This window comes from Streptosporangium sp. NPDC006930 (assembly GCF_040635605.1).
Taxonomy (GTDB): domain Bacteria; phylum Actinomycetota; class Actinomycetes; order Streptosporangiales; family Streptosporangiaceae; genus Streptosporangium.
This window is the reverse complement of the sequence record NZ_JBEYID010000024.1, coordinates 1-115,007: the sequence shown is the minus strand read 5'-3', so window position 1 is coordinate 115,007 and position 115,007 is coordinate 1. Positions and strand designations below refer to the sequence as shown.

The following is a 115,007-nucleotide window of genomic DNA, read 5'->3' as shown; positions in this document are numbered from 1 at the left end:
GGGAATCGCCTTTGTCAGAGGTCGTGCCAGCGTACGACCAAAGTCGTAGCCGAATGGCCGTTTTAAAGGGATTTGGGCGATACGGATTGACCGGCCGGCGAGAGGTTGCCGCCACGCAGCCAGCTCTCGATCACCCGGGCGATCCGGGGACCGGCCTTACCGTCCCAGAGCGGAGGCAGCTCGCCCGACGGCGTTCCCGAGCCCTCGGCCAGCGCCAGGTCGGCGGCGGCGGGCAACTGCGCGGGGGTGACGAGCCGGTTGGTGCCGTGCGTGATGGTGATCGGCCGCTCGGTGTTGGGCCGCACCGTGAGGCAGGGCACACCCAGCATGGTCGTCTCCTCCTGCACGCCGCCGGAGTCGGTGACGACCAGCGTCGCGCCCCGCACCAGTGACAGGAAGTCCACGTAGCCCAGCGGGTCGACGATGAGGAGGTTCTCCCCGTTCACCAGTCCGGCCTCCGCCAGACGGGTCCGGCCGCGCGGGTGCAGCGGCACCACGACCGGCAGGCGCTCGCTCACCGAGAGTACGGCGTCGACGAGATCCTTGGCCGAGGCCGGGTCGTCGACGTTGCCGGGACGGTGCAGGGTGGCGACCGCGTACCGCTCGGGAAGGCCGAGCCGGGAGCGGACCGGGGCGGGGTCGAGGTGGTCCAGCGCGGAGAACAGGCTGTCGATCATCGGGTTGCCGACGAGGTGCACCCTGGCCGGATCGACGCCCTCGGCGGCGAGGTGGGAGAGCGCGTCCGGCGAGGTGGCGAAGAGGATGTCGGACAGGCCGTCGGTGACGACCCGGTTCACCTCCTCGGGCATCTCCCGGTCGAAGGAACGCAGGCCCGCCTCCACGTGCGCGGTCGGCACGTGGAGCTTGGCGCAGACGAGGATCGCGGCGAGCGTCGAGTTCACGTCGCCGTAGACGACGACCAGGGTGGGACGGTGTTCGAGCACCACGTCCTCCAGGCCGACGAGCAGGGCCGCCGTCTGCCGGGCGTGCGAGCCGGAACCGACGCCGAGGTTGGCGATCGGCTCGGGAAGACCGAGGTCGGCGAAGAAGACGTCCGACATGAGCGCGTCGTAGTGCTGACCGGTGTGAACGATGCCCTGTCGCACCCCGAGCTCGGTGAGGGCGCGCACCACGGGAGCGGCCTTCACGAAGTTCGGGCGCGCGCCGAGCACGTGCAGGACGAGGGGATTATCGGGGCTCTGAGCAGCGCCCGGACGGGCAAAGTCCCTCATTGACCTCGCCTTTCATGCGGCAGTGGGGCAAACGTTGCCTATGGTACGGTCACGGCGTGGTATCCGATGCCAACAGGCCAGACTCCCCCTCGGTTCCAGCGAAGGTTTCGGCGAAGGATCCGGTGAAGTCCCCGGATCCGGTGACGCCCTCGGTTCCGGCGACACCCTCTCCCTCGGAGACGCTCCCGGCCGTTGAGACCCCCGCAGTGGACACGCCCACGGAGCCGCCGCCCCCGCCGAGCGCGGAGACGCCCTCGCCCGTGGACGCGGCCCCGCTCTCCGACGTGGACACGACGCGGAAACCCGACGCGAACACGACGCGCGAACCCGACGCGGACGGCACCACGGAACCGGACACGAAGCCGGCGGAGACACCGGAGACACCCACCCTCCCGGACACGCCCTCCGCCCCGGACACCCTCCCCGTCTCCGACATGCCCACCGTCACGGCGAGGCCCTCGGACGAGGACGAGGAGAAGGTCCCCGCGTCGCTCCCGGCCTCCCCGGACTCCCAGACGCCCCCTGGCTCCCCTGCCTCCCCGAACTCCCCCGTCTCCCCGGTCTCGGCGAAGTCGGCCAGGGCCGGGCTGCGCGGCCTCATCAAGGGCTTCGTCCAGCACCCGGTGATCGTTTCCCGGGTCGTGGCGACCAAGGTGAAGTCCGACCCGGTACGCGTGGCGCAGGCGGCGGCCGAGACGCTCCCGCCGAGCGTCCGTCCCGTGGTCGGCCGGTTCGCCTGGCCCGTCGCGCGCCGCGCCAAGATCGTCGTACGCAAGCTCGGCATGCGCCTGGTGAAGGGCCCGTGGAGCGAGGCGAAGGAGCACTTCGACTCCGGCCGGATGAGCGAGGCCGCCGCGGTGCTGCAGGGTCACACGCGCTACCCCTTCATCAAGCGCCGGCACGCCTACTACGCGGGAGAGCTGGCCGCGATCCAGCCGAACCCGATCCCGCCCAAGGCGAAGGTGATCGTGGGCGAGCGGTTCCCCGGCAGGGTGCTGCACTGCGTGACGAACGCGCTGCCGTACACGCAGGCCGGATACACCGTCCGCACGCACCGCATCGTCACCTCGCAGAAGGCCGCGGGGCTCGACCCGCACGTCGTGACCAGCTGGGGCTGGCCGATGATGCAGGGGCACGCCGACGCGACGCCGTACGAGGAGATCGACGGCATCCCCTACCACCGGCTGATCCCGAGCGGCGAGGTGCCGTTCGAGAGCCAGGGGCGGATGATCCGCGGCGCCGGAGAGGTGACCGAGCTGGTCAGGACCCTGCGACCGCAGGTGCTGCACGCCGCGACCGACCATCGCAACGGGTCGGTGGCGCTCGCGGTGCGCGAGCGTACCGGCACGCCGATGGTCTACGAGGTGCGGGGCTTCCTCGAGGAGACCTGGGCCTCCCGCGACCCCAAGCGCATCGGCAGCCAGCGGCACGTGCTGCAGCGCGACCGTGAGGCGTTCATCATGCGTTCCGCCGACGCCGTGGTCACCCTCGCGGAGACCATGGCAGACGAGATCGTCGAACGCGGGGTGCCGAGGGAGAGGATCTATCTCGCGCCGAACGCGGTGGACGACTCGCTGCTCAGTGCCGAGTACGACGGTGCGGCGTTCCGTGCCGCGTACGGCATCGAGCCCGGCGAGATCGTGATGGGCTCGGTGTCGAGCATCGTGGCCTACGAGGGTTTCGCCACCATGATCAACGCGGCTGCGCTCCTGCGGGACGAGGGCGCGCCGGTGAAGGTGCTTCTCGTCGGCGACGGCGTGGAGCGGGCGGCGCTGCTCGAACAGGTCGAGGAGCTGGGACTGGGCGACATCGCGATCCTGCCGGGACGTGTCGGTCCCGACGAGGCCCTGCAGGCGCAGGCGGCGATCGACATCTTCGTCTGCCCCCGCGAGGACCTGCGCGTCTGCCGGCTCGTCACGCCGTTGAAGCCCGTCGAGGCGATGGCTCTCGGCAAGCCGGTCGTGCTGAGCGACCTGCCGGCGCTCTCCGAGCTCGTGGGTTCGGAGGGGGCGGGGCTTCTGGTGCCCCCGGGAGACCCCGAGGCGCTGGCCAAGGCGATCGCCGGACTGCGCGACGATCCTGAGCGAAGGGCCGGGATGGGTGAGGCGGGACGGGCCGAGGTGGCGGCGAAGCGTACGTGGAGCCGCATCGCGGAGACTTACCGTGATATTTACCGATCGATTGCTGGATGATGGTCTCGTGTTGGTAACAGGGAGACCAGCCGTTTGCGATGCGTTCAATCGCATTAGGCGTAGCTCGTTCGGACTTGAGATAGCCTTTGCGACCATGAAGTGTTGTTTCCGGCGTTCCAAGGTCATCCAGTGACTGCCTACGACCTGGCCATCATCGGCCTGGGCTACGTCGGCATGCCCCTGGCCAAGGAGGCCACCGCGGCCGGTCTGCGGGTCGTCGGCTTCGAGGTCGACGCCGCGAAGGTCGAGGCCCTCAACGCGGGCACGTCGTACATCGACGACCTGACCGACGCAGACCTTGAGCACATGCTGGCGGGAGGCTTCACCGCCACGCTGGACGAATCCGTACTGGCCGACAGCCGGACCGTCGTCATCTGCGTGCCGACCCCGCTGGACGAGGACCACCGCCCCGACCTGTCGTCGGTCGAGGGCGCCACCGCCACCGTCGCACGCAACCTGCGCGCCGGCGCGCTGGTGGTCCTGGAGTCCACCACCTGGCCCGGCACCACCGACGAGGTCGCCCGCCCCATCCTGGAAAAGGGTTCGGGTCTCGTCGCGGGCACCGACTTCCACCTCGCCTTCTCGCCCGAGCGCATCGACCCGGGCAACCCCAAATACGGTCTGCGCAACACCCCGAAGGTCGTCGGCGGTTACACCCCGGCCTGCAAGGACCGCGCGGTCGGGTTCTACGCCCAGTTCATCGAGCAGGTCGTGCCGGTGAGCGGCACCCGCGAGGCCGAGATGGCCAAGCTCCTGGAGAACACCTACCGCCACGTCAACATCGCCCTCGTCAACGAGATGGCGATCTTCTGCGACGAGCTCGGTGTCGACCTGTGGGAGTCGATCGAGGCCGCGGCGACCAAGCCGTTCGGGTTCCAGAAGTTCCTCCCCGGACCCGGCGTCGGCGGGCACTGCATCCCCGTCGACCCTTCCTACCTCTCCTACACGGTGCGCAAGCTGGGCTACCCGTTCCGCTTCGTCGAGCTGGCACAGGAGATCAACGAGCGGATGCCGTCCTACGTGGTGGCCCGCGTGCAGCGACTGCTCAACCGGCAGCGAAAGCCCGTCAACGGCTCCAGGGTGCTGCTGCTCGGTGTCACGTACAAGCCCGACATCGCCGACGAGCGTGAGACCCCGGCCCTGCCGGTCGCGCGGGCGCTGCTCGAGCTGGGGGCGGAGCTCGTCTTCGCCGATCCGTACGTCAAGGAGTGGCGGGTCGACGACGTCGACGTGCCACGTGAGGAAGACCTCGCCAAGGCGGTGGCCGAAGCCGACGTGACGCTGTTGCTCCAGCAGCACGCCGCCTTCGACCTGTCGACGGTCGAGGACCATGGCAAGCTCGTGCTCGACACCCGAGGCGTGCTCGCCGAGGGTGAACGCGTCGAGCGGCTCTAGCGACGGAGGGCTGCGCGAAGTGCACGTGCTCGTCATGACGGTGGTGCATCACCCCGAGGACGCCCGGATCCTGCACCGGCAGATCCGCGCGCTCGTGGACGCCGGTCATGAGGTCACGTACGCGGCCCCGTACACGGCGCGGGGCGTGATGGCCCGCTCCTGGGTGAACGGCGTCGACCTCCCCCGCGCCGCCGAGCGCAAGCGGTTCGCCGCCGTGCGCGCCGCGCGCAAGGTGTTCAAGCGTATGCGCGGCGAGGTCGACCTCGTGGTCATCCACGACCCCGAGCTGCTGCTCGCGGTGGTGGGGGTGCGCAAGCGGCCCCCGGTGGTCTGGGACGTCCACGAGGACACCCCGGCGACGCTGTCGCTGAAGCCCTGGCTGCCCGCGTTCCTGCGTCCGCCGGTGCGGTTCCTGGCCCGCCTGCTCGAAGGCACGGCCGAGCGGCACCTGCACCTGCTGCTGGCCGAGACCGCGTACGCGGGAAGGTTCCGCCAGGCGCACCTGGTGGTGCCCAACGAGACCTGGGTGCCCGACGAGGTGACGCCGCCGGGCGACGACCGCGTCGTCTACCTCGGCTGGCTGTCGGGCGCGCGCGGGGTACGCGAGGCGATCGAGGTGGCCCGGCTGCTGCAGCCGTACCGGGTGGCGGTCGAGCTGATCGGCTACGCCGACCCGCAGTCGCGGCCGACGCTGAACGAGGCGGTGGCGGAGGGCGTGCTGGAGTGGCGTGACTTCATGCCGAACGACGAGGCGCTCAAGCGGCTCGACGGCGCGCTCGCCGGGCTCTCCCTGCTGCACGACGAGCCCAACTACCGGCACTCCATGCCCACGAAGATCGTGGAGTACATGGCGCACGGCATCCCGGTGATCACCACTCCCTCGCCCCGCGCGGTGGAGCTGGTCGAGCGCTACGACAGCGGCATGGTCGTGCCCTGGCAGGATCCCAAGGCCGTGGCCCAGGCCGTGCTCTTCCTGCGAGACGACGTCAGGGAGCGGTATGCCAGGGGCGCCCGAGGGTATGCGGCGGCTCGTGCGAACCACCACTGGCCCAACTCGGCCCGCCGTTTCGTCGCTCAGCTGGAGGCGTGGGCGGGCGTCAAGAGCTGATTGTCGATACGGCGAGGCCCGCGGTGTCCGTCCGGCTCCTTATGTCTGCCTGATCACAAGAACGGTAGTGTCCTGAACGTGCGCTGGCTCATCGCTTTCCTGGGCGTGGCGATCCTCGCGGGTGTGGCGGCGTTCGTGGTGACCACGCCCACCGGGAACGGCTCCCCGACGGCGGGAGGCTCGTCGCTCACGGCCTCGCCCTCACCCTCCACCTCCGCCACCCCCTCGGTGCCGGTGCCGGAGGTGACCGAGTTCACCGACCCGTGTGGGACGTTCGACACGACGATGCGCTGGCCGTACGCGGTCACCGGCTACTGGCTGGTCCCGACCACCGACCACTGCACCTGGCGCCGGCAGTTCGGCGCCATCCACGAGGTGGGCGGCGACACGGTGATCCGGATCGGCTGGGGCCTGCAGGCGCGCCGCCTCGACAACGACGGCCGGATCCTCGACGGCCAGGGGGACGTCGACGCCCGCTACGAGCCGTGCGAGGAGAACGGGGTCCCGTGCGCGCTGGCGGCGGAGAACGACCTCAAGGCCGCCAACCCCGGCAACCGGGTGAGCTGGACGTTCGTCTACCGCACCGACGAGGCGTTCGGCCCGGACCTGTTCCGCTGCCCCGAGTTCGAGCGGAAGATCGTCACCGACAAGACCGTCTTCTACCGGATCGTCGCCCCCGACGACGGCACCGACGACCCGAGCTGCGAGAACATCCGTTCCAAGGGACGCGGCTATCACGTGATCCTGGTCGCGGCCGCGCACGAGGACAGCCTCGCCGAGCTGCTCGACCTCGGTGACCGGTTCGGCGTGAAGGTCTACCCGGCGCTGCCGCTCGCCCCCCGCGACCCGGCGCAGAAGACCCAGGCCGCCAAGCAGGGCACGGACACGCTCACCACCCTCACCCGGCGGATCATGCAGGACTACGGGGCGCGCTTCCAGGACCGGACCTCGCTGGGCGGTTTCTACCAGCCGTTCGAGCTGCAGATGCGCGAGATGAAGTACGTCGGCGACTCCGACTCCGACCACCCGACGCTCAGGGTCTACGCCTCGCAGCACGAGATCGTCGAGCAGGAGATGCCCGGCAGGCCCGTGCTCGTCAGCCCCTACCTCGACGCCCGCAAGGAACGGCCGTTCAGCGCCACTCCCAAGCAGGTCGCCAAGGGCTTCGAGGCCCTCGTCAGGACCGGTGTCGGGATCATCGCCCCGCAGGACAGCCGGGGTACGGGCAAGGTCGGATTGTTCTGGGCCGACCAGCGCGAGGAGAAGATCGACGAGCGGCTGAGCCCGGTCGTCAAGAAGAAGACCAACGGCGAGGCGTACCACGGCTCGACCCGCGACTACTACCGCGAGATGTCCCTCGCCAGGACCAGGATGATCGAGCAGGGCTTCAACGTGCAGCTCTGGGCCAACGTCGAGGCCTTCGAGCCGTCGGGCGAGGAGCCGTGCGCCGCGGGGTCCGACCGAGGGCGCACCGACAAGGAGCGGCTCGACACGGCCGTGGCACAGGTCGGACGCTACGTCTCCAAGGTCGTCTCCTACATGTGGAGCGACTTCTACACCTGCGGCTCCCCGTCCCTCGCCGAGGAGATCGCCCGCGACTACAACCGGCCCATCGCCGCCGACGCGATCCGCATGCAGCGCGACATCCAGGACGGCATGGAGATCCGCGGCTACAACATCCCCATGGGCTCCAAGGTGACGATCACCTGGGAGGGCCAGGAGGAGCCCCGCGTCGTCGACGTGGCCGGGGTGAACCTGACCGAGCCGCCGCCGGACCTGCCGGTACGGATGGAAACGGCGTGGATCCCGTTCGACTGGACCCAGGTGCCCGAGGACACCTGGGTCAGGGTCTCGGTCGCGGCGGCCGACGGACGCGCCGCCACCGAGACGTTGCACGTCCGCGTACGGGTCTGACCGGTGTAACGTGCCTGCCATGGTGCCGCGCATTCCCGTCAGCGTGGACCTTGTCGTCCTCACGGTGCGCCGCCAGGTGCTGAGCGCGCTCGTCTGGCGGCGCGACAAGCCGCCGTACGAGGGACGCTGGGCCCTGTCAGGCGGTTTCATCCAGCTCGACGAGGACCTGCCCGCGGCCGCCGCCCGCGTCCTCGCGGAACGGGCGGGCCTGCCGGGCGCCCCCGTGCACCTGGAGCAGCTGCAGACCTACGGCTATCCCGACCGCGACCCGCGCCAGCGCGTGCTGAGCGTGGCCTACCTCGGCCTCGCCCCGCACCTGCCGACCTCCACCGAGGCGCACATGAGCTGGCAGCCGGTCTCCTCGCTGCTGCGCGAGATGGCCTTCGACCACCGGCGCATCATGATCGACGGGATCGAGCGGGCCCGCGCCAAGCTTGAATACACCCCGCTGGGCGCGGCCTTCTGCCCGCCGGAGTTCACCGTCGCCGAGCTGCGCCGGGTCTACGAGATCGTCTGGGGCCGAACCCTCGACCCGCGCAACTTCCACCGCAAGGTCACCAAGGCCGAGGGCTTCCTGGTGCCCACCGGCGGCACCACCACCCGCGACGGCGGACGCCCCGCCAAGCTGTATCGCCGCGGCCCCGCCGTGGCGCTGCATCCCCCGATGCTCCGCTCTCTCAAGGAGTGACCGGAGCGAGCCCCGTCGTGGTGAGCCGTGGAGCCCTGCCGACGATCAGAGGCCGTCGATCTCCGTCAGGTCGACGTCGACGTCGAACGGGACGCTGACCTTCAGCCGGTCGTGGTGGATCCCCATGAGCGCGTAGGCCTTGGTGGCCGGGTCCAGCTCGTAGACGTAGACGACCGGGCGGCCGTCCTTCTCCTCGACCCGCCAGAAGTGGTCGATGCCCGCCTGGGCGTACAGGACCGGCTTGCGCTCCCGGTCGCGGATCTCCGACTCGGCGGAGACGACTTCGACGGCGAGGACGACGTCGGCCGGCTGGTAGGTGGTCTGCTTCAGATCCAGGTCGCCATCGACTCGGGTCACCACGAGATCGGGCTCGGGGCGTTGGCGCTTGCCGAGTGTCACCGTCATCTCCCTGCGAACACGCAGTCCGGACGGAACCGCTTGACGCAGCGTGTAAATCAGGAGATCCACGATGAGTGAGTGGAAACGGGTCTGGGGGCTCACGAAGACGAGAGTGCCATCGATGAGTTCCGTGTGGGGAGGGATCCCTCGAAGCCGGTCGAGGTCCTCGGCCGAGAAGCCCTCTTTGGGAGGGAACACCCAACGGGGCAGCGGCTCCAGCTCGGGCGACCCCGTCTCGTCCGCCTCGGCGCTCGGCCTGTCGGCCAGCGATGCGATGCTCATGTCGTCCTCCCGGTCGGGCACGCCTCTCACCTCCAGTGTTACAGGATGCCCCATCCGCCCGCTGCTCATAAGGTAAGGCCATGCCTCGTTTCCGCGCGATCCTGGACACGATGCCCGCCTACCGGGCGGGCAAGGCCGTGGTGTCCGCCGACGGCCGGTCCTACAAGCTCTCCTCGAACGAATCCCCCTACGAGCCGCTGCCCTCGGTCGTGGAGGCGGTCGCCAGGGCGGCGACCCAGATGCACCGCTATCCCGATCCGGCGGCCACCGAGCTGACCGCGGCGATCGCCGAGAAGTACGGCGTCCCGGCCGAGCACATCGCGCTCGGCGCCGGCTCGGTGACGGTTGCCCAGCAGCTCTTCGAGACGGTGAGCGAGCCGGGCGCCGAAGTGATCTACGCGTGGCGGTCCTTCGAGGCGTACCCGCTGCTGGCCGACCTGGCGGGGGCGACCTCGGTGCGGGTCCCGCTGCTGGGCGAGACGCACCATCTGGAGGCGATGGCCGACGCGATCACCCCGCACACCCGCATGATCTTCGTCTGCAACCCGAACAACCCCACGGGCACGGTCGTCCACGCGGCGGAGCTTGAGGCCTTCCTCGACCGGGTGCCGGAGAACGTGCTCGTCGTGCTCGACGAGGCCTACCGCGAGTACGTCAGGGACACCGGGGTCACCGACGGGCTCACCGTCTACGGCGACCGGCCGAACGTCGCCGTCCTGCGCACCTTCTCCAAGGCGTACGGCCTGGCCGGGCTCCGGGTGGGCTACCTGATCGCGAACGAGCCGGTGGCGTCCACCGTCCGCAAGACGATCGTGCCGTTCGCGGTGAACCACCTCGCCCAGGCGGCCGCGATCGCCTCGCTCGCCGCCGAGGACGAGTTGATGGAGCGTGTCGACGTCGTGGTCAAGGAGCGCGACCGGGTCCGCGAGGCGCTGATCGGCCAGGGCTGGGAGGTGCCGGTGAGCGAGGCCAACTTCGTCTGGCTGCGGCTGGGGGAGCGCACGCTCGAATTCGCCGGGGTGTGCGCGACCGAGGGTGTCGCGGTACGGCCCTTCGCCGGGGAGGGCGCCCGCGTCTCCATCGGCGACCCCGAGGCCAACGACACCTTCCTCGCCGCCGCGGCGGCCTTCAAAGGCGCCTGACCCGCCGGACCCGCGCCGGGCGCCCGCGGCCTACACGGCCGCGGGCTCCGGCTCCGCGGGCTCCGGCTTCGGCTCCGGCTCCGCGGGCTCCGGCTTTCCCCGCCGCCGCTCCGTGGAGACCACCAGGGCCACGCCGACGACGATCACCACGCCGGCCGCGATCATCGAGCCGGTAACCGGTTCGCTCAGCACGAGGGCGCCCAGTGCGACGGCCACGACCGGGTTGACGTAGGCGTAGGTGGAGACCAGCGAGATCGGGGCGTTGCCCAGCAGCCACACGTACGCCGTGAAGCCGACCAGCGACCCGACCATGATCAGATAGATCAGCGCGGTCCACGACCGTGCGGAGACGACGGAGACGTCGAGATGCTCGCCCATCGCGGCGGCGGTGAGGGCGAGCCCGACACTGCCCGCCGCCATCTCGACGACGCTCGCGGCGAAGGGGTTCGCGGGCATGGGGATGCGGGAGGCGAGGAACGAGCCGACCGCCCACGACAGCGAGGCCAGCAGGATGATCACGACTCCGACGCCGTCGGCCACGTTGCTCCCGCCGCTCAGCGACAGCACCGCCACGCCGCCGAACCCGATGAGCACCCCCACGAGCGTCAGCACCCGCGGCCGGTCCCTGAACATGATCCTGAAGATGACGAGCCAGAGCGGGGTCGAGGCCACCAGCAGCGCGGCCAGGCCGCTGGAGATGTGCTGCTCGGCCACGGCGACCATGCCGTTGCCTCCGTTCAGCAGCAGCAGGCCGACCAGCGTCGCCCCGCCCGCCTCCCTCCAGGTCATCCGGAAGGCATCGCGTCCCTTCACCAGGAGCACCACGAGGCCCAGTACGAGCGCGGCCGTGATGAACCGGGCGGCTCCGCTGAGCAGCGGCGGGATCGTCTCGATCGTGATCATGATCGCCAGGTACGTGGAACCCCACACCACGTACACGATCGCCAGCGCTCCCCAGACGAGAAGCGTCTTACGGCTGTAAGCACCGTCTTTGCTCATAGCTCATGACAATAGTGGCTGACACCGACAATCCGCTCGCGAGTTTCGGACCTTGAGACGCGCTTCCGCGGGGCGTGACCCGAGTGGTTTTCCTTGACGCCGCGCCGGCGGATCCGCGCCGAGGGGGATCGCGGCATCGGGGTCCCTGCCGCGTCCTCACCGTGCCGGGGTGGACCGTAATCACTGGGCCGTAATGAACGCCGTAATGAACAGGATGCTGTGAACAGGCAAAAACAAACAGGCCGGAATGAACAAGCCGCAGTGAACACGTCCCGGTGAACGAGCCACGGTGAACAAGGTTTCGTGAACACGCGGCGACGAATCGACAACGCTACGTCACGCCGCGCCACGTCGAACGGTCCGGGCCCGGCAGGTCACGCCACGCCGGGGTCGGCGTGCCGTGACCCGGGAGGTCCCGCCGCCCGGGTGCGGCGGAAACCCTCCGTGCCGATGGAGGCGTAGGGCTCAGCGGGCGCCGAGCTTCTCCACGATCAGCCGGTACAGCTGACGAGGACGCCCCGGCTGGGGTGTCCGGTTCGGCGGAAGCGGCCACGCGAGTCCCTCGTCTACCAGCGTGCGCAACAACCGCCGTGCCGTACGCGGGGTGACGCCGAGCATCTTGCCGGCGCCCTCCGCGTCCACCACCGTGTCCCCACCCTCCAGTTTGGCCGCGAGCCGGGCCAGGACCTCCACGCCCTTCGGCTTCAGCGCTCCAGCGCCCTGAGGGGGCATCCTGGGGGCCGGGATGAGCGCCCTGCCCTCACGGTCCACCGCGAAGCCCTGGGCCTGCTTGCCCGCCTGTGTGCGCGCGAGCGCGGCCCTGGCGTGCGACTCGGCGTCGTGGGTGGTGCGGCCCATGCCTACGCCCACCTCGACCGCGAGGCCCAGCTCGTCGCGGACCCGCGCGGCGAACGGCAGCACCCGGAAGCCCTCGGTGGCCGCGGCCACCGAACCGCGGGTCGCGGTGACCATGTAGCTGTGGTCGTCGACCGCGGTGACCGACGCGTTGATCCGGTTGGCCTCCTGCACCAGCAACCGGTGCAGGGACAGCCGGAGCTCGTCGCGCCAGTAGCGTGGCGCGGCACGGCGAACCGGCTCGCGCAGCGTGGGCACCTCCACCAGGACCACGGTGAGCTGCGACTCCTCCAGCCTGTGGTGCGCGCCCAGCAGGGCCGCCGTGTGCAGCGCCGTGCGCACCGCGGCGGAGGTGGGGCGGATCCTGACCACGGGCACCCCGGCCGTCTGAAGGCGGTCGGCTACCGCGGGCAGGCATGTGAGCGCCCCGCTCGTGCTGCCCTGGCGGGCGAGGCGTTCATGGAAGGCCGCGATCGTACCGGTGGCGCCCGGTTCGTCGCGGCTGTGCACATCCCCTGCGGGAAGGCTCAAATCGTGGTACGCCTCCTCGACCTCCGCCCTGCTCAGCACGTCGACGCTGACCCTGCGCGGGTCTATCCGCTCGTCCAGCGCGGCCCTCGCCAGCGCGGCGATCAGCGCGGCGCCTCCGAGCTGGACATACGTCGCGGGCATCGTCAGCACCCCCGATCGCCGTGCCAGATCGTAGGGGACCGGGCTGGCGAACAGGCACGCGTCCACCCCTGCTCCCAGGCGGGTGACCTTGTCGGCGGCCTCCTGCTCGTCGCGGTATGCCGCCGCCACCAGGCGGCAGGGTAACGGGGCGGCCGCATGCCCCATCAACATCACCCGTTCAACGAGGTCATGGGGGCCCACCACACCGATAGTGAGGTCCGGTGTCATGGCACCCGGGCGTGACACTCGTGGCGCTTCTTCGGCCCGCTCGACCAATGTTCGTCCCATCATGCCGTCCGTTTGTTTTCGGCTCTCTTTTGGAACGATCGCTTGCGAGGGCCGTAATGTCACGCCCGATTTGCGGCCAATTCCGGAAGCCACTTCCGGGTTAAAGCCATGACTGGCATCGTTTACACAGGTCAGAGCGGTTTTTGAGCGTCTCAAACCCGCTCATTATGAAGCTGAAATCTCTTGCCGCACGTCGGCCCCCAGGGACTGCATGCGCTCGGCCAGATAAGAGTGCCCGCGGTCGATGAGATATCCCGATCCGATGACGGTCTCCCCCTCGGCGGCGAGGCCCGCGAGCACGAGCGCGATTCCCGAACGCAGATCGTGAGCGGTCACCTCTGTTCCGGTGAGTGGAGTGGCGCCGCGAACGACAGCACTGTTCTCTTTCACTTCAATGTCGGCGCCCATCTTGTTCAGTTCTGAGGCGAGAGCGAAACGCCCATCGAAGATGCGTTCATGAATGTAACTCGCGCCGTCGGCGAGGCACGCGACCGTCATGATCGGCGACTGCAGGTCCGTGGCGAAGCCGGGATAGGTGTCGGTGATCACGTTGATCGGGCGCAGCGGGCGGTCCCTGCGCACGTGGAGCACCGCGCCGTGGTCGGCGAACTCCACCCCCATCTGCTCCAGCTTGTAGCGGACCACGCCGAGGTGGTCGAGGTTGGCGCCGACCAGGTTGACCTCTCCGCCGGTGACGGCGGCGGCCATGGCGAACACGCCCGCGTCGAGGCGGTCCGGCATCACGGTGTGCTCGACGGCCTGGAGCTCCTCCACGCCCTCCACGGTGATGAACCCCGTGCCACCGCCGCTGATCTTCGCGCCCATCCGGGTGAGCATCTCGATCACGTCGAGGACCTCGGGCTCCAGCGCCGCGTTCTCGATCACGGTGGTGCCGCGCCCGAGGGCGGCGGCCATGATCAGGTTCTCGGTGCCGGTGTGCGAGGGGGTGTCCAGGTACAGGGTGGCGCCGGTGAGCCCCGACGACTTGACGTGGATGACCGAGTCACCCTCGTCCACGATCGCGCCCAGGCGCTTGTAGCCCAGGTAGTGGAAGTCGAGGTTGCGGCTGCCCAGGTTGCAGCCCCCCACGCCCTCGATCACCGCCTCACCGAGCCGGTGCAGCAGTGCGGGCACGAACAGCACGGAACCGCGGAAGCGGCGGGCGATCTCGGCGGGCAGGACCGGGCTGCTGAGCGTCGAGGCGTCGATCACCAGTGTGCGCTCCGCCTCGTGGAGCTCGACCGTGGCGCCGACCCTCTCCGCCAGCTCGACCGCGCGGCGGACGTCCTCGATGATGGGCACGTTGCGCAGGACCGTCCGGCCTCGGGACGCCAGCAGCGCGGCACCGATCATGGGCAGCACGGCGTTCTTGGCACCCTGGATGAAGGCGGTTCCACGAAGTGGGTTGCCACCGCGCACGCGGTAACGGACCATGCGTCATGCTCCTTGAAGTGATGTGGGTGATTCGTGTGGCGCGGGGCGGCAGCCGAGGTTTATCCGGTCAACAGTAGTCGTTGGATGCCCCTGAACCGGCCACTTCGAGGGGGAACTACCCCTCGAACGGCCGACAATCCTTGGCCTCCCGTCGTCCCCGGGCCGTTACCTGCCTTTCGCGCCGCCCGCGGTGGTGAGGGGGGAGGCGGCCGAGAGGAGGTTGTCGGCCCGCTGGTCGACGAAGCGGGTGACGACCTGCTGGCCGTACCCGAACGCCATCGCCCAGACCAGGATCGCGGGCTGCGAGCCGAGTCCGGCGAAACCCGGCACGAAGCCCGAGTTCAGGATCAGCAGACCGAGCACCGCGGTGGCCACCCCCGCCGGCGCCTTGAGAAGGTTCTGCACGACCGCGAGCGAGTATCGGGTGGACAGCTCCGAGCGGGTCGAGAGTGAGGCCGCGGTGGCCAGCGCCGCGCCCAGCATGCCGATCAGGGCCACGAGAGGGACGTCGCCGTGCCCCGGCCGCAGACCGCCCGTCGGGCAGATCTGGGCGGGCATCAGCCCCTGGGTGCGGATCACCGACTGGTCGCCGCACATCGGGATGACGTTCGGCCAGATCGCGCCGATGACCACCACGCTCAGCACGATCAGGGACAGCATGACCACCCCGCCGAGCAGCAGGTTGCGGAAGCTGCGCACCCGCCCGGTCTCCATCGCCTGCGCCGTGTACGCGGCCCGCAGCACCGACTGCATCAGCGGCCTGTCGTTCTCCGACAGGTCCCCCGCCGCGAGCCTGGCCTGGAGGTGGACGAGCCGGGGGTCGTCGCCGGGCAGATAGGCCCGGCCGATCGCCACCACCTCGGGGGCCCGCCCGCACAGCTCCGCCGTCGGCAGCACGCCGTACAGCATCACGGTCGCGCTGTTCACGTTGGACCAGGCGCCCTCGATGGCCTGGCCGGTCAGCCAGCGCCGTACGCCGTGCGTGCTGCGCGCGTACGTCTCCGCCCGCGCCAGGTGCGTGCCGATGCCCTCGCCCACCGAGGCGAGCTGCCCCGCCTCGTCGCGCAGCGTCAGGGCCCGCTCGGTGTCGGCCCTGATCTCCTCGCTCCGGGTGGCGACGTACACCCGCCAGGTGCCGGGCCAGCGCAACACGCCGGTGTCGCCGATCCGCTCGGGGGGCAGCGCGGGATCGAGCGACATCGTTCCTCCGGGGGGGAGCGGCCTGGGACGGGCACTGACTGCCCCAGGCTTACCGCGACATGCCGATCAGGCGCTACGCATCCCGGAAAACCGGGGCTCGGGCATGCCGATCAGCGCGCTGTTCGCCTTTGGCAAAACCCGGACCCGGACGTGCCGACCGGGTCTCGCGGCCCCCCGGGAAACCGGAGGCTCAGACGCCGCGGCCCGCGATGTCGGTGCGGTGGTGCGAGCCGCGCATCCGGATGCGCTCCACGGCCTCGTAGGCCGCCGCCCGCGCCGCGGGGACGTCGGGCCCCGTGCCGACCACGCTGAGCACCCGGCCTCCGTTGGAGACGATCCGGTCGCCGTCGAGGGCGGTGCCGGAATGCAGCACGTAGGCGTCCTCGACCGGGTCGGACAGCCCTTCGATCACGTCGCCCTTCACCGGCTCCGCGGGGTAGTTCTCCGCGGCGATCACCACGGTCACCGCGGCGCCTTCGCGGTAGGAGAGCGGCCCGAACCGGTCGAGCGTCCCGGTCGCGCAGGCGAGCAGCAGGCCCGCGAGGGGCGTCTCCAGCCGGTCCAGCACGACCTGGGTCTCCGGGTCGCCGAACCTCGCGTTGAACTCGATCACCTTCGGACCCTTGGACGTGAGGGCGAGCCCCACGTACAGCACCCCCGTGTACGGCGTGCCGCGTTTGGCCAGCTCGGTCACGGTCGGCATGACGGTCTCGGCCATCACCTGCTCGGAGAGGTCGTCGGGCGCCCACGGCAGCGGCGTGTAGGCGCCCATCCCGCCGGTGTTGGGACCCTGGTCGCCGTCGTAGGCGCGCTTGTGGTCCTGGGCGGGCTGGAGCGGCACGGCGGTGGAGCCGTCGCAGAGCGCGAACAGCGACACCTCGGGGCCGTCGAGGAACTCCTCGATCACGACCCGCCCGCAGGCGGCGGCGTGCCGGAGCGCCTCGTCGCGGTCGTCGGTGACCACCACGCCCTTGCCCGCGGCCAGGCCGTCGTCCTTGACCACGTACGGCGTGCCGAACTCGTCGAGCGCGGCGGCGACCTCCTCGGGCGTGACGCAGGTGTGCGACCGGCCGGTGGGAACGCCCGCCGCGACCATGACGTCCTTGGCGAAGGCCTTGGAACCCTCGATCAGCGCCGCCTGCCGCGAGGGCCCGAAGCAGGGGATCCCCGCCTGCCTGACGGCGTCGGCGACCCCGGCGACCAGGGGTGCCTCGGGGCCGATCACGACCAGGTCGGCTTCGAGACTCCCGGCCAGCTCGGTGACCGAGGCCGGGTCGGTCGGCGTCACCGGGTGCAGGGTCGCGACCTGCGCGATACCCGCGTTTCCGGGAGCACAGTGAACCTCGGTGACCTGGGGGTCGGCCGCCAGCGACCGGCACAGGGCATGCTCACGCCCGCCGGATCCAATCACAAGAACGCGCACTCGTCAGAGCCTATCGTCCTTGCGGCGTCGCCCTCGGGCCCGTGCCCCACCAGGGCCGCACTCCCGGCGGTCTCGTGTGCCGGGAGCCTCGCGTTCCGGGCGGTTCACGCTTCGGGAGGCCCTCGCTCCGGGCGGTTTACGCTCTGGAAGGCCACTCTCCGGGACGCCGGCGCTTCCGGTAGACCCGTGCCCGTGGCGGATTCGAGAACTTTTCCACAGGCTGTGGACAAGTCGGAGCACTCCCGGCTGGGGAAGGTGCCGTAAAGGGCGTGTGAATTTTGTCTGGTTACGCATGATCGACTGTTGAACCTGGGAGTAAGCTGAGAGTCATCCCCTCAATCGTGTTAGTTTTGGGTGGCTTTGCGTGTCTATTGCTGATTGGAGGTGGTTCGGGATGTCCTCTGGCGATCCCAGCAGTACGTGCTCGCGCACGCCTGCTGTGCGCACCCTCGACCACCCCATCTCGGTGCCCGACCGGCGCCACACGCATCACCCTCCTCACCGGGGGTGACATCGCATCGCGTGTGGATCCCGCCAGGTTGGGCGGGAAAGGCTCGCCATGCGCTCCTCGCTTCTTTTTCCTCGCATCAAGCACACCCGTACGATCCGTGCCGCGCACACGCCCGCCGTCTCGATCCGTGAGCGGATGACCGGCGTCTGCGTCCCGCCGAGCGACTCGCTCGTCGAGTACGCCGCGTACATCGGCGGCAAGAAGATCGACGCCCTGGGCATCCCCGACGCCCTGGAGCTCGTCCGTGCCCACAACGCGGCTCACCACCAGGGCTCCGACGCGGTCTCCGACGGGGGCTCCGGCGGAGGTTCCAGCAAGGGGAACGCCTTCGTCTGGGTCGGCCTGCACGAGCCCGACGCCCCCGAGGTCGAGTGGCTCGCGGAGGTCTTCGCCCTGCACCCGCTCGCCGTCGAGGACGCCGTCAAGGCTCACCAGCGGCCCAAGGTCGAACGCTACGGCGACTCGGTGTTCGTGGTCCTGAAGACCGTCGCCTACATCGACCACGAGGTGCTCACCGCCACCAGCGAGATCATCGGCACCGGCGAGCTCATGGTGTTCGTCGGCCCCGACTTCGTGGTGACCGTGCGCCACGGCAGCCACTGCCCCCTCTCGGAGGTGCGCGCGCGCCTTGAGGACAAGCCCAAGCTCCTCAACCGCGGACCCACCGGCGTGCTGCACGCGATCGCCGACCACGTGGTCGACAAGTACCTCAGCGTGGCCGACCGCATGCAGGCCGAGCTGGAGGACGTCGAGGCCATGGTCTTCGCCGACGTCAGCGCCCGCGACATCGGCCGGATCTACAACCTCAAGCGCGAGATGATCGAGATGAAGCGGTCCGTCATGCCGCTCCAGTCGCCGATGTCCACGCTGGCCCAGCGACGGATGATCCCCGCGGAGATGCGCGAGTATTTCCGCGACGTCGTCGACCACCTGGCCCGCGTCTGCGAGCAGGTCGAGTCGTCCAACGAACTCTGCAACTCCATACTGCAGGCGGCGCTCGCCCGCTCCAACGCGCTCGCCAACGAGGACATGCGGAAGATCTCCTCGTGGGTCGCGATCATGGCCGTCCCCACGATGATCGCCGGCATCTACGGCATGAACTTCGAGCACATGCCGGAGCTCGACTCCGTCTTCGGCTACCCGGTGGTGATCGGCGTGATGGTCATCGCCTGCACGCTGCTCTACCGGGGCTTCCGCCGCAACGGCTGGATGTGACCGGGGCGCTCCAGTCGGCCCCGCTCCACCATGGTTTCCGGCGCGACGCCCGGATATGACCCGATCTCTCCCACCGGCTCTCAGGCGCTCAGAGGGCGCGCGGGGGTGATCGGCCGGGGAACGGGCATGCCCCGCTCGGTCCACAGGGCGATCATCCGGTCGGGATAGTCGGTGACGATCGCGGCCACCCCGAGGTCGAGCAGCTCCCCGGCCCGTCCGGGCTCGTTCACGGTCCACACGGCCATCGGCAGGTCGGCCTTCTCGGCGCGCCGGGCGAACTCCTGGTCGACCATCACGTGCTCGGGGGAGAGCGTGGTGCCCCCCGCCTCGACGGCGGCGGCGGGGACGTCGCCGCCGAAGTCCTCCAGATGGAGGCCGTCGAGCCACACGCTGTCCATGGTGGCGCGCTCGATCAGGGCGTACCTCGGGGTCGCGGGGGTGAGCGATCGGGCGATCCGCAGGACGCGCCAGTCGAAACCGAGGATCGCCGCCCTGTCCAGCCTGCGGTGCCGGTCGAGCTCGGCGACGACCATTTCGGTGAACTCGGCGGGGTCGGCGCTCAGCTCCGGCCTGGTCGGGTCGGACTTCAGCTCCACGTGCACCCGCACCCCGTCGGCGCCGTACGCGTCCATCAGGCCCAGCACCGAACCCAGGGTCGGCATCCGGGTGTTCGGCACCGGCACCTGCGTCGCGGCGAAACGGTCCTCGGGGTGGCGCGGCACCCGTATCCCGCACTCCAGCGTGCGCAGCTGCGCCAGCGTGAGCGCTCCGATGGACCGGCCCACGTACGGGAAGGCGGGGTCGTCGCGGAAGGCGGGACGGACGTCGGCGCTGGTCACCGGGGAGACGGTGAGATCGTGCGTGAGCACCAGCCGCCGGTCGGCCGTGAGCGCGACGTCGAGCTCAAGCGCGTCGACACCCAGTTCGAGGGCGTGGGCGAAACCGGGCAGGGTGTTCTCTGGACGGAGCCCGCGGGCGCCGCGGTGACCGTGAATCTCGGCATGCACACAGGGACCTTATCCACCTCGCGCGCCGATCGTCCGGTACGGCTCGCGTCTCGGCGACGCCGTTCGCGAGCCGTACCGGTCCGAACTAGATCATCGAGTGGATCTGGAGCGTTTCCGTACGGCCGGGGCCGACCCCGACGGCCGAGATCCTGGAGCCGCTCATCTCCTCAAGGGCCTTCACGTACGCCCGCGCGTTGGGGGGCAGATCCTCGAAGCTCCTCGCACCGGTGATGTCCTCCTTCCAGCCGGGGAACTCCTCGTACACCGGCTTGGCGTGGTGGAAGTCGGTCTGGGTCATCGGGATCTCGTCGTGGCGGACGCCGTCGATCTCGTAGGCGACGCAGACGGGGATCGTGTCCAGGCCGGAGAGCACGTCCAGCTTGGTGAGGAAGTAGTCGGTGACGCCGTTGATCCGGGTCGAGTAGCGGGCGATGACGGCGTCGAACCAGCCGCAGCGGCGGTTGCGGCCGGTGGTCACCCCGTACTCGCCGCCGGTGGTGCGCAGCCACTCGCCCATCTCGTTGTCGAGCTCGGTCGGGAACGGGCCGGCGCCGACGCGGGTGGTGTACGCCTTCAGGATGCCGATCACGCCGGTGAGCCGGGTCGGCGGGATGCCGGAACCCGAGCAGGCGCCGCCGCTCGTCGGGGAGGAGGAGGTGACGAAGGGGTAGGTGCCGTGGTCGATGTCGAGCAGGTTGCCCTGCCCGCCCTCGAGCAGCACGACCTTGTTCTCGTCCAGCGCCCTGTTGAGGATGAGCGAGGTGTCGGCGATGTGCGGTGTGAGGCGCTCGGCGTAGCCGAGATACTCATCCAGGACCTTGCCCGCGTCGATCGCCCGGCGGTTGTAGATCTTGGTGAGGATCTGGTTCTTCTCGCCCAGCGCGACCTCGATCTTCTTCTGCAGGATGCCCGGGTCCAGCAGGTCCTGGACCCGCACGCCCATCCGGTAGATCTTGTCGCCGTACGCGGGGCCGATGCCCCGCCCGGTCGTGCCGATCTTGGCCTTGCCGAGGTAGCGTTCGGTGACCTTGTCCAGGGCCTTGTGGTGGGGCATGATCAGGTGCGCGTTCGCGGAGATCAGCAGCCGCTCCGCGGAGACCCCCCGGGCCTGGAGCCCGTCGATCTCGCTCAGCAGCACCCCCGGGTCGATGACGACGCCGTTGCCGATCACGGGGACGACGTTCGGGGAGAGCACTCCCGTGGGAAGCAGGTGCAGCGCGTACTTCTGGTCGCCGATGACGACCGTGTGGCCCGCGTTGTTGCCTCCCTGGTATCTGACGACGTAGTCGACCTGGTCTCCAAGCAGGTCGGTCGCCTTACCCTTGCCCTCATCGCCCCACTGGGCACCAACGAGAACGACAGCCGGCATCGTGAGTCTCCCACCACAAAAACGAAAACCCCTGACGCAATCGCGACAGGGGCTCTTGCGTGGAGAGAATACCCGACCGCGCCCGAAATGGGGATCTCCCACCTTGGGAAAGAGGGTTCGGCGGGAGATCCCAGGGACGAATCGGAAGCTGACCCGCGGCTCAGCGGGACAGATCAGGGGCGGAACCGGCGGCTGAATACCCGCAGATCAGCGGCTGGTCAGCTCCTCGGACGCCTCGGCGCTCGAATCCTTCAGGAACTGGAAGCACCGCTCGGCCTCCTCCTTCTCCCCGATGCTCTGGGCGGCGCGGGCGAGCGCGTGCAGGCAACGCAGGAACCCCTGGTTGGGAAGGTGCCCCCACGGGATCGGGCCGTGCCCCTTCCAGCCCGCCCTGCGGAGCTGGTCCAGGCCGCGGTGGTAACCGGTGCGGGCGAAGGCGTACGACGTCACGGCGTGCCCCGCCGCGAAGGACTCGTCCGCGAGCACGGCCCAGACGGCCGGGTACGCGGGGAAACGCGCGGCGACATCGGATGCTTGGGCGCTGGTCTCCAGTGCTTCCCTGGCCTCCGTCAGGTCCGGTAGCAGGGTGGGCGGCGGGCCGGCGAGGAGGTTCTCGTGCGATTCCATGACGACAGTCCTACCCGGTGGACCCACCTCAGGCCAAGATCGGCCCCCGGAGTCTTTCCGGAAGCCGACCTCGTTGTCTCTGCTGTGACCCTTTTCTGGGCTTAGGAGAGCTTGGTACCCGCGGACTTCAGGTGCTGGGCGGCCTCGACGATGCGCGCCGCCATCGAGGCCTCGGCGGCCTTGCCGTACGAGCGGGGGTCGTACGCCTTCTTGTTGCCGACGTCGCCGTCGACCTTGAGAACGCCGTCGTAGTTCTTGAACATGTGGTCGACGATCGGACGCGTGAAGGCGTACTGCGTGTCGGTGTCGATGTTCATCTTCACCACGCCGTAGGAGATGGCCTCGTGGATCTCCTCGAGCAGCGAGCCGGAGCCACCGTGGAAGACCAGGTCGAACGGCTTCTCCGCGCCGTACTTGGCGCCGACCGCGTCCTGGATCTCCTTGAGCACGCTCGGGCGGAGCTTGACGTGGCCCGGCTTGTAGACCCCGTGCACGTTGCCGAAGGTCGCGGCGAGCATGTAGCGGCCACGGTCGCCCAGGCCCAGGGCCTCGGCGGTCGCGAGGGCGTCCTCGGTGGTGGTGTAGAGCTTCTCGTTCATCTCGCCGACGACGCCGTCCTCCTCGCCGCCGACGACACCGATCTCCACCTCAAGGACGATCTTCGCGCGGGCCGTCTTCTCGATGAGCTCCCGCGCGATGTCCAGGTTCTCCTCCAGCGGCACGGCGGAGCCGTCCCACATGTGCGACTGGAAGAGGGGGTCCTCGCCTCTCGCCACCCGCTCAAGGGAGATGTCGAGCAGCGGGCGCACGAAACCGTCCAGCTTGTCCTTGGGGCAGTGGTCGGTGTGCAGGGCGATCGTGACGGGGTAGTTGGCCGCGACGACGCGGGCGTACTCCGCCAGCGCCACCGAGCCGGTCACCATGTTCTTGACCGTGGTGCCGGAGAGGAAGTCGGCGCCGCCGGTCGACACCTGGATGATGCCGTCGCTCTCCGCCTCGGCGAACCCCCTGAGCGCCGCGTTGAGGGTCTGTGATGAGGTCACGTTGATGGCCGGGTAGGCGAAACCGCCTGCTTTAGCCCGGTCGAGCATCTCGGCGTAGACCTCTGGAGTAGCGATAGGCATCGTGTCATCTCCCTGGAGACGGCTATGAACAGCTGGCGCGGCTATGAAGACATAGCCCGCAGGCCAGTATTCCGGAGTTTCTTCCCGGTCGGATAGCTCGGGTACCACTTCGGTGCGTACCGAGGTGTCTCCGACCGTCTCCCCAACGGTATCCCCGGCCCCCTTCCTGCCGGAGGACCGGGACCCGCGGCACCCCTCGCCCCCTCCCCACCAGGCAATCCCCGGCGCGGCGCTTCTCGGCCCCTTTCCCCGCGGGGACTCAGCGGCCGTGGCACGACCCGGACGAGGTGCGGAAATACGCCCTCTCTGACGGATCCGACCAGGTGGTTCGTGAAATATCCTCACGAACCGCTAACCTCCACAGTGTGGGACGCCACAGGTCTGACCCCATGGGCATCGCGCGCCTGGTCCTCGTCGGACTCGCGGTGCTGGCGGTCGTCGCCCTGATCGTGCTGGGAGTCCTCTCGCTGGCCGGAAGCCTGGGCTCCGGCGCGCCGACGGCGTCGCCCGCCCCCTCGGACGCCGTCTCGTCCGCCGTCGCCTCCCCACCCCCATCCGCCACCCCCGAGCGCGTCCCGACGGTCCTCGTCGAGTGCCTGCGGGAGCGGTGCCCCACGGTCTTCGTGAAGATCAGCGGAGGTGACGTGCTCCTCGACAGGGAGATGGCCCTCGGGGAGCAGTTCCGGTCCTTCGACCCCAAGGTCGATGTCGTCCTCGCCGACTCCGCCGCCGTCCGCGTCCAGGTGAACGGTGCCGTCCGCTCCCCGGGGAAGGCGGGGGAGCGCCAGGAGTTCACGGTCTCCCGCTAGCCCCGCCTCCCGCATCGTCACAGGCGGCGAGTCGTACCCGACCCGGCGCCCCGGATCGATCGCGAGGGCGCGCGGACCGGAGGGCTACCCCCCGCGCCGCTTGACCGCGACGCGACGGGAGAATCCCCGGCCCTTCAGGCCGGGGAGGAGGTCAACCCGTTTCCCGCTAAGCCAGGCCGAGGTCGGCCAGGGTGTAGGCGGTCAGGTACGGCAGTCCGGCCTCGGCGATCGCCGAGGAGGCTCCCCGGTCCACGATCGTGGCGACCGCCACGACTTCGGCGCCCGCCTCGCGCAACGCCTCCACCGCCGTCAGCGGGGATCCACCGGTGGTGGAGGTGTCCTCCACCACCAGCACCCGACGCCCCGACACATCCGGCCCCTCGACCCTGCGCTGCATGCCGTGGGTCTTCTGCGCCTTGCGGACCACGAACGTGTCGAGCCTTCCGCCTCGCGCGGCCGCCGCGTGCATCATGGCGGCCGCCACCGGATCGGCGCCCAGCGTGAGACCGCCTACCGCCTCGTAGTCCAGATCCTTGGTGATGTCCAGCATGACCCGCCCCACCAGCGGCGCCGCCTGCCCGTCGAGAGTCACCCTGCGCATGTCCACGTAGAAGTCGGCCTCCATGCCCGAGGACAGCACGACCTTGCCGTGCACCACGGCCTTGCCCTTGATCTCCGCCAGCAGACTCTCGCGATCGCTCATGGCACAAGGTTAGGGCGACCGGGGAGCCCGCCCGATCGGGGCCCCGCCTACGAGCAGGCCGGCCGTAACGTCGATTTCGGCCCGTGATGGCAAAAGTGCGATCCGGGTTTACTCGCGGCGCGGACTGCGGGATTATCCGGCAGGCAACTCCGGGTAATGGTGAGGTCACAATGGGTGCGGAAACATCTCAAGGCGACGCCGAGCTGCTGGCTGCCACCAGGAACGGCGACGTGGCCGCCTACCGGCTGCTCCATCGGCGACACGCCCCCGCGACGCGTGCCCTCGCCCGCCTGCTCCTGCCGGGTGAGAGCGAGGCCGAGGACCTCGTAGGGAAGGCGTTCGCCGAGGTCCACCACGTGATCGCCCAGGGACACGGCCCGGAACAGGCGTTTCGCGTCCATCTGTTCACCGTCCTCCGCCGTACCGCCGACGACCGCTCCGGTACGGACGGAGGCACACCGGCCGTACCGGAACGGCCGTCACGGGAAGTCCTCAAGCGGGCCGACGGCGAGGACGGGGCCGACGAGGGGGCCGTAGAGCGGGCGACCGGTGAGGTCGCGGATGAGTCCGATGAGGAAGCTGTCGAGCGGGCGACCGGTGAGATCGAGGGCGGGGCGGAAGAGGAGACCGTCGAGCGGACACTCCCCGCAACCGGGGAAGAAGCGAACGGAGAGACCGCTGAGCGGCCCACCGACGAGCCGGGCGGGGAGACCGGTGAGCGGCCCACCGGTGAGATTGGCGGCGAGGCGGACGGGGAGACCGACGAGCGGGCGGACGGCGAGGCAGGACCCTTCGATCCGCGCGCGTTTCTCGTCGACCCGTCACTGCGGGGCCTGGAACGCTCGCCGGTGGCGAGGGCGTTCCTCTCCCTGCCCGAGCGGTGGCAGTTCGTCCTGTGGCACGCCGAGGTCGAGAGGCTCAGGGTCGAGGACGTCGGGCTTTTGCTGGGTCTGACCGTGAACGGCGCGGCCGCGCTCGCCCACCGGGCGAGGGAGGGGATGCGCCAGGCGTGCCTGCGCATCCACCTGGCCGAGACGTCCGCCCCCGAGTGCCGGCCCGTGCTGACCAGGCTGGGCCCCCACACGCGTGGCGGCCTGGACAGGGAACAGAGCAGGGTCGTCGAAAGGCACCTGGAGGGCTGCTCCGGCTGCCGCGCGGTGCTCACGGAACTGACCGGCATCGGCCACGGCGTCCGCTCCGTCATCGGCCCGCTCGTCGCCGGTCCCGCGTTCCCCGCCTACCTGACGGCGCTCGCCAGGATGGGCGCCACGGCGGGGGGCGGCGGGCTGTCCGGCCGCTGGCGGAGGGCTCCCCGATCCGTACGGCGCGCCGTCGCGGCCGGTGCGATGGCCACCTCGGTCATGGTGGCCGCGGCCCTCGTGCTGGTGTCGACGGAGGAGCCCGTCCGATGGCCGAGCACGGCCTCCGAGCCGATCGTCGTGGCCCCGGTGCCCGACTCCCCGGACCCGGAGGTGCCGGAGACCTCCGAAGGCCCCGTACCGTCTCCGTCGGGACGGTCGGCGAAATCCGGCCGCGGCTCCGAGGAGACCGGAGCGGCGCCCGGATCCGTTGCCGGCGCGCCCCCCGACGGCGAGTCCGGTGAGACGGGCCCCGGGGACAGGGCCGGTGAGTCCGAGGGGGGCGCGCCGGCCGGAGCGGGGCCGGGCGGTCAGACGGGTGCCTGGCTCGCTCCCCGCCTGGTGGCCAGGATCGACGCGCTCGGCGCCCTCGTCAGGTCCGAGGCCGGAATCGTCGTGGTGCGGCTGCGTAACGCCGGCCGGGGGCAGAGCGAGGAGGTCGTCGCCGACGTCGGGCTGCCGCGAGGTGTGACGCTGCCGTCCGGGTCCCGCCGAGGGAACGCCGTCGGCGGCGTCACACCGGTGGGTACGGTCGACGGCTGGTCCTGCCGGGCACGAAACCGGGGCGCCCGGTGCGTCCGCGGCCCACTTCCCGCGGGCCGGGCCACAGCGGTCTTCCTCAGGGTTCTGGTGTCGGATGAGGCGGCCTACGGGACGTCGCCCTCGGTCACGGTCACCACCGCGGGGACGCGGGTGGAGGCGAGGTCACGCAGCAGGGTACGGGCGACGGGGGCCCCGGCCAGGTTCGCCACCGACGGCCGGGTCGCCGTCTCCGCGATCGGCAACACCCTGGTGGGCTGCGCGCCCTCGGAGCCCGCGTGCGAGGCCGCCCGCTCCCGGCGGGGCGGCAGACGCGACAACAACAACTGGGAGATGCGTCTCATCGATCATGACGAGGATCCGTCGACGAGCAGTTCGAGCGCCGCCCGGCTCGCCCTGCCGGCGGCGAGCAAGGTGGTGTGGGCGGGACTCTACTGGTCGGCGAGTGCGCCACCAGGTGGGCAGATCAAGCTCAAGGTGCCGGGTGAGGGCCGGTACCGGCAGGTCAGGGCCACGCAGGTGGTCGAGAGGGAGCTGCCCGCGGGGCGCGGTTACCAGGCGTTCGCCGAGGTGACGCGTTTGCTGGGCAGGGTTCGCGGGACGTACTGGGTGGCCGACGCCTCGGTGCGGTCAGGTGTGGCGCGTCACGCCGGGTGGAGCCTGGTGGTCATCGTCGCCGACCCGCGCCGGCCGTACAGTCAGGCCGTCGTCGTCGACACCACCGAGGTGCTGGACGGGGAGAATCGCTCGGCGCGGATACCGCTCGAAGGGCTGACGCCCTCCGGCGTGCCCGCGAGGATGTCCCTGGTGACCTGGGAGGGTGACGCGGGCGTCGCGGGCGATCGGGTGAGGCTCGGCGGCCGGACCCTGCGGCCCGCGGGTGGGGAGCGGGACCCGCGCAATCCCTTCGACGGGTCCGCCGTCGGGGCGCGGGGCACCGGCACGACCTTCGGCACGGACGTGGACCGCTTCCGGGCGCCCCTCGGCCGTGACCCGGTACTGGAGATCAGTACGCGCGAGGACGTTCTGCTGTTCGGCGTGGCGGCGGTGAGCGTGCGGACCGCCCCGTGACGGCCCTCGGTGGTCGGCGACGCGGTGGAAGGTGAGTCGTCGGCGGTGCGGTGAAAGGAGGGGCCGGTCGTATCCCTGACGAGGTGCATCGCTGACGGAAGGAGAGTCGTATCCCTGACAAAAGGGGCACGCCGCGCCTGTGGGTTCGTTGTGCGGTGAGGGGCTGGTGTGGAGGGCGGGGAGGCCGGGGCGCAATGGGGGAGAACCGGAAGTGATAGCACCTCGCCGAGCGGGTTCACGAACGGGACAAACTGGTACGGTCTGCGTGAACGATCCAGCGTATGGTCGAGCGCGGGTGGAATCGTCGGGATTCACCCTCGGATGGTCAGCTGCTTGATTACCCTGAGGAAGGGCCGTCTGTCCGGTCTCTGAGGGGTTCTTTCAGGCTTGTCTGAACCGAAGGATCGGGCTACGTAGGAAGGGCGGTGTCGTGTGGATCGTTGCGCGCTGTTCGTGGACGCCGGCTACCTGCTGGCCGACGGCGCGATGGCGGCGCACGGTACCCGCCACCGCGAGTCCGTCTCCTGGGACTACCCGGGGCTGCTCCAGCTGCTCAACAAGTTGTCGAGAGAGCGCACCGGGCTGCCGTTGTTGCGCTGCTACTGGTACGAGGCGACCGTGGAGGGCCGCCGCACCCCGGAGCACGACACGCTGGCCGAGATCCCCGGCCTCAAGCTTCGCCTGTCGCGCATCCGCCCCGGTCGTCGCGAGGGTGTCGACGCCCAGGTCCACCGCGACCTGATGACGTTGGCCCGCAACGGCGCGGTCTGCGACGCGGTCGTGGTCAGCGGTGACGAGGACCTGGCGCAGGTCATCTGCGACGCCCAGGACCTCGGTATCCGGGTCACCGTGGTGCACATCAGCGCCGACGGCAACTGGGCCGTCTCCCGTACGCTGCGTCAGGAGTGCGACGACCTGATCGAGATCGGCGCCGGTCAGCTGCGCCCCCACGTCAGCCTGCTGAGCGGCGACACACCCGCCCTGGTGGCCAACGGCCACCAGCGCGCCGCCAACGGCCAGTCCGTCTCCTCGCGCGGCACCGGGGGCGCCGGCGGAAACACCGGGGGCATCGGCGCGAACACCACCGCCCCGGCCACCAGTCCCATCCCCGCGGTCCAGCCGTCCCGCGCGGCTCACGCCCAGCCCGCGCTGCCCTCCGCCTATCAGAGCTACACCCAGGAGTCACCGGTCGTCCCGGCCGCTCCCGCCACACCGCCGCCACCGCCACCCCCGCCCGCCTCCCCGCCCTCGCACGCGGCCGTCAGCACCCAGACCGGTCCGCTGCCCGTCGCGCCGCAGTACTCGCTGGGCAACACCGGCGGCATGCCGAGCTATCAGTCCCCGCCGCAGCAGATGGGCACCTACAGCGGCCCCCAACCGGCTCCGGTGCCGACGCAGAGCACGGGAACCGGTGCCGCGACGACCCTCTCCGACGCGGTGCAGGCCGCACACAAGGAAGGCCACGACTTCGGCGAGTCCGTGGCCAAGGACGCGCCCGCCCTGTGGCTGGAGGCGGTCCTCGCCCGCAAGCCCCGGATGCCCTCTGACCTGGAGGCACGCCTGCTCCAGGGCTCCTCACTGCCGATCGACTTCCTCCTGCACGACGAGGTCCGCCACGCCCTGCGCCGCGGCTTCTGGGACGCCCTGGAGCGCGCCCGCCGCTGAGAGGCGCACGAGAGGCGCACGGTCGGCTCGGAAGGAACCGCGGCGCGAAGGGATCGCGCCGCGGAGATCCCCCAAGTGACGCGGAGATCCCTCAGGGAGGCGCGGAGACGTCCCTCGGGTGAGCGACGGAGAGGCCCGCCGGGTGACTGCGGGGCACCCGTCAGGTGACCGTGAAGACGCCCGTCTGACTGCGGGGCACCCGGAGTGACCTGCGAAGGCGCCCGTCAGGTAAGGGCGTCGAAGCCCGCGCGCAGGTGGTCGAGACGGTTGGACAGGTCGGTCAACGGCCCCGCGAGACCGGGGTCGCCGCTTTTACGGGTCAGCTCCACGACCCGGCCGAGCTCCTCCTCGACGGCGGCCAGGCGCCTGGACAGCTCGGGCAGCACGGCCGCCTGGTCGGACGCCTCACCGGGCGGCAACTCCGTGGCGAGGCGTTCGCGGAGCATGGTGGCCTGCTCGGCGAGCCTGCGGTTCATGTTGTAGAGCTCCACGAACACCGCGACCTTGGCCCGGAGCACCCAGGGGTCGAAGGGCTTGGTGAGGTAGTCGACGGCGCCCGCCGCGTAACTGCGGAAGGCGTAGTCGGGCGCGCTGTCGACCACGGTCAGGAAGATGATCGGGATGTTGCGGGTTCGTTCGCGGCGTTTGATGTGGGCCGCCGTCTCGAATCCGTCCATGCCCGGCATACGGACGTCGAGCAGGATCAGGGCGAACTCCGTGCCGAGCAGCGCCTTCAGCGCCTCCTCCCCGGACTTCGCCCGGACAGGGATCAGATCGAGCGAGCTGAGAATGGCCTCAAGCGCGATGAGGTTCTCCTCCCGGTCGTCCACCAGGAGGATCTTGGCTTTGTCCGGCATCGATCACACGCCTTCGTCGGAGTCGGCGGCCGGCTTGCCCCGGGTGAGCCAGCCGCGCAGCCTTTCCAGCAGGCGGTCGACGTCCACGGGCTTGGGCACATAGTCGGAGGCGCCGGAGGCGATGCTTTTCTCCCGGTCGCCTCGCATGACCTTAGCGGTCAGCGCGATGATCGGCAGATCCGCGAACTGGGGCATCCGGCGGATCGCGGAGGTGGTGGCCCAGCCGTCCATCTCCGGCATCATGATGTCCATCAGGACGAGGGCGACGTCCTCGTTGCGTTCGAGCTGCTCGATGCCCTCGCGACCGTTCTCCGCGTAGATCACCGTGGAGCCGTAGCGTTCGAGCACGCTGGTCAGCGCGAACACGTTGCGGATGTCGTCGTCCACGATCAGGATCTTCGCCCCGGTGAGCGGATCGTCGCCCTTCCACGGCTTGCCCTCGCCCTGCGGGAACTGCGGCAGGGGCATGTCGTCGTTGAGCGTCAGCTCCGGCAGGTCGCCGGGCTCTTCGAGCACGCCGATGAGCGTGGGGTTGCGGGGGGAGGAGGGAGTGCTCGCCCCGCCGTCGCGCGCGGACAGCGGGCCGCCGTACGACGGGGGCAGGTAGAGGGTGAAGGTGCTGCCCTCGCCGACCTCGCTGACCACGTGGATCTCGCCGCCGAGCAGGCGGGCGATCTCGCGGCAGATGGACAGGCCAAGGCCCGTCCCCCCGTACTTGCGGCTGGTGGTCCCGTCGGCCTGGCGGAACGCCTCGAAGATGACCTCCAGCTTGTCGGAGGCGATCCCGATGCCGGTGTCGACCACCTCGAAGGCGAGGATGCCGTCGGCGCCGCGCAGGGTGTCGTCCACGAAGGCGACGGCGCGCCTGGCGTGGATCACGCGCAGCCGCACCTCTCCCTTGGGGGTGAACTTGATCGCGTTGGAGAGCAGGTTGCGCAGCACCTGCTGGAGACGCTGCTCGTCGGTGCGGAGCTCCTGCGGGATCGACGGGTCGATCTCGACGTTGAACGACAGACCCTTGTCCTGGGCGAGCGGTGCGAAGGTGGCCTCGAAGTAGTCGACGAGCTTGGGCAGGGAGATCTGCTGGGGGTGGATGTCCATCCGGCCGGCCTCGACCTTCGACAGGTCGAGAATGTCGTTGATCAGCTGCAGCAGGGCGGAACCGGCGCCGTGGATGGTCCTGGCGAACTCCACCTGCTGGGCGGTGAGGTTGCCGTCGGCGTTCTCGGTGAGCAACTTGGCGAGCACGAGCAGGCTGTTCAGCGGGGTGCGCAGCTCGTGGGACATGTTGGCGAGGAACTCCGACTTGTAGCGGGAGGAGACCGCGAGCTGCTCGGCGCGCTCCTCCAGCGTGCGGCGGGCCTGCTCGATCTGGAAGTTCTGGATCTCGATCGCCCGGTTCTGCTTGGCGAGCAGCGCGGCCTTGTCCTCCAGTTCGGCGTTGGAGCGGCGCAGCTCCTCCTGCTGGCGCTGGAGCTCGTCGGAACGCTCCTGCAACTCGGTGGTGAGGCGCTGCGACTCGGTCAGCAGGTCCTCGGTCCTGGAGTTCGCGATGATCGTGTTCATCGTGACGCCGATGGTCTCGACGAGCTGGTTCAGGAAGTCGTGGTGGACCTCGCTGAACTCGCTGAACGAGGCGAGCTCCAGGACACCGAGCACCTGTGACTCGAACAGGACGGGCAGCACGACGATCTGTGCGGGCGTGGAGGTGCTGAGGCCGGTGTCGACGGTGAGGTAGCGGGCGGGCACGTTGCCGAGGATGATCCCCCTGCCCTCCAGCGCGGCCTGGCCCACGATGCCCTCGCCGGTCGCGAACCGCTGCCTGGGGCCGCTGCCGGGGCGGGCGCCGTACCCGGCGATGAGGAGCAGGTCGCGGTCGCCGGTGGGTTCCGCGAGGTAGAAGGCGCCGTAGTGTGCCGACACCAGTGGGGTGAGCTCGCTCATGATGAGCTTGGCGACCTCCATCAGGTCGCTGTGGCCCTGCATGAGGCGGGAGATCCTCGCCAGGTTGGACTTCAGCCAGTCCTGCTCCTGGTTGGCGGTGGTGGTGTCGCGCAGCACCGCCACCATCATGTTGATGTTGTCCTTCAGCTCGCCGATCTCGCCCTCGGCGTCGACGGTGATGGAGCGGGTCAGGTCGCCGGTCGCGACGGCGGTGGTGACCTCGGCGATGGCGCGCACCTGGGTGGTGAGGCGGCCGGCGAGCTCGTTGACGTTCTCGGTGAGGCGCTTCCAGATGCCCTCGGCGCCCTCGACACGGGCCTGGCCGCCCAGCTTGCCCTCCGAGCCGACCTCGCGGGCGACGCGGCTCACCTCGGAGGCGAACGACGACAGCTGGTCGACCATGGTGTTGATCGTGGTCTTCAGCGCGAGGATCTCGCCCTGGGCGTTCACGTCGATCTTGCGGTTCAGGTTGCCCGACGCGACGGCGGTGGTGACCTCGGCGATGTTGCGGACCTGGTAGGTCAGGTTGTTCGCCATGGAGTTGACGTTGTCGGTGAGGTCCTTCCAGACGCCGGAGACGCCGCGTACCCGGGCCTGGCCGCCGAGTTGTCCTTCGGTGCCGACCTCGCGGGCGACGCGGGTGACCTCGTCGGCGAACATCGACAGCTGGTCCACCATGGTGTTCAGGGTGTCCTTGAGCTGTAGGATCTCACCCTGGGCGTCGGCGGTGATCTTCTTGGACAGGTTGCCCTGGGCGACGGCGGTGGACACCGCGGCGATCTGACGGACCTGGGTGGTGAGGTTGTTCGCCATCACGTTGACGTTGTCGGTGAGGTCCTTCCAGGTGCCGGAGACACCGGGCACCTGCGCCTGACCGCCCAGCTGACCCTCCGAGCCGACCTCGCGGGCGACCCGGCTCACCTCGGAGGCGAACGACGACAGCTGGTCGACCATGGTGTTGATCGTGGTCTTCAGCGCGAGGATCTCGCCCTGGGCGTTCACGTCGATCTTGCGGGTCAGATCTCCGTTGGCGACGGCGGTGGTGACCTCGGCGATGTTGCGGACCTGGTAGGTCAGGTTGTTCGCCATGGAGTTGACGTTGTCGGTGAGGTCCTTCCAGACGCCGGAGACGCCGCGTACCCGGGCCTGGCCGCCGAGTTGTCCTTCGGTGCCGACCTCGCGGGCGACGCGGGTGACCTCGTCGGCGAACATCGACAGCTGGTCCACCATGGTGTTCAGGGTGTCCTTGAGCTGTAGGATCTCACCCTGGGCGTCGGCGGTGATCTTCTTGGACAGGTCGCCCTGGGCGACGGCGGTGGACACCGCCGCGATGGCGCGGACCTGGGTGGTGAGGTTGCCCGCCATCACGTTGACGTTGTCGGTGAGGTCCTTCCAGACGCCGGAGACGCCGCGCACCTGCGCCTGACCGCCCAGCTGACCCTCGGTGCCGACCTCGCGGGCGACCCGGGTGACCTCCTCGGCGAACGCGAGGAGCTGGTCGACCATGGTGTTGACGGTGTTCTTCAGCTCGAACATCTCGCCGACCGCGTCGACGGTGACCTTGCGGCTCAGGTCGCCCCGAGCGACCCCGGTGGTCACCGCGGCGATGTCGCGGACCTGCGCGGAGACGCGGCTGGACATGGTGTTGACGGCCTCGGTGAGGTCGCGCCAGCTTCCCGACATGCCGCGCACGTTCGCCCGGCCGCCCAGGCGTCCCTCGGTCCCGACCTCCCTCGCCACCCGCGTCACCTCGGACGTGAACAGCGACAACTGGTCGACCATGCCGTTGATCGCCTTGCCGAGGCGGCGCACCTCGCCCCGGGCGCCGCGGTCGAGATCGATCCGGCGGGAGAGGTCGCCCTTCGCCACCGCGTCGATCACGTCGGCGGCCCCGCTGACCGGGCCCACGAGCGCGTCGATCAGCGTGTTGACCGAGTCGACGCTCTCGGCCCACGAGCCCACGCCGGGGCCGGGGGTGAGGCGCTCGCCGAAGCGGCCCTCCTTGACCACCTCGCGGCGGACCCGGTGCAGCTCGTTCGCGAGGTGCTCGCGGCGGTCGGCGACCTCGTTGAGCAGCAGGCGGATCTCGCTGAGGATCCCGGGAGGTGCGTGTGGCACCCGGCGGCGGAAGTCACCGTCGCGCCAGGTGATGAGCGTCTGAAGGATCGGTCGTAGATCCGATTCGCTGTAACGTCGCTCCTCGACGTCGGACACGGTATTGACCGTGGTCATATGACCTCCCTGACTCCCGGGGGCGCGGCCGTGAGTCACCCCAGTCTGTCACGGTGCGCAATGTGTAGTCCCACCTTCGATTCACCCCATGTCAACGGGAAGTGTGGTAGTCACGGAACAGTGACCAGTGCTCCCCGCGCCGTTCTGGCGGCGACCTTCGCCCCAGGAGACACGGCCGTCCCTGCCGCCAGGCGGTTCACCATCGAGGTGATGACCGCCTGGGCCGCCGCGTCCGTTCTGGCGGTCGCCGAACGGCTGGCCGCCGACCTGTCGTCGCAGGTCACGGACGTTCCCTTCGAGATCGTCTGGAGCCATCTGGGTGATGGCCTGCGGATCGAGGTGCGCCAGAGGCAGGCTCCCGCCGAGAGCCCCGGCGCACCGTCCGTGCCGGTGGAGGAGTGGGGTGTCACCTTCGCCGGTCAGCAACGCACGCACTGGGCCAAGATCCGGCTGGCCGGCTCCTCCGGGCGTCCGTCCTCGGAGTGGGCCACGGAAGAGCCCAGTCGTGGACCGATATGGATGGGTTTTCTCGCCGACGCGAGCGACCTGCTGGCAGGCACTCTCGACCCCGACATGGTGCCCGCGATCATCTCGCAGATCGTGGTGCCGCGGCTCGCCACCTGGTGTGCCGTCTATACGTGGAGCAACGGCGGCGGTCCGCAGCGTCCAGCCTACCTCTGGCACACCGACGAGCGGCGCATCGACGAGCTCAGGGAGGAGCTCGCCGACGTCCAGATCCCGCAGGGCGGCGGTTCCATGCAGCTCGCCGACTCGCAGGTGCTGGTCATCCCGCTCCTGGCGCGCGGGCGCACGCTGGGCGCGATGTGCCTGGGTCGGCCCGACCGGTTCGCCGAGGACGTGTTCCAGTACGCCGAGGACATCGGCCGCCGCGCCGCGCTCGCCCTCGACAACGCCCTGCTGTACGCCACCCAGGCGGCGGCGAACCGGGCACTGCAGCGCAGCCTGCTCCCTCCCGACGAGCCGGGCGAGATCCCCGGTCTCGACCCCGCCGTGGTCTACGAGCCCGCGGGGGAGACCAACGAGGTCGGCGGCGACTTCTACGATCTTTTCGCGGCCGGTGACAGCTCCTGGCGGTTCGCGGTGGGCGACGTCTGCGGGACCGGCCCCGAGGCCGCCGCGGTGACCGGTCTGGCCCGCCACACCCTGCGCCTGCTCGCGCGGGAGGGGTACGGGGTGGCGGCCGTTCTCGAACGCCTCAACCAGGCGATCCTGGACGAGGGTGATCGTGCCCGCTTCCTGACGCTGCTGCACGGGGAGATCACGCCCGTGCCGAGCGGCCTGGACGTGGCGATGGTCTCCGCGGGGCACCCGGAGGCGCTGCGGTTGCGGCCCAACGGTGTCGTGGAGGCCGTGGTGACCTCCCAGTCGCTGCTCGGGGTCTTCCCCGAGGCGACCTTCAAGGCGGAGCTCGTCCACCTCGACCCCGGTGACGTGCTTCTCGCGGTGACCGACGGGGTGACCGAGCGCCGCAGGGACGGGCGACTGCTCGACGACGACGCGGGGCTCGCCAAGCTGCTGGCCGAGTGCGTGGGGTTGTCGGCGCGGGCGGTCGCCGAGCGGATCCGCCGCGCGGTCCAGGACTTCGCCCCCGAGCCGAGCGCCGACGACATGGCGATCGTGGTCCTGCGGGCCCGCTGACGGGGACCGCCGACCGGTCGGAGCCCGTCCACCGGCCCTCTCACCGGCCGGGCAGGGCCGTCGTCACCTCATGGGAGGCCATCACCCCTTCAAGGGGAAGGCCGTCACCTTTTCACGGGGAAACCGTCTTCACGGGGAAACCGTCGTCACTCCACGGGTGGCCATCCCCCTTCAGGGGAGGGCCGTCACCTCTTCCGAGGGGAAACCGTCGCCCTCCGATAGGGGATGTGCGTTAAATATTGGTCTTCACGTGTTTTCTGGCGAACTCCAGCTGTGCCGACATCTGCGCGATGCGCTCGGAGACGACCAGGGAGCCGTGGCCCGCGTCGTAGCGGTACACCCTGTGCTCGTGGTCGCGCTCGGCGAGCCGGGCCACGTACGCCTCGATCTGCCCGATCGGGCAGCGCGGGTCGTTCTCCCCGGCGAGGATGAGGACCGGCGCCTCGACCTGGTCGACGTAGGTGATCGGTGAGCTGTTCACGTACCGCTCGCGCTGTTCCTCGGGTGAGCCGCCGATCAGCGCACGGTGGTAGGAGCGCAGCGCCTCCGTCTCCTCCTTGTAGGCGGCGATGTGGTCGGCGATCGGCACCGTGGCGATGCCCGCCGCCCACATCTTGGGCTGGGTGCCCAGGCCGAGCAGCGTGAGGTAGCCGCCCCAGGAGGCGCCGGACAGCACCAGCCGGTCGGGATCGCAGACGCCGCGGTCGACCAGGGCGTCCCTGACGGCGGCCACGTCGGCCAGCTCGATGTGCCCGACGTCGCCGTGGAGGGCGTTGCGCCAGGCGGAACCGTAGCCGGTGGACCCCCGGTAGTTGACCCGCACGACCGCGAAGCCGTGATCCACCCAGGCGGCCACCTGGGGCACGAAGGAGTCGTCGTCCTGCGCGGTGGGCCCTCCGTGCAGCATGAAGACCGTGGGGAAGGGGCCGGAGCCGCGCTCGGGACGCGAGACCAGGGAGTGGATGCGGCCGCCGGGTCCTTCCACGTCCACGTCCTCGACCGGGACCGACGGGGGTGAGGTGGGGCCGCCGTGGTTCATGACCACGTGGCCGCTGGTCGATCGGATCAACGGCGGGTGGGCGCCGCTGGACCAGGAGTACTCGACGGAGCCGTCGGGGCGGGGCGCGGCGGCGTCGATCACGCCGTGCTGGGTCTCGATCGGGAAGAAGCCGCCGCCGGGAAGGTCGTAGCGGGTCAGGTAGGTGCGGCCCCGGTTGCCTCGTACGACGAGCAGCGAGCGGCCGTCGTCGTACCAGTCGGCGGTGATCTCGCCCGGGTCGCGCAGCCAGATCTCCCGCTGCTCGCCGGTCTGGGGGTCCCAGACGAGGGGCTCGCGGCGGCCCCTGCGCTCGTGCAGGGTGAGCAGGCGGCGGTCTCCGGACACCGGGGCGAAGCGCAGGCCGATGAGCCCCTTGCCGGGGCCGTCGTGCAGGTCGCCGACGACCGCTCCGTTGCGCCGGAGCACGCGCAGCCCGGGGTGCCGGGCGTCGCCGTGCTCGCTGTGACTGATCGCGATCAGCGAGCCGTCCGGGGAGACCGCGGAGACGGCGGCCGCCTCGGCGTGCTCGTAGATCGTCCGTGCGGGTTCGCCCGGCTGCACGAGATGGATGGTGAAGCCCTGACCCGGCCTGGCCATGCCGATGACCGCCTCGCCCGTCGCGGCGAGTCCGAGCCCGGCGGGGAAGCCGGGGTCGAGGTCGATCGGCTGGTCGGGGCCGCCGTAGAAGGGCTGGCGCATCCACCGGCCCCACTCGTCGCCGTCGGTGTCGTCGAACCACCAGATCCACTGCCCGGTGGGATCGATCGCGCCGTATGAGGTGCCCTTGGGCCGGGAGGTCGCAGGGCGGGTGGAGCCGCCCGCACGGTCCCAGGCGTAGACCTCCCACGCCCCCGAGGCGTTGCTGCGGTAGACGGACCGGCTGGGAGCCTGGCCGGCCCACACGGGCAACGTCGCGCGCGGCGCGCGGAACCTGGCCTGCCAGCGCTCCTCCGCCTTCATCTGAACTCCTTGAGCGTGGAGACCCGGTCTTTCAGGGCCGGGAGGAAACGGGGCATGGCACCGTAACGCCTATCGCCTGCCATGCGTTCCGATAAGGTCCGGACGTGCGTACGGCGTACAAGGTGCGGGCCTACCCCACCCCTGAGCAGGCGGCCATGTTGAGCCGCACGTTCGGTTGTGTACGCGTGGTGTGGAACCGGACCCTGGCCTGGCGGCACGCCCGCTACCGCGGCGAGCGGGCCACAACGAACTTCACCCAGGCCAACGCCTACCTGACGGCGATGAAGGCCACCGACGAGCTGGCGTGGCTGAACGAGGTGTCGTCGGTTCCGCTGCAGCAGGCCATCCGCCACCAGCAGGTCGCCTTCACCAACTTCTTCGCCGGACGCGCCCGATACCCGCGCTACAAGTCCCGCACCGGGCGACAAAGCGCCGAGTACACCCGGTCGGGGTTCCGCTACCGCGACGGGCGACTGTTCCTGGCGAAGACGGACACCCCGCTCGCGTTCGTGTGGTCCTGGCCCGACGTTGACCCGGCGAGCATCGACCCGACCACGGTCACCGTCTCGCGCGAGGCGTGCGGACGCTGGTACGCCTCCTTCGCCGTCGACGTCGACGACCCCGAGCAGGCTCCGGCGACCGGCACGATGGTGGGGGTGGACGTCGGTGTGAAGGACTTCGCCGTCACCTCCGACGGCGAGAAGATCGCCAATCCGCGTCACCTGGCCAAACGGGAACGCAACCTGGCCCGCTACCAGCGGCGCATGGCCCGCAAGCAGCGCGGCAGCGCCAACCGGGCCAAGGCCAAGGCGAAGGTCGCCCGCGCGCACCGCAAGGTCCGCGCCTCCCGCACCGACTTCCTGCACCGCACCTCGACGCGACTGGTGCGCGACCACGACGTCATCGTGATCGAAGACCTCGCCGTGAAGAACATGGTCCGCAACCGGTCCCTGGCCAAAGCGATCTCCGACAGCGGGTGGGGCACCTTCCGCCGCATGCTGGAGTACAAAGCGACCGAACACGGCCGCCACCTGATCGTGATCGACCGCTGGTATCCCAGCTCGAAGACCTGCTCGGCGTGCGGGCACCTGCTCGCCCGACTTTCCCTCGGCACCCGGACGTGGCAGTGCCCGTCCTGCGGCACCCGGCACGACCGGGACGTCAACGCCGCGAAGAACATCCTGGCGGCAGGTCTTGCCGTGTCTGCCTGCGGAGGTGACGTCAGACATTCCGGGTCCTCCCGGGTGCGGTCGCCGACGAAACAGGAACCCCGGCCCGCGAGGGCTGGAATCCCCGTCCTTCAGGGCGGGGAGTAGTCAAGTGGCGCTTCCCTCCGTCAAGGCGTCAGCTTCTCGCGCCTGGGCGCGGGCTTGCTGAATTGCGGTCCAGTATGTCGTCTTCACCGGCTAATTTCTTGGGGAATGTCTGGGAATTTCGGACTAAAAGTCACATCAGTAACAGGTGTCTCGAAGGTGACTGTCAAGCACACGGCTTGCTCACCGGCGACGCTTAAAGGTAGACATACGAAAAGAAGCCTCCACGGGGCTCATTTCCGGAAGCCCTCCGATCCTGCCTCGCATAACTTCCGTATCCGTATGCCAGGCGCTGGGTCCCATTCCCACGACCGCCTCGACCGCGTCGTGCCCCAGGCGCATCTCGAACGCGAGAAGGCTTCGATCCGTCTCGACGAAGTGCTCGTTCAGGCTTTCCGTCACCCGCCGCTCCTTCGAATCGTCCACCGACAGGAGCCCCAGCCGCTCCACCAGTGGCGCGAGGTGCCGCGGGGTAGGCGTGACCACTACGAGCTCACCGTCCCCCTTAAGCACTCGTGCGAACTCTGCCCCATTTCTAGGGGCAAACACATTGAGAAGCACATCTATCGTGCCATCTTGCAACGGCAGTGGCCGCCACACATCGGCCACCACCGCCCCCACCCGGGCATGTGCCCGCGCGGCCCGCCTGATCGCGTGCTTGGAGACGTCCAGTGCCACCCCCGCGGCTCCGGGCAGCCCGTCGAGCGCCCGCGCGAGATAGTGACCCGTCCCGGCCCCGGCGTCCGCCACCACCTTCGCGCCGGTGCGGCAGGCAGCGGCCACCGCCTCCGTCAGAGGGGCGTAGTGCCCGGCGCCGAGGAACGCGTCCCTGGCCGCCACCATGGCCGCGCTGTCGGCCGTTCCCGGCACCCGCGACCCGGTCAGCAGGCTGACGTATCCCTGCCTGGCCACGTCGAAGCCGTGCCCCAGGGCGCACCTCAGGACCCGCTCTTCGAGCTCCAGGGAACCGCGGCAGACCGGGCAGGCGAGGTGTTCGACGACATCGTCCAGCATCTCCCCATCATCTCGCGCCGCGCCGAGGGTGAATTGTCATGATGAGCGGGAGGTCGCACAGGCTCAGGTGGTCTGCTGGATCTGCTGGAGAAAGGCCGCGTCGGACGGGGTCTCGCTGAGCCTGCCGGTGAGAAGCTCCAGCGCCTGCTGCCTCTTCACGAGAGATGGGGACCGCACGCCTGGGACAGGGGCGGTGAGAGAGAAGCGAGAAACGGGGGCGGATCATCGCACGCGGCCTAGCCAGCGGTGCGTCACGCCCGGTATTACGGTAGCACCGTTGCCTCATCCCGAACAGGAGAGCGGATGCTACATCGGTCTATAACGGTTGCCGGGGTCGAGGTGTTCCCGCTGTGTGACGCGGTGGGGGCGATGGGCGAGTCGATCCGGCGCCCGATGGCGCAGATGTTCCCCGGCGGCTGTCACGGCGAGTCGGACGGGTGGATCCTGCACTTCCACTGCTATCTGCTGCGCGACGAGGCGGGCCGTACGGTGCTGGTCGACACCGGCATCGGCCCCCGTGACTCGCTCGCGGCGAGCTGGGCACCGGTGCCGGGCTCCCTGGGCGCGGAGCTGGCCCGGGTGGGGACGGCTCCCGAGGAGGTGGACGCCGTGGTCATCACGCACCTGCACAGCGACCACGCGAGCGGCGCGGTGATCGCGGGGGCGCCGGTCTTCGCCAACGCCCGGCACCTTCTGCAGCGCGCCGAGATCGACGCGGCGGGCGAGGAGGTCCTCGACCGCGTCGTCCGGCCACTGGGCGATCGGGTACAGGCGGTGGACGGCGGGGCGGAGGTGCTGCCCGGCATCCGGGTGCTGCTCACGCCGGGGCACACCCCGGGCCACCAGGTCGTCCAGGTCGGCGATCTGGTGCTGACCGGCGACGTGGTGCTGCATCCGGTGCAACTGGAGGATCCGCGAGTGCCCTACCTCTACGACGCCGATCCCGAGCTCGCCATTGTCACGCGGGTGGAGCTGCTCGACAAGGTCAGGGCGGAGGGCGGGATGATCGGCACCGCCCACTTCGCCGAGCCCTTCACCAGGATCGTCTGAACCGAGCCCTTCGGAAGGTCCGTCCACACCGGAGGCGCCAGGGGAGGACGAGCACGAGGGGTGCGCGCGCCTGAGCCGGTGTTCCGGCTCAGGCGCGGTCTTCGCCGTACCGGAGAGGTTGTCAGGGGGTCGTCCGGGGAGCCGCGAGCAGGTTCCGGCGTGCCTTGCGCCGGTAGCGGATGACCTGGAAGGTGCCCAGTGCCCAGATCGGGTACTGCGTGGCGAGGGCCCAGCGGAAGGCGTCCAGGCCGTTGTCGCCCCTGAGGTCGAGGGTGATTCCGATCAGGGCGATCACCAGTATGGACGCGACGAAACCGCCGCCGTTCACGATGCCGGTGGCCGCGCCGATCCGGGTGGCCGGGTTGAAGGTCCTGGCGTAGTCGAAGCCGATCATCGACCCCGGCCCGTTGGCCGCCAGCACCGCCACGAGCACGACCAGCAGCCAGAGTGGTGCCCGCCCCGGCCAGAGCAGTACGGCGGTCCACACCCCCGCGGTGCTGCCGATCACGACGAACACCATCCGGGAGCGGTGGAAGGGGAACCGTCCGGCGAGATAGCCGAGCAGCGGCCCGCACACCATGCCGCACAGGGTCAGCGTGGTGAGCAGCACCCCCGCCGTCGAGGGGGTGAGCCCCTGCCCCTGGACCAGGAACGGATATCCCCACAGCAGCAGGAAGGCCGCGGCCGAGCACTGGGTGGCCGCGTGGGTCCACATGCCCAGCCGGGTGCCCGGTTCGGCCCAGGCCGCCTTCAGGCTCGGTGGCTGCCCCGCGACCTCGGGGAGGGTGTCGCGCAGGACCGTGATCAGCAGGAACGCCGAGACCACGCCCACGACGGCGGCGATCAGGAAGGTCGGCGTCCAGCCGTAGGTGTGCAGGGAGTAGATGAGGGGCACCGCGGAGGCGATCGCGCCCAGCTGGCCGAGCAGGCCGGTGAGCTGGACCATCAGCGGGTTGCGGTGGGCGGGGAAGGAGAGGCGGACCAGCCTGATCACGCTGATGAACGTCATCGCGTCCCCGCACCCGATCAGCGTCCGCCCGGCGATCCCCGGTAGCAGTCCTCCTGCGAGGGCGAAGACGAGCTCGCCGCAGGCCATCACCACGGCCCCCACGATCAGCATCCGCTTGGAACCGAGCCGGTCGACGAGCACCCCCACGGGCACCTGCATGCCCGCGTAGACCAGCAACTGGCACATGGCCAGGATCGAGAGTCCCGCCGCGCCGACGTCGAGCCTCGCCGCCGCCTCGATGCCCGCCACACCCAGCGACTGCCGGTGGAATACGGCGACGATGTAGGCGAGCACACCGGTGGCCCAGAAGAGAATCGCCCTAGACCGTGGTGTCATGGGGGGAATATTACTTTTTGGGGGTTTTAACAATACGAGCGGGGTCGTGAGGACCCGGGAACGGCTTTTCTCTGAACGGTCCTCCCGCGGTCCGGAGGGCGGTGAAAGGGGTCCGGGCATGCCTCAGCCGGTGCGACCCCCGTGGTCGCACCGGCTGAGGAAGGCGTGGTGCTAGCGGTGGTCCGAGCGCCCGTGACGACCGGCCACGAGCTGGTCGGTGGAGGCCTGACGGGGCACGTCGACCCGGGGGTGGGGCGCGGTGTCCTCGGCACGGTCGTCGACGCCGTCGCGGTCGCGGTCGACCACGGGGGCCGAGGCGGTCGCGGGAGCGGCGGAGGCGGCAGGGGCCACGGGAGTCGTGGCGGTCGCGGGAGTCTTGGGAGACTCTTCGAGCTTGCGCTCCAGCTCCCGCTTCTCCTCCTCCAGGCGGGTGACACGGTCACGCGCCTCCATCCGCGAGGCGCGGAGCCTGCGGCGGTGCGCGGCCGAGCGTCGCATACCCGCGAACACCATTCCCATGCCGAGCAGGAAAACCGCTCCCGTGGCGACACCCGCGAAGAAGAGCTCCAGCTGGGACAGCTGGAACAGGCGGTCGAAGACCGTGAACGAAGCGGTGGCGGTCGATGTCGTGGTCTCGTCCCAGGAGACCGCGATCACGGCCGCACCCGCGACTACGATCAAGAGAAGTCCCAGCGCTATCATGTGTGACCTCACCTCAGGCTTGGGCTGTTGTGGTAGCCCTTGCTGCCCTGGGCGAGCGGGATTATTCATCGGATCCCGATGGGCGTCGAAGAATATGACGGACAAGCTTCCTGAAGGTGCCACTGATATCGACATTTAGCTCGATATCACCGTTATCGGCGTGGGACGCGGCTTTTCAGTGCGTACCCACCGGGCCCCTCCTGGCTGGACTTCACGGTGCTCGACCGCTCCCCGGCCTCGTTCCGTTCACCGGGGCACCTGATCAGCCGGGGAGTGGCCGCCGTAGCCTGGTCTCGACCGAGGAGGACCCCGTGACGCGCATCCTCGTCGTCGACGACGAACCCCAGCTCCTGCGGGCGCTGCGCATCAACCTGGCCGCGCGCCGGTACGAGGTGGCCGTGGCGGACGACGGTGCCGCCGCCCTGCGCCAGGCCGCCGACTGGCATCCCGACCTGGTCGTGCTCGACCTCGGCCTGCCCGACATGGACGGGGTGGACGTCATCCACGGGCTGCGCGGCTGGACGAGTGTCCCGATCATCGTGCTGTCCGGCAGGGCCGAGAGCCACGACAAGGTGGAGGCCCTGGACGCGGGCGCGGACGACTACGTCATCAAGCCGTTCGGCGTCGACGAGCTGCTCGCCAGGATCCGCGCGGTGTCGCGCAGGGTCTCCGCCACCGAGGAGGAACCGGCCCGGTTCGTGATCGGCGAGCACGAGGTGGACCTGGTGGGCAAGACCGTCTCCGGTGGCGTGCGGCTGACACCCACCGAGTGGCGCCTGCTGGAGATCCTGGCCCGTAACCCCGGCAAGCTGATCACCCAGCGCCGTCTGCTGAACGACGTCTGGGGCGCCGCCTACGGCAAGGAGACCAACTACCTTCGCCAGTACATGGCCCAGATGCGCAAGAAGCTGGAGCGCGACCCCGCCCACCCGGTCCACCTGCTCACCGAACCGGGCATGGGCTACCGCTTCCAGCCCTGACCTGCCCCTTCGCCGGACTCGGTCTCAACCAGCGGACACCCCCGTGTCAACCATGAGATGACCGGGAATCGGTCAGGCGTGAGTCCGTAGACCTTTTCTGGAGGCATGGTTGAGCACGCGGGGGGTGGTCACCGTGATGCTCGGCGCCGCGGTGCTCTTCTCATTGTCGACGCAGGGTGAGGACACGCGTGCGAGGGCCGCGCCTGCCCGGGTCGCACCACTGGACAATCCGGACGGCGTGGGTCCCGGCCTGGCGCCCGTCAGATCGGCCGGGGATCGGGGAGCCGCCGTCAGGCTGATCGGGAGACTCCGGGTCAGGCCGATGGGCTCCAAGGCCGGCTACAGCAGGACCAGGTTCGGCGAGAACTGGGCCGACACCGCCAAAGGGGTGCCGTACGCGCGCAACGGCTGCCGTACCCGCGACGACCTGCTGGCCCGCGACGGCGAGGACGTGCGCTACCGCCGAGGGTCCGACTGCGTGGTCGTCTCCATGAAGTTGCGCGACCCCTACACCGGCCGGATCGTCCGCTGGACCAAGAAGCGCTCCGATGAGATCCAGGTCGACCACGTGGTCCCGCTCTCCTACGGGTGGCGGATGGGAGCCTCCCGCTGGCCGATGTCCAAGCGGAAGCGCATCGCCAATGACCCGCTCAACCTCATCCCGGTGTACGGCGCCGCCAACGAGGCGAAGGGCGGCTCGGGACCGGCGTCCTGGCTCCCTCCCGTACGCGGGGTCCGCTGCGCCTACGTCGTCCGCTTCGCCCAGGTCGCCCTGAAATACAACCTGCCGGTCACCCGCGCGGACAAGAAGGTCATGCTCGCCCGGTGCAGGTGACCTCCGCGCGGCCGCCCTGAGGTCAGAAGCGGCGGATCAGGGCCTGCTTGGCGGTGGTGAACTCCTCGTCGGTGAGGATGCCGTCCCTGTGCAGGTCGCCCAGCTCGCGCAGGCGGCGCAGGAGCGAGTCCGGGTCGTCGCCGGCGGCGGGTGCCGTGGAGGCCTCGATCGAGAGGGGTTCGGCGGGAGGTGGGTAAGCGTCCGAGGGGTGCGGCAGCCTGGCGAGAACGGCGGCGACGAGCAGGGCCGTCGTGCGGATCTCCTTGTCGAATCCCCACAGGACCAGGCAGTTCGGGTCGTGCTTGGGAGCGAATTTGTGGGGTGCCGTGCCCTTCACATGGAAACGGAGGCAGCCGTTCTCCATGCCCGTGGCCGGAACCCACTCCACGCCGTTCAGGTCCTTCAGCGCGAACCGCTGGGAACCCGCCGACTTCTTGACCCCCTCCGCGGCCCAGTTCCATTCAAGACGGATCGACTCACCGTCGAACGTGGCCGTGCCGTCGCCCGCCGGGACCACCACGGGCAGTTCGGGGCCGGGCATGAGGTAGCGCTCCGAGGGACCGTCCGGCACCTGCTCGATCACCAGCGCGTTGCGTACCTCGGTGACGAAATACTCGGCGGCGCCGATGCGGTCGGTGTCGACGACCAGCTGGTAGGGGTCGGCGGCGTCGGCGATCCGACCGCGCGCCGCCTGGCTGAACGGGTCGGCGCCCTCCCGCAGGCGCAGTCGCAGCCTGCCGCCCTTCTTACCGGGCTCGTACGCGATGCCGGCCACCGCCTCCAGCGGCACCCGCACCTCTCCCAGCAACTGCCGCAGTTTCTTCACGCTCCGGTCACGGCCGGGCACGATCCGCAGGATCTCGCCGTCGAACGTCCAAGTCCCGTCGCGCACCATGACCTCCGCCATATGGCGATCGTATGGCAGAGGGCACGGGATGCTCGCAATCGAGTGGGTTGAGTCACCCCAGACCGGTTCTCCATCGTCCCGGCACGAAAGCTCCGGTCATCTTCGGACTCTCCACCCGTGTGCGCCTTGTCGCCGCAAAGAAGCTTCCGGCGGGCGCCCGCCGGAGCCGACCGCGGACGAGAACGGCGTAAAGGAGCGTCAGGAAAGGGTGAAGAAAAGATACCGACATTGGCGTTCGGGCATTTCCCGGGATTTCATGGAGGGGCGGAGGCCCACCCCCTCGATAAATGCCTATTCGGCAATAAATGTCCGTTATGCGGAGGGGGTAGGTGTGATGTCCGGGATCGAACCGGTGGGGTTCTCGCTCGCCGGGGGGTTCGTCACCGTCGTCGCCACGGCCGCGACCGCCTCGCTGCTCCTCGCTCCGGCGGAGACCACCGGCCGCGTACTGATCATGGCGATCGCCGTGTGCGCCTACGCCGCCCGCGGGGTCCGGGCCGGGGTCGCGCTGGCGACGGCCGTCATGGCGTGGTTCTTCGGTACCGGATTCCTGGTCAACGGTGCCGGGGAGCTCAGCTTCGGCAGGCAGGACCTGCTCCGCCTCGGCCTGTTCGCCGTCGTCGCGCTGGGTGCGAACGCGTGCGCCGCCGGGTGCCGGATGGTCGCAGCCAGGCGCCGCCTCCGCGTCCCGCTGCCCGGAGAAGACCCCTCGCGTCTGGTCCTCGCCCGCAACTGACGCGCTCCACGGCCCGAGGGCCGTGTGATCGTGGGGAACGGGAGTTCATGGATATTCGAGGGATTCGACATCGTTCGCGGCATTCGACAGGAGAATGCCGCGCCCGGCCGATGCCGGGTACGGCATTCTCTTTTAACGACAATTCTTTCATTTGTCAGGCTCGGAACTCGGAGAGGTTCAGAGCGGCGGTGTCTCGTTGGTGAACTTGTCGCAGTTCGCCGGGTAGGCGGGAGGCCCGAGAGGCGTTCCCGGAGCGAAGAAGCCCCCCGTTCGCGGAACCGGCCGCCCGAGAAGACACTTCGTCCGGGCGACCTGACCGGACGAACTCTGGACCGTGAGGTGAAGGTACGGAAGGGCGCCGTCATGGAGGATCGTCGTCGCGAGGTCCACCACGTCGGTGGGATGACCGGGGATCTTCGAAAGATCGTGCCAGAGCGGAGTCGTGCGCGGATCGCGGAGTTGTGCCGTCCCGTCGTTCCTGACCGACGCGGTGATCGGTTCGAAAAGCAGGTACGACACCGAGACGGCGGAGGTCGGCGCCGCGGGGCCGATCGGTCCCGCGGGTCCCTCGGGGCCAGGTGCTCCAGGCTCGCCCGCGGCTCCGGTGGCGCCGGTCGGGCCCACCGGTCCGGTGGCGCCAGGTTCGCCGGCCGGACCCACGGGTCCCGGAGCGCCGTCCGCACCCGTGGGCCCGGGGGCGCCGACCGGTCCTTCCGGGCCCATCGGTCCGACGAGGCCGACAGGTCCTTCAGGGCCGATCGGCCCCGCAGGTCCTTCAGGGCCGATCGGCCCCGCAGGTCCTTCAGGACCGATCGGCCCTACCGGTCCCGCGAGTCCCTGGGGACCCGCCGGACCCGCGGGTCCTTCAGGGCCGATCGGTCCGGTGAGCCCATCCGGTCCCTGAGGGCCGATCGGTCCCGCAGGTCCCATCGGCCCCGCAGGACCGGTGGCACCCGTCGCGCCCGCGGGTCCCATCGCGCCCGCCGGGCCCGGTGCCCCGGGAAGGCCGGGGGCACCGGTGTCACCCTTCGCTCCCGTCGCTCCCGTCGGTCCTGCGGGACCCGAAACTCCCTTGGAGCCTGCCGGACCGGCCGGGCCTGCGGGGCCCACCAGAATTGCGGGTCCTGCCGGATTTGCCGGGCCTGCCGTCTCCCCGGGTCCCGCCGGTTTCGCGGGGCCGACTGGTTTCGCTGGGTCGGCTGGTTTGGCAGGTCCCGCTGGTTTCGCGGGCCCCGCCGGTTTGGCCGGTTTAGCCGGGCCGGGTAGGCCGAGCGGATCGAGTGGAGCATCTGGAAGATCCGTTTTGACGGGATTTTCTTTAGCGGGATTCGCCGGGATCGCCGATTCCGATGGCAGTTCGAGACTCGACGATTTCTTGCCGCGGTCCCGGCCGCTCCTGCTCTTCCCGCTGCCCCGATTCTTGCCGGGACGATCGCGGTCGCACACGCAGTGCTGCCCCTGGCACTTGCAGTCTTCCCGCCCGAGGGCTCCGATCAGGGAGAAACTCGCGCCCCCGGGCGCGCCGATCGTCCTCCCGACCGGGATGGTCTCGCTACCTGCGGCTCGCGTGTTGAGGAGAACGACTCCCGTGGTCTCGGTCACGGCGCCGGCCGGTGCCTGGCAGGAAAGTGCCAGAACGGCACCGATTGCTGTTGTCGCGACGGACCGGTTTCGAGCACGTTGGCTGGAATTAATGTTTTGAGCCCGTTTTCTACCGCTAAAAGTCATCGCATTCCATGTCTTTTGTGATTTCAGGGAATCGGATTGCTTGAACCGCGACGATGGCGGCAAGCAGGAGTTACCCGATGATCGACATGGCAAAGCGCGACCCTCGTTAAGAAGGTTTAAACGGATTCGTCAATGGCGGGGATATGTCCAGGTTGTTTGATTCCCCGCCCGTGGCCGCGGCAGATGGCGGCTCTCTCGATTCGCATATCCGAGTCGAGGCCTTTTTTATTGCCCGTAATGATTTTTGAGATGATTATTCGGGCCAAAATTCGTGACGCGCGTCGTGCCGTCCCCGGCGGGACCGGGAGCGCCGGTCCCGCCGCCGGCAGATGCTGTGGGTGAGCCGGTGGACGTCCTCTCGGATGTGTTCACCGGTTGTGTCTACTGGCTCTCGCTCGCCTGCGTCTGGCCCTGCTCGGCGAGCGTGCCGCACTTGTAGCCCGCCTCTCGCTCCGGCTGCAGTTGGAGGTTGCCGAGGAGCGTGCCGTCGATCGGGCGCCGGAAGGTCTCCAGCTTGTCGCAGTCGTAGAAGACGTAGGTGCCCTGGCTCTCGCCGAGCAGCATCATCCACCGGCCGTCGTAGAGGGGCTTGTCGTCGTCGGCGTTCTTGATGACGGCCCACTGGTCCTGGAAGCCGACGTAGGGGAGGAGGTCGTTGGCCCGCCCCGTCTCCTGCATCTCGATCGCGCCCAGGGCCATCTGCAGGATCAGCAGGAATCCGAGGCCGATGCCCGTGAGGGCGCCGGTGAGCACCTTCATGCCGGCGCGGCCGACGGGCTTGCGGCGCAGCAGCCGGAACGGCACCAGGAACGTCAGCACGCCCAGCCCCACCGCGACGACGACCATGGCGGCGATTTCGAGGTCGCCCACGAGGCTCAGCAGACCCCAGTAGGTCGCGCCGCACCACAGCGCGGCGATCAGGGCGGCCACCCAGGGGCGGCGCCGTACGGCCGTCATGGCCTTTCCGACCGCGCCGCGGGTCACCTTGTCGGCGAGCCAGCCCACCCCGACGACGAGGCCGAGAAGCGGCGCGATGACGAGCAGGAGCAGGATCAGCGTCCCCATCAACCGGCCGAGCAGGACGGACTGGTCGATTCCCGCCTGCTGCGGGCTGATGCCGAACACGCCGTACATCTGCTCGACGCCGAGGTAGAGGACGGCGTAGAACGCGACGCCGATCGGGACGATGATCGAGCCGATGCGCTCGATCATCGCCAGCACGCCGCTGCCCTCCTCCGTGGGTTCCACGGGCTCCGCGGAGGTTTCGGCGGGAGGCGCAGGGGGGATATATACCTGTCGCTCTGAAATATCCTGACTTGTCACGAAGGATGATGGTAGGTCATAGCGATTGACGCGATGTTGACTATCTGTAAACGCGTCGAATCCGCCCTTCAGCTGGGCGGGAGCAGGGGAGACCGCTTCTCCCCGGAAAGCCGTCACCGGGGGACGATCCGCCCGCTCAGGGCTCCCTCGCTCGCAGCGGCCCGCAGTCCGGAGTGGTCCCACTAACCTCCGCGATGTCCTCCTGATCTGTGAAAAGTAACTATAAGTTTTTGCTGCGCGACCTAAAGTGATGGAGCTAGCCTGCCTACCGATACAGGCGGACCGTGGCGAGGGCGACGGGAGCGCGACGGCGGCGAGAGACGGTGAAGGCATGGTGATGGAAGGCGCGGTGGCCGTGGTCACCGGTGCGGCACAGGGCATCGGCGAGGCGGTGGCGCGAGCCCTGACGGCGACGGGCACACGTGTCGCCGCGCTCGACGTGAACGCCGAGCGGGTCGCGCGGGTCGCCGCCGGCCTCGGCGTCGCGGTCGCCTACCCCTGCCAGGTCACCGACAGCGCCGCCGTCGACGACGTGGTCGCGCGGGTCGAGGCCGATCTCGGCCCGATCGAGCTGCTCGTCAACGTCGCAGGAGTGCTCTGCTCGGGACCCGTCGTCGCCATCAGCGACGACGACTGGGCTCGCACGTTCGCCGTCAACACCGGCGGAGTCTTCCACCTGTCCCGCGCGGTCGCCCGCCGGATGATCCCCCGCAGATCCGGGGCGATCGTCACCGTGGGATCCAACGCCGCGGGCGTGCCCCGGACCAACATGTCGGCCTACGCCGCCTCCAAGGCCGCGGCCGCGCAGTTCACCAAGTGCCTCGGCCTGGAGCTGGCACCGTACGGCATCCGCTGCAACGTGGTGTCGCCCGGCTCCACCGACACTCCCATGCAGCGTGCCCTGTGGACCGGCGGCCACGACGCCAGGACGGTCATCGACGGCTCGCCGGCCAGTTTCCGGGTGGGCATCCCCCTCGGCAGGCTGGCCGATCCCGCCGACATCGCGGACGCCGTCCTCTTCCTGGCCTCCGACCGTGCCAGGCACATCACCATGCAGGACCTGTACGTCGACGGGGGCGCCACGCTCCGGTCGTAGTACGGCACACCCCCCGTTCCTGGATTTCTCCCGACAGGAGACCTCTTAGCCATGTCGTCAAACGACACCATGACCATGTCTCGAATGCCCGACCTTCTGGGAGATTACGAGCCCGGTACCTTCTTCTTCACCTCGCCGACCAGGACCCTGCTCGCCAGAGGGGTGGTCCAGGAGGTCCCCGATTCCGGGACGACGAGCCTGCAGGGTCGCGTCGCCTCGGCCCTGCGCGACGCGCGGGATTCCGGTCACCCCAACCCCGTGGTGGTGGGCGCGGTTCCCTTCCGCGACGATCGTCCCGCGCGCCTGCTGGTGCCCGCCACCGTCTGCTGGACGAGTCCGCCGACCGGCATCTCCGCCGCTCCCGAGCGGATCACGGGGACGTTCACCGGGGTCGGTCCGGTCTCCGATTCCGACGACTACATGCGCGGTGTGGAGAAGGCGCTGGCCAAGCTGACCGCCGGAGAGCTCCAGAAAATCGTGCTGGCCCGGACCCTGGACATCACCATGGGCGTCCCCGTCGACGTAGGCCGTATCCTGCGCAACCTCGTCCGGCGCGACCCGCAGGCCTATGGTTACGCGGTCGACCTGCCGTCGAGCGATGACACGGCCCGCACCCTCCTGGGAGCCAGTCCCGAACTCCTCGTCTCCCGCTGGGGCCGCCGGATCACGACGAACCCGCTCGCGGGGTCCGCGCCCCGCCACCCCGACCCCGTCGTCGACCGCGAACGGGCCCGCGCTCTGCTCGCCTCGGACAAGGACCTCCGCGAGCACGCCCTGGTGATCGAGAGCATCGTGGAGACGTTGCGCCCGTACTGCAGGAAGCTGTCCGTCCCCGCCGGGCCCTCGCCGCTGTCCACCGCCTCCATGTGGCACCTGTCGACCCGGATCACCGGCGTGCTGGACGACCCGGCGGTCACCTCGCTGGAACTGGCCACCGTGCTGCACCCCACCCCCGCCGTCTGCGGCACGCCCGCGGGCGCCGCGCGCGAGGCCATCGAGGAGATCGAGTCGTTCGACCGCGGTCTGTACGCCGGCCTGGTCGGGTGGGGTGACGCGACGGGCGACGGCGAATGGGTCGTGACCATCCGCTGCGCCGAGATCGCCGACCAGACCCTGAGGCTGTTCGCGGGCGCGGGGATCGTCGCGGGGTCGGTACCGGAGACCGAGTTCGCCGAGACCACCGCCAAGTTCCAGACCATGCTCCGCGCCGTCGGCCTGGACCAGGACCGCTGACCCGCCGGTACGGGCAGCGATCCGCCGTCACGGGCGATGATCCGCCACGGGGAGACGACTCGCCGTCACGGAAGAGGTTCACCGTCGCGGGAGGCGGTTCGCCACCGCGAGAAGGTTCCGTCACCGCAGAAAAGCCGCAGAAAAGCCGCAGAAAAGCCGCAGAAAAGCCGCAGGAAACCCGACGAAAACCGAGGAAAGGAGACAGCGCCCGTGGCCCTTCCCCAGATCGCCTCCTACCCGCTGCCGAGGGAGAACGACCTGCCCGAGAACCGGGTGAGCTGGCGCCCTGATCCGCGCCGCGCCATCCTGCTGGTCCACGACATGCAGAACTACTTCCTCGCCCCCTTCACCGCCGACGCCTCCCCGCTGACCGGGCTCATCGCCAACATCGGTCTCCTGCGCGACGTCTGCGCGGGGCTGGGGGTTCCCGTCGTCTACTCGGTGCAGCCCGGCGGCCAGAGCAGGCATGAGCGCGGCCTGCTCCAGGACTTCTGGGGAGCGGGCATCGCCGGTCTTCGCGAGAGCGAGATCGTCGCGAGCCTCCTTCCCTCGGAATCCGACATCCTGCTCACCAAGTGGCGCTACAGCGCCTTCCACAGGACCGACCTGCGTACCCGGATGGACGCGATGGGGCGCGACCAGATCATCGTCTGCGGTGTCTACGCGCACATCGGCTGCCTCATGACCGCCTGCGACGCCTTCATGCAGGACCTTCAGCCGTTCCTCGTCGCCGATGCCGTCGCCGACTTCTCCCCGGAACATCACGCCATGGCCCTCACGTACGCCGCGCAACGCTGCGCGGTCACGATCACCACCCGTGGGCTGGTGGGCGGGTGGGAGCCGGTGCCGCCGCCCGCCGAGATGGTCGGCGGCATGTAGGCCGGGCACGAACGGCGAGGCTGCCTTGAATACTAGCGGGGGGTATTCTTTCGCAGGGGAAGCCGAGCGGAGGGGGCGAGATGTACGGATACACCGCCAACAAGCAGGACCATGTGCGGCGGCTGCGTCGGATCGAGGGGCAGGTCCGGGGCCTGCAGCGGATGGTCGAGGAGGACAAGTACTGCATCGACATCCTCACCCAGGTGTCGGCGGCCAACCGGGCACTGCAGTCCTTCGCGCTGTCCCTGTTGGAGGAGCACCTGGCGCACTGCGTGGCCGAGGCCACGGCCAAGGGGGGAGCCGAGGCCGAGGAGAAGGTGAGGGAGGCGTCCGACGCGATCGCCCGCCTTGTCCGTTCCTGAGCGGGCCGTGACGGGCGGCGCCGTTCCTGAGCGCGTCGTGACGGATGGCGCCGGTGGGTCGAGGGCCGAACAGGCCGGACGCACGCGTACCGGACGACTCCTCCTGATCGCACCGTCGTCCGCCGCGGCCGAGCGCCGACCCCTGACGACCGGCGGGGACCGCGGGGACGGGGAAGTACGGAATCTCGGTGAGATGGTCCCCCGCCCCCGCCGATCGTCAGGGCCGGACCGGCCTCTGGTGCCTCACGCCGTCGCCGGGGCAGCCCTCGGCGGGGTCGCCAGGCGCCCCGATCGATCCAGAACGGCGACGGCCGTGGCACAGCCGAGGCCGATCAGTGCCAGGACCAGCCACGGCAGGCTCGGCAGACCGACCCGCGTACCCAGATCCAGGGCCGACCCGGTGAGCAGGTTGCCCACGGCGATACCGACGCCGGCCAGGGTGCTGTAGAGCCCGTAGTACGTCCCCACCATGTCCCGGCCTCCGAAGGTGGCGACGGTCGCCATCTCGAACGGATAGATGATCATGGTGGCCAGGCTGAGCAGCACCGTGGTCCCCAGGACGGGGACGAGCGCGAGCATCAGGGCGGCTCCGCCGGACGGCACGACGGCGGTGCCCGCCCAGGGGGCGGCCAGGGCGAGGGGGACGAAGGCGAGTCCCATCAGGACCAGGCCCCACGCGATGGCCTGCGGCGGTCGCCACCGCCGGGTCGCCCACGCCGTGAGACGGGCCTGGCCCGCCAGGGTCATCACCGCCGAGACGGCGAACACGAGGGTGATTCCCAGCTCACCGCCCGTCGCCCGGCGGATCTCCAGCGGCAGCCCCAGGTAGATCTGGAAGTTCAGCACGTAGGAGCCGATCATGGCCAGGGAGAACAGCAGGAACGGCCGGTCACCGACCACCTCGCGCCAGGCCGGCAGCACGCCTCGCCCCTCCTCGCCCTCCGGAGCGGCTCCCGCGGGCAGGGCTCGCGTCTGTGCGACCGTCAGGATCGCGAACAGCACGCCCGCGACCAGGCAGACGAGCCTGAAGGCCACCGCGTTGAGCAGCAGGCCGACGAGCGGTCCGATGAGGATGCCGACCTGGGAGAAGGCGTTGAACACGGCGAACGCCTCGACCTTGCGCGCCCCGGCCTCGCGGGCGAGGTAGGCCCGTACGGCGGGGTTGAACAGCGCGCCGGCGAACCCGGTCAGGGCCGAGGCGACCACCAGCGCGGGCAGGGAGTCGGCCACGGCGAGCAGCAGGAACGCCACCGTGCGCAGCCCGCAGCCCGCGACGATCATGGGCTTGTGGCCGAGCCTGTCGGCGAGGGTACCGCCGACCAGGAACATGCCCTGCTGGCTGAGGTTGCGGATGCCCAGGACCAGGCCGACCAGTGCGGCCGGCAGTGCCAGCGTTCCCGACAGGTGACCGGCCAGATAGGGCATCAGCATGTAGAAGCCGGTGTTGATGGTGAGCTGGTTGATCAGCAGCAGTCTCACCGGCCGGTCGAAGGAGCGGGCCAGGGCGACGGTGCCTCTCACCGGGGGCCACCTTTCCCGGTTGTCTCCTCGACGGCGACGACCTCGGCGCGGGCGCCGTCTTCCGCGGCGGCCGACGACGTTTCCACGACGCCGTCTCCCGGGAAGACGACACTGTCTTCGGGGAAGGCGACCCGCTTTTCCAGGGAGACGTCGCCGTCTTTCTGGAAGGCATCGCCGTCTCTCGGGAAGGTGACCGGGTCGGGCACGGTCGCGCATCGCGTCCAGCGCGTCACCTCGCGTTCGGCCGGATGGGTGATCTCGTCGGGGTCCGTCGTCGGGGGCGCGCCGAGCAGGCCGCGTTCCGCGCAGTAGTCGTCGTTGAAGACCGTGTCGAAGTAGCGGTGCGGACCGTCGGGGAAGATCGCCGCTATCCGGGTGTATCCGGGCAGCGTGCGGGCGAGCCAGGACGCCACCAGGGCCACCGCGCCGACGCTCCAGCCGCCGGTGGCGTACCGCAGCGCGGCCAGCCGCCGGCAGGCCCAGACCGCCTCCGCGGGCGCGACCCAGTGCACCTCCCCGAAGGCCTCGTACGCCACGTTGCGCGGGTGGATGCTGCTGCCCAGGCCGCGCATGAGCCGCGAGCGCGCGGGCTGGCCGAAGATGGTCGAGCCGATCGTGTCGACGCCGACGAGCCGCAGGTCGGGATAGAAGCGCCGGAGCGCGCGATGAACGCCGGCGCTGTGGCCACCGGTGCCCACACTGCATACCAGGACGTCGATCCGCCCGAGCTGACCGGCCAGCTCAACGGCGAGTCCCGCGTAGGCGGCGACGTTGTCGGGGTTGTTGTACTGGTCGGGGCAGTAGGCGTCCGGGTGCTCGCCGAGCAGTTCCCGCACGCGCTGCCGACGGGCCTGCTGCCAGCCGCCCACCGGATGCGGTTCGGTGACGACGACGACGCGGGCCCCGTAGGCCGACAGCAACCGGTGCATCAGCGGTTCCATGCCCGGGTCGGTCACCAGCGTCACCGGGTGGCCGTGCACGATGCCGGCCAGCGCCAGGCCCAGCCCGAAGGTCCCGCTGGTGGACTCCACGATGGGTGCTCCCGGTCGCAGCAGGCCGCGCTCGCGCGCCCGCTCGACGATGTAGAGCGCGGAGCGGTCCTTGATCCCGCCGGGGTTGCCGCCTTCCAACTTCGCCCAGAATCCGTGCCCCAGCCCCGAGGCGATCTCGGGAACCCAGAGCACGGGGGTGTTGCCGACCACGTGCTCGGGAGTGTGGCAGGTGGCCCCGGTGATCAGCCGGCCGAGTGAGGCGGTGTCGATCTGCGGCCGGTCGGCCGCTACCTGTGGTGAATTAAGTGTGTATGTCATGATCCGTTTCCCCTGGATGCGATGTGATCAACTCGCTTCTGGGCACGCTTGAGCGACGGCTCTACCGCTCATGAGGAACTCGCGAGGAGCCTCGTGAGGAGTGCGGAGTCGTTGACGAGCGGGCCCGCGGGGCGGGCTATATACGGGAAACGGATTTGAGAAGGAGTAACACCGCACCCGGGGGCGGGCGGACCGGCCGCGCGCGGCGCCACGCGGGCGACGGCGAGGGTGCCGGGGCCTCGTCGACGGCCACCGGGCCACCGATGACCGGGCCGGTCGGCACCGGGGCACGCGTACCGGTGATCTGCGCTCCGGCCGCCGCCCCGCACAGGTGGTGATCCTCCTCGGTGGGTGGTGGCGCCGGGCACGGTACGTGATCCGCGGGCACCTCCGCGCCGATCGCGGTGAGATGCCCCGCGGCGGTGACAGCGGTCGCGGCGGCCGGTGACCGATGGCCGGGTGCGTGGAAGTGCCCCCGGTGTGCGGGGGTTACGACGCACAGTGCCAGATGCATCAATATGACGGCGCCGAGCACGGCCAGTCCCAGCGCGAGGGTGACGCCTCCGCGCTGCGCGACTCGTCGCATCGACACGATCATGACCACAAACGTACATTACCGTCTGCTGTCGCTCGACTCCGGGGGGTTACTTTATGTCGCTAAAGGGCGCTAGATGGGTAGTTATGGGGGCAGAGGGCCCGGTGATGCCGGTGTGAGGTATCTCGGCGGATCCGCTTCGCCGGCCTCGCGAGGGCCGGGATCGAGGTGGAGAAGGTCCTCGACGGCGCGGGCGAGACGCCGGACGCGCGCCCCGCGCAGGGTTTCCCGTACGGGTGGGCGCGGGGATGTCGCGTCACGGAGGGTGTCGTGGCAGCGGTCAGGGTGTTTGGAAACCGGCCTTGGTCAGTACGTCCTTACCCTGCTGTGACAGCACGAGGTCGACGAACCGCTTCGCCGCCTCGGGGGCGGGTGCGCCGGACAGGGCCGCGATCGGGTAGTCGTTGATCGCCTTTTCGGCCTCGGGGAAGTCGATGCCCTGGACCTTGCCGCCGGAGGCGATGACGTCGGTCCTGTAGACGAGGGCGGCGTCGACCTCGCCGAGCCCGACCTTGGTGAGGGTGGCCTTGACGTCCTGCTCCAGGGTGACGGGGGTGACCTTGAGGCCGGCGGCGTCCAGGGCCTTGACCGCGGCGGCACCGCAGGGCACCTGCTCGGCGCAGAGGGCGACCTTGACCTTCGGGTCGGCCAGGTCGGCCAGGTCGTCGACCTTGGCCGGGTTGTCGGCAGGGACGGCGATCTGGAGGATGTTGCGCGCGAAGGTGGTTGGGCCGGTGGCGAGGGAGGCGTCGGTGACGGTCTTCATCGTGGCCGGGCTGGCGGCGGCGAAGACGTCGGCCGGGGCGCCCGCGACGATCTGCTGGGCCAGGGTGGCGCTGGAGCCGAAGCTGAAACGCACCGTCATGTCCGGGTGCGCGACTTCGAAGGCTTTTCCCAGTTCGGTGAACGTGCCGGTCAGCGACGCGGCGGCGAGCACCGTCAGCGTCGTGGTCCCGTCGCCGGAGGAGGCCGTGGTGGGGGGCGGTTCGCTGGAGCCGCAGCCGGACAGGGTGGCAGCCAGCGTGAGGGCGAGGGGGACCGCGACGGCCCACCGGGGAAGACGCCTGAACAACGAGGGCTCCTTACCGGCTCACCGTGCTGAGCCGAAACATCGCGAACAATCACCCTACCTTCGCATATTCATGCCCTAATGGCTAAATAGCCTGGCAGTCATGCGGTATTGATCGCTTTGTCATCGCACATGCGAGGACGATCCATATCGGCGAAGTGGAACCGAACGGAACGTGCTGAACGGGACATAGTGGCATGGGCGGGATGGATGGGAGGGGGTGTGCCGCGCGCAGGTTCGCGCCAGATGGGGCCTTCGTGATCACGCCGACCCGCGAACCCCGCGCCCGGCGGAAAGGGGGGCGGACGGGCGGGGGCTGGGCGGAAAGGGGGGTGCCGGATGAACGGGATGTTGGGCGAGCGGGGCGTCGGGTGCATGGGGTGTCGGACGAGCGGGGTGCCGGATGCATGGGATGTCGGACGGATGGGGTGCCGGACGGATCGGCGGGGTGGTGAGTGGAAGGTCCGGCGGTCCCCCTTGGGCGGCGGTGCCCTGCTCGGTGAACAGCGGCCCAGCCCCTGGTCGGCCCGAACTCGATAAGAAATGGCTCTTGGGCTTCATAAGAAGCCCTTATGACACGCCCATTGCTCCACTGCTATTACCGCACATAGCGTGAATATCAGCCGTGGTCATATCGAGCGAAGGAGGAAATGTGAAATTTGGGATATATCCCGCTTACATCTGCGGCCGAGATGTCACCGGCGAGAACGCCCAGCTTGTTCACACGCTCACCGCTCGGGCCCTCATCGAGGACACCTTCCCCACCTTGGGGCTCAAGCGTGATCTCGATCTGGGAATCACCGATTCGCACACCGCGGGGGAACGTGTCGTGGGGGCGTGCGTCGTCGCCGACGAGAGCATGACGGCCCTCGCCCTGGAATCGGCCGCCGGCGCCGCCCCGGAATGGAGACGCGTTCCGCTCGGCGAGCGAATCGAGATCGGACGCCGCATCGCGAAAAGGATGCTTGAGCACCTCGACCCCCTCGTCGAGATCCTCGTCGCCGAGGGCACACCGCGCTCCGCGGCCCAAGGCATGATCGGCGGGCTCCCGTACACCAGTTGGAGCCGGGAGACCCTCGAATGGTGCGCCGAGCAGATGGAGTTCCGCCGATGGGACGGCGACCGTGAGATGATCCTGCGTCGCGTTCCGGACGGGGTCGTCTGCATCAACCCGCCCCAGAACGCCGCGGCGGTCAACGCGCTGAACGGCCTCACCTCCCTCATCGCGGGCAACGCCGTGGTGGTACGCGCACCGCGGGGGGTCGCTCTCAGCTGCATGTACGCGATGCGGGAGATCGTGGCGCCGGTGCTCGAAGAGGCGGGAGCGCCGCCGGGAACGCTCAACGCCCTCTGCGGGCCGCCCATGCTCGACGCCTGGATGGCGAGCGAGCACGTCGACGACGTCCTCTACTTCGGGGGCAGCAAGAAGGGGCTTGAGTTCGAGGCCGACTGCATCGCCGCGGGTAAGAAGCCGATCCTGGAACTCGCGGGTAACGACTGCTGCGTGGTGTGGCACGACGCCGACCTGGACGCCACGGTGGAGACCCTCACCCAGTTCTTCATGAACTCCGGCCAGATCTGCAACGTGCCCAACCAGGTGGTCGTCCATCCGGCGATCGCGGACGAGCTCATCGAGCGGCTGGTCGTGGCCACCCGGAGGATCCAGCCGGGATACCCGGACGAGGTCGGTGTGGTGCTCACCCCGGTTCTGGGGGTCGACTGGTTCTTCGGCTGCCTGGGGGAGGCCCTTTCCAAGGGTGCGAAGCTCGTCCACGGTGGCCGTCGCCTCGAAGTGGACGGATCACCGTCCGAGACGGGGTTCTTCGTCGAGCCGAGCATCGTCCGTGTCGACGGGCTCGGCAACGCCAGGTCGCTCTCGGTGGTCCGCGACGAGACCTTCTTCCCGCTTCTGCCGATCATCGTCCCCGACGCCGGGACGGATGACGAGGCTCTCCTGGAGGAGGTGCTGGCCTTCGTGAACACCAACGCGTACGGCCTGCGTAACTCCGTCTGGTCGACCGGGACCTCGACGATCGAGCGGTTCCTGGAGGGGGTCGTCAACGGCGGCAACCTGAAGATCAATGATTCGCACAGTGGCTTCCTGCCCTTCCTGCCCAATCAGGGCGGGCCCGGTCTCACCGGCGGTGCCTTCGGAGAGGCGAGCCACCCCATGCTGCGCACCACCCGCCTGCAGGGCGTCAGCGTCATCCGCCCGGCGGACTGAGAAGGAGCATGCGTCATGACATCTCGCATTCTGAAGGCCACGGTGCCGGCGACGGCCGCCGAGGTGATCGAACGGCTCGGCGACGAGGCGGCATACCCCGCGTACGCCCGTGACATCGTCTCCGTCTCCGACACCGGCGACGGGCTCCGCCAGTGGGTGCTGGCCTTCCGTGGCGGTACGGCGCGGTGGGTGCAGCGCAGCCAGGGGTCCGGAGGCGGCCGGCAGCCGTACCGCATCGAGTTCGAGCAGGTCAGTGGGGATTTCCAGCACCTCAAGGGGGTGTGGACGAGCACGGACCTGCCCGAGGGCTGCGAGGTCGTGTTCGACGTGAACTACAGCACGAGCGTTCCCCACTTCGCGGGGGCGATCGACTCGGCCGTCGGGCGGGTGCTGATCCGCAGTGTCCACCAGATCATGTTCGCCGTCGGAGGCCCGGTGCGTGTCACGGCCGGTGGTCACCACCTGCGGGACCTGCCGGAGGGCTTCGTGCCGGAAGGGATCACGGACGACGCGGTTCGGTGACCTCCGGATCCCCGGAGTCCCGGACGCTCCGGCCCGGGGACGGGCCTTCGCCTTCGTCGCCACGCCGGTGTTCCGAGGCACCGTCACCGGCGGGGCGAGGCAGGCGGGGGCATCCGTCCGGTCCGGAGGGCAGCGGGAACCGATCAACAAAGCGGGCACTGCTGGATGAAATAGGCGAATGGGAGAAATTTCGCCAGATGGCCACTTGCTTTCGCGATCCGAACGGGGTCCACAAGCCAAAAGCCTGGTCACCATTTCTGGTGACCAGGCTCTCACTTCGGGACACTCAACGTCGGGGTGACAGGATTTGAACCTGCGGCCTCTTCGTCCCGAACGAAGCGCGCTACCAAGCTGCGCCACACCCCGGTCGCACGTCCGGACTTGCTCGTGCTTGGGAAAGTCTAGCGGACTTCGTGGGTGCTTGCGTCGCCACGGCGGCGGGGCACCAGGGTGAGGAGGCTCGCCTCGGGATAGCAGGAGAAACGGACCGGGGCGTAGGGGCTGGTGCCGAGACCGGCGGAGACGTGCAGGTAGGCGGAGTCGTGGCGGCTCATGCCCTTGACCCGGGCCCGGTCGATGCCGCAGTTGGTGACCAGTGCGCCGTAGAAGGGGACGCAGAGCTGACCGCCGTGGGTGTGCCCGGCGAGCAGCAACTGGTAGCCGTCGGCGGCGAAGCGGGTCATGTTGCGGGGCTCCGGCGAGTGCATCACACCCAGGCGCAGGTCGGCCGCCGCCGGGGCGGGGCCGGCGATCAGGTCGTAGCGGTCGAGGTTGATGTGGGAGTCGTGGATGCCGCCCACCGCCACGTCGAGATCGCCGACCTTGAGGCGGGCGGTGGTGTTGTTCACGTCGAGCCAGCCCTCGGCGGCCATGGCGGCGCCCAGCTCCTCCCAGGGGAGGTTGGGGATCTTCTGGCCGTAGTCGGCCTTGGAGGTGCGCCAGAGGTAGCGCGCGGGATTCTTCGGCCGCGGCTCGTACATGTCGTTGGAGCCGTAGACGAACAGGCCCGGGCGTGACAGCAGGGGCTCCAGGGCGTGCATGAGGGGCGCGACCGCGTCGGGATGCGCGATGGAGTCGCCGGTGTTGACCACCAGATCGGGGTTGAGGGCGCCGAGCGAGCGCACCCACTCGATCAGCCTCCGCCTGCCGGGGGTGAGGTGCAGGTCGGACAGGTGGAGGATGCGCACCGGCCGCTGTCCCGGCTCCAGAACGGGCACGTCGAAGCGGCGCAGCCGGAACGCGTTGCGCTCGACGAACGAGGCGTACGCGAGGCCGGCCAGGCCGACGCCGAACAGGGACAGGGGCACCGCGGCTGCTTTCCTCACCTTCTCATCATGCCCGAGATCGAGCCCTCGAACGGAAACTCGGGATACGGCGGGGCTGGTGAGGCGGCAAGATGGACATCATGAGCGCATTGAAGGACAAGCTGAAGGCCGATCTCACGGCCTCCATGAAGAGCAGGGACGAGATCCGCACCCGCACGATTCGCATGGCCCTCGCGGCCGTGAACGTCGAGGAGGTCTCGGGCAAGACGGCACGCGAGCTCAGTGACGACGAGATCGTCAAGGTGCTGGCCAAGGAGGCGAAGAAGCGTCGCGAGGCGGCCGAGGCGTTCAGCGGTGCCGGCCGGGTGGAGCAGGCCCAGGCCGAGGTCGACGAGCAGGCCGTGCTTGAGGCGTACCTGCCCGCGCAGTTGTCCGACGACGAGCTCGCCGGGCTCGTGGACGAGGCCATCGCCGAGAGCGGCGCCGCCGGGCCGCAGGCCATGGGGCAGGTCATGAAGATCGTGAACCCGAAGGTCGCCGGACGCGCCGAGGGCGGTCGTGTCGCGCAGGCCGTACGTGCCCGCCTGGCGGCGCCCTGATCCGACGGTCCGGCGGTTCCGGGGCCGCTACGGAACCGCCGGGGCGTTCGGGGGCTACGGGACGGTCGGTGCGATCGGGGCGCCGCCGAACGGGTCACCTCCGTTGACCTCCCGGCCGTCGCCACCCGGCCTGAACGGGCCGCCGCCGTTGTCGCCTCGGTTGTCACCCCGGCGGTCACCGGGGCCGTCTCCGGGGCCGTCACCGTCGCGCTTCGGCGGGGGCTTGGGCTCGCACCGGCCGGGGGAACAGCCGCCGAAGCGCGACATGTTCACCGAGGTGAAGGGAGTCGCCTCGACCCCCTTGAGCGCGCCGATCATGGAGTTCTTCCAGATCCGCCCGGAGATCGAGGCACCGTACACGTAGCTGTAGTAGCGCCCGCCGATGGTCACGCCGGTCAGGTCGTGCTTGAAGGCGCCGCGCGGGTCGCCGAGGCTGACCGCGGAGGCGAGATCGGGGGTGAATCCGGCGAACCAGGCGGCGGTGTAGGCGTCGGTGGTGCCGGTCTTGCCCGCCGCCGGCCGGCCGATGCCGCCGACCTCGGTCATCGTGCCCTTGGTGAAGACCCCGGACATGATGTGGGTGGCCGCGTCGGCGACCTCCTCGTCAAGGACCTGCTTGCACTTGGGCTTGTAGGAGGTCTTCTTGCCGTCGCGGTCGGTGCTCTCGGTGATCACCATCGGGGTGCAGTAGGTGCCGCGGGCGGCGATCGTCGCGTAGGCGGCGGAGACCGTCACCGGGTCCATCTCGTTGATGCCGAGGGTGAAGGTCTCGAACTCCTTCAGCGGCTCGCCGTCGGCACGCTTGATGCCCAGGCTCTTGGCCATCTTGACCGTGTCGCAGAGGCCGACCTCCTGCGACAGGCGCATGAAGAAGGTGTTCACCGAGCCCAGGGTGCCGCTGGTCAGGGTCTTGAAGCCGCCGCCGCCCTCGCTGGAGTTCTTGACCTCGTGGTTCGTGTCGCCGACCACGTTGCCCTTGCAGTCGCGGAACGCGCTCCTGCTGGGGGCCTTGTAGCCGGAACCGGTGCCGAAGCCGTCGTTCAGCTTCATGCCCTGGTCCAGGGCGGTCAGCAGGGTGAAGGGCTTGAACGTGGAGCCCGCCTGGAAACCCGCTCCGCCGCCGTGCGTCCTGTCGCCGACGAGGTTGTAGCTGATCTCGTTCTTCTTCTTGTTCCTGCCGAACTTGCGGCTGGCGGCCATCGCCTTCACGGCGCCGGTGCCGGGGACGATCATCGCCTGCGAGGCGACCGGCTTGTCGCTGGTCTTGACGTACTGCTTGATCGCCTTCTCCGCGGCCTTCTGCGCCTTCGGGTCGAGCGTCGTCTTGATGACGAGGCCGCCTCGCTGCAGCAGCCTCTCGCGCTGCTTGCGGGTCTTGCCGAAGTCCTCGTTCGTCGCGATCTCATGCCGCACGTAGAGGCAGAAGTACGGGTAGGGGCTCTCCTCGCAGCCGCCGGGGGCCTCGATGTTCTTGAAGCCGAGCTTCTTCTTCTTGGCCTCCTCCGCCTCCTGCGGCGTGATCTTGCCGAGCTCGGCCATCCGGTTCAGCACGACGTTGCGCCGAGCCAGCAACCGGTCGCGGGAGGCCTTGCCCGCGTTGGGATCGGTCACGCTCGGGTTCTGCACGGCTCCGGCGAGGGTGGCCGCCTCCCACAGGGTGAGCTTCGAGGCGGACTTGTTGAAGAAGCGCTTGGACGCGGCCTGGATGCCGTAGGCACCCGCGCCGTAGTAGGAGATGTTCAGGTAGCGCTCAAGGATCTCCGACTTGGTGTACTTCTCCTCGATGGCCAGCGCGTAGCGCAGCTCGTTGAGCTTCCTGGAGAGCGTGGGAGCGATCGCGGCCTCCTGCTCCTCCTTGCTCTCCGCGGCGTTGACCAGCACGAGCTTGACGTACTGCTGCGTGATGGAGGAGCCGCCCTGGACGACTCCGCCGCCGGAGACGTTCTTCACGGCCGCGCGGAAGGTGCCCTCCAGGTCGATCGCCCCGTGCTCGTAGAACCGGAAGTCCTCGATCGCCACGATCGCCGTCTTCATGACGTCGGCGACCGCGTCCAGCTTCACCGACTCGCGGTTCTCGAAGTAGAACTGGGCGAACTGCTTGCCGTCGGCGTCGAGCAGAGTGGTCTTCTCCGCGAGTGGGGGCTCCTGGAGCTCTTCGGGGAGAAGACGTAGCTCGTCCGCCGCCGCGTTCACCGTCAGCCCCGCGCCACCCACCGTCGGAAGCGCCACGGCGGCGACCAGCACACCCGTGACAGTCGCCGCGCCGAGCAACTTCACCACGTTACCGACCGCGCCGATCACAGACCGCTGGTCTTTGCCTTGAGCTTGCACGAGTCCCAGAGTACGTCGGGCAGATGACCCATACGGTAACGGAACGCCATCTTAGTTTGGCTTTGTCCTGTATCTCGGGCAGGTGACTAGTCATTCCCGGCCAGATGGCCGTGGATGACCATGTGAGAATTTGGTCCCGCCGGGGTCTGTCGGCCCGAACGTCTGGTTGCGTACGTTCTCTTTCTGCAGCAATTGAATACCGAGGCCTGACGCCCGCGCCCGTCGGCCCAAGTCACGACTGACCACCTAAAGGGGAGTGGGGTCGAATGTGGATCACGGATTGGACCTCCCGTGCGGCCTGTAAGGGTGCGGATCCTGACGCGTTGTTCGTTCAGGGCGCTGCCCAGAACCGAGCGAAGCTGATCTGCCGAGGATGCCCGGTCCGGACCGAGTGCCTCGCCGATGCGTTGGACAATCGCATCGAGTTCGGGGTGTGGGGCGGGATGACCGAGCGCGAACGCCGAGCGCTGTTGCGTCGGCGACCGGATGTCGACTCCTGGCGGGACCTGCTGGAGTTGGCCAAAGAGGAGTACGAGCGGACTAACGAGCTGATCGCCGGCTGAGTTCGCGCCGATCCCGTACGGCTGGCGCCGGGCGCCAGCCGTACATGCGTATAACGATTGCATAAAGGTCAGGGAGTGTGCCCGCCGGGCGCGCTCCCTGACTCGTTCTCCTCCCGCGGGAAGGCTTCTCCTAGCGGGCGGCCAGGAGCTGACCCACCTCGCGCAGTCCTTCCAGATCGTGCACGTCCTGCGCCATCGCGGGGACCCGCGCGACGGGCACCGTGGGATGGGCGGAGACGAAGTGCTCCTCCTCGCGCTGCTCGCGGGCGGCCAGCTGCATTCGTCCGGCGTGCAACCGCAGCACCGCCGAGGTGAGTTCGTGCTCTCCGCGCGACTCCAGGTCCTCGGCGGCGGCGGTGCTCCGCGCCCCGGACAGCATGGACGCGGGTGAGCGGTGCACCCGGTTGACCACGAGACCCGCGAGGGGCATGCGCTCCTCGGCGAGCCTCTCCACGAAGTAGGACGCCTCGCGTATCGCGTCGCGCTCGGGCGAGGCGACGACGACGAACGCCGTCCCCGGGGCCTGCAGGAGCCGGTAGGTCTGCTCCGCGCGAGCCCTGAAACCGCCGAAGACGGCGTCCAACGCGGACACGAACGTCTGCAGGTCCTTGAGCACCTGCGCGCCCAGCAACTTGGTCAACGCCCCGGCGACGATGCCGAAACCGGCGTTGAACAGCTTGAACGCGCTGCGCCCCCCGGCCTTGGCGGGAAGCATGAGCAGCCGGATGAGCTTGCCGTCGAGGAAGCGGCCGAGCCGCTCGGGGGCGTCGAGGAAGTCGAGGGCGGAGCGGGACGGCGGGGTGTCGACGATGATCAGATCCCAGTCGTCCGACCGCCTGAGCTGGCCCAGCTTCTCCATCGCCATGTACTCCTGCGTGCCGGAGAAGCTGGACGACAGGGACTGGTAGAAGGGGTTCGTCAGGATCTGACGGGCTCGCTCGGGGTCGGCGTGCGCCTCGATGATCTCGTCGAAGGTCCGCTTCATGTCGAGCATCATGGCGTGCAGACGGCCCTCCCCCTCGACGCCCGTGACGGGCCTGGGGGTGTTGTCGAGTTCGGTGAGCCCCATCGACTGCGCGAGCCGTCGCGCGGGGTCGACCGTGAGCACCACGGCGGAACGACCCCGCTCGGCCGCGCGCAGTCCCAGCGCCGCGGCGGTGGTGGTCTTCCCGACACCGCCGGAGCCACAGCAGACGACGATGCGGGTGTTCGGGTCGTCGATGATCGCGTCGAGGTCGAGGAACGGGGGGGTCTTCACGCTGCTCCCTGGTTGCGGATCGATTCCGCCAGCTCGTACAGCCCGGCCAGATCCACGCCGTCGGCCAGCAGCGGCAGGTCGTAACGAGGGCGGGCGGCCTCGTCCAGCGCCAGTCTCTCCTGCCGCTCCAGCTCGGTGCGGTGGGCGTGCTCGGCGATCTCCTCGGTCAGGGCCTCGGCCACCGTGACCGCGGCGGAGCCGCCGTCGATGAGCCCCGCGGCCTTGAGGCCGAGTGCCAGCTCACTCGGGTCGAACCTGCCCTCGGCGGCGGCTTCCAGGACCGGGGCGGGGAGCAGCGACTCGCGGATCATGTTGACGAAGATCCCACCGGGCGGGAGCCCGGCGGCGCGGAGCTCTCGCAGGCCGTCCAGGGTCTCCTGGACCGGCATCTCCTCCAGGAGCGTGACGAAGTGCACGGCGGTCTCCGGGGAGGACACGACGCCGTTCACCAGGTCGGCGTGGTTCTTGATCGGGCCGACTCTCGCCAGCCCCGCGACCTCGTTGGTGACGTTGAGGAAGCGCGCGATCCTGCCCGTCGGCGGCGCGTCCAGCACGACCGCGTCGTAGACCCTCCTGCCGTCCTTGCCCCTGCGCCGGACGGCCTCGCTCGTCTTGCCGGTGACCAGGACGTCGCGAAAGCCGGGGGCGATGGTGGTGGCGAAGTCGACGATGCCGATCTTGCTGAGCGCCCTGCCCGCCCTGCGCATGCCGTAGAACAGCTCAAGATATTCGAGCATGGCCTCCTCGGCGTCGACGGCCAGCGCGTAGACGTCCCCGCCGTCGGGCGCGACGGCGATCTTGCGCTCCTCGTACGGCAGCGGTGGCAGGTCGAAGACCCGGGAGATCCCCTGGCGGCCTTCGACCTCGACCAGCAGGACCTTTCCACCACCCGCCGCGAGGGCGAGCGCGAGTGCGGCGGCGACCGTGGTCTTGCCGGTGCCGCCCTTGCCTGTGACGACGTGAAGGCGTACGCCGTCCCAATCGGTGTCGCGAGCTCTCACTCTTCGAAGGCTACCCAACCGGTACTTGACAACTCCTCGGCGCCTTCCTCCGGAGACCGCGCACCCGCACCGCTCCCCACCCGAGGAGGGCGGGCCGGCCCGGGTGGGCGCCCGCTCGGGGGTTCCGCCGCCGAGCGGGCATACGACCGTTTTCCCCTGGTTGCCGGGGTGACGCGGGCCGCAGGCGTCGGAGCGGGACCTGGCGCGCGGCCCGGTGAACCGTGCGCCGCCGTCTCACTAATCGATCGAATGCGGAAAGTAAATATGCAGATTCTCACAGCTTCCCGCGGTGGACCGTCCTGGTCGTCGGTTCGGTTCCGCCCGGGAGGCCGTCCAGGGGCGGGCGGGCGAGGGAGGCGAGGTGCCCGAGAGGGCGCGGTGGGCCGTTCACCGCGGGCGGTCTCGCTAATGTGTCCCGCATGACGAAATGGGAGTACTCGACGGTGCCGCTGCTGGTCCACGCGACGAAGCAGATTCTCGACAACTGGGGGCAGGACGGCTGGGAGCTCGTCCAGGTCGTGCCCGGCCCCAACCCCGAGCAGCTGGTCGCCTACCTGAAGCGGCCCAAGCAGTGACAGGCGAGGAGAGACTGGCCGAACTCGGCCTGATCCTGCCGGAGGTGGTGCCGCCACTGGCGGCGTACGTCCCGGCGGTGCGTTCCGGCAACCACGTTTACACCTCGGGGCAGCTCCCGATCGTGGACGGCAAGCTGATGGCGATCGGGAAGGTCGGCGCCGAGGTGGACGTCGAGGACGCCTACGCGCTCGCGAGGGTGTGCGCGCTCAACGCCCTCGCCGCGGTCGCGTCGGCGGCAGGGGGATTGTCGAACATCGTGCGGATCGTCAAGGTGGTCGGCTTCGTGGCCAGCGCCCCTGACTTCACCGGCCAGCCGCAGGTCGTCAACGGCGCGAGCGACCTGCTCGCCGCGGTGCTCGGCGACGCGGGCAAGCATGCCCGCAGCGCGGTCGGCGTCGCCGTCCTCCCGCTGGACGCGCCGGTCGAGGTCGAGGTGATCGCCGAGGTTCGCTGAGATCTCAGGGGCCCCGGGATCGAGAGGGCCCCTGGCGGCCCGATGGGGCCCGTCGGCAGCGGATGAGGTCTCAGGGCGAATGAGGCTCGACGGGGCCGTACGGGCGCTGTGAGGGCTCGCCGGAGCCGTGTGGGTGCGCCCTCCGGGCAGGGCGGCTCCGCAGGCCGGTGACGGCCCGGCGCCTGCCGGTTTTTGTCCGGATGGGGCTGCGCTTGTCAGAGCAAAGCCGTTTTTATCTGGGTTTAGCCGGATGACGCAGTTATTGTCCGGGTGGTGCCGTGGTTGTCCGGGGCGGTGGCGTGCCACATGATGGACCTGAAACCGAGTGATGTTCTGGTGGAGGGTGTCAAATGGGCGGTATTCCGCTCCCCGGTGAGCTGGGCGAACGTGCACGCGACATTCTGGCCGGGCGGGTGGCTCCCGTCCCGGCCAGGGACGCCGCCACCGTGGTCGTCCTCCGCGAGGACGCCGGCGGGCTGGAGGTCTACCTGTTGCGGCGCAGGGCGAGCATGGCCTTCGCCGCCGGGGCCTACGTGTTCCCCGGCGGGTCGGTCGACCCGCGCGACACCGACCAGGTGATCGCCTGGGCCGGTCCCTCGCCCGCCGCCTGGGGCGAGATCTTCCGCGCGGACGAGCGGACCGCGAGGGGCCTGGTGTGCGCCGCCGTACGGGAGACGTTCGAGGAGTCGGGGGTGCTGCTCGCCGGACCGTCCGCGGAGTCCGTCGTGTCCGACACCACCGGCGACGACTGGGAGGCCGACCGGCTCGCCCTGATCGGCAAGACCCTCTCCTTCGCCGACTTCCTCGACAGGCGCGGCCTGGTCCTCCGCTCCGACCTGCTCCGTCCCTGGACGCACTGGATCACCCCCGAGGTCGAGGCCAGGCGCTTCGACACCCGGTTCTTCGTCGCGGCGCTACCGCCGGGCCAGCTCACCCGCGACGTCGGCGGCGAGGCCGACCAGGTCGCCTGGGTGCGGCCCGCCGACGCGCTCGGCCAGGGCGAGACCGGCCAGATCTTCCTGATGCCCCCGACGCACCGCACGCTCACCGAGTTGAGCGCCTACGAGAGGGTGCCCGAGGTGCTCGCGGCCGAGCGTGAGATCGTGACGTTCATGCCGGGGATCGCCGAGGTGGACGGGGAGATGCGCATCGTGCTCGACGACGACTACCGGTTCGGTGCGCGATGAGTGGGTTGCGGATCCCCCTGGAGGGGCCCGACGGCGCCGGCACGGACCACGCGTTCAACCTCCTCGCCCCCAACCCCTCCGAGATGACCCTGGACGGTACGAACACGTGGGTGATCGGTCTTCCCGCGAGCGAGGAGGAGGTGTTCGTCGTCGACCCGGGACCGGACGACCACGAGCACCTTTCGCGGGTCGCCGGGCACCTGGAGGGCCGTAGGGTCGCCGCGATCCTGCTCACCCACGGCCACCACGACCACAGCGGCGGCGCCGCGACGTTCGCCGGACTGGTCGGCGCGCCCGTCAGGGCGCTGGACCCCGCGCACCGGCTGGGCGAGGAGGGGCTCGGCGACGGAGACGTGCTCACGGCCGGGGACCTGGAGGTTCACGTCGTGGGCACACCCGGCCACTCGTTCGACTCGCTCTGCTTCTGGCTGCCACAGGACCGGGCGATCCTCACCGGCGACACGGTGCTCGGCCGCGGCACCACCGTGATCGCCTCGGACGGCGACCTGGCCGACTACCTGCGCTCCCTCGACCTGCTCAGGGCGAAGGCCGAGGGGGCCGGGGCCGAGGCGCTGCTGCCCGGCCACGGTCCGGTGCTGCCCGACCCGATCGCCGCCCTCGACGGCTACATCGCGCACCGGCGGCGGAGACTGGACCAGATCCGGGAGGCACGACGGTGGGGCGCGACGACGCCCGCGGAGATCGTCGAGATCGTCTACGCGGACGTGGACGGGGCGCTCCGGCCCTACGCCGAGATGTCGGTCCGCGCGCAGCTCGCCTACCTCGACGGTTAGAGACGGTCGGACCGGCCTCGGAGGGCGGTCCGCTCCCTTGGGGACCGCTTTCGGAACGGTCCTTTTTCCGGCGAATCACCCTCCGCGGCCACTTCCTGCCCCCGAGCGGATCAGCGCGAGCGGTTGTGCAACCGCTCCAGGTCCATGATGACCACGGCCTTGGCCTCGATACGCAGCCAGCCTCGCTGGGCGAAGTCGGCCAGCGCCTTGTTCACGGTCTCCCGCGAGGCGCCGACCAGCTGGGCGAGCTCCTCCTGGGTGAGGTCGTGGTGGACCCGTACGCCGTCGTCGATCCGCTGGCCGAAGCGATCGGCCAGGTCGAGCAGGGCCTTGGCCACCCGGCCGGGCACGTCGGTGAAGACCAGGTCGGCCAGCACGTCGTTCGTACGGCGCAGGCGCTGGGCCAGGGCACGCAGCAGGTGGAGGGCGACCTCGGGGCGGCCGGTCAACCAGGGCCGCAGGTCGTCGTGTCCGAGCCCGGCCAGGCGGACGTCGGTCAGCGCGGTGGCCGACGCCGTACGGGGGCGGGGGTCGAACAGGGACAGTTCGCCGAACATCTCGCTCGGGCCGAGCACGCTGAGCAGGTTCTCCCGGCCGTCTGGCGAGGTTCGGGAGAGTTTGATCTTGCCTTCGAGCACCACGTAGAGGCGGTCTCCGGTCTCGTTCTCGCTGAAGAGGGTCTGTCCCTTGGGCAGCTCCACCTCCGAGATGCTCGTGCGCAGCGCGGCGGCGCTCTCACGGTCGAGCGCGGCGAACAGAGGGGCCTTGCCCAGCACGTCGTCGGAGTTCACAGTGCCTCCTGTTTCACGGCTCACGCAGTCATTGTGACCCATCCCGCCGCGCCACTCTCCAGAGGGCCTTGAGCGTAGGCTGTCGGAGTGCTTCGCAACGTCAGCCCCGGTGGTGAATCCCAGCTTGCCCTGGTCCGTCGAGCTCGTCGAATGGATCGGATTCTGGTGGAAACCTATCCTGACGCCCACTGCGAACTCGACTTCCGTGATCCTCTTGAATTACTGGTCGCGACGATCTTGTCCGCCCAGTGCACGGACAAAAGGGTTAATACAGTCACTCCTACCCTTTTCGCAAAATATCCTACGGCGGAGGACTACGCCGGTGCCGACCGGGCCGAGCTGGAGGGGATCATCCGGCCGACCGGCTTTTTCCGCGCCAAGACCACCAGCATCATCGGCATGGCCCAGGCCCTGTGCGAGCGCCACGGCGGAGAGGTCCCCGGCCGCCTCAAGGACCTGGTGGCCCTGCCGGGAGTCGGGCGCAAAACCGCCAACGTCGTGCTCGGAAACGCCTTCGGGGTGCCCGGGATCACCGTCGACACCCACTTCCAGCGGCTCACCCACCGCTTCCGCTGGACCTCGGAGACCGATCCGGTGAAGATCGAGCAGGTCGTCGCCGGGCTCATCCCGAAGCGCGACTGGACGATGATGTCCCACCGCCTGATCTGGCACGGCCGCCGGATCTGCCACGCGCGCAAACCGGCCTGCGGGGTCTGCCCGCTCGCCGCGCTCTGCCCGTCGTACGGCATCGGCCCCGTCGACGCGGCCCAGGCCGCCAAGCTGGTGCGTCCAGGTCCTTTCTCGTGATCTTCCTCCTGCCCGTCGCCGGATGACCGTCCGGCAGGCATCTCCCGGTGTCGGTGGATCCGCGAAGGCCGGGAAGCGCGGGGCGGGGCATCGTGTTGCAGAGAACCGGAGGTGTGCCCGTGGAAGAGGTCCCAGGGTGGTTGGAAACGCTGGCGGAGCGGGTCACGGGGATGTCGCCCTCACCGCTGCTCCGTCCTCCGGTGTCCGGCGGGCGGCGGGCGGCGGTCCTCCTGCTCTTCGGCGAAGGGTCGTTCGGCCCGGACGTGCTGCTCATCCAGCGCAGCTCGCGCGGGCGTACGCACGCGGGACAGCCCGCGTTCCCGGGGGGCGGGGTGGATCCCGAGGACGACGGCCCGATCGGTGCCGCGCTGCGCGAGGCGGGCGAGGAGACCGGTCTCGACCCGGCGGGCGTCCGGGTGCTCGGGACCATGCCCGAGCTGTACCTGAGCCACAGCGACAACCGGGTGACCCCGGTGCTGGGCTGGTGGCACACCCCCTGCACGGTGCACGCGGCCTCGCCCGACGAGGTGGAGTCGGTGGAGCGGGTCCCGATCCGCGAGCTCGTCGACCCGGTCAACCGGATCATCCTGCGCCACCCGAGCGGTCACCTGGGGCCGGCGTTTCGAGTGCGCGGGCTGCTGGTGTGGGGGTTCACCGCGGGAGTGCTCGACGGGGTGCTCGGCGGTTCCGGCTTCGAGCTTCCCTGGGACCGGTCACGGGTCGAGGACATCCCGCCCGACGTCCTCAACCTCGCGTCCCGTTGACAGGGCGAGGCCGAGGCGGGCCCAGTCGGCCACGTCCTCGTCGGGATCGAGGGTGAGCCGCCGCAGCGCGGCCAGACCCGTCGGATCCGGCGGGCTGCCCATGATGTTCGGCAGCGCGTACGCGGCCCCGTACCTTATCCGGGGATCGTCGTGCTCGGCGAGGGCGATCACCGACGGCAGCGCGCGGCGGTCCCTGAGATGGCCGAAGGCGATCAGCACCGAGTAGAGCACCAGGCAGTCGTCCTCCTGGATGGACATGGTCCGCAGCACCGGCAGCGTCCGGTCGACGAAGCCGAGCCGCCCCAGGATGTCGACCCCGAGCATCCGCTCGGCGGCGGTCTTCCCCGAGCACAACCTCCGTGCGGCGGTGAAGGTCTCCAGATCGCCGCGTTCCTGCAGCTGGGTGATCGCGCGCCAGCGTGCCGCACCCTCCTGATCGCGTTCTCGCAGCGCGGTCTCGATGAGAGACTCCACCGCCGCCGCCCCTCCGATCATCGCCATCTGGCCACGATAACCGCAGAGAGCTCACAGAAGGTGTGCACGCGCGGGGCGGCGGCTGGATACCGTAAGGGAGTGAGCGGTGATCTCCTCGATCTCATCCTGATCGCCCTGATGGTGGCCTTCGCGGTGTCGGGATACCGCCAGGGGTTCATCATCGGGGCCCTGAGCTTTGTCGGTTTTGTCGGTGGCGGCCTGCTGGGCATGTTCCTCGCCCCACCCCTCGCCGGAGCGGTGGTCGACGGCGAGACCGAGCGTGCCCTGCTCGCGATCGTCATCGTCTTCCTCACCGCCACGGTCGGGCAGTTCGCCTCGTCCACGATCGGCGCGGTGGTCCGCAGCCATGTCACCTGGGAGCCCGCCAAGGTCGTCGACGCGGTCGGCGGCACCTTCGCCAGCGCCTTCTCCGTGCTGATCATCGCGTGGCTGATCGGCTCGCTGGTGGCGTCGTCGCAGTTCACGTTGATCAGCGAGCAGGTCAACAGGTCCCTGCTGCTGAGCACGGTCGACCAGACGCTGCCCAGCGCGGCCAAGGACCTGCAGGTGCCGTTCAAGAACTTCATCAACACCTCAGGCTTCCCCAAGGTTTTCGACGCCATAGGAGGCGGCCAGCTCGTCGACGTCTCGCCGCCCGACCAGAGCGTGGCGAAGGGCAACAAGCAGCTCACCCGGGCGCGCCGGGGCATCGTGAAGGTCCAGGGCGTCGCCACGAGCTGCCGCAAGCACATCGAGGGCACCGGGTTCGTCTACGCCCAGAACAAGATCATGACGAACGCGCACGTGGTCGCCGGGGTCAACCAGGGCCTGCAGGTCACCGACTACCTCAACAAGACCCACCCGGCCAAGGTCGTGCTCTACAACCCCGACCGAGACATCGCCATTCTCCACGTTCCCGGGCTCAACATGCCGATCCTGCGCTTCGACGGCACCGCGAAGAAGGGCGACGACGCGATCGTCGCCGGATTCCCGCACGGCCACGGCTACACCATGAACGTGGCCCGCATCCGGGTGCAGCAGAAGGCCAAGGGCCTCAACATCTACGAGCGCAAGTCCGTCGTCCGCGACGTGTACGCCATCCGCGGCCTGGTCCGCCAGGGCAACTCGGGCGGCCCGCTGCTCACCACCGACGGCAAGGTCTACGGTGTCGTCTTCGCCGCGGCCCTCGACCAGCAGGAGACCGGCTACGTGCTCACCGCCGCGGAGGTCGCGCCGGACGCCGAGGACGGCTCCAAGCTCTTCAACCAGGTCGACACCCAGGAGTGCGACCAGAACTAGCCCTTCGACGAAAACCCGCGAACGGCTCCCGGAACCCTTCGCGGACCGTCACGGCCTCGCCCTCGCCGCCGCGCGGAGGGGGTGAACGTCAGAGAAGAGCCTCGATCCTGGCGATGGCCACCTCGGCCTCCAGGTCGTCGAGCTCGTGGGCGGCCCTGGCGATCAGCTCGTACGGCATCCCGTAGCGGCTGATCCGGTCGGCGCCTCGCACGAACAGCGTCGCGGCCCCGCGCCGGTTGCCCCGTTGCAGATGGGTGAGGCCGACGCAGATCTGCGCCAGTCCCTGCCAGAGCTCGCGCTCCTCCTCGGGGGAGTTCTTCCAGCGGCCCTCAAGCACCTCGTGGGCGTGGAACGGCCGCCCCTCGCCGAGCAGGCGGCGTGCCTCGGAGATCGCCTCCTCGGCGCTCGGCGCGTAGTCGTCGGGGATGCGCTCCACGCCCTCGGCGCCGTGGGGCAGCGGGCGTCCGAACGCGTCGCGGGGGCGCTGGTTGCGCGGCCTGCCGTCGGGATCCCGGTCGCGTCCCCTCATCGGTCGGGCTCCGGGTCGGACAGCCAGGCCACGAGCTCGGCGTCGAACTCCTCGGGGCGCTCCTCGTGCGGGAAGTGCCCGGCATCCTCGATGAGCCGCCACCGGTAGGAGGCGGCGACGTAGCGGCCGGAACCCTGGGCGGTGCGCGGCAGGACGTGCCTGTCGAGCGCGCCGTGCAACTGCAGGGTCGGCGCGTTGATCTGGGTACGCATGGTCTTCGCGTAGCGCCACCCGTCGGGGCGGAGCTGGGAGCGGCCGAACCAGCGGTGATACTCCAGCGCGCAGTGCGAGACGTTGCGAATGCGGAACGCGTCGCGATAGGTCTTCGCCACGTCCTCCTCAGGCCAGCCGGGCCCCGACCACTGATCGAGCAACCGCCCCACCCTGGCGCCGGAGTTGGCGGTCAGACGCCGCTCAGGAAGCAGCGGCAGCTGGAAGCCCAGCGCGTAGCGGGCCGCCCTGAACTGGCCGAAGGGCTCGGTGAACAGCGTGGTGCGGAGACGCCGGGGATGCGGTGCCGAGACCGGGACCAGCCGCAGGACCGCCTTGGGATCCGTCACGGCCATGGTCCAGGCGAGCAGCCCGCCCCAGTCGTGGCCGACGACGACGGCACCGGTCTCGCCCAGCGCCCGGATCAGCCCTGCCGCGTCGGCGGCCAGGGTGTGCAGGTCGTAGCCGCGCGGAGGCTTGTCGCTGGCTCCGTAGCCTCGCAGGTCGACGGCGACGGCGCGGTATCCGGCCGCGGGGAGCGAGACGAGCTGGTTGCGCCAGCTCCACCAGAACTGCGGGAACCCGTGGAGCAGCAGCACGAGAGGGCCCGTACCGGCCTCCACGACGTGGAAGCGGGTGCCGCCGGCGTGGACGGAGCGGTGGGTCCACGGGCCCTCGATCCTGACCAGGGACTCGTCGGGTCTGCTCACTGGCTCGGTCTCACCGGGTCGCGATGGCCGCCCGTCTGGCCGGCCGTGGCCGCAGCCGTGTCGAGAGCGGGGTCGTGCCCGCCGCTCTTGATGGTCTTGAGCGAGCGCAGCGTCCGCTTCATCCCGGTCAGGCCCTTGAGTCGCCGTATGCCGATGAAGACCAGCAGCGCGGCCACGAGCAGGTAGAACACGGTGACGATCAGGAAGGCGAGCCAGGTCCACATGCCCGCGGCGACCAGGGCGTAGGCGATCGTGAAGGAGGCGAGGATCAGGCACAGGTGCGCCATGAACGCCGCTGCGCCGAAGAGCCCGGCCGCCGTACCGACCCGTTTGGCGTCGAACCTGAACTCGGCCTTGGCGAGCTCGATCTCGGCGCGTACCAGGGTGGATATGTGGTCGCTGGCGGCGGCGACCAGCGCGCCCAGTGACTCCTCCTGTGGTTCCGCGGGCGGGATATGTGTCATGGACGATCTCCTATCGAGGGCCTTTGTCGAACATCATGCTGCGCGTCGAGGTGGTCGCGCACGCACACCCGCAGCGGAACCGGCGCCGCGAGCACGCCGGGGTGATCGCGTACGTGTCATCAAATACCTGCGTCATCAAGACTTCAGACTTTAGTCCCGGGGCGGAGGGGAGGCGTGGGGCTGCACCGGTTTGGTGAGGTCTCGGCTGTCCGGTGGTGAGAACCTGCACCACAGCCCCGCCGGGTGGGCGGCAGGTGAAGCCGGTGCGAAACCGTTGGGCTCCTGACCGCGACAGCGATCGCCGGGGCGACTCCCGGCCCGTGCGGGGAGGAGTTCCCGGCTCCTGCGGGCTGCGGCGGCCTCCGGCCGTGAAGATGATGTTCAACGGGCCGGGTGCTACCCCGGCGGCGGGCCGGTGAACATCGCCGGGCCGATGAGAGCCGACGAGAAAAGGGCTTCCGGGCGGGAGGAACCCCGTCACCGCGGAGATCGGTGGGAGGGCAGGGGAGACACCGCCGTCACCGGAGCCTGTTGAAGCCCGGCGACGTCGGGGGACCACGTGGAGCTCTTCGGCGAGACCGGGTGAGACCGGGTGAGACCGCTGAAGGTCCGCGCCGGCGACGTCGAGAGACCGCGTGAGCCCGCGTGAGTTCGCCGGAAGCCCTCGGGGAGGGCCTCTCACGGGAACTCGGAGTGCTCAAAAACTCCGGGTGGGCCGCGTCTTCGGCCCACCCGGGTGTTCCTGTCCGCTCAGTCCTCGCTCTTGGCGCTGGGCAGCTTCTCCGAGATGAGGTTCATCACCGTGCTGTCGGCGAGGGTGGTGACGTCGCCGACGCTGCGGTTCTCCGCCACGTCACGCAGGAGACGCCGCATGATCTTTCCGGAGCGGGTCTTGGGCAGCTCGGGGACGACGAGGATCTGGCGCGGCTTCGCGATCGGGCCCAGAGCCTTGGACACGTGGGCGCGCAGCTCGGCCGCGATGTCCTCGCCCTCCTCGGCGTTGCCGCGCAGGATCACGAACGACACGATGGCCTGCCCGGTCACCGGGTCGGTCGCGCCGACCACGGCCGCCTCGGCGACCTTCGGGTGGGAGACCAGCGCCGACTCGACCTCGGTGGTGGAGATGTTGTGCCCGGAGACGAGCATGACGTCGTCCACCCGGCCGAGCAGCCAGATGTCGCCGTCCTGGTCCTTCTTGGCGCCGTCGCCCGCGAAGTACATGCCCTCGAAGCGGGACCAGTAGGTGTCGATGTAGCGCTGGTCGTCACCCCAGATGGTGCGGAGCATCGACGGCCACGGGTCGCGGATCGCGAGGTAGCCGCCACCGCCGTTGCCCACGCTCTGGCCCTGGTCGTCGACCACGTCGGCGGTGATGCCGGGTAGCGGGCGCATGGCCGCGCCGGGCTTGCCCTCGGTGACACCGGGCAGCGGGCTGATCATGACGGCGCCGGTCTCGGTCTGCCACCAGGTGTCGACGACCGGGGTACGGTTGCCGCCGATGTGCTCGCGGTACCAGATGTAGGCCTCGGGGTTGATCGGCTCGCCGACGCTGCCCAGGATCCGCAGGGACGACAGGTCGTACTTCGCGGGGATGTCGTCGCCCCACTTCATGAACGTACGGATGGCCGTCGGGGCCGTGTAGAGCAGCGTGACCCCGTACTTCTGCACGATCTCCCAGAACCGGCCCCGGTGCGGGGTGTCGGGGGTGCCCTCGTAGATGACGCTCGTCGCGCCGTTGGCGAGGGGGCCGTACACGATGTAGGAGTGGCCGGTCACCCAGCCGATGTCGGCGGTGCACCAGTAGACGTCGGTGTCGGGCTTGAGGTCGAACACCGCGTTGTGGGTGTAGGCGGCCTGGGTGAGGTAGCCGCCGGTGGTGTGCAGGATGCCCTTGGGCCTACCGGTCGTGCCGCTGGTGTAGAGGATGTAAAGCGGGTCCTCGGCGTCGTTCGGCCGTGCCTCGTGCACGTCGGACTGCCGGTCCACGACGTCGTGCCACCAGACGTCCTTGTCGGTCTGCTCCACGTCCTGGCCGGTCCGCCTCACGACGAGGACGTGCTCGATGCCGGGGCACTTCTTGACGGCCTCGTCCACGGTCGGCTTGAGCGCGCTGGGCGCGCCGCGGCGGTAGCCGCCGTCGGCGGTGACCACGAGCTTGGCGTCCGCGTCCAGGATCCGGCCACTGAGCGCGCTCGCGGAGAATCCGCCGAACACCACCGAGTGGATCGCTCCGATGCGGGCGCAGGCCAGCATCGTGATCGGCAGCTCGGGGATCATCGGCATGTAGATCGCGACCCGGTCGCCCCTGCCGACGCCCAGCTCCTGGAGTGCGTTGGCGGCCTTGGAGACCTCGCGCAGCAGGTCGGAGTAGGTGAGCGTACGGGTGTCGCCCTCGGGCTCGCCCTCCCAGTGGTAGGCGACCTTGTCGCCGCGGCCTGCCTCCACGTGGCGGTCGACGCAGTTGTAGGCGATGTTGAGCTCGCCGCCGACGAACCACTTGGCGAAGGGCGGGTTCCACTCAAGGGTGGTGTCCCAGCGCTTCGACCAGGTCAGGCGGTCCGCCTGCTTCTCCCAGAAGGCGAGGCGGTCCCGTTCGGCCTCCGCGTAGGCGTCGGCGGTCACGTTCGCGGCCGCGGCCAGGTCGGCGGGAGGTGCGAATCGCCGGGTCTCCCGCAGTAGGTTCGACAGCGTCTCCTGGGTCTCACGCGACTTGGAACCAGGGTTCTCCGGGGCCACTACGCACTCCTCACGTACTGCTATCGACGGTCGTGTCCCACTTCACCAGGCCACATGTGTCTGCCACAAGAGGTCTAGCACAGGTCTGTACCAACCGGTGATGAGGGGCCATATACGGTCAAACGCCTCATTTCTAGGGAGTTCCACCCACGGAACGTTGCGTTTTCGACACCGTAGGAATGCGGACGGCGTTGTTCAACGTGCGTTGGCGAGGTGGTGCGCTGGACGGTGCCATGCGCTCGGTGAACGGTTCGCACGCCGCTTCCTGAGCCGTTTCCGGCAAGCCCCCGAGAGGGCTCCCGAGGACGGGGTGCTCCGAGGAGGTCTTCCTGGAGGTTTCGCGAAGGCCGCCTTCTCTCGCGAAGGCCGCCTTCTCTCGCGAAGGCCGCCTTCCGGGGAGGTCTCCGTGGGGGCCCCTCAGCGGCGAGGTCCTCCGAAAGGGTCTTCCCGGGCGGTCTCCCACGCCTCTCACGGCCTCTCAAGGGCGGTTTTCCGAAGGAGGCTCTTCCAGACGGGCGGGGACGTGGCCCGGAGTGCCTCATGGCCTGGCCGAAGTCCCGCCGAACGGCCCCGATAGGGTCGGGCAGCGTGAGCGACCCATTGGCTGTCATCGCGGGAATGCCCGGAGTGCCCGAGGCGGTCACCGACGCGCGCAAGGCCGTCGACCGGCTCTACGGACACCGCGTGCTGCGACGTAAGAGTCCGGAGGTGTCGGCCAGATCCGCGTTGCGCGGCGCACGCGCGTCAGCCGCCCTGGAGGGCGTGGACGTGCCCCTCGAAGCCATCCCCGAGGTCACCGATCCCGTGGTGCAGGGCGCGCTGCGTGTCTCGGCCGAACTCGGGCGACTCGGCGCGACCTGGCGTTCGGCGCCCCGCCAGGTGTTGGCCAGGCTGCATACCCTCGCGGCCTCGGGGCTCATCGGAGACGGCGGGGGTGCGGGGGACCTCGGCCGCCCCAGGGCCGTCGCGGAGGCGCCCGACCCGCTCGGCCTGGGGGCCGCCCCCGGTCCGCAGGAGACGGTGGCACGGGTGGACGGGCTGGTCCGGTTGGTGACGGCCTCGTCGAAGGCCCCCGCCCTGGTGCTCGCCGCCGTCGTACACGCGGAACTGGCCGTGCTGCGCCCGTTCGGCACGGCGGACGGTGTGGTCGCGCGGGCGGCGGAGCGGTTGACGCTTGTGGAGTTCGGCCTGGACCCGAAGTCGCTGGTCGCCGTCGAGGTGGGCCACCTCGAACTCGGCTCCGCCTACGGGGAGGGGTTGCGGTCATATCTGAGCGGTACCCCCGAGGGCGTCGCCGCGTGGGTGCGGCACTGCGCGTCGGCGGTCACGCTGGGCGTACGAGAGGCCACGGCGATCTGCGAGGCCATGCAGCGCGGCTGACCTCGGACCGGTCGGCCGTGGGCTCAGCGGGTCAGTGCGAGGAGAGCGGGGTCGGCGGGTCAGTGTGAGGGCAGCAGGGGCGGCGGGGTCGGGGAGGCGGCGTGCGATGGCAGCGGGGTCGGCGTGCGAGGGTAGCGGGTCAGTGTGAGAGCGGCGGGGCGGCGCGAGGACACTTGCCCGCGTCCCTGAGCCCGTCCGCGCACTCGCGTCCCTGGCCTGCCAGGGTCCCCCGCCTTCGCATCTGACCTGCCCGGGGATCGGCTCGATCGCACCCGTGGCCTGCCCGCCTGCTCGCTCATCCGTGCCACTGAGTGACGGCCGGCCGCGTGTTCGATTACCGAACGTCACTGATTACGGACATCCAGCGGGATCGGCCGCACATACCGACGGCGCCCCTGGTGTGGGGGCGCCGTCGCCGACATGTCCCGACCGAGTTACCAAGCGTGCACCTGATAATCGCTGAAGCGGGGCAAGCCCGATTCAGCGCGCCTCCCGCGGCTGACGGCACGTGGGTACTCGGCGGCCATGCCCGGACAACTGGTCCGTAAAACCTTTGTACGTCCGATCCGCGCAGATGGGAACCCCTGGGAGCAAGACCTTTACGGATCAGGGGACATTAATGGACGAATCCCCTCTTATATCGTTTTATGCTCCGCCGAGCATGCCCGGTGTGGCGTCCGGCGGATGCTGTGACGCCTCGGCGGCGATTACCGAGCGTCACCGTCGTTCGTGTGTGCGTGGCGCGCGTCTCGGCGGGACCGTGTCCGGAGACTGGACCGTTGCATTAAAAAAACTAGCGGAAATCGAGGATTACTCCTCGACGGAACTCAAGTTGATCGGGCAGCATGAGGTGTTATCTCCCCAAACCGGAGTAACTGCGCAGGTCGCAACGCGACCCTCTCGCTGTGCTCCGGTCGGTTGTTGAAGGCTTTCTTCCTAAACGGGACCGGCTCTACCCCCCCAGAGCCGGACCGGTTGGCGACCCCCGCTCTCTCCCCCCCGGCGGGGGTCGCCCTTTTCTTCGAGCGTCCCCTGCCCCGGCGGCATGTCTTCCCGGCCTTCCGTCCGGCGGCCGGTTTTCCACAGGCTTCTCCCTGTCGGCAAGGGTTATCCACAGTGCGGCGTTCGGTTTCCCCTGAAGGGGAGGTCGTCGCGGAAAGTGGGGCTCCCGCACCCCAGGGAGGCACCCGTGGACCGTCCGCTGATCATCACCGAAGACCACGATCTGCTCGACGACCTGCTTCGTGTCGCCGCGGCGGCCGGAGCCGAGCTCGATGTCGCCCACGTGCCCGCGCACGCCCGGCCCTACTGGAACCGTGCCCCGCTGGTCGTCGTCGGGGGCGACGTGGCCGACGCCCTGGCCGCGACCGGCCCGCCACCTCGCTCCCGTGTCTTCCTGGCCACCCACACCTCCGAAGATCCCGACACATGGCGCAAGTGCGTCGCGGTCGGCGCTCAGGGCGTACTGGAGTTGCCCGCCGCGGAGCGACAGCTGGTCGACGAGTTCGCCGACGCCGTCGAGCCGCCCGCGAGACCCGGCTCCGTGGTGTGTGTCGCGGGAGGGCGGGGAGGAGCGGGAGCCAGCGTCCTGGCGGGTTCGCTGGCACTGGCCGCGTCCCGGCGGCGCATCCGCACCCTCCTCGTCGACGCCGATCCGCTAGGCGGAGGTCTCGACCTCCTCCTCGGTCAGGAGGAGTCCGACGGGGCGCGCTGGTCCGACCTGGTCGCCCGTGAGGGCAGGGTGAGCCATACCGCGCTCCAGGCGGCCCTGCCGACCTTCGCCGGGCTGACGTTGCTCTCCTTCCACAGGGGCGAGGTCGATCCGATCCCGGCCGAGGCGATGCGCTCGGTCCTTGAGGCGGGCCGCAGGGGCTTCGACCTGGTCGTCGTCGACCTGCCGCGCCACCTCGACGAGGCCGCGGTGGAGGCGCTCGGACGAGCCGCCACGACCCTCCTGGTCGTCACCGCCGACGTGCGTGGCGTGCTCGCCGCCGCCCAGGTGCTCGCCGGGCTGCGCGGGCACACGGGTGAGGTGCGGGCCGTCGTGCGCAGCGGGGTCCTGAACGACGACGTGGTGGCGGCCTCACTCGACGTCCCGCACGGTGGCAGCCTCCCCGACCAGCCTCGTCTGGCCGCCGCGCTCGAGCGGGGGGACGTCCCCCCGCTCGGCCGCCGCACCTCTCTCGGGCGGTTCTGCTCCGCGTTCCTGCACGAGTTGTTCGGGCCGGACGCGTGAAGCGGGCCGAGACAGCCGTGACGGTCTCGCCGGAGCTGGTGGAGGCGGTCCGCGTACGGCTGGCCCGAACGGGCGTCGAGCCCAGTGCCGCGCACGTCGCGGTCGCGCTGCGAGCCGAGCGGGCGATGCTCGGTGACGCGGAGATCCTGGCGGTGGCCCGGGTCCTGTGCGCTGATCTCATCGGGGCCGGTCCTCTGGAGCCGTTGCTGGCCGAGGCCGAGGTCACCGACGTGCTGGTGAACGGCCCGCGCGAGGTATGGGTCGACGACGGCGGTGGGCTACATCTGACCTCGATCGTCTTCCCGAGCGAAGACGCTCTCCGGCGGCTGGCGCAGCGTCTCGCCTCCGCCGCGGGCAGGCGTCTCGACGACGCGTGCCCGTACGTCGACGCCCGCCTCGCCGGAGGCGTCCGGCTTCACGCCGTCCTTCCACCCGTGGCGCCCAACGGCACCTGCCTCTCCCTGCGGCTCCCGCCCAGACGCACCTTCACCCTTCCCGACCTGGTCGAAGCGGGCGCGATCAGGGCCGACAGCGTCTCCGTTCTCACGGCGGTGATCGAGTCGAGGCTCGCCTTCCTGGTCACGGGCGGCACGGGTACGGGCAAGACGATGCTCTGACTGTGACACACTTACGCCATGCTTGCCAACCCGCTCCCACAGAGAGCCATCATCCTGTGTCGAATCAGTGACGCCCGCGACGATGACACCGCCGGAGTCGATGACCAGGAACGGCGTGGACGCGATCTCGCCCACCGGCTGGGCTGGGGCGTTCTGCGCGTCGTCGTCGAGAACGATGTCAGCGCTTTCAAGCGCCGCACGATCAAGCTGCCCGACGGGACAACCGCGCTGCGCACTGTTCGCCCCGGGTTCCGTGAAACCGTCGACGCTCTCGTCTCCGGGGAGGCAGACGGCCTCATCGCCTACGACCTCGACCGCGCGGTCCGCGATCCGCGCGACCTCGAAGACCTGATTGACGCCGTCGAAGCGAAGAAGCCACGCCCCCCGGTCGAGTCCGTCACCGGATCGCTCCGACTCGCCAACGATGCCGACATCACCATGGCCCGCGTCATGGTTGCGGTAGCGAACAAGGCATCTCGGGACACCGCTCGACGAGTCGCTGGCTCTCGTGAGCGCCGAGCCCTCAATGGCGAATGGGGAGGCGGTATCCGCCCGTTCGGCTTCGAGGCTGACGGCGTCACGGTCCGCCCAGACGAGGCCGCCGAGATCAGGCGAGCCACCGATGCCCTCCTGGCAGGTGTCAGCCTCATGGCGGTTGTGCGGGCCGCTAACGACCGCGGCTCGCTCACCTCGAAGGGCAACCAGTGGAGCACTACCGAGATGCGTCAGATGCTCATGCGCGCCCGAAACGCCGGCAAAGCCATCTATAAGGGCGAGGTGATTGGAAACGCCTCCTGGCCTGCGATCGTCTCCGAAAGCGCATGGCGTGGCGTCGTGGCTCTACTCTCAGACCCTGTGAGACGGACCACGCCTGGCAACCAGGCCAAATGGCTCGGTAGCGGCATCTACCTGTGCGGCATCGAAGGGTGCGGCAAGACCCTCATCTGCTCACGCTCCGGGCAGCAGCGCAACCCGGCCTACCGGTGCCGGCCCCGCCAGGGCGGCACGCGCGGAGGGGAACGCCACGTGGTCCGCACCGCTGGCCCACTGGACACGTTCGTCGAAGAAGTCATCATCGAACGACTGTCCCGGCCTGACGCGATCGACCTCCTGAAGGACGATCAGCGCGAAGACGTCGCCCCGCTCCACATCGAGGCACTCGCGCTTCGGCAACTGCTCGACGAGCAGACCGTGTTGCACGCCCAGCGGGTCATCGACACACGCCAGCTGGCCGCTGGAAGCCGGGCAATTCAGGCTGACCTGAAAGCAATTGAAGATCGGATCGCCGCGGCGAGCGTGGGCAGCATCTTCACGGGGGTTGTCGGGGTCGAGGATCCCCGGGCGGCCTGGAAGGGGCTCAACGACCTGGGGCGTCAGCGCGGCATCCTCAACGCGCTGATGACGGTCACGATCCTGCCTGCGGCTCACGGGCGTGGGCCGAGCGGAACCTACTTCGACCCGTCCACCGTGCAGATCACTCCGAAGAGGTAGCCGAGTCAGGCTTGAAGCGAGGTCCATAGCTTGCCGAGCCACGCACGCCCTGTCGGGCAGGTGTCAAAAATTCACGCTTGCGGGCGGCATGCACCCAGTCCCTTGCCGTCTGCTCCGATACGTTGAACCGCGCGCCGAGCCTCTTGAGTAGTCCACGGCCGTCCTTCTGCTCTTCCAGGTAGGCCGTTGTCACCGCTCGAAGGTGGTCATCCGACAAACGAGGGCGTCCACCTTTGGGGCCGCTTGGTGCAGTCCGCTCGTACGGCTCAACCTCTTCGGTTCGCCGCTTGAGCAGCAGTTCCCCGAACGTGCCCGGCTTGGCCTGTTCGCGGAGCCCCTCGACGGCCTCTTGGATGGCACGGGAGGGAGAGAGTTCGCGGAGTACGGCGCTGGTGATTCCACCGTCAGGCGTCGATGGGTCAACAGGTTCGATGGTTACTGATCGAACAACAACCTGATCACCCTGTCTGGCGAAGGTCCACACCGCCCGCCAGTTCGCAGACGTCTCGGCCGCGCTGGCCAGGGCGTCGGTGGGCGGTGGTTCGTCGTGAACATCGAGGCTAGATGTGTCTACATCCGCCGCTGTCGCTATCCGCGCCGCCTCTGGGCTCATGCCCCGGCGAAGGAAGGCTTCGTACAGCTCTTGCTCGGGTGATCGGTACGCAGTCCACTCTCTGTCGCTGACCGTGTGAACGGTCTCGCGGATGCCGGTACCGGGGAAGTCTCGATCGCTGCGGGCAGGGCTCATACAGGCCATTCACCCACCCAGCTCGCCAGACAGTCAACGCGAGCGCGCCAAGCCCTGAAAGTAACGGGTTTCCTGCGCCAGGTATTACAAATGTTGCGCGCAACAGTTGGTAAACGGTAGACATGTGGTGTGACTGACACCTCGGTTTCCATCCGGATCAGAGAGCGGGTGCGCCAGCAAAAGGCGCTCCCCGCCCCGTCTGTCCGTCGCGCGCTTCGTCAGGCTGCGGGTCTCCGCATCTCTGACATCGCCGACGCCGTTGGCGCTACCTCCCAGGCCGTTTCCAACTGGGAACTCGGGCGCCGTACCCCCCGCGGTCGTTACCTGACCGCCTACACCGAGGCACTCGATGCCCTCCGCGAGGCCACCTCGTGACCGAGACCAAGCCGTACAAGTACGCCGACCTCGTAAAGAAGATCGTTGACGGCTTCCCGCCGCTCACCGCAGAGCAGCGCGCCAAGCTCTCGATCCTGCTGCGCGGTGGGCCCATCACCACCAAGGAGAGCGCCACCGATGCCGCTGCCTAACAAGCAAAAGGGCGGGCCCGGGGCCATCACCCCCGGATCCCGCCCGAACACCCAGCAGGGCGTACACGACACTCCGAAGATACAGCCCCAGGCCGACATGCGCAGCAACCGGGCTGTACAGACGTCTCTCCCTGTCGTGGCCGCCGCCGTCTACCAGGTCGGCCCCGGCCTGAAGAAGGCCGTGCTCGTCGTCGCCGAGTGCCCGTTCTGCACATGGGCTCACCGCCACGAGTGTGAGTGGCCCGCTCCGAGCCTGATGAAGAAGCGCGCCCGGTGCGGTGGCTCATACGACGTCCTCCCGTACAAGGCGGCCAAGCGTGGCGCCCGCAAGCGGGCTGCCTGATGTGTGAGCACCTCGACCACATCGAGCAGATGCGTCAGCTCGTCGAGCAGCTCGACGCCCACCGGCGCGAGGTCGACGAGGCATACGCCGAAGGGTTCACCATCGGCTTCCAGGAGGGCGAGGCCGTGGGTTACGGCAGGGCTCACCACGAGATGAGCGAGGAGTGGAGCCGTATCCACCGAATCATCCAAGAGCAAGCTCGCCACCCCACGTGGGCCGAGATCCGGCGGAACCGCGGTGAGGTCGCGTGACCAAGTGCAAGCGCTGCGGTGCGTCGCTGGTCTCTGTCCCCCATCAGACGGAGGGATGGGGAAGCTACGAGGCGTGCTCTCGGTGCGAGAAGAAGCCAGACCACTGCACGTGTGAGGAGAAGCCGACCGCGAACCCTCTGGACTCTGTGTTCGGGCCGCTGCCCGCGCCCTCGGACGACTGGGATGACCCGGTCCCGCTCGGCGTCCGCACCGCGCTTCCGGACTTTCCCACTGACGCCTTCCCGGCTTACATCGCGGCGATGATCCGGGGCGTGGCCGAGGAGATCCAGGTTCCCGAGGATCTGCCCGGCGGGTTGGCCCTGGCCGTACTGGCGACCGCCGCTGGTGGGCGCGCTGAGGTCTTGGTTCGCGGGCAGTGGCGTGAGCCGGTCAATCTCCAGATCGGCATTGCCATGCCGCCCGGGTCCGGCAAGAGCCCTGGATTCCGGATGATGCTCCGCCCTGTGTTCGCTGCAGAAACCGCACTCCAAGAGGCGGCCAAGGAACAGATCAAGGAGATCGAGAAAGAGCAGCGCGACGCCATGGCCCGCGCCGAGGCGGCGCGCAAGCTCGCCAAGACCGAAGACGAGATCGCTGTGGCGATGGACGCGGTACGTATGGCCGAGGAGATGGAGATCCCGGTCAAGCCGCGGCTTACCGCTGACGACGTGGTTCCCGAGCAGGCCGCGACGATCCTTGCCGAGCAGGGCGGACGTCTGGCCATCCTGTCGGCCGAAGGGTCATTCTTCGAGATCGTCATGGGTCGCTACTCCGGTAAGCCCAACCTTGAACTCGTCTTGAAGGGGCATGCGGGCGATCGGCTCCAAGTCGACCGGCGGGGCCGTGAAGAGTTCGTTGAGCGTCCCGCGCTGACCATGGGCATCTGCCTACAGCCGCAGCTCCTGCAAGACATCGCGGCGAAAAAGCAGATGGCCGGCCGTGGTGCTCTCGCTCGACTGCTGTTCGCTGTCCCGCCGGACAAGGTCGGATTCCGCAACACCACACCTGACCTGCTCGACGAGGGCGTGATCCGCGACTACAACGACACCATCATGGGACTGATCATCGGACTGTCCGCCTGGACCGATCCGGCGATCATTGTTCTGACCCCTGCCGCGCTCAAACTTCACACCGAGTGGCGTACCGAGATTGAGCCCCGTCTCCGTCGTGGAACCGGTGACTTGGAAGCGCTACGCGAGTGGGCGGCCAAGCTTGCCGGTCACACCGTGCGTCTCGCTGGGTTGTTGCACCTGGCGGAGAACCCCGCCCGCGGTGCTCAGATGCCCATCGGTGAGGACACCATGGGCCGTGCCATCGATCTTGCGAAGTACTACGCCGAGCACGCCATGGCCGCCTTCGGGGTGATGCGCGCTCACCCGCTGCTCGACAAGGCCCACGCCGTCTTGGAGTGGATCGGAGAGCGTAAGGACTTCAAGCCGCGCGACGTTCACCGAGCGATGCATCGCCGGTTCGACGGCGCCGAAGAGGTTTCTGCGGTGCTGCGTCTACTGGAGGATCACGGTTACATCCGGCAGGCCGAAGTCGCCTCGACCGGAGGTCGGAAGCCGGTTGTCTACCACGTGTCCCCGAAGGGGTGGTGACACGGTGACAAAAGTCCTCGAAATCGCCTCTGAACTGCACATACACCTGTCACCAAGAGTGGTGACAAAGCGGTGACGAAAGCCTTCCGTGGTGACAGAAGCCCCTTCGGGAAAGTGTCCACAACCCCGGTGACAAATGTTTTCGCAGGTCAGGGGGCGTATCGGGGGTTCTGTCACCCACCTGTCACCACCTCCGGTGACAGGTGTTTCCCCAGGTCAAGCCCCTGTTTTTCGCTTCTGTCACCGGAATCCAGCATGTGCAAGGAATGCGGCCACTCCCTCGATCCGGCGCTCGTCAAAGCAGGGATCACCACACACCCCGGATGCCGGTACTAGGCCCCATGAACCGAAAGGACCGCGACGTGAATGAGATTTTCCACCAGTTCGCGGCGGCGATCGTCGCCCGCAATGACGACAACCTTCTCGACCACGGCCCCGAAGAGCAGACAGCCCGCGCCGTGGAAGCGCTGGAGAAGTTCGCCAAGACGACCCCGCTCATGCCCGCCGAACCCGGCCACATGATCGACCTCGCCGGATTCGGTGAGGCGCCCGTCCACTTCATCAGCGCCGACGAGGAGTACCTACTCCTCAGCGAGGTCGCCGAAGCGCTCGGCGTTCCCATCTGGGAAGCCTGCGAGTGGGCGCGCAAACAGCAGCTCGACAGCATCCAAGGTCAACGGGAAGTGGACGAAGAGCGCGGCGACGGCATGCTCGGCTGGGAGTGCATGCGCGCCTACTGCGACCTGCACCTGTGGTTCGTCATCCACCACGCCGACGACTACCCCGGAACCAAGCCCGACGCGGGCGGCAAGAAGTGGGACCTCTACGGGGACTGGCTCATCGCCCGCGATCGGCTGCTCGCCTTCATCGCTGACAGCCCGTGGAGCAAGGAGTTCATGACCAACATGGGCGACCTCTTCGCCCACGCGGCACAGAAGTTCTTCGGCGGCGGCGACCTCAGCACCCTGCCCGCGATGCGCTCCGACGGCACCCCCACCACGGCGGCCGAGATGTTCCACACCGAGCTGACCCTCGAAGAGGCCCGCCACAAGGCCCGCCGCGGCCCGAACATCCCCATCGAGGAGTCGAAGTGACCACCATCCCGAACATCGGCAGCAACCACGGCCGACCCGTCAAACCCGTCCCCGGATACGAAGACCTGTTCCGCCACGTCGGCATCTTCGACAAGCCAGGAGACCCGCTCCACGGCGAGGACATCGTCCCCGTCCGAACGTTCGCCCTGATGATCGCCCCCTCCATCGAGATCTTCCACGCGGAGTGGGAGCGCCAGGCCGGACTCATCGCCCTTGGCGCCCAACGGCACTACACCCTGCCGGCCGAATGGCAGCCCGGAGCCAAGCGCCGCACCAAGGAACTCCAAGCCCGCTACGGAACCGACGTCGCCTATGAGGTCCTGCGCGGCCTCCACCGCGAGTACGGCGTGTTCCCACCCGACCCGACGCCTTAACCCACCAGGCCGGGGACAGCGCGTCCCCGGCCTCCACAGCGGCGAGCACGTCACCCCGGGCGGGCCCGCCGTCAACTTAACCCAAAGCCTCTTGACGCCGTTCCGCAGGAACACCAAGCCCGGGGAACCCCACGCGAAATCCTCCGTTCCACTTCACCTACCTCAAGGAAGGGACCCCAGATGAACAAGGACTTGGAACTGCCCGACGGAACATACGGCGCGATCAGTCCCAGCGACTCGGACACCATGACGCTCTGGTGGGTCCACCGGGGCAAGATGAAGACCTGGCCGCCGAAGCAGAGATGGGCGCCCTACCCGCCCCAGGCACCGCAGCACCTCACGTACGCAGAGCGCCGGGCATGGCGAAACTCCTGGTATGGCATGACCTACTGGCCGTGGAAGCAGGCCGTCATCGATGCCATCGCCGCCGACCTTGAAGCCGCTGCGGCCCGCTTCGATGAGCATGTGCCGGCGGATGAACGGCCAGTGATTCCCGTCCCCGGAAGAAAGCCCAAGCCGGACAAGGTGCGGGCCGATGAAATCCAGGCTGCTTTCATGCACGACCACCGCGGCATGTCAGTGGACGCGGTAGCGGACGAGATGAAGATCCCGCGTACAACGGCATGGCGTCGCATTCAGAACGGCCGTCTGCTGCTCACGAAGGTCTCCGACGCAATCGAGCGGATAAGCGGCAAGTCGGCGCTTTCCATCGCGGCCGACCATTTCAGCTCCGCCCCAGACAGGGACGGTGCCCGTTGAGCACCGACCGGGACGCGCGTCGACTCGCTCTCGCCTTGCTCCGCCTCCGCGAAGCCGGAGACCACCACGGCGTAGCACTGCTCGTCGCCAGCCTCGACGCCAAGGAGGCGCGGGCGGTACTGCTGGCTCAATTGGAGAACACCTCGGCCCTCCTCGCGGGTCTTTTCGAGGAGATCCGAGAGTCCCGGCTCCCAGAGATTGCCGAACGGTTCGGCCAGCCCCGCGAACAGGTCGTCGCTGACCATCTGGCGTCCCTCATCGCGCGCCTGGTGCTGGCCGAGGGCGAGTGATCCCTGTGTACGTCGATGGCGCCGCTCTGGTGTCAGGCCACGCTGCGGACATCCTGAACCGCATCCTCTCGGCCCCCCTCGTCGCTAAGCCGCTCGACCGCCTCTCCGATCCCGAAGTCGAGGCTATGCGGGAGGCGATTCGTCGCGCCGCGAAGGCATACGCGCAGGCCGGACCAGATGAGCGAAACGACGAAACCTCAGATGATCCGACCGGGCCACAGTGGGGCGAAGAGATCAGCACCGACGAGGCGGCCCGCGTGTTGGGAGTGTCTCGCCGCCGGGCGCAGCAACTCGCTGAGGGCGGCATGGGCCGGCGGGTTGCCGGTCGGTGGCGGCTGGACTCATTGGCGGTACTGGCGTACCGGGACGAGCGCAGGAGGTGTGCGTGAAGGAGAACGAACTCACCGGGCAAGCCCGGGAGTACTACAACGACTGGCGAAAGCTCGGACTGTCGGAGTCGGCGGCCCTGAGCGAGGTGGAGCGCAGCGGCATTCTCGACGAGGATCAGCTGACCGAGGGGTTCAAGTCCCTAGGGCTGTCGCCTGAGGCGGCGCGCATCGCCGCTCAGGGCCGAGGCGAGGCTGCGGCTCAGCACCCGTTCGACCAGGCCGTTTCTCTCTATGAGCGGATGGGCCTCTCGCCGTCGGCGGCGAAGGTCGCGGTGATCGGCCGAGGTGGCACCGAGGCGCAGGTTCGTGCCGAGATGGGTGAGCTCGCCAAGGAGAGCCGCGACGTCCGCATCGGGCAGGACGAAACCGCTCAGCTCAAGGCCGCTTTCAATGAGGCAGTCAGCGCCGCGAAGAGCTTCTACAGCTGGCGCGATGACCAGGCTGAGGAGTGGATCAAGAACAAGATCCACGGCGAGTATGCCGCGATGTCCGTCACTGAGGGCATCGCGGCTCTGCGCCGGTACGCGCGGGTCTTCGGCTCCCAGGAACCTTTGCTGCTGGAGAAGGGCATCGTCAAGCGCTCGGCGGCCGGTCGCGCGCCGCTGACCGAGCGCAGGACCGAACGGAAGGTTTCCGAGCTCGTCGAGCTTCGCGAGGTCGACCGCTTGGGGATTCGCGCGGTGGGAGGTAAGCGATGACGGTCGAGCAGGCACTTTCCCAGATCGACCGCAGCGAGAAGAACGCGGCCCGCTGCGAGCAGGACGTTGTCACCCGGGAGGGTGAACTGGAGACGTTCGAGCAGCAGGCCGCCGTGCGCCTGGTCGACGAGCCGGGCGAGGCCGAGACGCTGACCGAGGAAATCGTGAGGCTGCGAACCGGCCTGGAGCTGGCTCGGCGTACGGCAGTCACCGCGGCCGAACAGCTCCTCGACGCGCGCCGGGATGTTCTTCGCGCCAGGGCTGGCGAGCACCGTGCGGAGATGGTTCGCTTGCGGGCTGACGCCGACCAGCGCGAGGCCCGCACGCGGGAGCTCCTCGCCGAACTCGCCGAACACGAGGGCTGTGAGTTCACGCCGGGCTGCCCGCCGGGAAGCACCTGGCCTCACCGCACCCGCACCATGCTTACCCGGCTCCGCGCGACCACGGCAGAGACGCAGGCGGCCGACCTGGAGCGGCTCGCGGACACCGGCAAGCCGCTCCAGATCGAGCAGAAGGCGGCGGCGATCGCCGCGAAGAACAAGGCTCCCGCGCCGGCGACGGTGGCGGGCTGAGGCGGGTGTCGAGGTTGGGCGTGAACGTCACTGCCGCCGCTAAAGCTCTCACTCCTGGTGTTCTCGGTCAGCGGTGCGCGGAACGAAGGGCGAAGAGGCGGTCCCTTTCTTCGCTGATGATGCGCCCTGCGCCTGGTCTCGGCACCCCCCTAAGGGCGTCAACTCATGACTGAACAAACGTTCGAAGAACTGACCGCGCATCAGCAGGGCGCCCTGATGCGGCTTCATCGCGTGGTGGCCGACCTCGGCGAGATCGACCTGATGAGCCTCGGCGGGATCTGTCACTTCCTGCGGCCCGACCTTGAGGGTGAGTCGTTGGTGCTCGCTGAGGTCCTCGATGCGCTCAGGCGCCTGGTGGTCGCGACCTGGCTGATCCGCAGGGGTGAGCCGGATGGCGACATGAACGCCCTCCTTACGGAGCTGGCTCGCGAGTTCCATGAGTACCGCGCCAGCAAGGGCGGTGAATGACCTTGGCTGATCGCTCGGTAACTGTGAGACTTTCGGCCGACGTCAAGCCCTTCATTGCGCAGATGGCCAAGGCGGAAGCCGCGGCGAAGCGACTCCGTGACGGTCTCGGCGACTCCTGGGAGCCCTTCGAGCAGGAGACCCGCAAGCAAAAGCAGAAGGCCCCCCGGCAGGCCGAAGAGGTCGCGGGCGCCTTCATGCGGAGCTTCACCCGGCACGTCACCGCCGCCGCTAAGTCGCTGCCCAGCCTGCAGTTGGCCGCTGACGCCTCGGATGCGCAGATCAAACTCGCGTCCCTGCGTCAAGGACTGGTGGACCTCGCCGACAAGCGGATCAACGTTGATGTCAGTGCCGTCGCCGCTCTCAGTGAACTACGGGCGATCCAGCTGGAGTTGGAGCGTCTCGGTACGTCAGCGGAGATCGACGTGCGAGCCGATGCCGCTGCGGCGCTGGCGCAACTGCGCGTGGTGCAGCGCGAGGTGGATCGGCTCGGCGGGGAAACCGCCCAGGTCGAGGTCGACGCGGATTCCGCAGGCGCGCAGGCTAAGCTCGGCGCCGTCGGCTCCGAGGTGTCCCGCTTGAACGGGCGGAAAGCGAACGTCGCGGTCAACGCCGACACGGGCCGGGCTCTGCTGGGGATCGCCGCGGTGGCCGCCGCGCTGACGGCACTGCCCGCCGTGACGACGGTTACCGTCGGCGTCGGTGTACTCGGCGGAGCACTCACCGCCGCAGGCTTGGGCGCCGTTGGTATGGCCGCCGCCGCCGTGCCCGCCATCGGCCGAGTCAACGAGGCTCTACGGGAAACCGAGTCAGCCGCGGGCGGTGCGGGTGGCGCCATGGTGTCCGCCGCCCAGAAGGCCGCAGAGTCGGCTGCCAGCGCGCTCAGTATGGCGCAGGCACACGACCGGGTACGGGATGCCGCTCATGGTGTCCGGATGGCTCAGCGTGGCGTTGGTGACGCTCTGAGGGACGTCAAGGACCGCCAGGACGCGCTACGTCAGGCTCAGGAGAACGCCGGATTGGTGGCTGAGCGGGTCAGTCTGGCCGCTGAGGCCGGGGCTCGCCGGGTCGCGGATGCCGAACGCACGGCGGCCGACTCCCACCGTGCTACGCAGCGGGCCCTTGAGGACCTGACGCGGGCGCGGGAGCGCGCCCTGGAGCGCCTCGAAGACCTGGCGTTGGCGACCGAGGGCGGCGCGCTGTCGGAGGAGCGGGCACAGATCAGTATCCGCCGCGCTCAGGCTGACCTCGCCCGCGTCAACGCCCCCGGCTCCGGTGCGACCGCACTGGACCGCGAAGACGCCGAGCTACGGGTTCGCGAAGCCGAGTTCGCGTTGAAGCGGCTCAAGGAAAGCAATGCTGACCTCGCCGATGAGCAGGCCAAAGCCAACCGGGAAGGTGTCGAGGGCTCCGACGAGGTCCGGGCGGCAAAGGAAGCGGTCGAGGCGGCCACCCGCCGCGAAGCCGACGCCGAACGAGCCCTCGGCGACGCCCGCGCTCAAGCCGCCCGCGACAGCGCCGCAGCCCAACGAGAAGTTCGCCAGGCCAGCGACGCGGTAGCGCGAGCCCAGCGCGACATCGGCGACGCCCTGCGAAGGGTCGCCGATGCCCAGCACGCCGTCAGCCAAGCCGAACGCAACCAGTTGCGCGCCAAGCAGCAACTCCGCTTGGAGCTGCTGCAGCAGAAGGCCGCGATGGAGCAGGCCGGCGGCGCCGCTGGTGGGGCCGCGTCGAAGATGAGCCAGCTCAGCAAGGAAGAGCAGCGGCTCGCCCGGGACATTAAGGCTTTCAGTGACGAATACCTCGACTGGCAGCGGTCTTTGCAGCCGGACATCTTCCCGACGATCCGTTCCGGTCTGACACTCATGACTGCCGGTATGAAGGCCAGCACCCCAGTGATCAAGTCGTCGGCTTTCGCGCTCACCACCCTCGCGCAGAGAGCATCGGAGGGCCTGGAAAACGAGCAGTGGACCCGGTTCTTCGACACGATGACCGTGATGGCGCCCAAAGCCATCGACGGCCTGGGCACCTCCATGGGCAACCTGCTCGGCGGGCTGGCCGGGATCCTCGAAGCGTTCGCTCCGAAAACCGATGACGTCCTGACCTGGCTGAAGAACGTCACCCAGGAATTCGAGAACTGGGGTCAGGGCCTGGGGGACGACAACCGGTTCGTGAAGTTCATGGACTACGCCGAGAAGGTCACGCCGAAGGTCGGGCAACTCGTCAGCAACCTAGGCCAAGCCATCAGTAATCTGCTGGCCGGTTCCGCTGATCCAGGGGCTGGAATGCTCGACCTCCTGGTGGAGCTGTCGGAGGTGCTTGCGAATCTGACGCCGGCGCAGTACGAGGCGGCAGCCAAGGCGATTGGGTTGATCGTCGCCGCGATCAAGCTCGGCACCGCCATCAAACTCGGTGTGTTCGTCACGCTCGCCGAGGTCCTCAGCAAGCTTTCACCGGGCGAAATCGAGGCCGTAGCGCTCGCGATCGCTGGGCTGGTTATCGCAGCCAAGGGCTACCAGGCGGTGAGTGCCGCGGCGGGGATCTGGGAGAAGTTCGGCGGCAGCGTCGACAAGGCCGGCTCCGCCGCGGAGCGGAATAAGGGCAAGCTGTCCAAGCTGGGCGAGGCCGCCGGGGCGGTCAGTGGCGTGCTGGCGGCCACCACTGCCCTGGGCATGCTGGACAACAGCCTCAATGGGCTGGACACCAAGCTCGGCAGCATGTCGAACGAGATGAGCGAGTTCGCGAAGACGGGGCAGCTCAGCGGCAAGCTCGCCGAGCAGTGGGGCGACTCTCTCGACACCGTCGTCAAGAACGTCGACTCCTGGGGTGAGGCGCTCGGCCGCGCCAGCGGTACAAGCGAGTCGTTCCGCGAGGCGATCAGTCGTCTCGCTAATCCGGGTCCGTTGGAGGGGTTCAAGACCTCCTACCTCGGTTTGCTGAACGTGGTGACGCTCGGGACGACAGAGTTCGACAAGAGCGCCGAACAGATCGGGTTCATGGATCAGGAGCTCGCCAACCTGGTTGCCAATGGTCGGGCGGGTGAGGCTCAGCAGGCGTTCGCCCGGTTCGCCCAGGAGGCCGAAGCGATGGGCGTACCGGTCGGGAAGCTGAAGGAGATCTTCCCCCAGTACACCGAGGCCGTCGGCAACGCCGGAATCGCCTCGACTGCCGCGGCTGTTGGGATCGACGAGGCCAAGCAGAAGATGGACGGCCTACAGAAGTCCATAGATACCTTCGCGGGCCGTACAGACGCGCTGCAGGCCATCCGGAACATGGAGACCGCGTACAAGGACGCTGCGAGAGCGATCGAGGCAGCGAACGGCAAATTGGTGATCAACCGCGGCATGACGGACCAGCAGCGTGACGCCGTCATCCTTGCCCGCGAGAAGTTCACCGGCTACATCGAGTCCATCCGGCTCGCGGCTGACGGTGCGGAAAAGCTGTCGGGCAAGACAGGTGACGCGACGCTGAAGGTCGTGGAGCAGCTGCCGAAGCTCGCCGAGCTGGCGGGCAAGTCCAGCGAAGCGAAGAGTCAGATCTTGCTGCTCGCCGCAGCGTACGGGATCAGCGCGGCCGACGCGGAGAAGGCGATGCAGGGCGGCAAGGGCCTGCGGGATGTCCTCGCGGAACTGAAGTCGAAGCAAATCAAAATCGACATGGATACAGCGGAAGCCGAGGCCAGGCTGAAGGTTGTTGCCCGCCAGCTGGAAGACCTGCAGCGGCGCGCACAGCTGAAGCTCGTGGGCGGCGACAACCCGACCAGCGCCAGAGGCAACGCATGGGGCGGCATTCAGTACGCCGATGGCCGCCCGGATTACATGGCGGCCGGCGGTATCCGCGCGGTGGGGGCGAACCCGTCGGCGAGGATCGCCACCTCACCACAGCTGATCAGCGGACGGTCCGGACCTGATGTGATCTTCGCTGAGGCTGGGATGGAGTCGTTCATTCCGCTCGACCCCGCCAAGCGGACCCGCGGTTTGCAAGTCCTCGACGAGACGGCGCGGCTGATGGGTCAGGCTGTGGTGCCCATGTCAGGCGCGGTGTCGAACACGTCTTCGTCGGTGTCGAACACGGCGAGTTCCTCGACCGTAACCAACTGGTCTCGGGTCTCCAGGCCGACGCAGACGTCTCACGTCAGCAGTTCCTCGGCGACGTACAACACAGCGGCTGGCGGGCCGGTGGCAGGGCCGGGCGGTGAAGGTGGCGGTGGTCCGGCGGTGGTGGTTCAGAACATGCAGGTTCGCGAACAGGCTGACATCGCTGAGGTTGCTGCCCGTATCTCGATGCGGCGCCGCAGTCGAGGCTGAACCGCAACAGGACCCCGCCCTTTGCGCCGGGGCGGGGTCCTGTCATGCCAGACCTACCTACGGACAATCGACCAGGCACCGTTTGCCTTGATCGACGCGTACCGGGTGCCCGGCGGTAGAGACACGGTGCCGGCGTAGGTGCCAACCTTGTTGGCCAGCAGATCGCGGGTCCGGCCGTTCGCGTCCAGGGTCCACACCGCGAAGTGGCCGTCGCCGCTGTGGCGGATTTTCAAACTGCGCAGGCCGCGGCTGGTGCTGCTCAACCGGAGCACGTCGTCACTGTCTCCCCGGCTGGTGGTCGACCAAGCGCGTGCCTTAGTCAGAGGCAGTACCTGCAGAGTCCAGGCGCCGTCGGCTTTGATGCTGAACGCGGCGGTTCTACTGGAGGTGTCGGTGTTGAACGGGGAGGTCCCCTTGTAGACGCCGATTTCGTTGGCCAGAAGGTCGTCTTCGGTTCCTGACGGCTTGAGGGTCCACACTGCGAAGTGGCCTTCACCGTTGTGGCTGATCTTCACGATGCCTGGCTTCGTTGTTGCCCGGATCCGCACGACCTGATCACCTTCCCCGCGGTAGATCGTCGCGGCCGATGTCTGCGCGACTGTCGCAGCTTGGGCAGGGGGAACGAGCAGAGCGGCCGATACCAGCGCGGCGAGGGCTGTGAGGACGCGAAGGGAGCGCATGTAGGTACTCCAGGGGCGGGAGACACGGGCGAGAGAGGACGTCGCCGAACACGTCTCGGTTGCCCGGTCATGCTGACCAGGTTGGGCCACCAGGTTTTTCAGCTGGTGAGGCTGTTTCCGGGCGAGCACTCAAGGCAATTTCGGACGTTGCTACTGACGCCCTCGAAAAGAGCAATCGTTCCCGCAGGATGGGGGCGAGCAGGGCCGCGATAAGGGTGCACTGCCGGTCGGTGAGTGGCGGGTCGTTCGCGCCGTCGTCCCAGCCAGCTTGGAAGGATTCCTCAGGCGTTCGGCAAATGCGTTGGGGAGGTGGGGTCATCGCTCCAGTTAGAGGCACGGCACCTCACTGACCAAACTTGCGGAGCGTCTCCGCATGAGCACATGAGGGGTGACGAAATAGCGGCGCCCCTGCCTGAGGACGAGTCAAAGCAGGGGCGCCGTTTTCGCGGTCGGCTGTTCAGCAGCGTCCCGTCCCTGAGACGCCGCTCGACCGCGTTCAACCCCCACGGGCGGCCCCTGGTTGCGCCACCGCCCGTGGGGAGCTTTAGGCCACGGGCTGGAGGTCGCTCACCTGAACGATGAGCTGGGTGGCCAGTGCTCGGTTCAGCAGGTGGGACTCGCCCAGGCCCACCGGGATTTGGTGGCGAGTCTCCACCACTCGGCCGTCGTCGTCCTGGCCATACAGGTTGGCCAGCACCGCCACCGGGGTGTAGTCGCCGGCCGTGCAGACGACCGGTACTTCCCTACGCAGGTACGGGCAGGAAGCGAGCGCTTCGCCGACGCACGCCTTACACGTGGGTGGGTGAGCGGTGGGCCAGGGCGAGCGGAAGCCGTCGGCCAGCGCGGAGGGCAGGATCCACCACACGCGGCCGGTGTCGGGGTCGGTGGCCGACTCCCCGCAGACGCGGCACAGTCCTCGCATCATGCATCGGCGCTGGCGCAGCGTGTGAACTAGGTTCCACAGGATTTTCCCTGTCCGCGCGGTGCCGCATCGAGCCCACAACGCCCCGAACATCCATTCCTGGGGGAGCGCGTCCCGGTAGGTGAGCCGGGGTGCTCCGTCTGCCCATTCGAAGGCGAGCGGCAGACCAAGGTTCTCCTCGGCGTACGGGGTGACGTACGGCTTGCGAAGCTGCGTCGGCGTGCTGGTCGTCATGCCGCGACTCCCCGCTGTGCCCGCCCGGCCTGCTCCACCTCGTCGAGCTGACGGCACAGACCGGCCGGATCCGGCGCGTGCAGGGTGCGCGAGCAGACGCACTCCGGAATCCGGCACGGGCCGGTCCCGTACCAGATGCCGGCCACTTGCCAGACGCGCCAGGGCGGGAACGCGCGGCCGATGTGGGCGGCGAGGGCATGGGCCTGGTCGACGGTCAGCAGCAGGGGCGCGTTCACGTGGCTCCTTCATCGCGTCTGTGTCCGGAGACACGTGACGCTATGCAGCGAGCCGAGCGCCGAGGGGCATGGTTTGTGCCCCCTCGTTGCGGTCAGGTCAGAAGGCCGATTCGGTCAGCCAACGCGTACGCCTGCGGCCGAAGAGACGCCGGCCCCTCGGTGAGTTCCAAGGTCAAGCGGCGCGCGTAGCCGTTGTACTTGATCGTGTCGGGTGCGACGCGCTGGGCGAGCTCCAACGTTCCGAGTACGGCGGCATGGTCACGCTGCAGATGGTGAGCGCGAGCAACCTCGATGAGATGACGGCCTCGCCGCGGCAGAGAAGGGATCGGCGCGGAAAGGGCGTTGTCGGCCTGCCGCGCGGACTCGCCGCCCTGGTGGAGCTCGACGGCGACGGTGACGGCGTGAGCGTCCATGATGACCCGCGAAAACGACGTCCACGGCTGGTAGTAGGCCGCGGGGAGCCGCTCGGCGATCCGGGCCGCTTCTTCCCAGTGCAGCCACGCCTCGCCGGTCTCGCCGAGCCGGGCGGAGGTGAACGCGAGCTCGAAGGAGAGCGCACCCCACATGGCGAGCAGATCCACCCCGGCGTCGTCGACGTGCGATTGAACGGCGGACATGCCCTGCTGGTTGATGTGCCGGGCGGCGTCGAAGTCACCGGTGTCCCGGTGGGCCTGGGTGAGGAACCACACAGCGCAGGTGAGCGCGAGCGGATCCTCTGACTCCTGGGCGGCCACCAGCGCCCGGTCAGCTACCCGCCAGAGCAGGTCCTGGGCGGGCTGGTAGGCGAGAAACATCTGCGCGAGGCCGTAGGTTTCGGCGAGCAGGGCGAGCGCCCGGCGCCGGTCGGCGTCGCGGTACATCGCCGCGGCGAGCTGGACGTCACGCAAGAGACCCGGCAGCAGATGGCCGAGCGCGGTCCGGTGGTCAGGGGAGGCGTGCCGGGTCCGCCAGGCGGCATCCAAGCGGGCGCGCAACGTGCTCACCGGCTGCACCGCACCGGTCGGCACCAGCGACGTCGAGTTGATCGCAGACCGCACGTCCTCAAGCGCGGGATGGCCGGGGCCGGTGAACATCCGCACTGGCATGGATTGGTCCCCTGTCAGCTCTGAAAGGTCTCGGACACGCAGCGCCTCGGCGAGCTGCAGGAGGATCGGCAACCGGGGGTTCTGCTGCAGGCGGCCCGTTTCGACCTGCTTGAGCCATGACGTGGATTTGCCGACCAGACCGGCGAGGACTTCGCGGGTCATGCCTCGCCGTTCGCGGAGGAACTGGATCCGCTGCCCCACCGTGAGTACCGGACCGAGGGGTTCGTTGGTAGCGTTGCTCATAGGCCCTTCACCTTCCTGAGCGTCTCGACAACCTCAGGCTACGGTGCGGGGCCTTCATCATGCGAGGAACCGGGCTGGCCGACAGCGGCGCAGCAGGTCGGGGAGTTCTGTCCCGCAGGACGCGTGAGCGTCGCTCTACCGATCGGTAGCTTGCGGGAACATGAATTCCCGGTAGTTACTCGGTTGAGCTCCGGACATGAGGATTCGGCCCCGGACATGACGATGCCCCGCCGACTTCGACGGGGCACCCTTGAGATCCGCTACTGCACGATTTCGCCGAGAGCCGCTTCGAACGCCTCGGCCTGGTCCGGCGTCAACTCCTTCGACACCCGCAACAGCACCGGCCCCGCCACATAGTCGTACTCGCCGAGCATCGGCAGCTTCTTCCCGATCTCCTGGATGTAGTCGGCCCGCTGCTGCGCCTGGTCGGCGTCGTCGAACACCTCGACGCTGCCGCCGAGCTCCACATCCCCCTCCTTCTTGCCGGCCACGTCGGCGGCGTTGATGCGGCTGTCGGTGAACGCCGCCTTGGACGCGTAGCCGTTCGGCCGCCCCAGCTGCTTGTTCGGGTCGGTCTCCGCCGTGTACGTCACGGTGAGCGTGACCGGCAGCCCCTGCCCGGCGATCGCCTCGATGACGCCGGCCGCGTCGAGGTCGGTGGTCGGCCCGCCGCACGCGGTGAGGGAAACCAGCAGGGTCGCGGCGGCGGTGAGAGCCAGGGGAAGACGCACGGGCGGGATCCTTCGGGGAGGAGTGGGATACGCGGGCCTTGTGGGACGGCTGAGAGCGTCTCCCGGGTTGCTTGGACGAACATGGTTCTGGCGGGTGTGGCACCCTCGCGCAGGGGCTGGGGTGCCACGCGGGAGAGGGTTACAGGTCAGAAGGGGTGCCACAGTCTGTGGCACCCCTGCGTTGCACCCCCGTGGCACCCGCCGTTGCAGGGGCGTGGCACCCGGGCTGTTGCACCCCGTGGCAGCAAGATCAAAAGCTGTTCGGGTGCTCCCCACGCGCAGCCGTACGCGTGGGGAAGCACCAGCGCTCAGCCGACGTCGGGCCGCTCCTCCATCAGGTATCGCTGCTCGCCGTCGTCGTAGCCGAGCACGCTCGCCTCTACCAGCTTCCTCAGCTGCTTCTGCGCCCACTGGCGGGTCATGTCCGTCGACTCCCAGAGCGGCCTCAGGTCCCGCGTCGCGAAATCCCGATCCCCGGCATCCCACAGCTCCTGCAGATGAGCCAGGAGGGCCGCTCCGCGCTCCGCAGCGGTCATCTCCACCGCAGGCGGGGCGAACGTCCACGGCGGATCCCCCTCGGGAAGGTCAGGGATCTCGTCGTCGAGCCCCGCGTGGATTTCCGGGTCCGGGTCGTCGACGGTCTGATACTCCGCGGCCACGTCTTCCACCTCTTCCTCCTGGTCGTCGTCTTCGGGGTGAGGACTCTCGAGGTGCTCCGCCGGGGACAGCCGGGACAGTTCAGCCGTCCCCGCGTCCACCTGCTTCGCCGAGGCCGGCCACTGGGCGGCGTGCGCGCGCATCGCCTCGTTCGCCCGCTCGTCGTCGAACTCGCCCGCTGTGTCGATGCCCCAGGCGTAGGTGCGTTGCGGCATCGCGATCCGCGCCTCGGAGATGCTGGGTGCGTCGAGGTAGGCCATGCCGGGCTGCTTGTTGCTCCACAACTCCGGGCGGGCGTTCGCGTCCTGCTGCGACTCCGACAACCCGAACGCCGCATCGGCACCGGACTCGACACCGAAGCACAGCTTGGCCAGCTGCCCGCGGGCGAGGGTGGGCATCTGCGTGTAGTCCGATCGCTGCAGGCTCAGAACCACCGTGCCGCCCGCCGAGCGAATCGCCTTGAGCAGCGACAGGAAAGCATCCATCTCCTTGTCGGTCAGCAGGTCGAGGATGTCGGGGCACTCCTCCAACCACAACACCCAGTACGTGAGGCCGCACCCCTCCTTCCACTTCTGCAGGCCCATGGCGGCGAGCTGGTCGGTGCGCTCCTTGACCTTCGCCTGCATCTCCCGGATCAGCGCCTTGGCCCCGGCCTTCGTCGTCTCGAAGCGGTGCAGCGCCTGCGTGAGTGGGCCGAGCGTCTGCTCTCCCTTCGTGACGTCGATCGCGAACACCGCGGCGTCGTAGCGGGTGACGATCTCGGCGATGTAGTTCCACGCGCCGCCGATGCTCTTGCCGGATCCGGTCTGCCCCATGATCTGCACGTGGTGGCCGACGATGATGTGCGCCACCTCGTCGAGGTCCTGCCACAGGCCGGTACGCAGGGCCTGCGCGATCGACGCCCCGGGCCGGGACGGTCCGGGCCACGGAATCGGCTTCTTCATCACCCGCGGGTCCGAGATGGTGATGTGCGCCTTCGACGCGTCGTCGGGGTCGATCGAGGCGGTGATGGATCCGGGGGGCAGCGGGATCCCCGACTCGATGTAAGGCACCTTGCGCTGCAGGTCTTCGGCGGTCTGTTTGCCCTGCTCCAGCTGCACCACGCCCTCAACCTTGTGCTCGGTCGCCGTCGTGGTGCGAGCCTCGATCGCCATCCCCGCCCGCTCCGCACCCGCTCCGAAGAGCGCGCTGAGCGGGTCGGCGGCGACTGCGGCGACGTCGACACCCTTCAGACGGATGATGGTGCGGATGTTCCAGGTGAGGGCGAGGGTGAAGCCACCGATGAGCATCAGCCGGCCAGTGACGACGGTGGCCGGTCCGTTGATCGTGGCCGCGGTCACCCACAGCCCCGCGAACAGGGTTGTCAGCGTGGTGTGGGTGCGCCCCCACACGCCCCGGGCGTGCGACTGGCCGTAGGTGACCGCGGTCAGCACCAGCACGGAGGCGGCCAGCAGGAACACCGTCCACGCGATCACGTCAGGGTCGTCGCTGTCGAGGATGAAGTGGAACGCGGATCCGACGCCGAACGTCAGCATGCCGACGACCCACGGCCCGCCCAAGACGACGAGCTTCGACACCTCCTTCGCCGCGACCTTCGCCATGCTGGATTCGTGGTCGATCGGGGCGAGCTCCTTCGTGCTCGCACGCCCGGCCATCAGACGTCGTCCCAGTTGAATTCGGCCTTGCGCTTCTCCGGTTTGGCCTGCGGCAACACGTCGATGAACTCCTTACGGAACTGGGCGTGGAACTTCACCAGCTCGACCCCGGCACCCTTCTGCAACTCGGCGGCGCGCTGCAGGCGACGCACCACGCGGCGAGCGCGCATCCGCACGTCGGGGGCGCCGAGCAACGCGAGGAGCGGGTTGCCCTTGTAGGAGCGGATGAGGACGGCGTACAGCTCGTCAGCGCCCAGGTGGAACTCTTCGCCCAGGTCGCGGGCGAGCGCGCGGCCGACCTGCGCGTACGCGGTGATGGCCTTGGGGCCGCCCCACGGGATGTTGGACAGCTCAGGGATCCGGGAGCGTCCCGGCCGGTCGGCGGTCATCGCCGATCCTCCTCATCGTCGATGACGTCGCCCTCAGCGACGTGGTGTTTGCCGGTGCGGTACGCCTCGCCAATGACCTGGGCGGCGTCGCGGACGTCGTAGCGGATGGGTCGGGTGCCGGCGACTGCGGCGAGCAGGTCATCGGCCGCGGTGAGGAACAGGCGGAGCACAGCCCACAGCCCCGCCCACACGCTGGGGCGGGGCGGAGCGCTTTCACCGGTCACCGGGCGCCTCCGGTGGCGGGCCGCTTGAAGTAGGTGATGGTGATCATGCGGTCGGAGTTGTAGACGGCGGACACCATCTCCCAGCCGTCGACGCCGAGCGCGGTCAGCTCGGCCTCGTTGAGGCTGGCGCGCACCAGGTACTCCCAGCGGGTCATGCGTCACCACCAGCGGGGCCGTGGCCGTTCATGGCGGCGGTGCGGTTGCGCCACTCGCGTTCCCGCCACTGCCGCCGAAGGACCTTGATGGGAGGCCCAGCGAAGATCTCGGCGGGCGTCTTGCCTGCCGTCAGCTCTTCGTCGGTCGGTTCGTCACCCCAGGGGGCATCCCACGGCTGTTCGCCGTCCTCGGCTGGCTGTTCCGAGTCGGGCATGTCCCACGCCTTGCGGAACACAGCCTTGCCGAGCTCGGTGAGCCCTGCCGCGTCCAACTCGGCTTCGGTCGGCAGGTTGTCCTTCGTGAACTTGCCGGCGAACGCCAGAGCGTTCCGCGCTTCGGCCTCCTCGCTGACCTTCCGCCAGGGAGTCTCGGCCTTCGGTGAGGACGGCACGGCGGACGGCTCTGGAGTGGTGGGCGGAGCGAACTCCTGTGCCGCCGCTTCAAGGATCTCCACCGCTTCCCGAATCTCGATGCCCCACCGGTCCGACAGGGCTCGTCGCCCCGGGATGCGGCGGCCCGACCGGTGGGCGTCCTCGACGACCAGGCGTGCCGCTTCGAACCGGTCGGCGGCCAGCACCGGCACCTCGACCTCGACGGGCACTTCGACCGGCACGTCCCGGTACACCACCCGCTCGACGGGCTCCGGCACGGCGGTGTCGGCGGCGGGCCGGGCGTTGCGTACCAGCCACATGAGGAGTTCGTAGGCGCCGATGAACGCGACCGGCGCGAGGGCACTGAGCAGGCGTGATCCGGTGCCGCCGTCCCAGCCGTGTGCCACGTTCGAGGCGAGGGTGACCAGGCCGCCCAACGCGAGCGCGGCCTTTGCCAGGACCGGCACAGGCAGGCCGCGGCGCGAGCAGTAGAGGATCACCAGGGAGGCCATGACGATCACCCCGTCAGACATGGCGGGGTAGAGGATCGCCATGTCGTGCCGCTCGCCGAGGGCGATCGCCAGAGCGTAGAAGTGGTGATAAGAGACGTACGCTGCGGCGGCGGCGACGAGCAGCAGCACGGCCACGGCAACGCCGAGGATGATCCGCTCTCCGCTCGCCGGTGTGCCGGTGCTCGCCGAGGTCTTCACGACCGGCGCAGGCTGGGGGCGGCGGCGCGGCAGCCGGGGTGTGAGGCGCTTCCAGAGGCGGCGGCGAGGCGGCTGCTGTGCCGCCTGGTCCTGCTCGGCGGCCGGTGTGGAAAGGTGGTTCACGGATCCTTCTCCTGTTCAGAGCAGGGGTGGGGTTGAGGCCCCGGCCCGGCGGTGAGGTCGCCGGGTCCGGGGCCGGTTCATGGGGCGGTTCAGCGGGCGCGCTTCTCCAGCGCGGCCCGGTAGGTGCGGTCGTTGTCGGTCTCGTGGCCGAGGGCGTCGGCGCGCTCGGCGCGGGCGGTCTCCCTCGCCACCTCGCCGGGGCTCAGCCGGTCCAGGCGGGCGATGTCGGCGGCGAGCTGCCGCCCGTCGCGCTCGATCTCGCCGTCGACCTCCGCCAGCTCGCGGGGCGGTGTGCTGGTGGTCTTCACGCGATCACCGCCGGGTGAACCGAGTAGTGCAGCACGACCCCGGAACGCAGATGCTCGGGCACGCACTTCGTCATCACGTGCACCAAGACGACGTCGTGGCCGGTGCCCGCCGGAACGGTCAGGGTGTGGCTGCTGGTGCCCGCGGTGCCCGCGTCGTTCTGCATGGTGATGACGACGAACACCGTGCGGTCGGCCTGCGGCCTGGTGGCGCTGGCGGGCGTGGAAGCCTGGGACATGATCCTTCTCCTCGTCGGTCAGGTACGGGGGCGGAAGTCGAGGCCGCGGCCACCCAGCACGGCGGAGCCCCGGGTGAGGGCGGCGATGAAGTCCGGTGTGGTGTGGGTGGTGAGCATGGCCAGCACGTCGGCAAGCTGGGCGGCCTGCGGGCCGGGGATGTCGAGCATCGAGTCCGGGCCGAGGCTGTTGGACGGCCCGTAGTGGACGCGCAGCACCGCCAGGCCGACGGTGTCGCGGTCGTCGATCTGCAGCAGGTTGACGCCGATGTAGTGGGCGCCGAGGTCGATGGTGGTGACGTCGGCGGCGTGCACGCGCCGTTCGCCGGCGGGGTGGCTGTTGCGGCACCAGACGATGGGGCATCGCCGCGGCGGGGCGGCCTTCGGTACGGTCGGTTCCACGATCACTTCTCCTGTGTGTGCAGGGGTTGAGGTCGAGGCCCCGGGCCGGTGCTCCAACACCGGCCCGGGGCCGTTTCGCTATGGGGAAACGGTCACGCCGCGGGCGCGAGCCGTCTGCTTGAGGATCATGTGAGCGAGCTGCTCGGCCTGCTCGACCGTCATCTCTTCGGTCTCGCCACTCACGTACACCCGGGCGCCGTCACCCGCGACGTAGGACAGCTCGACGGCGGTGTATCCCGGGGTGGCCTCGATCTGCTCGCCCCAACACGTGTCGACAGAGGTGTGCCTGACGCACCACGGCACGCAGCCCTCCGCAGGGGCCAGCACAGGAGGAACGCCGCGCCCCTGCTTGACCAGCTCGACGAGGTTCGCGGCGTGCTGCTCCGCCTCGTCGAGGGTGAGGGTGGCGCTGATGTCGTGGTCACCAAGGCACATCTCGATGTTCGGCACGGCGTACCGAACATGCTGGACGAGGCAGGCCATCATCGGCGGCGCCTGCCAGGTGAACGCCTCCCCCTTGGCGTTGGGACCGTACCGGTCGGGCTTGGTCTCGGTGAGCCGGGTGGAGAGATACAGCCCCTGGTGCTCGCGCTCGGCGGGATCGTCGCTGTCGCGGTGAGGACCGACACACCAGTCCGGGCACGGCCCGGTCTGCCAGTAGGCGCGGGTGGGGGCGGCCTGGCCGTTGATGAGGATCACCGCGTCGTCGGAGATGCCCTCACGCTCCTGAACGATCTGGGCGGCTTCGAGCTCCTGCCCGGCGTGGTCCCAGCTCAGGCAGGGGAACGTACGGATCTCCGGGCCGTTGCCGGTCTTGCGGGTGAAGCGGACCGCGTACGTCGGGGGCGCGGTGATGTAGACGCCGGGCTGCAGGGGGTTGGCCTGCGCGGGGGCGGCCTCCTCGGCGGGGTGGTTCGTGCAGTTGAAGAGCTGGCCGCGCTCACCGATCCCGGCGGGCACCATCGGCGTGGTGGTGCTGGCGCAGCGGATGCAGGCGACGCCGTCGAGCTGCGCCTCGGTGAGGGTAGCGACGTCGGCGGCCGGAGGCTCGACAGCCTCAACGGCGGCGGGTGCCTGGGTGGGGTTGCGCAGGCAGTGGGCGCAGGTGACCGGGTCCGAGGTGGCGGTGTAGCCGTGCTTGGAGGGGCGGAACCGGGTGGGGCAGTCGGGGCGCCCGTCGTGGGCGGCGTGAACGATGCCGGTGGACGAACGCAGGTTCACGGCGGGGGTGGTGCTGAGGGTGCCCTCGACGGTGAGGGTTGTACGGTTCTCCATCAGGAGTGGTGCCTTTCTAGGGAAGTGCCGTTCCAGGGCCCGTTCCGGTGTTCGCAGCACCGGGCGGGCCCGCTTTATGAAGTTAGGTGTGTCTTACGTTTGGTACCGGTAAGACGACCCTGCTCTCCGCCCTGCTCTCCCTGGCCCACCCCGATGAGAGGCTGCTGCTCGTCGAAGACTCGGCGGAGCTGAGACCGCTTCACCCTCACGTCGTCCGCCTGGAGTCGCGCCCGGCCAATCTTGAGGGCGCGGGCGGTGTCGGCCTGCGCGACCTCGTCCGTCAGGCCCTGCGGATGCGCCCCGACCGGCTTGTCGTCGGAGAGGTGAGGGGAGCCGAAGTCGTTGATCTCCTCAGTGCCCTGAACACCGGTCATGAGGGAGGTTGCGGCACCCTGCACGCCAACACCGCGACCGATGTGCCACCCCGCCTGGAGGCGCTGGGATGCGCGGCGGGTCTCAGCCGGGAGGCGGTCCACAGCCAGATCGCCGCCGCCCTGGACGTCGTCGTCCATCTGACCCGTGACCGTGCCGACGGGCGTCGCCGGGTCGCCGAGATCTGCATGCTGGTCCGTCGCCCTTCGGGGCTGGTAGAGGCCGAATCGGCCCTCGCCTTCGCTCCGGACGGACAGGTGACCCCCGGCCCAGGTCTGCCCGCCCTCGCGGCCCGAGCGCCAGGCGTCCCCATCTCGCTCACCTCCCGCCACAGGCATCACATCTCCCCAAAAACATCACGAGCTGAAGCGTCCCGGATCGGGACGTCCCAAGCTGAAGCCTCCCGAGCCGGAGCTCCTTCATCGGTCACTTCCTTCAGGGGCATCCCCTACGGAGGGGGCGCCTCCCCGCTTCCCCGCGGTCCGTCACCGGATATCCGAGAGGCCTCACGTCAGTCTTCGCGTTCGCGAGAGTTTTCTCCCGACATCGCGGATTCATGTCCGGCGGTGTTCGCGTCCTCTCACCGCCGAGAGTCTTCTCCGGGTGCCTCGGGTGCCTCGGGTGCCTCGGGTGCCTCGGGTGCCTCGGGTGCCTCGGGTGGTCCGGGTGGTCCGGGTGGTCCGGGTGGTCCGGGCTTCGACGAGCCGAGGGCGTGGTCGGTTTCGCGGTCGATGTCACGGCCGACGACATGATGGCGACCGCCCTGGTCCTCGCCGCTGTGGCGACGTGGCTGTGGATGGGGGCGGACCTTGGCGCCGCTCGCCTGCGCCGGATGAGGCGTCGCCGCCCGATCGTGCGGGGTTCCCGCTACGAGAGGTTCACCGCGCGGGCACGGCCTTCCAGGCGTGCGGACGCCTGGCGGATCGCGTCGATCGAGCTGTGCCAGGGGCTCTCCGCCGAGCTGGCGGCAGGTCGGACGGCGGGCGAGGCGCTGGCGCGGGCCGTGGGGGCGGCGGGTTTTCCCGATCCCGTGGCTCTGCGCCCGCTGGTCGCGGTGGCGAGAGACGGAGGTGACGTCCCCGCCGCTCTGCTGGCCGTGGCACCCGAACACGGCGGCGAGGCGTTTCGGGGGCTGGCCGCCTGCTGGAAGGCGAGCGTGACCGCCGGGGCGGGTCTGGCCGTTCTCGTCGACCGTGTCGCCGGTTCTCTGCGAGAGGCTCAGGCTCATCGCCACGAGGTCGCCGCCCAGCTCGCCGGTCCCCGTGCCACGGCTCGGCTGCTGGCGGCTTTGCCCGTTCTCGGTCTGCTGATGGCAGTCGGTCTTGGCATGCGCCCGCTGCACTTCCTGTTCGGCGGCCCGGCGGGTGCGGGCTGCCTGGTCGTCGGTCTCACGCTCGACGCCTGTGGTCTGTGGTGGACCCACCGTCTGGTCACCCGTGCTCAGCGAATCTGACAGCCGCGCGTCCAGAGGGCGTGGCCAGAGGGCGTGGCCAGGGAGTGCCCCGTGCGGGTCGCCCGCCACCCTCGACCTGCACAGGCCCCTCCACATCGCCCACGCCCGGGTCCCGACGCGCCTTTCGGCTGCCAACAGGGAAGGATCTCGTCGCCCTCGCGGCGCGCCTGCCGAGCAAGGCCGGACCCGCAGCTTCGGGCGGGCTGAGGCCCGTGTCCAGAGGGCGTGTCCAGGGGGTGAGGAAGGCACATGAGGCCAGGGGAATGTCAGGAAGCCGGAACGTGAGGCCAGGGGAGGCGAAAAGCCAGGACGTGGGGAGGAAAGGTAATGATCATCTTGCTGGCCGTGGTGCTCGCCGGAATCGCCGGCCGACTGTGGAGCACCCGGAGAGAACAATCCGACCGGCTCCGCCATGTGTGGAGTTCACCTCACCCGGCCGAGTTCCCTGGGGTGGGGCAGCCGACCGGATCCCACGGGGTGGGGCAGCCGACTGGATCCCTTGGGGGGCGGAAGGAGACAGAAGCACCCGCGTTCTCCTCTGCGGGGATGGCCCGAGGGCCTGCGGGGATGCTCCGAGGGCCTGGGGGGATGCTCCGGGAGCCGAGAGAGGGGACGGCTCGGGAGCCGAGAAAGAGGCGACGGCCGGGCCGGGGAGAGCTCGCGACCGCCATCGCTCCGGGGCTGGCGGCGTTCCTGACGGTGGGCGGCCTGCCGGGAGTGGTCATGGGTGTCGCCGGTTTCTGGATCACACTGGTGATCCTGCGCAGGCGGGAGCCACCCGAAGTTCGTGAGGAACGCCGGCGGCTGACCGCGGATCTGCCGCTGGCGGCCGACCTCATGGTCGCCTGCCTGCGTGTCGGTCAGCCGATCACCGGAGCCATCGATGTCACGGTGGAGGCGATCGGGGGGCCGCTGGGCGAGCGATTGGCCTGGGTGAGTGGCCAGCTGAGGCTGGGAGCCGCGCCGGACGACGCCTGGCGGGCTCTGGCCTCCGAGCGCCCGCTCGCCCTTTTGGCCCGTGCCATGAGCCGGGCCGCGTCGAGTGGCGCACCGGTGGCCGATGTCCTCACCAGACTCTCCGACGACTCCCGCCATGTCGCCCGCGCCGCGTCCGCGGCGGCCGCCCAACGGGTCGGGGTCCAGGCCGTCGCTCCCCTGGGACTGTGTTTCCTGCCCGCGTTCGTCTTCCTGGGCATCATCCCCGTCGTGGCCGGCCTCGCCGGCGAGGTACTGCTCCCCTGAGTTATCCACAGACTTTTCCCCACGGGGAGGGGTTATCCACAGTGTGGCGTTCGGTTTCCCGATCAATCACATGTTCGCGCACACCAAGCCTTGGAAACCGGGTATTGCGGGCCACGGCCTCGGTTCTTCCTCGAAGGGCCGAGGCCGTGTTCGCGTTATACGACTGCCGGGTCGGGCCAGCCGTGCACACCGATGCCGACTCCTTCGCGGTAGAGCCTGATCCCAGCGACTGTGTACGGCACGGTGTTGTCCGGCAGGAAGTCGATGGGCACCCATTCGACCTTGGCGCACTTGTTCGGCTCGGCGTTGACTACCTCGCCGTCCCAGCGGAGCGCGACGAAGAAGAATCCGACCCGGGGCTGCCCCTCTGGGGACAGGTGGTGCACCACGGTGGCCGGTCGCAGATCACCTGGGGCGATGACGGCCCCGATCTCCTCGCAGGCTTCACGGATCGCGCAGTCGATCACGGTCTCGCCGGGGTCGAGGTGTCCGGAGGGCAGACAGTACAGCCCGTCGGCGTACCCGGTGCCCTGGCGCAGGCACAACAGGATGTGGCCGTCGCGTTCGAGGATCACGTGCACATCGACGGTGACCTGCTGGCGCTGCGTCATAAGGTTGGTGGCCTTTCCCAATGGGGTGACGCCCGTGACGATAGCTCAAGGATGTGGCTGGTGAGGGCCGAAGCGGCGTCTTGCGGTGATAGATGACCAGTGTCGATCCGATGGAAGGCGAACCCATCGGCAGCCAGGATGTCGCCCAAGTCCTCGTACAAGGTGGCCTCGGCGAGACTGGAGCCTTCGTGTTCGAACCGGGAATGCGCGCCCCGAACGGCGAGTCGTTGCTCCAGGACGGGCGCCGCGGCGGTCACCAGGACGGCTAGGTTTGGTCGGGTGGCTGGTGCGTTGAGTTGGCGGATGTAGTCCAGTGGGACGCCGTCTCTGCTCTGTAGTACGTAAGAGGAGGGCACGTATCGGTCGCAGACCACCACCGCCCCCTTCGCCAGCGCGGGGTGGATCTCAGTCTCCAAGTGGTGGTAGCGGTCGGCGGCTACCAGGCAGGCCAGCGCGGTCCCGGAGAACGTCGCGGTCTGCTGGCGGGCCATCGTGCCGAGGGGGCCGTCGGACGGTTCCCGGGTCGCCAACACCGGGCGTCCGGCCGTGGCGAGTTGCTCGGCGACCAGGGCGACGAGGGTGGACTTGCCGGCGCCGCCGGGCCCGTCCAGGGTGATGAGCAAGCCGGGCATCACATGCTCCCCTGAAGGCGGGCGTGCTGGGCAAGAGCGAGATCGGCCAGATGCTGGTGAATCTCTTCCTCGGAGGATTCCCCGAATTGGATACCGGAGCTGAAGTTGAACTCGTCACGTCCACGCAGCGCCTCTTCGCCGCCGAGGTCGACGGGCGCGTAGTCGAGCAGTTGGTCAGCGGTGTACTGGCCGGTGGCCATGAGCCGCGTCCACTCCGGGGTGCCGGGGTAGGGGCGGAACTGGAACACGCTGGTCCGGAACGTTCCAGGCTGGTTGTCGGTGAGGTCCCACAGACGGTGGATCAGGTCGACGGTGGCACCCATCTCCTCCCGGGTTTCGGTGGGGAAACCGAGGATGAAGTAGCCCTTCACCTTGATGCCGCGGCTGGTGAGACGCTGGACGACGCTGAGGATCATCTCCCGGGTGATGCGCTTGTCGATGTAGGTCAGCATCCGCTCGGATCCGGATTCGATGCCGAGCGCGACCTCCCGCAGCCCGCAGGCAGCGAGCAGGTCGAGAGTGGCGTCAGGCGCCCGGTGCAGAACGTTGATTCGGCCGGTGGCGTCCCACACCGCCCACTCGCCGATACGGGCCTGGGCGAAGGCGCCCATCATCTGGTCGATCACCCGCCGGGCGCCGAGGAACAGGTCATCGACGAACCGGAACGCCGTCACCTGCCGTTCGGCGCGAAGCTGGTGCATCTCAGCGAGGATGTCGAGCGGATCCCGCACCCGGATCGTCACGTCGGGGTTCGCACTGACCGCGGCTCCGCAGAACGAGCAGTCGTACGGGCAGCCGCGGGCCCCGACCATGTTCGCCTCGATGCGCCCGTCGTCGGCGACGTATGGGTCTTGGGCGAGAAACTCCCTGTTCACAAACGGGAGGCTGTTGATGTCCGGGGCGAGGTGATGGCTGGTGCCAGGTCGGCCGCCGGTGACTGGCGTGCCGAGGACGGTGTCGAGCCACATGACGCCGGGCAGGCTGGTGCGGTTGCGGTGGTCGGCCAGGAGCTCGACGACGCGGGTTTCGGCCTCGCCGAGGATGAGGGCGTCGCAGTGGGCCAGCCGGGGATCGGTGAGGATCTCGGCAGGCATGGCCTTGGCGTGGTGGCCGCCGACCATGACGCGGATGTCGGAATCGAGAGCGGCGGCGATGGTGACGCTGATTTCGTAGGTGGGGGCCAGCAGGTTGAACCCGGCCCAGCGGGGGGCGGCCTGGTTGATTAGGTCGATGGTGGCGGCGACGGACAGGCCGGCGGCTTCGGCGTCCAGCACGCCCACCTGGTAGCCCTGGGTGGCAGCGTAGGTGGCGATGTAGGCCATACCGAGGACGGGCAGGGTGTAGTCGTTGACGCGGGGGCGAAGAGCGTAGTCCCGCAGGGGGCGTTGATGAGGAGCAGGTCGAGCTGTGGTTCAGTGGTGCGTGGTACTCCCTTGATCAGTGCGTGCATGGTGGTCTCCCCAGGCGAGGGTCAGGACAGTCAAGGTGGATAGATGCGGGCCGGCCAGGTCACGCCAGCGCGCGGCGAAGGCGGGTTCGTCGGCGGGCCACGAGGTGGTGGGGTCGGCCAGGGCCGCCCAGGTGCGGACGGCGAGGTCGGCGTAGGGGTAGAGGTTGTAATCGCCGCTGTAGTCAGCGACGGCGGCTCCGGCGGTCCAGGGGCCGATGCGTGGCACCGCCTGTACGGCCTTGACCAGAACCTCGGGGGCGAGCTCCGCCCACTCGACATGGTGGGTCAGGTAGGCGGATGCGGCGGCTCGCAGTGGCCGCCGCTTGAACGCCATCCCCAGGGCGGTGAACTCCTCGTCGGGGAGGGCGAGCACCCGCTCGGGGGTAGGGATCAGCGCAGTGTCCCCAACTCGGTCGCCGGCGGCGGCTCGGAACGCGTGGTGCATCTTGCGGGCTTGTCCGGCGCGGATGACCTGCCGGATGATCGCGGTCGCCAGCGCCTCCCACAGGTCAGAGTTACGCCACCTCCGGACCGGGCCGAGCCGGTCGAGGGCTGTGCGCAGCCCCGCGGGGAGCGGCGCGTCGTGCAGGGTGGTGGGGTCGTAGGTGTCGAGAGTCGGGGCGGCACCGTCGCTGTTGAGCGGGGTGACGGTGTCGGGGTGGGTGATGAGCCAGGTGCCGGTGGGGGTCCGCATGGCGCGCAATGGAGTGGTGGTGTGGTCCCATCCGGGGTGGTCGAGCATGGTCCAGGTCATGTGCGTCTCCAGGGTGCGGAGTGGGTTGGTGGGGCAACTGCGGTCGAGGTGGGCCGCGTGGCCGCCACGGTAGGACATCGGATGTCATTGGAGCTGTCGTTTCATGGTTGTGGGAAGAGAGCGGAGTGTTGCCGGTCTTGCCTGGCCCCGCGGGCGGCCCCTGGTGGTGCACCACCGCCCGCGGGGGGGGCGTGGGCGCGGCGGCACGGGGGGCCCCCGCCCGGGCGCCCCCCCGCGCATTGGAGCCG

The 115,007-nt window shown here is 69.3% G+C and carries 104 protein-coding genes, 1 tRNA gene and 2 pseudogenes; 52 read left to right on the top strand and 55 right to left on the bottom strand.

Annotation, left to right across the window (positions count from 1 at the left end):
• Positions 1–62: 62 nt before the first annotated feature.
• The gene (gene wecB, locus ABZ664_RS32450; protein ID WP_362518398.1) at positions 63–1,232 is read right to left on the bottom strand and encodes a UDP-N-acetylglucosamine 2-epimerase (non-hydrolyzing); all 1,170 of its coding nucleotides are present in this window, start codon (positions 1,230–1,232) and stop codon (positions 63–65) included.
• A 206-nt stretch (positions 1,233–1,438) separates the two neighbouring features.
• On the opposite strand from wecB, the gene ABZ664_RS32445 reads away from it, so the two are divergent.
• From ABZ664_RS32445 to ABZ664_RS32425, 5 genes are all read left to right on the top strand, one after another.
• Positions 1,439–3,424, top strand: a complete 1,986-nt coding sequence (locus tag ABZ664_RS32445) for a glycosyltransferase (protein ID WP_362518394.1) — start codon at positions 1,439–1,441, stop codon at positions 3,422–3,424.
• A gap of 129 nt (positions 3,425–3,553) precedes the next feature.
• Positions 3,554–4,819 (top strand): nucleotide sugar dehydrogenase, encoded by a 1,266-nt coding sequence (locus ABZ664_RS32440; RefSeq protein WP_362518390.1) that lies wholly within the window; start codon positions 3,554–3,556, stop codon positions 4,817–4,819.
• Positions 4,820–4,838: 19 nt separating this feature from the next.
• On the top strand, positions 4,839–5,927 hold the full coding sequence (locus tag ABZ664_RS32435) for a glycosyltransferase (protein WP_362518388.1): 1,089 nt from the start codon (positions 4,839–4,841) through the stop codon (positions 5,925–5,927).
• Positions 5,928–6,005: 78 nt separating this feature from the next.
• On the top strand, positions 6,006–7,841 hold the full coding sequence (locus ABZ664_RS32430; RefSeq protein ID WP_362518386.1) for a DUF4434 domain-containing protein: 1,836 nt from the start codon (positions 6,006–6,008) through the stop codon (positions 7,839–7,841).
• Between the two features lie 19 nt (positions 7,842–7,860).
• Positions 7,861–8,529 (top strand): NUDIX domain-containing protein, encoded by a 669-nt coding sequence (locus ABZ664_RS32425; protein ID WP_362518382.1) that lies wholly within the window; start codon positions 7,861–7,863, stop codon positions 8,527–8,529.
• 45 nt (positions 8,530–8,574) lie between these two features.
• Here the strand turns inward: ABZ664_RS32425 and ABZ664_RS32420 are convergent, their stop codons facing one another.
• The gene (locus ABZ664_RS32420; RefSeq protein ID WP_362518379.1) at positions 8,575–9,210 is read right to left on the bottom strand and encodes a Uma2 family endonuclease; all 636 of its coding nucleotides are present in this window, start codon (positions 9,208–9,210) and stop codon (positions 8,575–8,577) included.
• Positions 9,211–9,290: 80 nt separating this feature from the next.
• Here ABZ664_RS32420 and hisC point away from each other — a divergent pair, with 80 nt between their 5' ends.
• Entirely contained in the window at positions 9,291–10,352 is a 1,062-nt protein-coding gene (hisC, locus tag ABZ664_RS32415) for a histidinol-phosphate transaminase (protein WP_362518376.1), read from the top strand.
• Between the two features lie 30 nt (positions 10,353–10,382).
• On the opposite strand, the gene ABZ664_RS32410 is transcribed toward hisC, so the two are convergent.
• The 5 genes from ABZ664_RS32410 to purD all read right to left on the bottom strand — a co-directional run bounded on the left by ABZ664_RS32410 (position 10,383) and on the right by purD (position 17,223).
• Positions 10,383–11,351, bottom strand: a complete 969-nt coding sequence (locus tag ABZ664_RS32410) for an EamA family transporter (RefSeq protein WP_362518372.1) — start codon at positions 11,349–11,351, stop codon at positions 10,383–10,385.
• A 465-nt stretch (positions 11,352–11,816) separates the two neighbouring features.
• Entirely contained in the window at positions 11,817–13,106 is a 1,290-nt protein-coding gene (locus ABZ664_RS32405; protein ID WP_350942411.1) for a GTP cyclohydrolase IIa, read from the bottom strand.
• Between the two features lie 225 nt (positions 13,107–13,331).
• Positions 13,332–14,600, bottom strand: coding sequence for a UDP-N-acetylglucosamine 1-carboxyvinyltransferase (murA, locus tag ABZ664_RS32400; RefSeq protein WP_362518366.1), 1,269 nt, complete (start codon positions 14,598–14,600; stop codon positions 13,332–13,334).
• 165 nt (positions 14,601–14,765) lie between these two features.
• Complete coding sequence (locus ABZ664_RS32395) at positions 14,766–15,800, bottom strand: hypothetical protein (RefSeq protein ID WP_362518362.1); 1,035 nt, start codon at positions 15,798–15,800, stop codon at positions 14,766–14,768.
• 190 nt (positions 15,801–15,990) lie between these two features.
• Entirely contained in the window at positions 15,991–17,223 is a 1,233-nt protein-coding gene (gene purD / locus ABZ664_RS32390; RefSeq protein WP_362518359.1) for a phosphoribosylamine--glycine ligase, read from the bottom strand.
• Between the two features lie 559 nt (positions 17,224–17,782).
• Here purD and corA point away from each other — a divergent pair.
• Positions 17,783–18,949 carry a magnesium/cobalt transporter CorA gene (gene corA, locus ABZ664_RS32385; protein WP_362518356.1) on the top strand — a complete coding sequence of 389 codons (1,167 nt, stop codon included), beginning with the start codon at positions 17,783–17,785 and terminating at the stop codon, positions 18,947–18,949.
• An 80-nt stretch (positions 18,950–19,029) separates the two neighbouring features.
• On the opposite strand, the gene ABZ664_RS32380 is transcribed toward corA, so the two are convergent.
• From ABZ664_RS32380 to fbaA, 4 genes are all read right to left on the bottom strand, one after another.
• Entirely contained in the window at positions 19,030–19,956 is a 927-nt protein-coding gene (locus tag ABZ664_RS32380; RefSeq protein ID WP_362518353.1) for a glycerophosphodiester phosphodiesterase family protein, read from the bottom strand.
• Between the two features lie 85 nt (positions 19,957–20,041).
• Positions 20,042–21,325 carry an adenylosuccinate synthase gene (locus ABZ664_RS32375; RefSeq protein WP_362518350.1) on the bottom strand — a complete coding sequence of 428 codons (1,284 nt, stop codon included), beginning with the start codon at positions 21,323–21,325 and terminating at the stop codon, positions 20,042–20,044.
• A 207-nt stretch (positions 21,326–21,532) separates the two neighbouring features.
• On the bottom strand, positions 21,533–21,952 hold the full coding sequence (locus ABZ664_RS32370) for a DUF3151 domain-containing protein (protein ID WP_362518347.1): 420 nt from the start codon (positions 21,950–21,952) through the stop codon (positions 21,533–21,535).
• A gap of 101 nt (positions 21,953–22,053) precedes the next feature.
• On the bottom strand, positions 22,054–23,076 hold the full coding sequence (fbaA, locus tag ABZ664_RS32365) for a class II fructose-bisphosphate aldolase (RefSeq protein ID WP_362518344.1): 1,023 nt from the start codon (positions 23,074–23,076) through the stop codon (positions 22,054–22,056).
• A 389-nt stretch (positions 23,077–23,465) separates the two neighbouring features.
• On the opposite strand from fbaA, the gene ABZ664_RS32360 reads away from it, so the two are divergent.
• On the top strand, positions 23,466–23,885 hold the full coding sequence (locus tag ABZ664_RS32360) for a hypothetical protein (RefSeq protein WP_362518342.1): 420 nt from the start codon (positions 23,466–23,468) through the stop codon (positions 23,883–23,885).
• A 166-nt stretch (positions 23,886–24,051) separates the two neighbouring features.
• Here the strand turns inward: ABZ664_RS32360 and pyrE are convergent, their stop codons facing one another.
• Positions 24,052–24,588, bottom strand: coding sequence for an orotate phosphoribosyltransferase (pyrE, locus tag ABZ664_RS32355; protein ID WP_362518339.1), 537 nt, complete (start codon positions 24,586–24,588; stop codon positions 24,052–24,054).
• Between the two features lie 170 nt (positions 24,589–24,758).
• On the opposite strand from pyrE, the gene ABZ664_RS32350 reads away from it, so the two are divergent.
• Both ABZ664_RS32350 and ABZ664_RS32345 read left to right on the top strand, forming a co-directional pair.
• Entirely contained in the window at positions 24,759–27,557 is a 2,799-nt protein-coding gene (locus ABZ664_RS32350) for a zf-HC2 domain-containing protein (RefSeq protein WP_362518336.1), read from the top strand.
• A gap of 432 nt (positions 27,558–27,989) precedes the next feature.
• The gene (locus ABZ664_RS32345; RefSeq protein WP_362518333.1) at positions 27,990–29,222 is read left to right on the top strand and encodes an NYN domain-containing protein; all 1,233 of its coding nucleotides are present in this window, start codon (positions 27,990–27,992) and stop codon (positions 29,220–29,222) included.
• Positions 29,223–29,446: 224 nt separating this feature from the next.
• On the opposite strand, the gene ABZ664_RS32340 is transcribed toward ABZ664_RS32345, so the two are convergent.
• Positions 29,447–30,079 carry a response regulator gene (locus ABZ664_RS32340; protein ID WP_362518330.1) on the bottom strand — a complete coding sequence of 211 codons (633 nt, stop codon included), beginning with the start codon at positions 30,077–30,079 and terminating at the stop codon, positions 29,447–29,449.
• A 3-nt stretch (positions 30,080–30,082) separates the two neighbouring features.
• A complete protein-coding gene (locus ABZ664_RS32335) occupies positions 30,083–34,255 on the bottom strand; it encodes a HAMP domain-containing protein (RefSeq protein WP_362518327.1) in 4,173 nt (1,390 codons plus the stop codon).
• A 120-nt stretch (positions 34,256–34,375) separates the two neighbouring features.
• Between ABZ664_RS32335 and ABZ664_RS32330 the strand changes: the two genes are divergently transcribed.
• Positions 34,376–35,914, top strand: a complete 1,539-nt coding sequence (locus tag ABZ664_RS32330) for a PP2C family protein-serine/threonine phosphatase (RefSeq protein WP_362518324.1) — start codon at positions 34,376–34,378, stop codon at positions 35,912–35,914.
• 232 nt (positions 35,915–36,146) lie between these two features.
• Here the strand turns inward: ABZ664_RS32330 and ABZ664_RS32325 are convergent, their stop codons facing one another.
• On the bottom strand, positions 36,147–37,913 hold the full coding sequence (locus tag ABZ664_RS32325) for a prolyl oligopeptidase family serine peptidase (protein WP_362518321.1): 1,767 nt from the start codon (positions 37,911–37,913) through the stop codon (positions 36,147–36,149).
• A gap of 104 nt (positions 37,914–38,017) precedes the next feature.
• Here ABZ664_RS32325 and ABZ664_RS32320 point away from each other — a divergent pair, with 104 nt between their 5' ends.
• On the top strand, positions 38,018–39,229 hold the full coding sequence (locus tag ABZ664_RS32320) for an RNA-guided endonuclease TnpB family protein (protein ID WP_362518318.1): 1,212 nt from the start codon (positions 38,018–38,020) through the stop codon (positions 39,227–39,229).
• 180 nt (positions 39,230–39,409) lie between these two features.
• Here ABZ664_RS32320 and ABZ664_RS32315 read toward each other — a convergent pair whose 3' ends face one another.
• Positions 39,410–40,240 carry a putative RNA methyltransferase gene (locus ABZ664_RS32315; RefSeq protein WP_362518315.1) on the bottom strand — a complete coding sequence of 277 codons (831 nt, stop codon included), beginning with the start codon at positions 40,238–40,240 and terminating at the stop codon, positions 39,410–39,412.
• Between the two features lie 303 nt (positions 40,241–40,543).
• On the opposite strand from ABZ664_RS32315, the gene ABZ664_RS32310 reads away from it, so the two are divergent.
• Positions 40,544–41,290: an MBL fold metallo-hydrolase gene (locus tag ABZ664_RS32310; RefSeq protein WP_362518312.1), complete on the top strand. Its 747-nt coding sequence runs from the start codon at positions 40,544–40,546 to the stop codon at positions 41,288–41,290.
• 121 nt (positions 41,291–41,411) lie between these two features.
• On the opposite strand, the gene ABZ664_RS32305 is transcribed toward ABZ664_RS32310, so the two are convergent.
• On the bottom strand, positions 41,412–42,635 hold the full coding sequence (locus ABZ664_RS32305; protein ID WP_362518308.1) for an MFS transporter: 1,224 nt from the start codon (positions 42,633–42,635) through the stop codon (positions 41,412–41,414).
• Positions 42,636–42,806: 171 nt separating this feature from the next.
• Entirely contained in the window at positions 42,807–43,316 is a 510-nt protein-coding gene (locus ABZ664_RS32300; RefSeq protein WP_362518304.1) for a hypothetical protein, read from the bottom strand.
• Between the two features lie 332 nt (positions 43,317–43,648).
• On the opposite strand from ABZ664_RS32300, the gene ABZ664_RS32295 reads away from it, so the two are divergent.
• Both ABZ664_RS32295 and ABZ664_RS32290 read left to right on the top strand, forming a co-directional pair.
• Complete coding sequence (locus ABZ664_RS32295; RefSeq protein WP_362518300.1) at positions 43,649–44,317, top strand: response regulator; 669 nt, start codon at positions 43,649–43,651, stop codon at positions 44,315–44,317.
• Between the two features lie 109 nt (positions 44,318–44,426).
• Positions 44,427–45,152 carry an HNH endonuclease family protein gene (locus tag ABZ664_RS32290; RefSeq protein WP_362518295.1) on the top strand — a complete coding sequence of 242 codons (726 nt, stop codon included), beginning with the start codon at positions 44,427–44,429 and terminating at the stop codon, positions 45,150–45,152.
• Positions 45,153–45,174: 22 nt separating this feature from the next.
• On the opposite strand, the gene ABZ664_RS32285 is transcribed toward ABZ664_RS32290, so the two are convergent.
• The gene (locus ABZ664_RS32285; protein ID WP_362518290.1) at positions 45,175–46,059 is read right to left on the bottom strand and encodes a DUF4429 domain-containing protein; all 885 of its coding nucleotides are present in this window, start codon (positions 46,057–46,059) and stop codon (positions 45,175–45,177) included.
• A gap of 334 nt (positions 46,060–46,393) precedes the next feature.
• Between ABZ664_RS32285 and ABZ664_RS32280 the strand changes: the two genes are divergently transcribed.
• On the top strand, positions 46,394–46,795 hold the full coding sequence (locus tag ABZ664_RS32280; RefSeq protein WP_362518286.1) for a hypothetical protein: 402 nt from the start codon (positions 46,394–46,396) through the stop codon (positions 46,793–46,795).
• Positions 46,796–46,972: 177 nt separating this feature from the next.
• Here the strand turns inward: ABZ664_RS32280 and ABZ664_RS32275 are convergent, their stop codons facing one another.
• The gene (locus tag ABZ664_RS32275) at positions 46,973–47,314 is read right to left on the bottom strand and encodes a hypothetical protein (RefSeq protein ID WP_362518283.1); all 342 of its coding nucleotides are present in this window, start codon (positions 47,312–47,314) and stop codon (positions 46,973–46,975) included.
• Between the two features lie 1,590 nt (positions 47,315–48,904).
• On the bottom strand, positions 48,905–49,771 hold the full coding sequence (locus ABZ664_RS32270; protein ID WP_362518280.1) for a hypothetical protein: 867 nt from the start codon (positions 49,769–49,771) through the stop codon (positions 48,905–48,907).
• Between the two features lie 406 nt (positions 49,772–50,177).
• On the opposite strand from ABZ664_RS32270, the gene ABZ664_RS32265 reads away from it, so the two are divergent.
• The 4 genes from ABZ664_RS32265 (at position 50,178) to ABZ664_RS32250 (ending at position 53,416) form a co-directional block, all read left to right on the top strand.
• Positions 50,178–50,942: a 2,3-dihydro-2,3-dihydroxybenzoate dehydrogenase gene (locus ABZ664_RS32265; RefSeq protein ID WP_362518276.1), complete on the top strand. Its 765-nt coding sequence runs from the start codon at positions 50,178–50,180 to the stop codon at positions 50,940–50,942.
• Positions 50,943–51,026: 84 nt separating this feature from the next.
• A complete protein-coding gene (dhbC, locus tag ABZ664_RS32260) occupies positions 51,027–52,175 on the top strand; it encodes an isochorismate synthase DhbC (protein WP_362518271.1) in 1,149 nt (382 codons plus the stop codon).
• A 210-nt stretch (positions 52,176–52,385) separates the two neighbouring features.
• On the top strand, positions 52,386–53,054 hold the full coding sequence (locus ABZ664_RS32255) for an isochorismatase family protein (RefSeq protein ID WP_362518265.1): 669 nt from the start codon (positions 52,386–52,388) through the stop codon (positions 53,052–53,054).
• Between the two features lie 80 nt (positions 53,055–53,134).
• Positions 53,135–53,416: a metal-sensitive transcriptional regulator gene (locus ABZ664_RS32250; RefSeq protein WP_350942464.1), complete on the top strand. Its 282-nt coding sequence runs from the start codon at positions 53,135–53,137 to the stop codon at positions 53,414–53,416.
• 243 nt (positions 53,417–53,659) lie between these two features.
• On the opposite strand, the gene ABZ664_RS32245 is transcribed toward ABZ664_RS32250, so the two are convergent.
• The 4 genes from ABZ664_RS32245 to modA form a co-directional block, all read right to left on the bottom strand.
• Positions 53,660–54,937: an MFS transporter gene (locus ABZ664_RS32245; protein ID WP_362518258.1), complete on the bottom strand. Its 1,278-nt coding sequence runs from the start codon at positions 54,935–54,937 to the stop codon at positions 53,660–53,662.
• The gene (locus ABZ664_RS32240; protein WP_362518254.1) at positions 54,934–56,247 is read right to left on the bottom strand and encodes a PLP-dependent cysteine synthase family protein; all 1,314 of its coding nucleotides are present in this window, start codon (positions 56,245–56,247) and stop codon (positions 54,934–54,936) included. The genes ABZ664_RS32245 and ABZ664_RS32240 overlap by 4 nt, the downstream gene beginning before the upstream one ends.
• 136 nt (positions 56,248–56,383) lie before the next feature.
• Positions 56,384–56,833, bottom strand: a complete 450-nt coding sequence (locus ABZ664_RS32235) for a hypothetical protein (protein ID WP_362518250.1) — start codon at positions 56,831–56,833, stop codon at positions 56,384–56,386.
• Between the two features lie 289 nt (positions 56,834–57,122).
• Positions 57,123–57,914 (bottom strand): molybdate ABC transporter substrate-binding protein, encoded by a 792-nt coding sequence (modA, locus tag ABZ664_RS32230; RefSeq protein ID WP_362518247.1) that lies wholly within the window; start codon positions 57,912–57,914, stop codon positions 57,123–57,125.
• 649 nt (positions 57,915–58,563) lie between these two features.
• On the opposite strand from modA, the gene ABZ664_RS32225 reads away from it, so the two are divergent.
• Complete coding sequence (locus tag ABZ664_RS32225) at positions 58,564–60,135, top strand: aldehyde dehydrogenase (protein WP_362518244.1); 1,572 nt, start codon at positions 58,564–58,566, stop codon at positions 60,133–60,135.
• Between the two features lie 15 nt (positions 60,136–60,150).
• On the top strand, positions 60,151–60,657 hold the full coding sequence (locus ABZ664_RS32220; protein ID WP_362518241.1) for an SRPBCC family protein: 507 nt from the start codon (positions 60,151–60,153) through the stop codon (positions 60,655–60,657).
• 292 nt (positions 60,658–60,949) lie between these two features.
• On the opposite strand, the gene ABZ664_RS32215 is transcribed toward ABZ664_RS32220, so the two are convergent.
• Positions 60,950–61,023, bottom strand: a tRNA-Pro gene (locus tag ABZ664_RS32215).
• Between the two features lie 35 nt (positions 61,024–61,058).
• Positions 61,059–61,982: a metallophosphoesterase gene (locus tag ABZ664_RS32210; protein ID WP_362518238.1), complete on the bottom strand. Its 924-nt coding sequence runs from the start codon at positions 61,980–61,982 to the stop codon at positions 61,059–61,061.
• 80 nt (positions 61,983–62,062) lie between these two features.
• Between ABZ664_RS32210 and ABZ664_RS32205 the strand changes: the two genes are divergently transcribed.
• Positions 62,063–62,521 carry a GatB/YqeY domain-containing protein gene (locus ABZ664_RS32205; protein ID WP_362518235.1) on the top strand — a complete coding sequence of 153 codons (459 nt, stop codon included), beginning with the start codon at positions 62,063–62,065 and terminating at the stop codon, positions 62,519–62,521.
• 54 nt (positions 62,522–62,575) lie between these two features.
• On the opposite strand, the gene ABZ664_RS32200 is transcribed toward ABZ664_RS32205, so the two are convergent.
• Complete coding sequence (locus tag ABZ664_RS32200; protein ID WP_362518232.1) at positions 62,576–64,852, bottom strand: transglycosylase domain-containing protein; 2,277 nt, start codon at positions 64,850–64,852, stop codon at positions 62,576–62,578.
• Positions 64,853–65,118: 266 nt separating this feature from the next.
• Here ABZ664_RS32200 and ABZ664_RS32195 point away from each other — a divergent pair, with 266 nt between their 5' ends.
• The gene (locus tag ABZ664_RS32195) at positions 65,119–65,415 is read left to right on the top strand and encodes a WhiB family transcriptional regulator (protein WP_012887233.1); all 297 of its coding nucleotides are present in this window, start codon (positions 65,119–65,121) and stop codon (positions 65,413–65,415) included.
• A 130-nt stretch (positions 65,416–65,545) separates the two neighbouring features.
• On the opposite strand, the gene ABZ664_RS32190 is transcribed toward ABZ664_RS32195, so the two are convergent.
• Both ABZ664_RS32190 and ABZ664_RS32185 read right to left on the bottom strand, forming a co-directional pair.
• Positions 65,546–66,673: an ArsA family ATPase gene (locus ABZ664_RS32190; RefSeq protein WP_362518229.1), complete on the bottom strand. Its 1,128-nt coding sequence runs from the start codon at positions 66,671–66,673 to the stop codon at positions 65,546–65,548.
• The gene (locus ABZ664_RS32185) at positions 66,670–67,674 is read right to left on the bottom strand and encodes an ArsA-related P-loop ATPase (RefSeq protein ID WP_362518226.1); all 1,005 of its coding nucleotides are present in this window, start codon (positions 67,672–67,674) and stop codon (positions 66,670–66,672) included. Before ABZ664_RS32185 ends, ABZ664_RS32190 begins: the two co-directional genes overlap by 4 nt.
• A 419-nt stretch (positions 67,675–68,093) precedes the next feature.
• Between ABZ664_RS32185 and ABZ664_RS32180 the strand changes: the two genes are divergently transcribed.
• The 4 genes from ABZ664_RS32180 (at position 68,094) to ABZ664_RS32165 (ending at position 70,685) form a co-directional block, all read left to right on the top strand.
• The gene (locus ABZ664_RS32180; RefSeq protein WP_012887236.1) at positions 68,094–68,249 is read left to right on the top strand and encodes a DUF4177 domain-containing protein; all 156 of its coding nucleotides are present in this window, start codon (positions 68,094–68,096) and stop codon (positions 68,247–68,249) included.
• Entirely contained in the window at positions 68,246–68,704 is a 459-nt protein-coding gene (locus ABZ664_RS32175) for a RidA family protein (RefSeq protein WP_362518223.1), read from the top strand. Before ABZ664_RS32180 ends, ABZ664_RS32175 begins: the two co-directional genes overlap by 4 nt.
• A gap of 350 nt (positions 68,705–69,054) precedes the next feature.
• Positions 69,055–69,891 carry an NUDIX hydrolase gene (locus ABZ664_RS32170; RefSeq protein WP_362518220.1) on the top strand — a complete coding sequence of 279 codons (837 nt, stop codon included), beginning with the start codon at positions 69,055–69,057 and terminating at the stop codon, positions 69,889–69,891.
• On the top strand, positions 69,888–70,685 hold the full coding sequence (locus tag ABZ664_RS32165; RefSeq protein ID WP_362518218.1) for an MBL fold metallo-hydrolase: 798 nt from the start codon (positions 69,888–69,890) through the stop codon (positions 70,683–70,685). Before ABZ664_RS32170 ends, ABZ664_RS32165 begins: the two co-directional genes overlap by 4 nt.
• A gap of 110 nt (positions 70,686–70,795) precedes the next feature.
• Here the strand turns inward: ABZ664_RS32165 and ABZ664_RS32160 are convergent, their stop codons facing one another.
• The gene (locus ABZ664_RS32160) at positions 70,796–71,518 is read right to left on the bottom strand and encodes a Crp/Fnr family transcriptional regulator (RefSeq protein WP_362518215.1); all 723 of its coding nucleotides are present in this window, start codon (positions 71,516–71,518) and stop codon (positions 70,796–70,798) included.
• Between the two features lie 45 nt (positions 71,519–71,563).
• On the opposite strand from ABZ664_RS32160, the gene nth reads away from it, so the two are divergent.
• Together nth and ABZ664_RS32150 are read left to right on the top strand one after the other, a co-directional pair.
• Positions 71,564–72,283 (top strand): endonuclease III, encoded by a 720-nt coding sequence (gene nth / locus ABZ664_RS32155; RefSeq protein WP_362518212.1) that lies wholly within the window; start codon positions 71,564–71,566, stop codon positions 72,281–72,283.
• A gap of 119 nt (positions 72,284–72,402) precedes the next feature.
• Positions 72,403–73,047, top strand: a complete 645-nt coding sequence (locus ABZ664_RS32150) for a CoA pyrophosphatase (RefSeq protein ID WP_362518209.1) — start codon at positions 72,403–72,405, stop codon at positions 73,045–73,047.
• Here ABZ664_RS32150 and ABZ664_RS32145 read toward each other — a convergent pair.
• Positions 72,997–73,548, bottom strand: a complete 552-nt coding sequence (locus tag ABZ664_RS32145) for a HEAT repeat domain-containing protein (RefSeq protein WP_362518206.1) — start codon at positions 73,546–73,548, stop codon at positions 72,997–72,999. The genes ABZ664_RS32150 and ABZ664_RS32145 overlap by 51 nt on opposite strands.
• 72 nt (positions 73,549–73,620) lie before the next feature.
• Between ABZ664_RS32145 and ABZ664_RS32140 the strand changes: the two genes are divergently transcribed.
• Positions 73,621–74,820, top strand: coding sequence for a MarP family serine protease (locus tag ABZ664_RS32140; protein WP_362518203.1), 1,200 nt, complete (start codon positions 73,621–73,623; stop codon positions 74,818–74,820).
• Between the two features lie 88 nt (positions 74,821–74,908).
• On the opposite strand, the gene ABZ664_RS32135 is transcribed toward ABZ664_RS32140, so the two are convergent.
• The 4 genes from ABZ664_RS32135 to acs form a co-directional block, all read right to left on the bottom strand.
• Complete coding sequence (locus tag ABZ664_RS32135) at positions 74,909–75,349, bottom strand: DUF309 domain-containing protein (protein ID WP_362518200.1); 441 nt, start codon at positions 75,347–75,349, stop codon at positions 74,909–74,911.
• The gene (locus ABZ664_RS32130; protein ID WP_362518197.1) at positions 75,346–76,269 is read right to left on the bottom strand and encodes an alpha/beta hydrolase; all 924 of its coding nucleotides are present in this window, start codon (positions 76,267–76,269) and stop codon (positions 75,346–75,348) included. Before ABZ664_RS32130 ends, ABZ664_RS32135 begins: the two co-directional genes overlap by 4 nt.
• Complete coding sequence (locus ABZ664_RS32125; protein WP_362518194.1) at positions 76,266–76,733, bottom strand: phage holin family protein; 468 nt, start codon at positions 76,731–76,733, stop codon at positions 76,266–76,268. The genes ABZ664_RS32130 and ABZ664_RS32125 overlap by 4 nt, the downstream gene beginning before the upstream one ends.
• Positions 76,734–77,483: 750 nt before the next feature.
• A complete protein-coding gene (acs, locus tag ABZ664_RS32120; RefSeq protein ID WP_362518191.1) occupies positions 77,484–79,469 on the bottom strand; it encodes an acetate--CoA ligase in 1,986 nt (661 codons plus the stop codon).
• Between the two features lie 588 nt (positions 79,470–80,057).
• Between acs and ABZ664_RS32115 the strand changes: the two genes are divergently transcribed.
• The 4 genes and pseudogenes from ABZ664_RS32115 to ABZ664_RS32100 all read left to right on the top strand — a co-directional run bounded on the left by ABZ664_RS32115 (position 80,058) and on the right by ABZ664_RS32100 (position 85,193).
• A complete protein-coding gene (locus ABZ664_RS32115) occupies positions 80,058–80,849 on the top strand; it encodes an oxidoreductase (protein ID WP_362518188.1) in 792 nt (263 codons plus the stop codon).
• Positions 80,850–82,038: 1,189 nt separating this feature from the next.
• Positions 82,039–83,085 carry a septum site-determining protein Ssd gene (gene ssd, locus ABZ664_RS32110; RefSeq protein ID WP_362518185.1) on the top strand — a complete coding sequence of 349 codons (1,047 nt, stop codon included), beginning with the start codon at positions 82,039–82,041 and terminating at the stop codon, positions 83,083–83,085.
• Positions 83,082–83,699: pseudogene (locus ABZ664_RS32105) on the top strand (ATPase, T2SS/T4P/T4SS family); the annotation flags it as partial. The gene ssd and the pseudogene ABZ664_RS32105, both read left to right, overlap by 4 nt.
• 21 nt (positions 83,700–83,720) lie before the next feature.
• Positions 83,721–85,193 (top strand): recombinase family protein, encoded by a 1,473-nt coding sequence (locus ABZ664_RS32100; protein ID WP_362518182.1) that lies wholly within the window; start codon positions 83,721–83,723, stop codon positions 85,191–85,193.
• Here the strand turns inward: ABZ664_RS32100 and ABZ664_RS32095 are convergent.
• On the bottom strand, positions 85,177–85,941 hold the full coding sequence (locus ABZ664_RS32095; RefSeq protein WP_362518179.1) for a hypothetical protein: 765 nt from the start codon (positions 85,939–85,941) through the stop codon (positions 85,177–85,179). The genes ABZ664_RS32100 and ABZ664_RS32095 overlap by 17 nt on opposite strands.
• A 129-nt stretch (positions 85,942–86,070) precedes the next feature.
• On the opposite strand from ABZ664_RS32095, the gene ABZ664_RS32090 reads away from it, so the two are divergent.
• The 14 genes from ABZ664_RS32090 (at position 86,071) to ABZ664_RS32025 (ending at position 97,611) form a co-directional block, all read left to right on the top strand.
• Positions 86,071–86,316 (top strand): helix-turn-helix transcriptional regulator, encoded by a 246-nt coding sequence (locus tag ABZ664_RS32090; RefSeq protein WP_362518177.1) that lies wholly within the window; start codon positions 86,071–86,073, stop codon positions 86,314–86,316.
• On the top strand, positions 86,313–86,468 hold the full coding sequence (locus ABZ664_RS32085) for a hypothetical protein (protein ID WP_362518174.1): 156 nt from the start codon (positions 86,313–86,315) through the stop codon (positions 86,466–86,468). Before ABZ664_RS32090 ends, ABZ664_RS32085 begins: the two co-directional genes overlap by 4 nt.
• Positions 86,455–86,811 carry a hypothetical protein gene (locus ABZ664_RS32080; RefSeq protein ID WP_362518171.1) on the top strand — a complete coding sequence of 119 codons (357 nt, stop codon included), beginning with the start codon at positions 86,455–86,457 and terminating at the stop codon, positions 86,809–86,811. The genes ABZ664_RS32085 and ABZ664_RS32080 overlap by 14 nt, the downstream gene beginning before the upstream one ends.
• Positions 86,811–87,062: a hypothetical protein gene (locus ABZ664_RS32075; RefSeq protein ID WP_362518167.1), complete on the top strand. Its 252-nt coding sequence runs from the start codon at positions 86,811–86,813 to the stop codon at positions 87,060–87,062. The genes ABZ664_RS32080 and ABZ664_RS32075 overlap by 1 nt, the downstream gene beginning before the upstream one ends.
• Before the next feature lie 146 nt (positions 87,063–87,208).
• Entirely contained in the window at positions 87,209–88,663 is a 1,455-nt protein-coding gene (locus ABZ664_RS32070) for a YfjI family protein (RefSeq protein WP_362518164.1), read from the top strand.
• Between the two features lie 362 nt (positions 88,664–89,025).
• Positions 89,026–89,757, top strand: coding sequence for a hypothetical protein (locus ABZ664_RS32065; RefSeq protein ID WP_362518160.1), 732 nt, complete (start codon positions 89,026–89,028; stop codon positions 89,755–89,757).
• Entirely contained in the window at positions 89,754–90,131 is a 378-nt protein-coding gene (locus ABZ664_RS32060; RefSeq protein WP_362518155.1) for a hypothetical protein, read from the top strand. Before ABZ664_RS32065 ends, ABZ664_RS32060 begins: the two co-directional genes overlap by 4 nt.
• A 180-nt stretch (positions 90,132–90,311) precedes the next feature.
• A complete protein-coding gene (locus tag ABZ664_RS32055) occupies positions 90,312–90,890 on the top strand; it encodes a hypothetical protein (RefSeq protein WP_362518152.1) in 579 nt (192 codons plus the stop codon).
• Entirely contained in the window at positions 90,887–91,180 is a 294-nt protein-coding gene (locus ABZ664_RS32050; protein WP_362518149.1) for a hypothetical protein, read from the top strand. The genes ABZ664_RS32055 and ABZ664_RS32050 overlap by 4 nt, the downstream gene beginning before the upstream one ends.
• A 5-nt stretch (positions 91,181–91,185) precedes the next feature.
• Positions 91,186–91,569, top strand: coding sequence for a hypothetical protein (locus tag ABZ664_RS32045; RefSeq protein WP_362518146.1), 384 nt, complete (start codon positions 91,186–91,188; stop codon positions 91,567–91,569).
• Entirely contained in the window at positions 91,566–92,267 is a 702-nt protein-coding gene (locus ABZ664_RS32040; protein ID WP_362518143.1) for a hypothetical protein, read from the top strand. Before ABZ664_RS32045 ends, ABZ664_RS32040 begins: the two co-directional genes overlap by 4 nt.
• Positions 92,264–92,839 (top strand): hypothetical protein, encoded by a 576-nt coding sequence (locus tag ABZ664_RS32035; protein ID WP_362518140.1) that lies wholly within the window; start codon positions 92,264–92,266, stop codon positions 92,837–92,839. The genes ABZ664_RS32040 and ABZ664_RS32035 overlap by 4 nt, the downstream gene beginning before the upstream one ends.
• 165 nt (positions 92,840–93,004) lie before the next feature.
• Positions 93,005–93,307 carry a hypothetical protein gene (locus ABZ664_RS32030; protein WP_362518137.1) on the top strand — a complete coding sequence of 101 codons (303 nt, stop codon included), beginning with the start codon at positions 93,005–93,007 and terminating at the stop codon, positions 93,305–93,307.
• Complete coding sequence (locus ABZ664_RS32025; protein WP_362518134.1) at positions 93,304–97,611, top strand: hypothetical protein; 4,308 nt, start codon at positions 93,304–93,306, stop codon at positions 97,609–97,611. Before ABZ664_RS32030 ends, ABZ664_RS32025 begins: the two co-directional genes overlap by 4 nt.
• Before the next feature lie 53 nt (positions 97,612–97,664).
• Here the strand turns inward: ABZ664_RS32025 and ABZ664_RS32020 are convergent, their stop codons facing one another.
• The 14 genes from ABZ664_RS32020 to ABZ664_RS31955 all read right to left on the bottom strand — a co-directional run bounded on the left by ABZ664_RS32020 (position 97,665) and on the right by ABZ664_RS31955 (position 108,245).
• On the bottom strand, positions 97,665–98,291 hold the full coding sequence (locus ABZ664_RS32020) for a hypothetical protein (protein WP_362518131.1): 627 nt from the start codon (positions 98,289–98,291) through the stop codon (positions 97,665–97,667).
• Between the two features lie 544 nt (positions 98,292–98,835).
• Positions 98,836–99,447, bottom strand: coding sequence for a hypothetical protein (locus tag ABZ664_RS32015; RefSeq protein ID WP_362518128.1), 612 nt, complete (start codon positions 99,445–99,447; stop codon positions 98,836–98,838).
• Positions 99,444–99,683, bottom strand: coding sequence for a hypothetical protein (locus tag ABZ664_RS32010; RefSeq protein WP_362518125.1), 240 nt, complete (start codon positions 99,681–99,683; stop codon positions 99,444–99,446). The genes ABZ664_RS32015 and ABZ664_RS32010 overlap by 4 nt, the downstream gene beginning before the upstream one ends.
• Before the next feature lie 92 nt (positions 99,684–99,775).
• On the bottom strand, positions 99,776–101,011 hold the full coding sequence (locus ABZ664_RS32005; RefSeq protein WP_362518121.1) for a helix-turn-helix transcriptional regulator: 1,236 nt from the start codon (positions 101,009–101,011) through the stop codon (positions 99,776–99,778).
• A 260-nt stretch (positions 101,012–101,271) separates the two neighbouring features.
• The gene (locus ABZ664_RS32000; protein ID WP_362518118.1) at positions 101,272–101,742 is read right to left on the bottom strand and encodes a hypothetical protein; all 471 of its coding nucleotides are present in this window, start codon (positions 101,740–101,742) and stop codon (positions 101,272–101,274) included.
• A 308-nt stretch (positions 101,743–102,050) separates the two neighbouring features.
• Positions 102,051–104,054 (bottom strand): hypothetical protein, encoded by a 2,004-nt coding sequence (locus tag ABZ664_RS31995; protein ID WP_362518115.1) that lies wholly within the window; start codon positions 104,052–104,054, stop codon positions 102,051–102,053.
• Entirely contained in the window at positions 104,054–104,443 is a 390-nt protein-coding gene (locus tag ABZ664_RS31990; RefSeq protein ID WP_362518112.1) for a hypothetical protein, read from the bottom strand. The genes ABZ664_RS31995 and ABZ664_RS31990 overlap by 1 nt, the downstream gene beginning before the upstream one ends.
• Positions 104,440–104,667: a hypothetical protein gene (locus tag ABZ664_RS31985; RefSeq protein ID WP_362518109.1), complete on the bottom strand. Its 228-nt coding sequence runs from the start codon at positions 104,665–104,667 to the stop codon at positions 104,440–104,442. Before ABZ664_RS31985 ends, ABZ664_RS31990 begins: the two co-directional genes overlap by 4 nt.
• Positions 104,664–104,822: a hypothetical protein gene (locus ABZ664_RS31980; protein ID WP_362518106.1), complete on the bottom strand. Its 159-nt coding sequence runs from the start codon at positions 104,820–104,822 to the stop codon at positions 104,664–104,666. The genes ABZ664_RS31985 and ABZ664_RS31980 overlap by 4 nt, the downstream gene beginning before the upstream one ends.
• Positions 104,819–106,027: a DUF2637 domain-containing protein gene (locus ABZ664_RS31975; protein WP_362518103.1), complete on the bottom strand. Its 1,209-nt coding sequence runs from the start codon at positions 106,025–106,027 to the stop codon at positions 104,819–104,821. The genes ABZ664_RS31980 and ABZ664_RS31975 overlap by 4 nt, the downstream gene beginning before the upstream one ends.
• Positions 106,028–106,116: 89 nt before the next feature.
• On the bottom strand, positions 106,117–106,335 hold the full coding sequence (locus tag ABZ664_RS31970; RefSeq protein ID WP_362518100.1) for a hypothetical protein: 219 nt from the start codon (positions 106,333–106,335) through the stop codon (positions 106,117–106,119).
• Positions 106,332–106,571: a hypothetical protein gene (locus ABZ664_RS31965; protein ID WP_362518097.1), complete on the bottom strand. Its 240-nt coding sequence runs from the start codon at positions 106,569–106,571 to the stop codon at positions 106,332–106,334. Before ABZ664_RS31965 ends, ABZ664_RS31970 begins: the two co-directional genes overlap by 4 nt.
• Before the next feature lie 18 nt (positions 106,572–106,589).
• Positions 106,590–106,970 carry a hypothetical protein gene (locus ABZ664_RS31960; RefSeq protein ID WP_362518094.1) on the bottom strand — a complete coding sequence of 127 codons (381 nt, stop codon included), beginning with the start codon at positions 106,968–106,970 and terminating at the stop codon, positions 106,590–106,592.
• A 78-nt stretch (positions 106,971–107,048) separates the two neighbouring features.
• Positions 107,049–108,245 carry a hypothetical protein gene (locus ABZ664_RS31955; protein WP_362518091.1) on the bottom strand — a complete coding sequence of 399 codons (1,197 nt, stop codon included), beginning with the start codon at positions 108,243–108,245 and terminating at the stop codon, positions 107,049–107,051.
• Between the two features lie 101 nt (positions 108,246–108,346).
• Between ABZ664_RS31955 and ABZ664_RS31950 the strand changes: the two are divergent.
• The 3 genes and pseudogenes from ABZ664_RS31950 to ABZ664_RS31940 all read left to right on the top strand — a co-directional run.
• Positions 108,347–108,859, top strand: a pseudogene (locus ABZ664_RS31950) (ATPase, T2SS/T4P/T4SS family); the annotation flags it as partial.
• A gap of 470 nt (positions 108,860–109,329) precedes the next feature.
• Positions 109,330–110,070: a type II secretion system F family protein gene (locus ABZ664_RS31945; RefSeq protein WP_362518088.1), complete on the top strand. Its 741-nt coding sequence runs from the start codon at positions 109,330–109,332 to the stop codon at positions 110,068–110,070.
• Positions 110,071–110,793: 723 nt separating this feature from the next.
• Positions 110,794–111,312, top strand: a complete 519-nt coding sequence (locus ABZ664_RS31940) for a type II secretion system F family protein (protein WP_362518085.1) — start codon at positions 110,794–110,796, stop codon at positions 111,310–111,312.
• A 155-nt stretch (positions 111,313–111,467) separates the two neighbouring features.
• On the opposite strand, the gene ABZ664_RS31935 is transcribed toward ABZ664_RS31940, so the two are convergent.
• From ABZ664_RS31935 to ABZ664_RS31920, 4 genes are all read right to left on the bottom strand, one after another.
• A complete protein-coding gene (locus ABZ664_RS31935; RefSeq protein ID WP_362518082.1) occupies positions 111,468–111,923 on the bottom strand; it encodes an NUDIX domain-containing protein in 456 nt (151 codons plus the stop codon).
• Entirely contained in the window at positions 111,920–112,555 is a 636-nt protein-coding gene (tmk, locus tag ABZ664_RS31930) for a dTMP kinase (protein ID WP_362518079.1), read from the bottom strand. The genes ABZ664_RS31935 and tmk overlap by 4 nt, the downstream gene beginning before the upstream one ends.
• Positions 112,555–113,877, bottom strand: coding sequence for a radical SAM protein (locus ABZ664_RS31925; protein WP_362518076.1), 1,323 nt, complete (start codon positions 113,875–113,877; stop codon positions 112,555–112,557). The genes tmk and ABZ664_RS31925 overlap by 1 nt, the downstream gene beginning before the upstream one ends.
• 90 nt (positions 113,878–113,967) lie before the next feature.
• Entirely contained in the window at positions 113,968–114,837 is an 870-nt protein-coding gene (locus ABZ664_RS31920) for a hypothetical protein (RefSeq protein WP_362518073.1), read from the bottom strand.
• Positions 114,838–115,007 lie beyond the last annotated feature (170 nt).

Coding starts and splice junctions, on each gene's coding strand:
- wecB (WP_362518398.1), bottom strand. CDS start 1,232: ATGAGGGACTTTGCCCGTCCGGGCGCTGCTCAGAGCCCCGATAATCCC.
- ABZ664_RS32425 (WP_362518382.1), top strand. CDS start 7,861: ATGGTGCCGCGCATTCCCGTCAGCGTGGACCTTGTCGTCCTCACGGTG.
- ABZ664_RS32420 (WP_362518379.1), bottom strand. CDS start 9,210: ATGAGCATCGCATCGCTGGCCGACAGGCCGAGCGCCGAGGCGGACGAG.
- hisC (WP_362518376.1), top strand. CDS start 9,291: ATGCCTCGTTTCCGCGCGATCCTGGACACGATGCCCGCCTACCGGGCG.
- ABZ664_RS32410 (WP_362518372.1), bottom strand. CDS start 11,351: ATGAGCAAAGACGGTGCTTACAGCCGTAAGACGCTTCTCGTCTGGGGA.
- ABZ664_RS32405 (WP_350942411.1), bottom strand. CDS start 13,106: ATGACACCGGACCTCACTATCGGTGTGGTGGGCCCCCATGACCTCGTT.
- murA (WP_362518366.1), bottom strand. CDS start 14,600: ATGGTCCGTTACCGCGTGCGCGGTGGCAACCCACTTCGTGGAACCGCC.
- ABZ664_RS32395 (WP_362518362.1), bottom strand. CDS start 15,800: ATGTCGCTCGATCCCGCGCTGCCCCCCGAGCGGATCGGCGACACCGGC.
- corA (WP_362518356.1), top strand. CDS start 17,783: ATGCGCTCCTCGCTTCTTTTTCCTCGCATCAAGCACACCCGTACGATC.
- ABZ664_RS32375 (WP_362518350.1), bottom strand. CDS start 21,325: ATGCCGGCTGTCGTTCTCGTTGGTGCCCAGTGGGGCGATGAGGGCAAG.
- ABZ664_RS32370 (WP_362518347.1), bottom strand. CDS start 21,952: ATGGAATCGCACGAGAACCTCCTCGCCGGCCCGCCGCCCACCCTGCTA.
- fbaA (WP_362518344.1), bottom strand. CDS start 23,076: ATGCCTATCGCTACTCCAGAGGTCTACGCCGAGATGCTCGACCGGGCT.
- ABZ664_RS32360 (WP_362518342.1), top strand. CDS start 23,466: ATGGGCATCGCGCGCCTGGTCCTCGTCGGACTCGCGGTGCTGGCGGTC.
- pyrE (WP_362518339.1), bottom strand. CDS start 24,588: ATGAGCGATCGCGAGAGTCTGCTGGCGGAGATCAAGGGCAAGGCCGTG.
- ABZ664_RS32350 (WP_362518336.1), top strand. CDS start 24,759: ATGGGTGCGGAAACATCTCAAGGCGACGCCGAGCTGCTGGCTGCCACC.
- ABZ664_RS32340 (WP_362518330.1), bottom strand. CDS start 30,079: ATGCCGGACAAAGCCAAGATCCTCCTGGTGGACGACCGGGAGGAGAAC.
- ABZ664_RS32335 (WP_362518327.1), bottom strand. CDS start 34,255: ATGACCACGGTCAATACCGTGTCCGACGTCGAGGAGCGACGTTACAGC.
- ABZ664_RS32325 (WP_362518321.1), bottom strand. CDS start 37,913: ATGAAGGCGGAGGAGCGCTGGCAGGCCAGGTTCCGCGCGCCGCGCGCG.
- ABZ664_RS32315 (WP_362518315.1), bottom strand. CDS start 40,240: ATGCTGGACGATGTCGTCGAACACCTCGCCTGCCCGGTCTGCCGCGGT.
- ABZ664_RS32310 (WP_362518312.1), top strand. CDS start 40,544: ATGCTACATCGGTCTATAACGGTTGCCGGGGTCGAGGTGTTCCCGCTG.
- ABZ664_RS32305 (WP_362518308.1), bottom strand. CDS start 42,635: ATGACACCACGGTCTAGGGCGATTCTCTTCTGGGCCACCGGTGTGCTC.
- ABZ664_RS32285 (WP_362518290.1), bottom strand. CDS start 46,059: ATGGCGGAGGTCATGGTGCGCGACGGGACTTGGACGTTCGACGGCGAG.
- ABZ664_RS32280 (WP_362518286.1), top strand. CDS start 46,394: ATGTCCGGGATCGAACCGGTGGGGTTCTCGCTCGCCGGGGGGTTCGTC.
- ABZ664_RS32265 (WP_362518276.1), top strand. CDS start 50,178: ATGGTGATGGAAGGCGCGGTGGCCGTGGTCACCGGTGCGGCACAGGGC.
- dhbC (WP_362518271.1), top strand. CDS start 51,027: ATGCCCGACCTTCTGGGAGATTACGAGCCCGGTACCTTCTTCTTCACC.
- ABZ664_RS32250 (WP_350942464.1), top strand. CDS start 53,135: ATGTACGGATACACCGCCAACAAGCAGGACCATGTGCGGCGGCTGCGT.
- ABZ664_RS32240 (WP_362518254.1), bottom strand. CDS start 56,247: ATGACATACACACTTAATTCACCACAGGTAGCGGCCGACCGGCCGCAG.
- ABZ664_RS32235 (WP_362518250.1), bottom strand. CDS start 56,833: ATGCGACGAGTCGCGCAGCGCGGAGGCGTCACCCTCGCGCTGGGACTG.
- ABZ664_RS32220 (WP_362518241.1), top strand. CDS start 60,151: ATGACATCTCGCATTCTGAAGGCCACGGTGCCGGCGACGGCCGCCGAG.
- ABZ664_RS32205 (WP_362518235.1), top strand. CDS start 62,063: ATGAGCGCATTGAAGGACAAGCTGAAGGCCGATCTCACGGCCTCCATG.
- ABZ664_RS32195 (WP_012887233.1), top strand. CDS start 65,119: ATGTGGATCACGGATTGGACCTCCCGTGCGGCCTGTAAGGGTGCGGAT.
- ABZ664_RS32180 (WP_012887236.1), top strand. CDS start 68,094: ATGACGAAATGGGAGTACTCGACGGTGCCGCTGCTGGTCCACGCGACG.
- ABZ664_RS32170 (WP_362518220.1), top strand. CDS start 69,055: ATGGGCGGTATTCCGCTCCCCGGTGAGCTGGGCGAACGTGCACGCGAC.
- ABZ664_RS32165 (WP_362518218.1), top strand. CDS start 69,888: ATGAGTGGGTTGCGGATCCCCCTGGAGGGGCCCGACGGCGCCGGCACG.
- ABZ664_RS32160 (WP_362518215.1), bottom strand. CDS start 71,518: ATGGGTCACAATGACTGCGTGAGCCGTGAAACAGGAGGCACTGTGAAC.
- ABZ664_RS32145 (WP_362518206.1), bottom strand. CDS start 73,548: ATGGCGATGATCGGAGGGGCGGCGGCGGTGGAGTCTCTCATCGAGACC.
- ABZ664_RS32135 (WP_362518200.1), bottom strand. CDS start 75,349: ATGAGGGGACGCGACCGGGATCCCGACGGCAGGCCGCGCAACCAGCGC.
- ABZ664_RS32125 (WP_362518194.1), bottom strand. CDS start 76,733: ATGACACATATCCCGCCCGCGGAACCACAGGAGGAGTCACTGGGCGCG.
- ABZ664_RS32100 (WP_362518182.1), top strand. CDS start 83,721: ATGCTTGCCAACCCGCTCCCACAGAGAGCCATCATCCTGTGTCGAATC.
- ABZ664_RS32095 (WP_362518179.1), bottom strand. CDS start 85,941: ATGAGCCCTGCCCGCAGCGATCGAGACTTCCCCGGTACCGGCATCCGC.
- ABZ664_RS32080 (WP_362518171.1), top strand. CDS start 86,455: ATGCCGCTGCCTAACAAGCAAAAGGGCGGGCCCGGGGCCATCACCCCC.
- ABZ664_RS32075 (WP_362518167.1), top strand. CDS start 86,811: ATGTGTGAGCACCTCGACCACATCGAGCAGATGCGTCAGCTCGTCGAG.
- ABZ664_RS32055 (WP_362518152.1), top strand. CDS start 90,312: ATGAACAAGGACTTGGAACTGCCCGACGGAACATACGGCGCGATCAGT.
- ABZ664_RS32035 (WP_362518140.1), top strand. CDS start 92,264: ATGACGGTCGAGCAGGCACTTTCCCAGATCGACCGCAGCGAGAAGAAC.
- ABZ664_RS32030 (WP_362518137.1), top strand. CDS start 93,005: ATGACTGAACAAACGTTCGAAGAACTGACCGCGCATCAGCAGGGCGCC.
- ABZ664_RS32025 (WP_362518134.1), top strand. CDS start 93,304: ATGACCTTGGCTGATCGCTCGGTAACTGTGAGACTTTCGGCCGACGTC.
- ABZ664_RS32020 (WP_362518131.1), bottom strand. CDS start 98,291: ATGCGCTCCCTTCGCGTCCTCACAGCCCTCGCCGCGCTGGTATCGGCC.
- ABZ664_RS32015 (WP_362518128.1), bottom strand. CDS start 99,447: ATGACGACCAGCACGCCGACGCAGCTTCGCAAGCCGTACGTCACCCCG.
- ABZ664_RS32005 (WP_362518121.1), bottom strand. CDS start 101,011: ATGAGCAACGCTACCAACGAACCCCTCGGTCCGGTACTCACGGTGGGG.
- ABZ664_RS31995 (WP_362518115.1), bottom strand. CDS start 104,054: ATGGCCGGGCGTGCGAGCACGAAGGAGCTCGCCCCGATCGACCACGAA.
- ABZ664_RS31990 (WP_362518112.1), bottom strand. CDS start 104,443: ATGACCGCCGACCGGCCGGGACGCTCCCGGATCCCTGAGCTGTCCAAC.
- ABZ664_RS31980 (WP_362518106.1), bottom strand. CDS start 104,822: ATGACCCGCTGGGAGTACCTGGTGCGCGCCAGCCTCAACGAGGCCGAG.
- ABZ664_RS31965 (WP_362518097.1), bottom strand. CDS start 106,571: ATGTCCCAGGCTTCCACGCCCGCCAGCGCCACCAGGCCGCAGGCCGAC.
- ABZ664_RS31955 (WP_362518091.1), bottom strand. CDS start 108,245: ATGGAGAACCGTACAACCCTCACCGTCGAGGGCACCCTCAGCACCACC.
- ABZ664_RS31940 (WP_362518085.1), top strand. CDS start 110,794: ATGGGTGTCGCCGGTTTCTGGATCACACTGGTGATCCTGCGCAGGCGG.
- ABZ664_RS31935 (WP_362518082.1), bottom strand. CDS start 111,923: ATGACGCAGCGCCAGCAGGTCACCGTCGATGTGCACGTGATCCTCGAA.
- tmk (WP_362518079.1), bottom strand. CDS start 112,555: ATGCCCGGCTTGCTCATCACCCTGGACGGGCCCGGCGGCGCCGGCAAG.
- ABZ664_RS31925 (WP_362518076.1), bottom strand. CDS start 113,877: ATGGCCTACATCGCCACCTACGCTGCCACCCAGGGCTACCAGGTGGGC.
- ABZ664_RS31920 (WP_362518073.1), bottom strand. CDS start 114,837: ATGTCCTACCGTGGCGGCCACGCGGCCCACCTCGACCGCAGTTGCCCC.